This window comes from Streptomyces sp. NBC_01217 (genome assembly GCF_035994185.1).
GTDB lineage: Bacteria > Actinomycetota > Actinomycetes > Streptomycetales > Streptomycetaceae > Streptomyces.
The window spans coordinates 1,440,251-1,554,426 of the sequence record NZ_CP108538.1 but is presented as its reverse complement, the minus strand read 5'-3'; the positions used below and the strand labels follow the sequence as shown (position 1 = coordinate 1,554,426).

The 114,176-nt window shown below is 70.0% G+C and carries 102 protein-coding genes, 3 rRNA genes and 1 riboswitch (1 of these 106 cut by a window edge); of the genes, 65 read left to right on the top strand and 40 right to left on the bottom strand.

Annotated elements, in window-relative coordinates:
• The first annotated feature begins 15 nt into the window (after window positions 1–15).
• From OG507_RS06640 to OG507_RS06630, 3 genes are all read left to right on the top strand, one after another.
• Complete coding sequence (locus tag OG507_RS06640; RefSeq protein ID WP_327366208.1) at window positions 16–474, top strand: PH domain-containing protein; 459 nt, start codon at window positions 16–18, stop codon at window positions 472–474.
• Window positions 475–660: 186 nt separating this feature from the next.
• The gene (locus tag OG507_RS06635) at window positions 661–2,031 is read left to right on the top strand and encodes a hemolysin family protein (protein ID WP_327366207.1); all 1,371 of its coding nucleotides are present in this window, start codon (window positions 661–663) and stop codon (window positions 2,029–2,031) included.
• Window positions 2,028–3,125 carry a hemolysin family protein gene (locus OG507_RS06630; protein WP_327366206.1) on the top strand — a complete coding sequence of 366 codons (1,098 nt, stop codon included), beginning with the start codon at window positions 2,028–2,030 and terminating at the stop codon, window positions 3,123–3,125. Before OG507_RS06635 ends, OG507_RS06630 begins: the two co-directional genes overlap by 4 nt.
• Before the next feature lie 64 nt (window positions 3,126–3,189).
• Here OG507_RS06630 and OG507_RS06625 read toward each other — a convergent pair whose 3' ends face one another.
• Together OG507_RS06625 and OG507_RS06620 are read right to left on the bottom strand one after the other, a co-directional pair.
• Window positions 3,190–5,103, bottom strand: a complete 1,914-nt coding sequence (locus tag OG507_RS06625; RefSeq protein WP_327366205.1) for an AAA family ATPase — start codon at window positions 5,101–5,103, stop codon at window positions 3,190–3,192.
• 360 nt (window positions 5,104–5,463) lie between these two features.
• Window positions 5,464–6,093 carry a uridine kinase family protein gene (locus OG507_RS06620; RefSeq protein WP_327366204.1) on the bottom strand — a complete coding sequence of 210 codons (630 nt, stop codon included), beginning with the start codon at window positions 6,091–6,093 and terminating at the stop codon, window positions 5,464–5,466.
• A gap of 175 nt (window positions 6,094–6,268) precedes the next feature.
• Between OG507_RS06620 and OG507_RS06615 the strand changes: the two genes are divergently transcribed.
• Together OG507_RS06615 and OG507_RS06610 are read left to right on the top strand one after the other, a co-directional pair.
• The gene (locus OG507_RS06615; protein ID WP_327366203.1) at window positions 6,269–7,636 is read left to right on the top strand and encodes a peptidase C39 family protein; all 1,368 of its coding nucleotides are present in this window, start codon (window positions 6,269–6,271) and stop codon (window positions 7,634–7,636) included.
• 116 nt (window positions 7,637–7,752) lie between these two features.
• Complete coding sequence (locus OG507_RS06610) at window positions 7,753–7,914, top strand: SCO1431 family membrane protein (RefSeq protein ID WP_327366202.1); 162 nt, start codon at window positions 7,753–7,755, stop codon at window positions 7,912–7,914.
• Between the two features lie 188 nt (window positions 7,915–8,102).
• Here OG507_RS06610 and OG507_RS06605 read toward each other — a convergent pair whose 3' ends face one another.
• The gene (locus OG507_RS06605; protein ID WP_327366201.1) at window positions 8,103–9,377 is read right to left on the bottom strand and encodes a glycoside hydrolase family 18 protein; all 1,275 of its coding nucleotides are present in this window, start codon (window positions 9,375–9,377) and stop codon (window positions 8,103–8,105) included.
• A 375-nt stretch (window positions 9,378–9,752) separates the two neighbouring features.
• On the opposite strand from OG507_RS06605, the gene OG507_RS06600 reads away from it, so the two are divergent.
• Window positions 9,753–10,925, top strand: a complete 1,173-nt coding sequence (locus OG507_RS06600; RefSeq protein WP_327366200.1) for an acyl-CoA dehydrogenase family protein — start codon at window positions 9,753–9,755, stop codon at window positions 10,923–10,925.
• 397 nt (window positions 10,926–11,322) lie between these two features.
• On the opposite strand, the gene OG507_RS06595 is transcribed toward OG507_RS06600, so the two are convergent.
• Entirely contained in the window at window positions 11,323–11,721 is a 399-nt protein-coding gene (locus tag OG507_RS06595; RefSeq protein WP_327366198.1) for a hypothetical protein, read from the bottom strand.
• A 203-nt stretch (window positions 11,722–11,924) separates the two neighbouring features.
• On the opposite strand from OG507_RS06595, the gene OG507_RS06590 reads away from it, so the two are divergent.
• The 4 genes from OG507_RS06590 to fxsA all read left to right on the top strand — a co-directional run bounded on the left by OG507_RS06590 (window position 11,925) and on the right by fxsA (window position 16,052).
• The gene (locus OG507_RS06590) at window positions 11,925–12,365 is read left to right on the top strand and encodes an Lrp/AsnC family transcriptional regulator (protein ID WP_024493538.1); all 441 of its coding nucleotides are present in this window, start codon (window positions 11,925–11,927) and stop codon (window positions 12,363–12,365) included.
• Window positions 12,366–12,411: 46 nt separating this feature from the next.
• On the top strand, window positions 12,412–14,058 hold the full coding sequence (locus OG507_RS06585; protein WP_327366196.1) for an amidohydrolase: 1,647 nt from the start codon (window positions 12,412–12,414) through the stop codon (window positions 14,056–14,058).
• A 549-nt stretch (window positions 14,059–14,607) separates the two neighbouring features.
• Window positions 14,608–15,375 carry a polyprenol monophosphomannose synthase gene (locus tag OG507_RS06580; RefSeq protein WP_327366195.1) on the top strand — a complete coding sequence of 256 codons (768 nt, stop codon included), beginning with the start codon at window positions 14,608–14,610 and terminating at the stop codon, window positions 15,373–15,375.
• An 86-nt stretch (window positions 15,376–15,461) separates the two neighbouring features.
• Window positions 15,462–16,052 carry an FxsA family membrane protein gene (gene fxsA / locus OG507_RS06575; RefSeq protein ID WP_327366194.1) on the top strand — a complete coding sequence of 197 codons (591 nt, stop codon included), beginning with the start codon at window positions 15,462–15,464 and terminating at the stop codon, window positions 16,050–16,052.
• Window positions 16,053–16,199: 147 nt separating this feature from the next.
• Here the strand turns inward: fxsA and OG507_RS06570 are convergent, their stop codons facing one another.
• The 4 genes from OG507_RS06570 to yczE form a co-directional block, all read right to left on the bottom strand.
• Window positions 16,200–16,574 carry an RNA polymerase-binding protein RbpA gene (locus OG507_RS06570; protein WP_007262928.1) on the bottom strand — a complete coding sequence of 125 codons (375 nt, stop codon included), beginning with the start codon at window positions 16,572–16,574 and terminating at the stop codon, window positions 16,200–16,202.
• Between the two features lie 274 nt (window positions 16,575–16,848).
• Window positions 16,849–18,222 carry an MFS transporter gene (locus tag OG507_RS06565; protein ID WP_327366193.1) on the bottom strand — a complete coding sequence of 458 codons (1,374 nt, stop codon included), beginning with the start codon at window positions 18,220–18,222 and terminating at the stop codon, window positions 16,849–16,851.
• Between the two features lie 46 nt (window positions 18,223–18,268).
• Window positions 18,269–19,033 (bottom strand): glycerophosphodiester phosphodiesterase, encoded by a 765-nt coding sequence (locus OG507_RS06560; protein WP_327366192.1) that lies wholly within the window; start codon window positions 19,031–19,033, stop codon window positions 18,269–18,271.
• A complete protein-coding gene (gene yczE, locus OG507_RS06555) occupies window positions 19,030–19,752 on the bottom strand; it encodes a membrane protein YczE (protein WP_327366191.1) in 723 nt (240 codons plus the stop codon). The genes OG507_RS06560 and yczE overlap by 4 nt, the downstream gene beginning before the upstream one ends.
• A gap of 102 nt (window positions 19,753–19,854) precedes the next feature.
• Between yczE and OG507_RS06550 the strand changes: the two genes are divergently transcribed.
• On the top strand, window positions 19,855–21,354 hold the full coding sequence (locus OG507_RS06550; protein ID WP_327366190.1) for an SCO1417 family MocR-like transcription factor: 1,500 nt from the start codon (window positions 19,855–19,857) through the stop codon (window positions 21,352–21,354).
• Between the two features lie 54 nt (window positions 21,355–21,408).
• Here OG507_RS06550 and OG507_RS06545 read toward each other — a convergent pair whose 3' ends face one another.
• Together OG507_RS06545 and OG507_RS06540 are read right to left on the bottom strand one after the other, a co-directional pair.
• Window positions 21,409–23,010: an ATP-binding protein gene (locus OG507_RS06545; protein WP_327366189.1), complete on the bottom strand. Its 1,602-nt coding sequence runs from the start codon at window positions 23,008–23,010 to the stop codon at window positions 21,409–21,411.
• A 37-nt stretch (window positions 23,011–23,047) separates the two neighbouring features.
• Window positions 23,048–23,242, bottom strand: a complete 195-nt coding sequence (locus tag OG507_RS06540) for a hypothetical protein (protein WP_030968886.1) — start codon at window positions 23,240–23,242, stop codon at window positions 23,048–23,050.
• 286 nt (window positions 23,243–23,528) lie between these two features.
• On the opposite strand from OG507_RS06540, the gene OG507_RS06535 reads away from it, so the two are divergent.
• From OG507_RS06535 to OG507_RS06495, 9 genes are all read left to right on the top strand, one after another.
• Window positions 23,529–23,921: an ankyrin repeat domain-containing protein gene (locus OG507_RS06535; RefSeq protein WP_327366188.1), complete on the top strand. Its 393-nt coding sequence runs from the start codon at window positions 23,529–23,531 to the stop codon at window positions 23,919–23,921.
• Between the two features lie 219 nt (window positions 23,922–24,140).
• Entirely contained in the window at window positions 24,141–25,559 is a 1,419-nt protein-coding gene (locus OG507_RS06530; RefSeq protein ID WP_327366187.1) for a HEAT repeat domain-containing protein, read from the top strand.
• 247 nt (window positions 25,560–25,806) lie between these two features.
• Complete coding sequence (locus OG507_RS06525; RefSeq protein WP_327366185.1) at window positions 25,807–26,958, top strand: glycosyltransferase family 4 protein; 1,152 nt, start codon at window positions 25,807–25,809, stop codon at window positions 26,956–26,958.
• The gene (locus OG507_RS06520) at window positions 26,955–28,118 is read left to right on the top strand and encodes a glycosyltransferase (protein WP_327366183.1); all 1,164 of its coding nucleotides are present in this window, start codon (window positions 26,955–26,957) and stop codon (window positions 28,116–28,118) included. Before OG507_RS06525 ends, OG507_RS06520 begins: the two co-directional genes overlap by 4 nt.
• Complete coding sequence (locus tag OG507_RS06515) at window positions 28,115–29,098, top strand: SGNH/GDSL hydrolase family protein (protein ID WP_327366182.1); 984 nt, start codon at window positions 28,115–28,117, stop codon at window positions 29,096–29,098. The genes OG507_RS06520 and OG507_RS06515 overlap by 4 nt, the downstream gene beginning before the upstream one ends.
• Window positions 29,095–32,763, top strand: coding sequence for a hydantoinase B/oxoprolinase family protein (locus tag OG507_RS06510; RefSeq protein WP_327366181.1), 3,669 nt, complete (start codon window positions 29,095–29,097; stop codon window positions 32,761–32,763). The genes OG507_RS06515 and OG507_RS06510 overlap by 4 nt, the downstream gene beginning before the upstream one ends.
• Before the next feature lie 83 nt (window positions 32,764–32,846).
• Entirely contained in the window at window positions 32,847–34,373 is a 1,527-nt protein-coding gene (locus OG507_RS06505; protein WP_327366180.1) for a hypothetical protein, read from the top strand.
• 115 nt (window positions 34,374–34,488) lie between these two features.
• Window positions 34,489–35,427 carry a hypothetical protein gene (locus OG507_RS06500; protein ID WP_327366179.1) on the top strand — a complete coding sequence of 313 codons (939 nt, stop codon included), beginning with the start codon at window positions 34,489–34,491 and terminating at the stop codon, window positions 35,425–35,427.
• Window positions 35,428–35,480: 53 nt separating this feature from the next.
• A complete protein-coding gene (locus OG507_RS06495) occupies window positions 35,481–40,313 on the top strand; it encodes a hypothetical protein (RefSeq protein ID WP_327366178.1) in 4,833 nt (1,610 codons plus the stop codon).
• Window positions 40,314–40,334: 21 nt separating this feature from the next.
• Here the strand turns inward: OG507_RS06495 and OG507_RS06490 are convergent, their stop codons facing one another.
• Window positions 40,335–40,817 carry a hypothetical protein gene (locus OG507_RS06490; RefSeq protein WP_327366177.1) on the bottom strand — a complete coding sequence of 161 codons (483 nt, stop codon included), beginning with the start codon at window positions 40,815–40,817 and terminating at the stop codon, window positions 40,335–40,337.
• Window positions 40,818–41,220: 403 nt separating this feature from the next.
• Here OG507_RS06490 and OG507_RS06485 point away from each other — a divergent pair, with 403 nt between their 5' ends.
• The 4 genes from OG507_RS06485 to OG507_RS06470 are packed head-to-tail and all read left to right on the top strand — an operon-like array spanning window position 41,221 to window position 45,567.
• Window positions 41,221–44,112: a sensor histidine kinase gene (locus OG507_RS06485; RefSeq protein ID WP_327366176.1), complete on the top strand. Its 2,892-nt coding sequence runs from the start codon at window positions 41,221–41,223 to the stop codon at window positions 44,110–44,112.
• The gene (locus tag OG507_RS06480; protein WP_327366175.1) at window positions 44,109–44,549 is read left to right on the top strand and encodes a roadblock/LC7 domain-containing protein; all 441 of its coding nucleotides are present in this window, start codon (window positions 44,109–44,111) and stop codon (window positions 44,547–44,549) included. The genes OG507_RS06485 and OG507_RS06480 overlap by 4 nt, the downstream gene beginning before the upstream one ends.
• Window positions 44,550–44,558: 9 nt before the next feature.
• Window positions 44,559–44,981 (top strand): DUF742 domain-containing protein, encoded by a 423-nt coding sequence (locus OG507_RS06475; RefSeq protein WP_327366174.1) that lies wholly within the window; start codon window positions 44,559–44,561, stop codon window positions 44,979–44,981.
• Complete coding sequence (locus tag OG507_RS06470; protein WP_327366173.1) at window positions 44,962–45,567, top strand: GTP-binding protein; 606 nt, start codon at window positions 44,962–44,964, stop codon at window positions 45,565–45,567. Before OG507_RS06475 ends, OG507_RS06470 begins: the two co-directional genes overlap by 20 nt.
• 173 nt (window positions 45,568–45,740) lie before the next feature.
• On the opposite strand, the gene OG507_RS06465 is transcribed toward OG507_RS06470, so the two are convergent.
• From OG507_RS06465 to OG507_RS06450, 4 genes are all read right to left on the bottom strand, one after another.
• Complete coding sequence (locus OG507_RS06465) at window positions 45,741–46,931, bottom strand: lipid-transfer protein (protein WP_327366172.1); 1,191 nt, start codon at window positions 46,929–46,931, stop codon at window positions 45,741–45,743.
• On the bottom strand, window positions 46,928–47,425 hold the full coding sequence (locus OG507_RS06460; protein WP_327366171.1) for a Zn-ribbon domain-containing OB-fold protein: 498 nt from the start codon (window positions 47,423–47,425) through the stop codon (window positions 46,928–46,930). Before OG507_RS06460 ends, OG507_RS06465 begins: the two co-directional genes overlap by 4 nt.
• A 49-nt stretch (window positions 47,426–47,474) precedes the next feature.
• Window positions 47,475–47,822, bottom strand: coding sequence for a DUF962 domain-containing protein (locus tag OG507_RS06455; protein ID WP_327366170.1), 348 nt, complete (start codon window positions 47,820–47,822; stop codon window positions 47,475–47,477).
• A 116-nt stretch (window positions 47,823–47,938) separates the two neighbouring features.
• Window positions 47,939–48,745, bottom strand: coding sequence for a M15 family metallopeptidase (locus OG507_RS06450; protein ID WP_327366169.1), 807 nt, complete (start codon window positions 48,743–48,745; stop codon window positions 47,939–47,941).
• Window positions 48,746–48,802: 57 nt separating this feature from the next.
• Here OG507_RS06450 and OG507_RS06445 point away from each other — a divergent pair, with 57 nt between their 5' ends.
• Window positions 48,803–49,345 carry an NUDIX domain-containing protein gene (locus tag OG507_RS06445; RefSeq protein ID WP_327366167.1) on the top strand — a complete coding sequence of 181 codons (543 nt, stop codon included), beginning with the start codon at window positions 48,803–48,805 and terminating at the stop codon, window positions 49,343–49,345.
• Between the two features lie 6 nt (window positions 49,346–49,351).
• Here the strand turns inward: OG507_RS06445 and OG507_RS06440 are convergent, their stop codons facing one another.
• Window positions 49,352–51,703: a glycoside hydrolase family 31 protein gene (locus OG507_RS06440; RefSeq protein WP_327366166.1), complete on the bottom strand. Its 2,352-nt coding sequence runs from the start codon at window positions 51,701–51,703 to the stop codon at window positions 49,352–49,354.
• 223 nt (window positions 51,704–51,926) lie between these two features.
• Between OG507_RS06440 and OG507_RS06435 the strand changes: the two genes are divergently transcribed.
• Window positions 51,927–53,903, top strand: coding sequence for an acetoacetate--CoA ligase (locus tag OG507_RS06435; RefSeq protein WP_327366165.1), 1,977 nt, complete (start codon window positions 51,927–51,929; stop codon window positions 53,901–53,903).
• 67 nt (window positions 53,904–53,970) lie between these two features.
• Complete coding sequence (locus OG507_RS06430) at window positions 53,971–54,906, top strand: hypothetical protein (RefSeq protein ID WP_327366164.1); 936 nt, start codon at window positions 53,971–53,973, stop codon at window positions 54,904–54,906.
• A gap of 62 nt (window positions 54,907–54,968) precedes the next feature.
• Here OG507_RS06430 and ptsP read toward each other — a convergent pair whose 3' ends face one another.
• Both ptsP and OG507_RS06420 read right to left on the bottom strand, forming a co-directional pair.
• Window positions 54,969–56,639, bottom strand: a complete 1,671-nt coding sequence (gene ptsP, locus OG507_RS06425) for a phosphoenolpyruvate--protein phosphotransferase (protein WP_327366162.1) — start codon at window positions 56,637–56,639, stop codon at window positions 54,969–54,971.
• 76 nt (window positions 56,640–56,715) lie between these two features.
• Window positions 56,716–57,165, bottom strand: coding sequence for a PTS sugar transporter subunit IIA (locus tag OG507_RS06420; protein WP_327366160.1), 450 nt, complete (start codon window positions 57,163–57,165; stop codon window positions 56,716–56,718).
• Window positions 57,166–57,841: 676 nt separating this feature from the next.
• Between OG507_RS06420 and OG507_RS06415 the strand changes: the two genes are divergently transcribed.
• From OG507_RS06415 to OG507_RS06355, 13 genes are all read left to right on the top strand, one after another.
• A 16S ribosomal RNA gene (locus OG507_RS06415) occupies window positions 57,842–59,367 on the top strand.
• A 299-nt stretch (window positions 59,368–59,666) separates the two neighbouring features.
• A 23S ribosomal RNA gene (locus tag OG507_RS06410) occupies window positions 59,667–62,789 on the top strand.
• Window positions 62,790–62,866: 77 nt separating this feature from the next.
• A 5S ribosomal RNA gene (gene rrf / locus OG507_RS06405) occupies window positions 62,867–62,983 on the top strand.
• Together the 16S, 23S and 5S rRNA genes form the textbook arrangement of a ribosomal RNA operon.
• A gap of 147 nt (window positions 62,984–63,130) precedes the next feature.
• Entirely contained in the window at window positions 63,131–63,739 is a 609-nt protein-coding gene (locus tag OG507_RS06400; protein WP_327366158.1) for a CDP-alcohol phosphatidyltransferase family protein, read from the top strand.
• A gap of 113 nt (window positions 63,740–63,852) precedes the next feature.
• Window positions 63,853–66,348, top strand: a complete 2,496-nt coding sequence (locus OG507_RS06395) for a mannose-1-phosphate guanyltransferase (protein WP_327366157.1) — start codon at window positions 63,853–63,855, stop codon at window positions 66,346–66,348.
• A 98-nt stretch (window positions 66,349–66,446) separates the two neighbouring features.
• Complete coding sequence (locus tag OG507_RS06390; protein ID WP_327366155.1) at window positions 66,447–67,370, top strand: DUF881 domain-containing protein; 924 nt, start codon at window positions 66,447–66,449, stop codon at window positions 67,368–67,370.
• The gene (locus OG507_RS06385; protein WP_003970459.1) at window positions 67,367–67,699 is read left to right on the top strand and encodes a small basic family protein; all 333 of its coding nucleotides are present in this window, start codon (window positions 67,367–67,369) and stop codon (window positions 67,697–67,699) included. The genes OG507_RS06390 and OG507_RS06385 overlap by 4 nt, the downstream gene beginning before the upstream one ends.
• A 5-nt stretch (window positions 67,700–67,704) precedes the next feature.
• Window positions 67,705–68,493: a DUF881 domain-containing protein gene (locus OG507_RS06380; protein ID WP_327366154.1), complete on the top strand. Its 789-nt coding sequence runs from the start codon at window positions 67,705–67,707 to the stop codon at window positions 68,491–68,493.
• Between the two features lie 190 nt (window positions 68,494–68,683).
• The gene (locus OG507_RS06375; protein ID WP_327366153.1) at window positions 68,684–69,472 is read left to right on the top strand and encodes an FHA domain-containing protein; all 789 of its coding nucleotides are present in this window, start codon (window positions 68,684–68,686) and stop codon (window positions 69,470–69,472) included.
• 17 nt (window positions 69,473–69,489) lie between these two features.
• Window positions 69,490–70,233 carry a transcriptional regulator FtsR gene (gene ftsR, locus OG507_RS06370; protein WP_327366151.1) on the top strand — a complete coding sequence of 248 codons (744 nt, stop codon included), beginning with the start codon at window positions 69,490–69,492 and terminating at the stop codon, window positions 70,231–70,233.
• A 53-nt stretch (window positions 70,234–70,286) separates the two neighbouring features.
• Window positions 70,287–70,760, top strand: coding sequence for a bifunctional nuclease family protein (locus tag OG507_RS06365; protein ID WP_006123076.1), 474 nt, complete (start codon window positions 70,287–70,289; stop codon window positions 70,758–70,760).
• 168 nt (window positions 70,761–70,928) lie between these two features.
• Window positions 70,929–71,546, top strand: coding sequence for a MerR family transcriptional regulator (locus tag OG507_RS06360; protein ID WP_327366150.1), 618 nt, complete (start codon window positions 70,929–70,931; stop codon window positions 71,544–71,546).
• A 56-nt stretch (window positions 71,547–71,602) separates the two neighbouring features.
• Window positions 71,603–73,063 (top strand): DNA polymerase IV, encoded by a 1,461-nt coding sequence (locus OG507_RS06355; protein WP_327366149.1) that lies wholly within the window; start codon window positions 71,603–71,605, stop codon window positions 73,061–73,063.
• On the opposite strand, the gene OG507_RS06350 is transcribed toward OG507_RS06355, so the two are convergent.
• Complete coding sequence (locus tag OG507_RS06350) at window positions 72,988–73,356, bottom strand: PRC-barrel domain-containing protein (protein WP_327366148.1); 369 nt, start codon at window positions 73,354–73,356, stop codon at window positions 72,988–72,990. The genes OG507_RS06355 and OG507_RS06350 overlap by 76 nt on opposite strands.
• Before the next feature lie 113 nt (window positions 73,357–73,469).
• Window positions 73,470–73,566: riboswitch (glycine riboswitch) on the top strand.
• Between the two features lie 194 nt (window positions 73,567–73,760).
• Here OG507_RS06350 and gcvP point away from each other — a divergent pair.
• Window positions 73,761–76,646, top strand: coding sequence for an aminomethyl-transferring glycine dehydrogenase (gene gcvP, locus OG507_RS06345; RefSeq protein WP_327366147.1), 2,886 nt, complete (start codon window positions 73,761–73,763; stop codon window positions 76,644–76,646).
• An 87-nt stretch (window positions 76,647–76,733) separates the two neighbouring features.
• Here gcvP and OG507_RS06340 read toward each other — a convergent pair whose 3' ends face one another.
• Window positions 76,734–76,940 carry a DUF5999 family protein gene (locus OG507_RS06340; RefSeq protein ID WP_323185865.1) on the bottom strand — a complete coding sequence of 69 codons (207 nt, stop codon included), beginning with the start codon at window positions 76,938–76,940 and terminating at the stop codon, window positions 76,734–76,736.
• A gap of 320 nt (window positions 76,941–77,260) precedes the next feature.
• On the bottom strand, window positions 77,261–77,854 hold the full coding sequence (locus OG507_RS06335) for a hypothetical protein (RefSeq protein WP_327366146.1): 594 nt from the start codon (window positions 77,852–77,854) through the stop codon (window positions 77,261–77,263).
• 484 nt (window positions 77,855–78,338) lie between these two features.
• On the opposite strand from OG507_RS06335, the gene OG507_RS06330 reads away from it, so the two are divergent.
• Window positions 78,339–79,844, top strand: a complete 1,506-nt coding sequence (locus OG507_RS06330; protein ID WP_327366145.1) for a glutamate-cysteine ligase family protein — start codon at window positions 78,339–78,341, stop codon at window positions 79,842–79,844.
• Window positions 79,845–79,895: 51 nt separating this feature from the next.
• On the opposite strand, the gene OG507_RS06325 is transcribed toward OG507_RS06330, so the two are convergent.
• A complete protein-coding gene (locus tag OG507_RS06325) occupies window positions 79,896–81,686 on the bottom strand; it encodes a substrate-binding and VWA domain-containing protein (protein WP_327366144.1) in 1,791 nt (596 codons plus the stop codon).
• A gap of 184 nt (window positions 81,687–81,870) precedes the next feature.
• Between OG507_RS06325 and OG507_RS06320 the strand changes: the two genes are divergently transcribed.
• Window positions 81,871–82,650, top strand: coding sequence for a CPBP family intramembrane glutamic endopeptidase (locus tag OG507_RS06320; RefSeq protein ID WP_327366143.1), 780 nt, complete (start codon window positions 81,871–81,873; stop codon window positions 82,648–82,650).
• A gap of 126 nt (window positions 82,651–82,776) precedes the next feature.
• On the opposite strand, the gene OG507_RS06315 is transcribed toward OG507_RS06320, so the two are convergent.
• Window positions 82,777–83,598, bottom strand: coding sequence for a PhzF family phenazine biosynthesis protein (locus OG507_RS06315; RefSeq protein ID WP_327366142.1), 822 nt, complete (start codon window positions 83,596–83,598; stop codon window positions 82,777–82,779).
• Window positions 83,599–84,060: 462 nt separating this feature from the next.
• Between OG507_RS06315 and OG507_RS06310 the strand changes: the two genes are divergently transcribed.
• The gene (locus tag OG507_RS06310; RefSeq protein WP_327366141.1) at window positions 84,061–84,684 is read left to right on the top strand and encodes a PadR family transcriptional regulator; all 624 of its coding nucleotides are present in this window, start codon (window positions 84,061–84,063) and stop codon (window positions 84,682–84,684) included.
• A gap of 70 nt (window positions 84,685–84,754) precedes the next feature.
• On the opposite strand, the gene OG507_RS06305 is transcribed toward OG507_RS06310, so the two are convergent.
• Window positions 84,755–85,186: a type II toxin-antitoxin system Rv0910 family toxin gene (locus tag OG507_RS06305; protein ID WP_327366140.1), complete on the bottom strand. Its 432-nt coding sequence runs from the start codon at window positions 85,184–85,186 to the stop codon at window positions 84,755–84,757.
• Window positions 85,187–85,264: 78 nt separating this feature from the next.
• Entirely contained in the window at window positions 85,265–85,468 is a 204-nt protein-coding gene (locus OG507_RS06300; RefSeq protein WP_327366139.1) for a hypothetical protein, read from the bottom strand.
• 246 nt (window positions 85,469–85,714) lie between these two features.
• Here OG507_RS06300 and OG507_RS06295 point away from each other — a divergent pair, with 246 nt between their 5' ends.
• From OG507_RS06295 to OG507_RS06285, 3 genes are all read left to right on the top strand, one after another.
• Entirely contained in the window at window positions 85,715–86,287 is a 573-nt protein-coding gene (locus OG507_RS06295) for a Clp protease N-terminal domain-containing protein (RefSeq protein ID WP_327366137.1), read from the top strand.
• Between the two features lie 217 nt (window positions 86,288–86,504).
• Window positions 86,505–87,533, top strand: coding sequence for an EamA family transporter (locus OG507_RS06290; RefSeq protein ID WP_327366136.1), 1,029 nt, complete (start codon window positions 86,505–86,507; stop codon window positions 87,531–87,533).
• A 158-nt stretch (window positions 87,534–87,691) separates the two neighbouring features.
• Complete coding sequence (locus OG507_RS06285) at window positions 87,692–88,651, top strand: DMT family transporter (RefSeq protein ID WP_327366135.1); 960 nt, start codon at window positions 87,692–87,694, stop codon at window positions 88,649–88,651.
• Between the two features lie 75 nt (window positions 88,652–88,726).
• Here OG507_RS06285 and OG507_RS06280 read toward each other — a convergent pair whose 3' ends face one another.
• Window positions 88,727–89,422, bottom strand: coding sequence for a pyridoxamine 5'-phosphate oxidase family protein (locus tag OG507_RS06280; protein WP_327366134.1), 696 nt, complete (start codon window positions 89,420–89,422; stop codon window positions 88,727–88,729).
• A 35-nt stretch (window positions 89,423–89,457) separates the two neighbouring features.
• On the opposite strand from OG507_RS06280, the gene OG507_RS06275 reads away from it, so the two are divergent.
• Window positions 89,458–90,789 (top strand): aminotransferase class I/II-fold pyridoxal phosphate-dependent enzyme, encoded by a 1,332-nt coding sequence (locus OG507_RS06275; protein ID WP_327366133.1) that lies wholly within the window; start codon window positions 89,458–89,460, stop codon window positions 90,787–90,789.
• On the opposite strand, the gene OG507_RS06270 is transcribed toward OG507_RS06275, so the two are convergent.
• Window positions 90,780–91,829, bottom strand: coding sequence for a DMT family transporter (locus OG507_RS06270; protein WP_327366132.1), 1,050 nt, complete (start codon window positions 91,827–91,829; stop codon window positions 90,780–90,782). The two genes, OG507_RS06275 and OG507_RS06270, sit on opposite strands and share 10 nt — an antisense overlap.
• A 74-nt stretch (window positions 91,830–91,903) precedes the next feature.
• Between OG507_RS06270 and OG507_RS06265 the strand changes: the two genes are divergently transcribed.
• Window positions 91,904–92,818 (top strand): LysR family transcriptional regulator, encoded by a 915-nt coding sequence (locus tag OG507_RS06265; protein WP_327366131.1) that lies wholly within the window; start codon window positions 91,904–91,906, stop codon window positions 92,816–92,818.
• 16 nt (window positions 92,819–92,834) lie between these two features.
• Here OG507_RS06265 and OG507_RS06260 read toward each other — a convergent pair whose 3' ends face one another.
• Window positions 92,835–93,311, bottom strand: a complete 477-nt coding sequence (locus tag OG507_RS06260; protein ID WP_327366130.1) for a pyridoxamine 5'-phosphate oxidase family protein — start codon at window positions 93,309–93,311, stop codon at window positions 92,835–92,837.
• A gap of 111 nt (window positions 93,312–93,422) precedes the next feature.
• On the opposite strand from OG507_RS06260, the gene OG507_RS06255 reads away from it, so the two are divergent.
• Window positions 93,423–94,076, top strand: coding sequence for a cysteine hydrolase (locus OG507_RS06255; protein WP_327366129.1), 654 nt, complete (start codon window positions 93,423–93,425; stop codon window positions 94,074–94,076).
• Here the strand turns inward: OG507_RS06255 and OG507_RS06250 are convergent.
• Both OG507_RS06250 and OG507_RS06245 read right to left on the bottom strand, forming a co-directional pair.
• Window positions 94,060–94,515, bottom strand: a complete 456-nt coding sequence (locus OG507_RS06250; RefSeq protein WP_327366128.1) for a Rieske (2Fe-2S) protein — start codon at window positions 94,513–94,515, stop codon at window positions 94,060–94,062. The genes OG507_RS06255 and OG507_RS06250 overlap by 17 nt on opposite strands.
• Before the next feature lie 117 nt (window positions 94,516–94,632).
• Complete coding sequence (locus OG507_RS06245; RefSeq protein ID WP_327366126.1) at window positions 94,633–94,830, bottom strand: hypothetical protein; 198 nt, start codon at window positions 94,828–94,830, stop codon at window positions 94,633–94,635.
• Between the two features lie 220 nt (window positions 94,831–95,050).
• Here OG507_RS06245 and OG507_RS06240 point away from each other — a divergent pair, with 220 nt between their 5' ends.
• Complete coding sequence (locus tag OG507_RS06240; RefSeq protein ID WP_327366125.1) at window positions 95,051–95,431, top strand: YunG family protein; 381 nt, start codon at window positions 95,051–95,053, stop codon at window positions 95,429–95,431.
• A gap of 256 nt (window positions 95,432–95,687) precedes the next feature.
• Here the strand turns inward: OG507_RS06240 and OG507_RS06235 are convergent, their stop codons facing one another.
• Window positions 95,688–96,365 (bottom strand): GAP family protein, encoded by a 678-nt coding sequence (locus OG507_RS06235; protein WP_327366124.1) that lies wholly within the window; start codon window positions 96,363–96,365, stop codon window positions 95,688–95,690.
• Between the two features lie 588 nt (window positions 96,366–96,953).
• Between OG507_RS06235 and OG507_RS06230 the strand changes: the two genes are divergently transcribed.
• The 7 genes from OG507_RS06230 (at window position 96,954) to OG507_RS06200 (ending at window position 103,054) form a co-directional block, all read left to right on the top strand.
• On the top strand, window positions 96,954–97,811 hold the full coding sequence (locus OG507_RS06230; RefSeq protein ID WP_327366123.1) for a HipA family kinase: 858 nt from the start codon (window positions 96,954–96,956) through the stop codon (window positions 97,809–97,811).
• Entirely contained in the window at window positions 97,808–98,191 is a 384-nt protein-coding gene (locus OG507_RS06225) for a DUF3037 domain-containing protein (RefSeq protein ID WP_327366122.1), read from the top strand. Before OG507_RS06230 ends, OG507_RS06225 begins: the two co-directional genes overlap by 4 nt.
• A gap of 234 nt (window positions 98,192–98,425) precedes the next feature.
• Window positions 98,426–99,187, top strand: coding sequence for a 3-oxoacyl-ACP reductase FabG (gene fabG, locus OG507_RS06220; protein ID WP_327366121.1), 762 nt, complete (start codon window positions 98,426–98,428; stop codon window positions 99,185–99,187).
• A 20-nt stretch (window positions 99,188–99,207) separates the two neighbouring features.
• On the top strand, window positions 99,208–99,963 hold the full coding sequence (locus OG507_RS06215) for an SDR family oxidoreductase (RefSeq protein WP_327366120.1): 756 nt from the start codon (window positions 99,208–99,210) through the stop codon (window positions 99,961–99,963).
• 118 nt (window positions 99,964–100,081) lie between these two features.
• The gene (locus OG507_RS06210; protein ID WP_327366119.1) at window positions 100,082–101,662 is read left to right on the top strand and encodes an ABC transporter substrate-binding protein; all 1,581 of its coding nucleotides are present in this window, start codon (window positions 100,082–100,084) and stop codon (window positions 101,660–101,662) included.
• Between the two features lie 87 nt (window positions 101,663–101,749).
• Window positions 101,750–102,433 (top strand): uracil-DNA glycosylase, encoded by a 684-nt coding sequence (locus tag OG507_RS06205; RefSeq protein WP_327366118.1) that lies wholly within the window; start codon window positions 101,750–101,752, stop codon window positions 102,431–102,433.
• 135 nt (window positions 102,434–102,568) lie between these two features.
• Complete coding sequence (locus OG507_RS06200; protein WP_327366117.1) at window positions 102,569–103,054, top strand: hypothetical protein; 486 nt, start codon at window positions 102,569–102,571, stop codon at window positions 103,052–103,054.
• Between the two features lie 55 nt (window positions 103,055–103,109).
• On the opposite strand, the gene OG507_RS06195 is transcribed toward OG507_RS06200, so the two are convergent.
• Window positions 103,110–103,562, bottom strand: coding sequence for a hypothetical protein (locus tag OG507_RS06195; protein ID WP_327366116.1), 453 nt, complete (start codon window positions 103,560–103,562; stop codon window positions 103,110–103,112).
• A 75-nt stretch (window positions 103,563–103,637) separates the two neighbouring features.
• Window positions 103,638–104,255 carry a TetR/AcrR family transcriptional regulator gene (locus OG507_RS06190; RefSeq protein ID WP_327366115.1) on the bottom strand — a complete coding sequence of 206 codons (618 nt, stop codon included), beginning with the start codon at window positions 104,253–104,255 and terminating at the stop codon, window positions 103,638–103,640.
• 76 nt (window positions 104,256–104,331) lie between these two features.
• Between OG507_RS06190 and OG507_RS06185 the strand changes: the two genes are divergently transcribed.
• The 3 genes from OG507_RS06185 to OG507_RS06175 all read left to right on the top strand — a co-directional run bounded on the left by OG507_RS06185 (window position 104,332) and on the right by OG507_RS06175 (window position 106,915).
• A complete protein-coding gene (locus tag OG507_RS06185; RefSeq protein ID WP_327366114.1) occupies window positions 104,332–105,543 on the top strand; it encodes an FAD-dependent monooxygenase in 1,212 nt (403 codons plus the stop codon).
• Window positions 105,544–105,588: 45 nt separating this feature from the next.
• Window positions 105,589–106,488, top strand: coding sequence for a Gfo/Idh/MocA family protein (locus tag OG507_RS06180; RefSeq protein ID WP_327366112.1), 900 nt, complete (start codon window positions 105,589–105,591; stop codon window positions 106,486–106,488).
• Between the two features lie 79 nt (window positions 106,489–106,567).
• The gene (locus tag OG507_RS06175; protein ID WP_327366111.1) at window positions 106,568–106,915 is read left to right on the top strand and encodes a hypothetical protein; all 348 of its coding nucleotides are present in this window, start codon (window positions 106,568–106,570) and stop codon (window positions 106,913–106,915) included.
• A gap of 19 nt (window positions 106,916–106,934) precedes the next feature.
• Here OG507_RS06175 and lnt read toward each other — a convergent pair whose 3' ends face one another.
• From lnt to OG507_RS06160, 3 genes are all read right to left on the bottom strand, one after another.
• Window positions 106,935–108,566, bottom strand: coding sequence for an apolipoprotein N-acyltransferase (gene lnt, locus OG507_RS06170; RefSeq protein ID WP_327366110.1), 1,632 nt, complete (start codon window positions 108,564–108,566; stop codon window positions 106,935–106,937).
• Between the two features lie 97 nt (window positions 108,567–108,663).
• The gene (locus tag OG507_RS06165; RefSeq protein ID WP_327366109.1) at window positions 108,664–109,161 is read right to left on the bottom strand and encodes a nuclear transport factor 2 family protein; all 498 of its coding nucleotides are present in this window, start codon (window positions 109,159–109,161) and stop codon (window positions 108,664–108,666) included.
• A gap of 69 nt (window positions 109,162–109,230) precedes the next feature.
• Window positions 109,231–110,100: a universal stress protein gene (locus tag OG507_RS06160; RefSeq protein WP_327371880.1), complete on the bottom strand. Its 870-nt coding sequence runs from the start codon at window positions 110,098–110,100 to the stop codon at window positions 109,231–109,233.
• A 319-nt stretch (window positions 110,101–110,419) separates the two neighbouring features.
• On the opposite strand from OG507_RS06160, the gene OG507_RS06155 reads away from it, so the two are divergent.
• The 3 genes from OG507_RS06155 to OG507_RS06145 all read left to right on the top strand — a co-directional run bounded on the left by OG507_RS06155 (window position 110,420) and on the right by OG507_RS06145 (window position 111,226).
• Window positions 110,420–110,554: a hypothetical protein gene (locus tag OG507_RS06155; protein WP_327366108.1), complete on the top strand. Its 135-nt coding sequence runs from the start codon at window positions 110,420–110,422 to the stop codon at window positions 110,552–110,554.
• A 55-nt stretch (window positions 110,555–110,609) separates the two neighbouring features.
• The gene (locus OG507_RS06150; protein WP_327366107.1) at window positions 110,610–110,879 is read left to right on the top strand and encodes a hypothetical protein; all 270 of its coding nucleotides are present in this window, start codon (window positions 110,610–110,612) and stop codon (window positions 110,877–110,879) included.
• Between the two features lie 92 nt (window positions 110,880–110,971).
• Window positions 110,972–111,226: a LapA family protein gene (locus tag OG507_RS06145; RefSeq protein ID WP_327366106.1), complete on the top strand. Its 255-nt coding sequence runs from the start codon at window positions 110,972–110,974 to the stop codon at window positions 111,224–111,226.
• Between the two features lie 63 nt (window positions 111,227–111,289).
• Here the strand turns inward: OG507_RS06145 and OG507_RS06140 are convergent, their stop codons facing one another.
• Together OG507_RS06140 and OG507_RS06135 are read right to left on the bottom strand one after the other, a co-directional pair.
• Window positions 111,290–111,958: a hypothetical protein gene (locus tag OG507_RS06140; protein WP_327366105.1), complete on the bottom strand. Its 669-nt coding sequence runs from the start codon at window positions 111,956–111,958 to the stop codon at window positions 111,290–111,292.
• Window positions 111,959–112,054: 96 nt separating this feature from the next.
• Entirely contained in the window at window positions 112,055–112,654 is a 600-nt protein-coding gene (locus tag OG507_RS06135; protein WP_327366104.1) for a TetR/AcrR family transcriptional regulator, read from the bottom strand.
• A 65-nt stretch (window positions 112,655–112,719) separates the two neighbouring features.
• Between OG507_RS06135 and OG507_RS06130 the strand changes: the two genes are divergently transcribed.
• Entirely contained in the window at window positions 112,720–113,235 is a 516-nt protein-coding gene (locus tag OG507_RS06130) for a GNAT family N-acetyltransferase (protein WP_327366103.1), read from the top strand.
• 122 nt (window positions 113,236–113,357) lie between these two features.
• On the opposite strand, the gene OG507_RS06125 is transcribed toward OG507_RS06130, so the two are convergent.
• Window positions 113,358–113,582 (bottom strand): hypothetical protein, encoded by a 225-nt coding sequence (locus OG507_RS06125; protein WP_327366102.1) that lies wholly within the window; start codon window positions 113,580–113,582, stop codon window positions 113,358–113,360.
• A 221-nt stretch (window positions 113,583–113,803) separates the two neighbouring features.
• Window positions 113,804–114,176 carry the 3' portion of an undecaprenyl-diphosphate phosphatase gene (locus tag OG507_RS06120; RefSeq protein WP_327366101.1) on the bottom strand. 500 nt of this gene lie beyond the right edge of the window, so only the last 373 of its 873 coding nucleotides appear in the window; its start codon lies off the right edge, out of view; the stop codon is at window positions 113,804–113,806.

The following is a 114,176-nucleotide window of genomic DNA, read 5'->3' as shown; positions in this document are numbered from 1 at the left end:
AGACAGAAGAACACCATGTCCGCCCCCGCGCCCGAACTCCCCACGCTCCCGATCACGTTCCGGCCGACCCGAACCCGGGTGGTCCTGCTGAGCGTGGGGGCGGCGATGTTCGTCGTCATCACCGTCATCGCCCTGACCCTGGAACAGCTGAGCGCGGGGGAGCGGTCCAGCTTCGTCTTCACCGCGCTGCTGTTCTTCGGCGTGCTCGCACTCCTCAGCCGCCCGAAGGTCGTCGCGAACGAGGAAGGCGTGACCGTGGTCAACCTCACCCGGACGCGCCGGCTGTCCTGGGCGGAGATCCTCCGGGTCAACCTGCGCGCCGGTGACCCCTGGGTCTTCCTCGACCTGAGCGACGGGACCAGCATGCCCGCCCTCGGCATCCAGCCCGGAATCGGCAAGGCACAGGCCATCCGCGACGCCCGCACGCTCCGCGCCCTCGCGGAGAACCACGGCACCGGCACGGACAACGGCTGAGCCCCCTGCCCCGTAGGGCCTCTTCTTGATTACTCTGGAGGACGGCGGCGCCCCTGTGCGCCCCGCCCCGCACCAGAGGGTCCATGAGACCCGCGGGGCTTTCCTGCGACCCAAGGAGTGACTCCCTCCAGCAATGGACGGATCGTCCGGTAGTACCTGCGCCGCCCCTTCCCCGGAGGCGGCGGCATGACCACCCCCCTGCTGCTCCTGAGCGCAGCGTTCCTTCTCATCCTCGCCAACGGATTCTTCGTGGCAGCCGAGTTCGGGCTCGTCACGGTGGAGCGGCCGGACGCCGAGCGCGCCGCCGCGGAGGGCGACCGGCGGGCCCGCACCGTCGTCCAGGCCCTGCGTGAACTCTCCTTCCAGCTCTCCGGCACCCAGCTGGGCATCACCATCACCTCACTGGTCGTCGGCATGCTCGCCGAACCGGCGCTCGCCCAGCTGCTGGACCGCCCCCTCACCGCGACCGGTCTGCCCGACGGCGCCGTACCCGGCATCAACGTGGTGATCGGGATGATGGTGGCCTCCGCCGTCCAGATGGTGATCGGCGAACTCGTGCCCAAGAACTGGGCGGTCTCCCGGCCGCTCCAGGTGGCCCGGTTCGTCGCCGGTCCCCAGCATCGCTTCTCCGCCGCTCTGCGGCCGGTGATCAGCCTGCTGAACACCGTCGCCAACCGGCTGGTACGGCTGCTGGGCGTCGAACCCACCGAGGAGCTGGCCTCCGCCCGCACCCCCGGCGAACTGGTCTCGCTGGCCCGGCACTCCGCCGAGGCCGGCACCCTCGAACAGGACACCGCGGATCTCTTCGTACGGACCCTGTCGCTCGCCGGACTCACCGCCCAGCACGTCATGACCCCACGGGTGAAGGTCAGTGCCCTGCAGACCTCGGCGACCGCGGAGGACGTCCTCAACCTCACCCGCGCCACCGGCCTCTCCCGCTTCCCCGTCTACCGGGAGCGCATCGACGAGGTCGTCGGCATGATCCACCTCAAGGACGCGCTCGCCGTGCCCGCCCAGGACCGGCTGCGCACCACGGCGGGCCGGATCGCCGTACCGCCGCTGCTGGTGCCGGAGACCCTGCCCGTCGAACAGCTGCTCCAGCGGCTGCGCAACGAGCAGCCGATCGCCGTCGTCGTCGACGAGTACGGCGGCACCGCCGGAGTCGTCACCCTTGAGGACATCATCGAGGAACTCGTCGGCGAGGTCAGGGACGAGCACGACGCCGAGGGCGCCGACCGGCCCGAACTGGCCCCCGCCGCCCCCGAGGACGGCCGCCCGGCCTGGGACGTCGAGGGCAGCTGCCGGGTCCTGACCCTGCGCCGGATAGGGCTCGACGTACCCGACGGACCGTACGAGACGGTGGCCGGACTCGTCGCCGATCTGCTGGGACGCATCCCCGCCCCCGGCGACCGGGCCGAGCTGCCCGGCTGGCGGATCTCCGTCCGCCAGGTCGGCCACTACCGCGCCGAGAAGGTCCGCTTCGTCCGCACCACCGGGGTGACCGACCTCAGCACCGGGGCGCCGATGACCCGGGACGCCCTGGAGGCCGTGCGATGAGCCTGGTACAGCTGCTCTTCGCCGCGCTCCTCGTGCTGGCGAACGGCTTCTTCGTCGGGGCCGAGTTCGCCCTCGTCTCCGTACGGCGCAGCCAGGTCGAACCCCTCGCGGCGGCCGGGTCGGGCCGGGCCCGCCAGGTGCTGTACGGCCTGGAGAACCTGCCGCAGATGATGGCCGCCGCCCAGTTCGGCATCACCGTCTGCTCGCTGACCCTCGGCGCCGTCGCCGAACCGACCGTCGCCCATCTGCTGGAGCCGGTCTTCGAGGCGGTCCATCTGCCCGAGGGCCTGATCCACCCGCTGGGCTACGTCCTGGCGCTCGTCTTCGTGGTCTTCCTCCATCTCGTCATCGGCGAGATGGTCCCGAAGAACCTCGCGATGGCGGCGCCGGAGAGGACCGCGCTGTGGCTCAGCCCCGGCCTCGTCGGCTTCGCCCGCATCTGCCGTCCGGTCACCACCGCGCTGGGCGCCTGCGCCCGGCTGGTCCTGAGGCTCTTCGGCGTCGAACCGAAGGACGAGGTGGAGGCCGTCTTCACCAGCGAGCAGCTCAACCGGCTCGTCGAGGACTCCGGCCAGGCCGGACTGCTGGAACCGGAGGCGCAGGAGCGGCTCGAGGACGCCCTGGAGCTGGGCAGCAGGCCCGTCACCGATGTGCTGCTCAGCCGGGCCTCCCTGGTGACGGTGGACCCCTCCGTCACCCCGCACCGGATCGAGGAGCTGACCGTACGGACCGGCTACTCGCGCTTTCCCGTGTGCGCGGAGGGCGGCGGCCCGTTCATGGGTTATCTGCACGTCAAGGACGTCCTGGACCTGGAGGACGGCGAGCGGGCCGTCCCCCAGCACGTGTGGCGCCCGATGGCGACCGTACGGGCCGAGCTGCCCCTGGACGACGCCCTGACCGTGATGCGCCGCGCGGCGACGCATCTGGCGCAGGTCGCCGACGCATCGGGCCGGGTCCTCGGCCTGGTCGCCATGGAGGACGTCCTGGAGATGCTGGTCGGTGAGGTGCGCGACCCGGCCCACCGGGTCTCCGTGCAGCGCCGGGCGGCGGACACGACGACCGGCACCGGCGAACTCACCGCGCTGGTCCGCTGACGGTGCTCCCGAGCGCCGGAGGGTGCCGTATCGGCCCTCCGGCGGCTCGGCGCCCCGGGGCCGTTCACAGCATCCCGGGAGGCTCCTGCGGCCCCCGGTCCACCGGCCCCCGGCCGGACAGCACCTCGCCGTACGCCTGCATCAGATCCGGCAGCCGCAGCGTGGCCAGATCGTCCCGGCTCGGCACGGCGGCATAGCCGGAGAGCCGCAGATCGCGGTAGGCGCAGCTCTTCTCGTACAGCGTGCGCAGGAACCGCCCGTTGCCCAGCTCGTCGATCCAGCCCTGGTCGACGACGTGACCGCTGATCGAACGCAGCTCCTCCAGGGACTCCTCGTCCCACGCATCGCCGTTCTCCGCGGCCAGCACCTCCCCGATCGAGGTGAGTTCCAGGGGCCGGTAGCTCGGGAAGTCCACCCGGGTGGTGAAGCGCGAGGAGAGCCCCGGATTGGTGGCCAGCAGCCGGTCCATGCCCTCCGGATAGCCCGCGAGGATGACGACGAGATGGTCCCGGTTGTCCTCCGCGCGCTTGAGGAGGACCTGCAGGGCCTCGTCCCCGTACGCGTCACCCTTGCTGTATCCCGTGTTGGAGAGGCTGTACGCCTCGTCGACGAAGAGCACCCCGCCGAGCGCCGAATCGATCAGCTCATTGGCCTTGACGGCGGTCTGGCCGAGGAACTCGCCCACCAGATCCGCCCGTTGGGCCTCGACGAGATGGTCCCCGCCGAGCAGACCGAGCGCGTAGAAGACCCGGCCCAGGATGCGGGCGACCGTCGTCTTGCCGGTGCCGGAGGGGCCCGAGAAGACGAAATGGCGTTTCGGCGGCTGCACGGGAAGCCCCTGGCCGGCCCGCAGCCGCGCCATGTTCAGCTGCGCCGACAACGCCTTGACCTGGCGTTTGACCGGCTCCAGGCCGACCATCCGCTCCAGCTCCGCCAGCGCCTCGGCGAGCAGCACCGGATCGCTGGGCCCGGCCGGGAACGGCGCCGCCGGCTGGCCGGGCACCGCTGTCTTGCGCCGCGCCCCGTCGGTCGGCGGAGGCACCCCGATGCCCGCGAAGCCGGGGATCTCGCTGCCCGGCCGCAGCTCCCGGCCGTCCACCAGATCGGTCCCCAGCAGCGAATCCCCGTCCGGCTGCGCCTCCGACACGGCGTCCGCGCCGAACCCGGCCAGCGAGACGGCGGTGAGACCGGCGGCCTCGTCGGTGCCTTCGAGCCCGTCGTAGTCCGCGATCGCGGCGAGACGCGCCGAGGTGTCCATGAACGCCGGGTCGATCCGGTGCACCGCTCGGTACAGCGGCAGGGCGGCCGCGCTGCGGCCGGTGCCCTCGTGTGCGCGGGCCAGCCAGTAGCGCAGCTCCTTGCGCTGCGGCTGTTCGCTGCGGCAGCGCATCAGCGCGGCGGAGAGCAGTGGCTCGGCCTGTCCGTACATCTCCAGCCGCACCCGGGCCATCCCGCCGAACAGACCCGCCTCGATGCCGAGCATCGGATCGTCGATCAGCTGCTCGGTATTGCGTACGAGCTGCTCCCAGTCCTTGACCAGATAGGAGCGGCAGGCGTGCAGGAAGCGCACCTGCGGGTCCGCGTCCACCGGCGGCAGACCGGCCAGCGCGCGGTCCAGCTCGGGGACATGGCGCCCGTCCAGCCAGTGCGAGGCGTGCGCGAGAAGCAGATCGCGCGGGCTCTCCAGCACCGGCTGCACCCACCAGCCCAGCCAGTACCAGGAGTTGAGCGTGCGCCGATGGCGGGTGCGCTGTTCGCCGAAGCGTTCACGATGGCGGTACATGCGCAGCAGTGCCGTCGTGGTGTCGACCCTCAGGGCATGGAGGCCGAGCCAGCCGTCCGCCATGCCGGGATCGATCCGTACCGCAGCCCGGAACTCCTCCTCGGCCTGGGGGTAGGCGCCCATCGTGTAGGCGTCCACGCCGCGCAGCCAGGCGAGGTCGGCCGGGGCCTGTGTGCCCTGCGTGCCGATGTCCATCTGGTCCCCCACAAACCGTGCCCCCAGGATGTCCCGCCGCACGACCTGCCCGCCGAGGCGCGCCGAATCACTGTGCCACGGACGGGAATTGACCGCACCGAGAGGCATCGTACCTGCGCAGGGAGTGTGCGACTAAGAGCGCCGCAGGCCGAAGGGAGACCGTGACCGAGGGTGAGCGGAATCTGCCGAACGGGCGTGGGAACGAGGGTGCGAGAGCAGAACGAAGCCCCCGATCACGGGGGAACAACCGGGGGCTTCGCGTCCGCGAGGGCTCCGAAAAGCCGCACATTGAGAACGTAAGACCTGTGCCGCACTCGGGTCAAGCAGAGTTGAGGTACTTCCAGGCCGATTTCTCACCACTCAGCACGGCGGCGCGGAGAGCTTACTTTCCGTGACGGAACGGTTCGCTCCTGCTGCCGCGCGAGGCCTCTCCAGCAACTCGTACCCCACAGGCAACTGCCGTACCAGAGCGTCCGCGTGGGGGCGCGAGGGATCGGCCGAGAAGTGCTCCGCCTCGGCCGCCGTCCACTCGTCCCAGAAGGCCGAAAGCGCCGGTCCGTCCCGACGGTGGCCCCGCTCCCAGGACTCGGCGGCAGCGAGATCCATCCACAACAGCCGCGCCAGATGGGGCCGCAGCGCCCTGCGCCCCGCCCCGACCCCCTCGATCAGGACGACCGGCGCGGGCTCCAGGCCACGCGGCGCCGCGAACGTCCGCGCGGTCCAGTCGTACGGCGCGTAGCGCGCGCACTCGCCGCGCGACAGCGGTCCGATCACCTGCTCGCCCAGCCGCTCCACCCAGGTGAAGAAGGACTCATGGGTGGCCAGATCGTCGAGGTGCAGCACGGGGGCGCCATCGAGCGCGGCCGCGAGACGGGACGCGAAGGTGCTCTTCCCCGATCCGGCGTGCCCGTCGACGGCGATCAGCCGCACCGGTCCGCAGGACGGCGCCAGGGTGCGCAGCCGCGCGGCGAGGAGCGAGAGGTCGTTCATGCGCCCCAGCCTACGAGCCGAGCCGAAGCAATCGCAGGTCACGCCAGTGGACCAGACCAATATTGCTTTATGGACGCGGCCGGAATCGCTGGCCGAATCCGGTTGCGACCCGCAATAGTTGGCGCACTGTCGTGCACCCGCAGCCCCATTCCGCTTACGACCGGGGGTCTCGCCCATGAACCGACCGACCTCGCGCAGAACCGTGCTCACCGCCGCACTCGCGGCAGCGGCCACCGCAGGCACGGTGTCGTCCACCGGCACCGCGACCGCAGCCGTTCCCACCGCAGCCGCGCCCCATGCCCCGGCGGCCGCCTCCCTCGTGGACAACCACTTCTGGCACACGTACACCGACTGGCGCTGCGGCTACGGCGCCGGTACGCGCGCCGTCGTGGGCCGCCGGCCCGGACTGGTGATCGGCCACGCCCAGGGGTGCACCGATTACACCGATCCGCACACCGGCACCACCGCCACCTGGGAGTACGCGACCTGGACGTCGCCCCGCCACCGGTCCTCGGTCCCGGCGACCGAGGTGATCGCCTCCTGGAACGCGCACACCCCGGCCGGTACCTGGATCCAGATCGAAATGCAGGGCCGCTACTCGGACGCCACCGACACGCCCTGGTACGTGATGGGCCGCTGGGCCGCGGGCGACGGCGACATCCGCCGTACCTCCGTCGACGACCAGACCGACGGCAAGAGCTCCATCTGGACCGACACCTTCTCCGTGGACGACGCGGCGAGCGGGCTGCGGCTGGTCTCCTACCGGCTGCGGCTCACCCTCCACCGCACCCCGGGCACCCGTCTCACGCCCATTGTCTGGCGGCTCGGCGCGATGGCGTCCGACATCCCCGACCGCTTCACCGTGCCCGCCAGCACGCCCGGCCTCGCCCGCGAGCTGCCGGTGCCGCGCTACTCGCAGAGCGTGCACGCGGGCCAGTACCCGGAGTACGACAACGGCGGCGAGGCCTGGTGCAGCCCCACCTCCTCGCAGATGATCATCGAGTACTGGGGGCGCACGCCCACGGCCGAGGACCTGGCCTGGGTGAAGCCCGGCCTGGCCGACCCGCAGGTCTGCCACGCCGCCCGGTTCACGTACGACTACCAGTACGAGGGCTGCGGCAACTGGCCGTTCAACGCCGCGTACGCCGCGACGTACGACGACATGAGCGCGGTGGTGACCCGGCTGAGCTCGCTCACGGACCTGGAGACGCTGATCCGGGCGGGCATCCCGGCCATAACGTCGCAGTCCTTCCTCAAGGAGGAACTGACCGGCGCCGGGTACGGGACCTCCGGCCACCTGATGACCGTGATCGGGTTCACCGCGGACGGCGACGTGATCGCGAACGACCCGGCCTCGCCGAGCGACGCGGCCGTACGCCGAGTCTACAAGCGCCAGGAGTGGGAGACGATCTGGCTCCGCACCAAGCGCCGCAACGCGAGCGGCAATGTGGCTTCCGGCACAGGCGGCGTCTGCTACCTGTACTTCCCGGCGCACCCGACGCCCGCCCAGAGGCGGGCTCTGGCCGCCGTCGGCGTGCGCTGACGGGCGGGGGCTCCCCCGGGGCAGTGACGGACGTCTCTACCCCGGGGGCCCGTTGTGGTGGCACTGTGGTTTGGTCCTCGGGGGACACCCACTGCCGGCCGACCTAGCGAGATGCCATGACCGCGACTGCTGCCGAAACCGCCACCACGCCTGCCACCGCCCGCCTTCGCGCGCGGACCGGCGGCCCCAAGGACGGACCGAAGGTCCTGGAGACCGTGCTCGGCTGGACACTCGTCGTGGTGATCGCCATGTTCGTGACCCAGGCCGGCCTCATGTGAGACACCGGCCCCGGCGGGCTCAGAGGGGCCGGGAAGGCCGGGTCAGGAGCGGCAGACCGCGAACTTCCCCGTACGGGTGGGTGGTTCGGGCGCAATGATGCGCGCACAGCCTGCTGACACCGAATGTCGTCACGCACGAAACGGGGCGGACGGCCGATCGGCCGTCCGCCCCGCCCTTTGTCCAGTGGCTAGTTGATCGCCTTGATCAGCTCGCCGTCGGTGGTGTCGCCGCTGAGTTCCCAGAAGAAGGTGCCACCGAGACCCTGCTGGTTCTTGTAGTTCATCTTGGTGGCGATGGTGGCCGGGGTGTCGTAGCTCCACCAGTTGGTGCCGCAGTGCGCGTACGCCGTGCCGGCGACGGTGCCGGTCGCGGGGCAGCTGTTCTTGAGGACCTTGTAGTCCTCGATGCCCGCCTCGTACGTGCCGGGGGCCGCCCCGGTGGCGGTGCCGCCGGGCGCGTCCTGCGTGACGCCGCTCCAGCCGCGGCCGTAGAAGCCGATGCCGAGCAGCAGCTTCGACGCGGGAACGCCCTGCGCCTTCAGCTTGTTGATGGCGGCCTCGCTGGTGAAGCCCTCCTTCGGGATGCCGCTGTAGGAGGTCAGCGGGGAGTGCGGGGCGGTCGGCCCCTGCGCGTCCCAGGCGCCGAAGAAGTCGTACGTCATCGGGTTGTACCAGTCGACATACTGCGAGGCGGCGCCGTAGTCGACGGCGTCGAGCTTGCCGCCCGCGGAGCCGTCGGCGGTGATCGCCGAGGTGACCAGGTTGTTCGCGCCGAACTTGGCGCGCAGCGCGGCCAGCAGGTTGCCGTAGGCGTTCCGTCCGCTGGTGTCGCAGGTCAGACCGCAGGCGTTGGGGTACTCCCAGTCGATGTCGATGCCGTCGAAGACATCGGCCCAGCGGGGGTCCTCCACCAGGTTGTAGCAGGACTCGGCGAACGCGGCCGGGTTCTGCGCGGCCTCACCGAAGCCGCCGGACCAGGTCCAGCCGCCGAACGACCAGATGACCTTGAGGTCCGGGTGCAGCTTCTTCAGCTTGCGCAGCTGGTTGAAGCTGCCGCGCAGCGGCTGGTCCCAGGTGTCCGCCACACCGTCGACCGACTGGTCGGCCGTGTACGCCTTGTCGTAGTCGGCGTAGGCGTCACCGATCGCGCACTTGCCGCCGGTGACATTGCCGAAGGCGTAGTTGATGTGCGTGAGCCTGTCGGCGGAGCCCGAGGTCTCGATGTTCTTGACGTGGTAATTCCGCTGGTAGACACCCCAGTCGGCGAAATACCCGACCACCTTGTCGCCGGCCGCTGTGGGGGCGGCGGCGTCGGCCCCGGGGGCCGCTTCCGGCGTGGTGGTGGGGGCCGCGCCGGCCGATGCGGTGCCCGCGGCACCCAGCAGGGTGGCGCCGAGGGCGACGGTACAGGCGGCTGCGGCGAGCGCCCGGAAACGGGCGCGGGGACGGTGCTGTCCGAACATCTTGTCTCCTCGTGGGGGAGGGAACGTGTGAGTGGGGGGAGTGCTGCCGGCCATCCCGTGGACTTGGCATGAACGCGGAAGGGCCGGTCCGGGTGAAACCGTAGATGGACTAGACCAGTTGGGTCAATGGTTCGGACCAATTACGGTGACCGTCCCGCCCGCCGCCGAGTCGCTCCGTCACCCCGTGACGGATATCGTCCGATCGGGCATACTCAAGCCGCCACAGCCGCTGGCCAGCGACTCTCGTAATCCGGGAGGCGGGCAGGGGCTGGGCATTCTGTGCTTCTCCGGGCCGTGCCCGGAACCCCCCGGCGGCGCCGCCCACACCCCGCGCGCGCGACCGTCGCAACGCCCGACAGGGAGGAGAGCGCCGTCATGACCGACCGTGCCCCGCACATGGTGGAACGCCGTCTGCCCACCGAGGAATCCAGGCAACTCGTCGCGCTCGTCCGCGACATCGCCCAGCGAGAGATCGCACCGCGGGCCGCCGAGGAGGAGGACGCCGGCCGGTTCCCGCGCGAAGTCTTCACCCTGCTCTCCGAGTCGGGACTGCTCGGACTGCCCTACGACTCCGCCTACGGTGGCGGCGACCAGCCGTACGAGGTCTACCTCCAGGTCCTCGAAGAACTCGCGGCGGCCCGGCTCACCGTCGGCCTCGGCGTCAGTGTCCACTCCCTCGCTTGCCACGCGCTCGCCGGATACGGCACCAAGGAGCAGCAGGCCGCGCACCTCCCCGCGATGCTGGGAGGGGGCCTGCTGGGCGCCTACTGCCTCTCCGAGCCCGCCGCGGGCTCCGATGCCGCCTCACTGCGTACGAAGGCCGTACGGGACGGCGAGGACTGGGTCATCACCGGCACCAAGTCATGGATCACCCACGGCGGCATCGCCGACTTCTACACGGTCCTGGCCCGCACCGGAGCCGAGGGCGCCCGGGGCATCACCGCCTTCCTGGTCCCCGGCGACGCCGAGGGGCTGAACGCGGCTGCCCCCGAGAAGAAGATGGGCATGAAGGGCTCGCCCACCGCCCAGCTGAACTTCGACGGCGTACGGGTCGCCGACGCCCGCCGGATCGGCGAGGAGGGCCAGGGCTTCGCGATCGCCCTGTCCGCACTGGACTCCGGACGCCTGGGCATCGCCGCCTGCGCGATCGGCGTCGCCCAGGCCGCCCTGAGCGAGGCAGTCGCCTACGCCACCGGGCGGCAGCAGTTCGGCCGCCCCATCGCGGACTTCCAGGGCCTGCGCTTCATGCTCGCCGACATGGCCACCCAGATCGAGGCGGGCCGGGCGCTCTACCTGGAGGCGGCCCGGCTGCGCGACGAGGGCCGGCCCTTCTCGCGCCAGGCGGCCATGGCGAAGCTGTTCTGCACGGACGCGGCCATGCGGGTGACGGTCGACGCCGTCCAGGTGCTCGGCGGGTACGGCTACACCCTCGACTTCCCCGTCGAGCGGCTGATGCGCGAGGCCAAGGTGCTGCAGATCGTCGAAGGCACCAATCAGATCCAGCGCATGGTCATCGCGCGCCACCTCGCGGGTCCTGAGACGCGCTGACCCGCAGCGGCCGGTCCGACCACACGGGCGTCGTCATGATCCGGTTCCACTCCTGGTCATGGCGGCCCGGCAGGGTCCGTCCGGTGCTCTCCCAATGACGAAGCAGGGCCCGGTAGATGGGCGGATCGGTGGAGTGCGGCACCGATCGCGGCGTCGAACGGGGCGGCACGGGCTGCGGCACCGGCTGCGAACCGGGCTGCGGAACCGATTCTTCGGCGGTCGGAGCGGTGAGACGGCGTCGACCGGGACCGGCCGTTGATTGCAGCAGGGTCATGCCTGGCCAACGGCGCCGGGTGGGCCCCGGTAACTACCCGGCCGATTCGAGAGCCCGTTCGCCGGGTCCCCGGACGGGCCCGGACACGTCCGGGCCGCCGAGTGCGGGTGCGCGGGAGGGGCCTCAGGCGGCCTCGCGCCGCATCTGCGGCACCCGCAGCGGGCGCGAGCCGGGACCACCGGCGTGCGAGAACGGCTGCATTCGCCAGTCGAGCCCCTGAGGGAGCGTCAGCAGCAGCGCCGTCTCCTGCTCCTGCGGGTCGAGCGACTCGTCCGCGGGCCGAGCCCCGGCCACCGCGCGGCCCGTACCGGCGCAGACCGTCAGGACGAACGGGTTCCACGGAGTCGGGCACAGCGCGTGCTCCGGCAGCACGTCCTCGTCCGCCAGCAGCGCGATCGGCTGCGCGCAGTCCGGGCAGATCACCCGGTACATCTCGAACATGTCGTACGCGTCGGAAACGGTGTCCTCGACCGGATCAACGGGCTCCGGTTCGGTACGTCCGGTGAGTTTCAGGCTCTGCATGGGAAATTCCCCCCTCAGGTGGGCCGACAAGGCGCCACGGCCTCGACCACAGCAAGCACTTCCCGTCGCGCATCGACCTCAACCCCGAGGTGGACGCCTACCCACCCGTAAACCTGTGGCATTCGTCACATGCCCGCCGCAGGTGCCCTTACTGGGCTCTCACCGCTGTGCCTGGAGGGACCCGGGGCAATAGGTTGATCCGTATGGAGGAGCTGGACCGACAGATCGTGGAGCTGCTCGTCAAGGACGGGCGGATGAGCTACACCGACCTGGGCAAGGCCACGGGCCTGTCCACATCGGCGGTTCATCAGCGTGTCCGCAGGCTGGAGCAGCGCGGGGTGATCCGGGGCTATGCCGCGGTCGTCGACCCCGAGGCCGTCGGCCTGCCCCTCACCGCTTTCATCTCGGTGAAACCCTTCGATCCGAGCGCGCCGGACGACATCGCGGAGCGCCTCGCGGGCGTCCCCGAGCTGGAGGCGTGCCACAGCGTCGCGGGCGACGAGAACTACATCCTCAAGGTGCGGGTCGCGACCCCGCTGGAGCTGGAGCACCTGCTCACCCGGATCCGTTCGCTGGCCGGTGTCTCCACCCGGACCACCGTCGTACTCTCCACGCCGTACGAGGCCCGGCCCCCGCAGATCTGAGGGGGCCGCGGAACGGGCGGGTCCGGGCAGGCGCGAGACTGGTCCCATGACCGAGAGCACCGCCCCCCAGAGCGACCACCGCACCGTGCTGCTGCGCGGTGGAGACGTCCACAGCCCCGCCGACCCCTTCGCCACCGCCATGGTCGTCGAACGCGGCCATGTCGCCTGGGTGGGCTCGGAAGGGGCCGCCGACGCCTTCGCGAGCGGCGTCGACGAAGTGATCGACCTCGACGGTGCGCTGGTCACCCCCGCGTTCACCGACGCCCATGTGCACACCACATCGACCGGTCTGGCCCTCACCGGCCTCGACCTCTCCGGGGCCGGGACGCTCGACGAGGCGCTCGGTCTGCTGCGCGCGTACGTGGCGGCGCACCCCGCGGACAGGGTCGTCCTCGGCCACGGCTGGGACGCCTCGCGCTGGCCCGAGCAGCGCCCGCCGTCGCGCGGCGAGCTCGACGCGGCGGCGGGCGGACGGCCGGTCTACCTGCCCCGGGTCGATGTGCACTCCGCGGTCGTCACCACCGCCCTCCTCGACCTGGTCCCCGGCGTCAGCGCACTGGCCGGCTACCACCCCGACGCCCCGCTGACCGGCGCCGCCCACCACGCGGTGCGTTCCGCCGCGCACAACGCCGTCTCGCCGCAGCAGCGCGTTGCCGCCCAGCGCGCCGCCCTGCGCCACGCCGCGTCGCTCGGCATCGGCACCGTCCACGAGTGCGGCGGCCCCGACATCTCCGACGAGGAGGACTTCACCGCCCTGCTGAAGCTCGCCGCGCAGGAGAGCGGACCGCGGGTCTTCGGCTACTGGGCCGAGCAGGTCGCCGACGAGAAGGACGCCCGCCGGATCCGCGAACTCGGCGCGATCGGCGCGGCCGGTGACCTGTTCGTCGACGGCTCCCTCGGCTCGCACACCGCCTGCCTGCACGAGCCCTACGCGGACGGCCCGGCCGGGCACACGGGCACCGCCCACCTGGACGCGGCACGGATCGCCGCCCATGTCGCCGCCTGCACCGAGGCCGGGCTGCAGGCCGGCTTCCACGCCATCGGCGACGCCGCGGTCTCCGCCGTGGTCGAAGGTGTCCGGGCCGCCTCCGAGAGGCTCGGCCTGGCCCGGATCAGGGCCGCCCGGCACCGTATCGAGCACGCGGAGATGCTCACCCCCGAGACCGTCGCGGCCTTCGCCGAGCTGGGGCTGACCGCCTCCGTGCAGCCCGCCTTCGATGCCGCCTGGGGCGGCGAGGAGGGCATGTACGCGCAGCGGCTCGGGGTCGAGCGGGCCAGGACCCTCAACCCGTACGCGGCGCTCCTGAGGGCAGGTGTGCCCCTGGCCTTCGGCTCGGACAGCCCGGTGACCCCGCTGGACCCCTGGGGGACCGTACGGGCCGCCGCTTTCCACCGCACGCCCGAGCACCGGATCTCCGTACGAGCCGGCTTCACCGCCCACACCAGGGGCGGCTGGCGGGCCGTCGGCCGCGACGACGCGGGGATCCTGGTGCCCGGCGCCCCGGCCGACTACGCGATCTGGCGTACCGCTGACCTGGTGGTCCAGGCCCCTGACGACCGGGTCGCCCGCTGGTCGACCGACCCGAGGTCGGGAACGCCCGGCCTGCCCGATCTCACCCCGGGCGCGGAGCTCCCGGTCTGCCTGAGCACCGTGGTCTTCGGACAAACTGTCTACGTAAGGCCGAACGAGTGACGTCCGGACATTTCGTACCGCCGATCGAAGACGTCCCCGCTCCGCCGCGACCTGCGGATCTTCGCTACTGACCAGGCAAGATCCGGGAAAATCGCAGGTCAGGCGGCTATTGACAGAACGCTCCCACCGGCCGGTAGGTTCGGCCGAGTCCACCACAGGACGTCCGACCGGTTAAACCTCCACGCAGTCGTCGAACGCCGCTGGGTCATGGGGTGGTGCGCCGCACCGGCGCACCACCACTGGCAGCCAGGTTCAGCGTCCGCGCCTCGGGGGCGAGGGGAGGTTTCAGCCGGACGGTAGGTGCGACCCGGGAGGGGCCCGGACGTTCAGTAGACAACGGCTCTAGGTCGATCCGCAGCCAGCGGGTCCCGGGTCGGCCCGAAGGGCGCTGGGCCCCCACCGCAGTTCCCGACGATTCCCGTCAGGGGGTCTGTCCGTACTTCCCTCCTTCTGTCCGCGGCGTTGCCCGTACCCGTCCGACCGCGTCGGCATCGGGCCCCCGCCCGCTGGATATGGTGTGCACCTGCGTACGGACTTAAGGGGCAGTAAGTGAACGACGGCGGTCAGAGGCGGTACGGCCCGCTCGGCAGAACCTTGGTGATCATTCCGACCTACAACGAGGCCGAGAACATCAAGCCGATCGTCAGCCGGGTGCGCGCCGCTGTGCCGGAAGCCGACATCCTGGTCGCCGACGACAACAGCCCCGACGGCACCGGCAAGATCGCCGACGAGCTCGCCTCTGCCGACGACCAGGTCCAGGTGCTGCACCGCAAGGGCAAGGAAGGGCTGGGCGCGGCCTATCTCGCGGGCTTCCGCTGGGGCATCGAGCACGGCTACGGCGTGCTCGTCGAGATGGACGCCGACGGCTCCCACCAGCCCGAGGAGCTGCCCCGGCTGCTCACCGCGCTCAAGGGCGCCGACCTGGTGCTCGGCTCCCGCTGGGTGCCGGGCGGGCGGGTGGTCAACTGGCCCAAGTCCCGCGAGATGATCTCCCGCGGCGGCAGCACCTACTCCCGGCTCCTCCTCGGGCTGCGGACCAGGGACGTCACGGGCGGCTACCGGGCCTTTCGCGCCGAGACCCTGGACGGCATCGGCCTCGACCAGGTCGCCTCGCAGGGCTACTGCTTCCAGGTCGACCTGGCCCGCCGCGCCGTCGACGCCGGATACCACGTCGTCGAGGTCCCGATCACCTTCGTGGACCGTGAGATCGGCGATTCGAAGATGAGCCGCGACATCCTGGTCGAGGCGCTCTGGCGGGTCACCTCCTGGGGCGTCACCTCCCGTACGAACCGGGTCCTCGGCCGCAAGGCGACCTGATCCACCGAGGGGCGGCGGGCGCCGGGCCGCCGCCCATGATCACCCCCGTATGCCGTTCGGGCGCCCGTACGGGCACACTGGGGACCATGACGACCGGCACACCGCCCCCGACCGCCCCCAGGCGCTCACGCGCCCGTACCCTCGTTCCCCTCGCCGTCGCCGCATGGGCGGTGCTGGAGATCTGGCTGCTCACCGTCGTGGCCGACGCGGCGGGCGGGTTCACCGTGCTGCTGCTCCTGATGGCGGGGATCGTGCTGGGCGCCGCGGTGATGAAGCGGGCCGGCCGCCGGGCCTTTCGCAACCTCACCGAGACGCTTCAGCAGATGCCGGGGCAGCCCGGCGCCGCCGCCGCTCCGCAGGCCGCCCCCACGGGCAGCAGGGGCAATGGCTTCCTGATGCTGTCCGGGCTGCTGCTGATGATCCCCGGGATCATCTCGGACGTGGCGGGGCTCGTACTGCTGGTGCCGCCGGTCCGTTCGACGCTCGGCCGGTACGCGGAGCGGTCGCTGGAGCGCCGGATGCGTGCCGCGGGCCCCGGCAGCCTCTCCGACGCCTTCCATCAGGCGCGCATTCACCGGCCGGATGGAAAGATCGTGCAGGGTGAGGTCATCCGTCAGGACGGCACGCAGCCGGACTCCCGCCCCGACGAGGGCCCCCGGCCACCACTGACTCCCTGAAAGCCTGTCGGGTGACCTCTGATCGGGCGGACGGGGGTCACCCGAGAGGTTCTGACGCCGGACCGCGACGCGACAGAGCCGCGGGCTGTGACACACACTCGGTGTGTGTCACAGCCCGCGGCTCTGTCGTATGGCGGTGTTACGCGGTCAGGCAGACTTCCTGCTGTCCCGCGGATGCACGGCGATGTTCATGGCTCCGGAGCGCAGAACCGCCAGCCTCTCGGCCAGCACCTCCTCCAGCTCCTCGCGTGTGCGCCGCTCCATGAGCATGTCCCAGTGCGTACGCGCAGGCTTGCCCTTCTTCTCCTCGGGGCCATCCCCGTCCACCAGGAGTGCCATGGCGCCGCACGCCTTGCACTCCCACTCCGGCGGAATTTCCGCCTCTACCGAGAACGGCATCTCAAATCGATGTCCGTTCTGGCATGCGTACTCCACCGCCTGGCGCGGGGCCAGATCGATGCCGCGGTCCGTCTCGTAGCTGGTAACCACGAGTCGCGTGCCGCGGAGAGCTCGCTCACTCATGAATCGTGCCTCCCGGGCTTGTCGCCCACAGGACAGGTGTCGCTGTCGTCGTCATCCGGTCAACGTCCGGTCGGCGGCAAAGATTCCCGTTGCCGGTCATGCGTCGCCCGTCGTGCCGCTGCTTTTTCAGGTTTCCCATGGTCCAAGTACCCGCCCATGCCCGGTTTGTCACATTTGGCAGAAGTTGTCACCCAACGGTTTGGCTTCTTCCGCTCGCAGTAACGGTCCTCCGGGCAGGCCAAAGGCGTACACTACCGGCCTTTCACTTCAACGTCTAAATCCGTTCGGGAACGGGATTCCCCGCAGCCGCCACAGCCTGCCGCACGGGCACCCTCGCGAGCAGCACGGAACCGACGGCGAAGAAGATCACCAACGAGATGATCGCATCCCTGTAGCTCCCGGTCAGCTGATACGCGAGCCCGAACACCAGTGGCCCCAGCCAGCTCAGCCCTCGGTCGCTCATCTCGTACGCGGAGAAGTACTCCGCCTCCTTGCCGCGCGGCACCAGATGCGAGAAGAGCGAGCGCGACAGCGCCTGGCTGCCGCCGAGCACCAGACCGATCGCCGAGGCCAGCACATAGAAGAAGACCGGCGTGTGGGCGGGCAGGAAATAACCGGCGACGAGAATCAGTGTCCAGATGACGAGCGAGCCGAGGATCGTGCGCTTCGCGCCGTACACCCGCGCCAGCCGGCCCATTCCCAGTGCTCCTGCCACCGCGAGCACCTGCACCAGCAGCACGGCCGTGATCAGCGTCGTCTGGTCGAGTCCCAGCTCCTCGGAGCCGTACACCGAGGCCTGGGAGATCACCGTCTGCACGCCGTCGTTGTAGACCAGGTACGCCAGCAGGAAGGAGAGCGTCAGCGGATGGCGGCGCATGTCGCGCAGAGTGGCCATCAGCTGCCGCCACCCCGATCCGACGGCACCCTCGCCGCCCGGCGCCACCCGCCGGTCGCGCAGCCTGCGCAGCGGTACGAGGGTGAAGGCGCCCCACCAGACGCCGGCCGACGCGAGACAGATCCGCACGGCATCGGACTCGGAGAGGCCGAACGAGTCATGGCCGGTGTAAAGGACCAGATTCAGGACGAGGACGAAGGCACCCGAGGTGTATCCGAACGCCCAGCCGCGCGAGGAGACCGCGTCCCGCTCGTCCGGTCCGGCGATCTGCGGCAGATAGGCGTTGTAGAGCACCATCGACACCGAGATCGAGGCGTTCGCCACGATCAGCAGGAACGCGCCCAGCAGATAGCGGTGGCCGTCCAGGAAGAACATGCCGGTGGTCGCGGTGGCCCCCACATAGGCCGCGGCCGCCAGCAGCGGCTTCTTGCGTCCCGTACGGTCCGCGGCGGCGCCCACGACCGGCATCACGATCACCGCGACCACGACGGACACGGAGACCGCGTAGGCGAAGAGCGACCCGGCGCGCACCGGTATGCCGAGCGGGTGCACGAAACCGTCAGCGTCCGCGGCCGCCTTGGCGACCGAGGTCAGATACGGGCCGAGGAACACCGTCAGAACGCTCGTCGAGTAGACCGAGCAGGCGAAGTCGTAGAAATACCAGCCGCGTTGTTCACGTCTGCGGCTCGCGGCGTCGGCGGAACCCGTCGTGAGTCCCGTCGGCTCAGCGGTGTCCGCGGTCTCGGCGCTCAACCCGCACCCCCCTCGTCCTCCCCGTGGAGACCTGGCACGACCGGAGTCAGGCCCAGGCCCCCCGCTCGCTCAGCACCGTGCGCAGCGTCTCGATGTGATCGGTCATGATGCCATCCACACCGAGGTCGAGGAGCGCCGCCATCCGCTCGGGTTCGTTCACCGTCCAGACATGCACCTGGAGTCCGCGTGCGTGCGCCTCGCGCACGAAGCGGCGGTCGACCACCCGGACGCCGTTCTGGCTCTCCGGCACCTGTGCGCACACCGCTCCGGCCCGCAGCGCCGCCGGAATGCCGTACGAGCGCAGCCGCAGACCCAGCACGCCCCGGACGCCGTAGGAGGTGGCGAGCCGGGATCCCGCGAGACGGTGCGCCCTGGCGACCCGGGTCTCCGAGAACGAGCCGACGCACACCCGGTCCCAGGCGTCCGTCCGGCGGATCAGCTCGACCAGCGGGATTAGGGCGGACTCGGTCTTGATGTCGACGTTCCAGCGGGCCTCGGGAAACGTCTCCAGCAGCTCCTCGAACAGTGGCAGCGGCTCCCGGCCCGCCACCCTGGCCCGGCGCACCTCGTTCCACGAAAGCTCGGCTATCTTGCCCCGGGCATCGGTCACCCGGTCCAAAGTGGCGTCGTGGAAGGCCACCAGACGGCCGTCCGCCGTGGTGTGCACATCGGTCTCGAAGTAGCGGTACCCGGCGTCGGCGGCCCGGCGGAACGCGGCCGAGGTGTTCTCGATCCCGTCCGCGGCACCGCCCCGATGGGCGAAGGGGATCGTCGCGGGATGGTCCAGATAGGGGTGGCGTACGGAAGTCACCGCGGAAGTATGGCCTGCCCCGGTGTCCGGGTGGTGACGGCGGTGTCGCCGCTGTCCGTCGCGGGCGCGACGGACTCCTCGTCACCGGACCCGGCGGACTCCCGGGCCGGCTTCCCGTCGACCGCGAAGAAGCGCAGGAAGAACTGGGCGAGCGGGCCGATGGCCAGGGCGTAGAGCACCGTGCCCGCGCCGAGCGAGCCGCCGAGCACGAAGCCGGTCACCACGACCGCCACCTCGATCAGCGTGCGCACGAGCCGGATGGAGCGCCCGGTCCGCAGATGCAGACCGGTCATCAGCCCGTCGCGCGGTCCCGGGCCGAACCGCGCCGCTATGTAGAGCCCCGTCGCCACCCCGTTGACCACGACACCGGCGACCATCACGGCGATCCGCGCGGTGAGGCCGTGCACATCCGGCACGACCGCGAGCGTGCCGTCCATGGCGATGCCGATGGCGAAGACATTGGAGACGGTGCCGAGACCGGGACGCTGCCTGATCGGTATCCACAGCAGCAGAACGGCGGCGCCGACGATGATCGACACGACTCCTATGGACAGCCCGGTGCGCTCCGCGAGTCCCTGATGCAGCACTCCCCACGGTTCGAGACCGAGTCCGGCGCGGACCAGGAGCGCCGAACTCGCCCCGTACAGCGCCAGGCCGACGTACAGCTGAAGCAGCCGTCGGGTGAGGTGCGCCCCGCGAGGGACGGGGGTGATGGACAAGAGGTGCCCCCTGATGTGGTGGTAGTGGACTGGCGCGTGTCACTCTGTGGCAGGGGATTGGTCGCCAACTATGGCCAATCCGAGGAAGGTGGACTGATTTTTATGGCGCAGTGGACTTCGGCAGTCGGTGCGGCCCAGCTCGCCCGGCAGCTCCATGCCCAACAGCCCCGGCCCGCCGGACCGGGTGCCCGCAAGCCGCCCGCCTACCGTGCGCTGGCCGACGGGGTCCGGCTGCTCGTCCTCGAAGGCCGGGTGCCGGTGGCCGCCCGGCTGCCCGCCGAGCGGGAGCTGGCGCTCGCCCTGTCCGTCAGCCGCACCACCGTCGCCGCCGCGTACGAGGCGCTGCGCACCGAGGGGTTCCTGGAGTCCCGCCGGGGCGCCGGCAGCTGGACCGCCGTGCCCGCGGGCAATCCGCTGCCCGCACGCGGCCTGGAGCCGCTTCCCCCCGAGTCGCTCGGTTCGATGATCGACCTGGGCTGCGCCTCGCTGCCCGCCCCCGAACCCTGGCTGACCCGGGCCGTCCAGGGCGCCCTGGAGGAGCTGGCACCGTACGCCCACACCCATGGCGACTACCCGGCAGGACTGCCCGCGCTGCGCCAGATGATCGCCGACCGCTACACCGCGCGTGGCATCGCGACCATGCCCGAACAGATCATGGTCACCACCGGGGCGATGGGTGCGATCGACGCGATCTGCCACCTGTTCGCGGGCCGCGGCGAGCGGATCGCGGTGGAGTCCCCGAGCTACGCCAACATCCTGCAGCTGATGCGGGAGGCCGGCGCCCGGCTGGTGCCGGTGGCGATGGAGGAAGGGCTCGGCGGCTGGGACATGAACCGCTGGCGCCAGGTGCTGCGGGACGCGGCGCCGCGGCTCGCCTACGTCGTCGCCGACTTCCACAACCCCACCGGCGCGCTGGCCGACGAGGACCGGCGGCGCGAGCTGGTGGACGCCGCCCGCTCCGCCGGCACGGTCCTGGTCGTCGACGAGACCATGAACGAGCTGTGCCTCGACGACGACGTGAAGATGCCGCGCCGGGTCTGCGCCTTCGACCCGGCGGGCTCCACCGTGATCACGGTCGGATCGGCGAGCAAGGCCTTCTGGGCCGGCATGCGGATCGGCTGGGTGCGCGCCGCCCCCGATGTGATCCGCAGCCTGGTTGCCGCCCGCGCCTACGCCGACATGGGGACGCCCGTCCTTGAGCAGCTCGCCGTCAACTGGCTGATGCGCACCGGCGGCTGGGAGCAGGCCGTGCAGGTCCGGCGCGAACAGGCACGGGACAACCGGGATTCGCTCGTCGCCGCGGTCCGCCGGGAGCTGCCGGACTGGGAGTTCGCCGTCCCGCGCGGCGGGCTGACCCTGTGGGTGCGCACCGGTGGCCTGTCCGGATCCCGGCTCGCGGTGGCGGGGGAGCGGGTCGGTGTACGCGTTCCCTCCGGGCCCCGGTTCGGTGTCGACGGCGCCTTCGAGGGGTACGTACGGCTGCCGTTCACGGTCGCGGGGCCGGTCGCGGACGAGGCGGCGGTACGGCTCGCGGCGGCGGCGCAGCTGGTGGGTTCGGGGGCGGGTGCGGGGGCGGAGGCACCGCGGACGTTCGTCGCCTGACCGGCGACGCGATGCGGGGGTGACGAAGCGGCCGGTCCGTCGCCCCCGCACCCTTCAGTCCCCGGCCGCCACGCCCTCGGCGGACACGGCCGCGGTCAGGGGGCGCGGCCGTGCTGGGTCCGGGACGGCCGGTGCGGTCCCCTCGGCCGGGGTCTGCCGCCCCGGGAGCAGGCCGAGGACCGCCTGCCGCTGCGCCTCGCTGGTCGCCTCGTCGTACGGATCGGGCGTGGCCGGGACCTGGAGCCGCACCACGGGACCGGTACCGAGTCGCGCGTACCCCCGGCCGGGCGGGACGTCCGGTGCCGGAGTGGTGTGCGGCTCCGTGCCGAGCACCGACTCGATCTGTTCGCGGGAACAGTCGCCGAGCACGACCCGGGCCCTGGTGTGGGTCCGTACCGTCTCGGAGAGGGTGTCCAGGCTGTCGAACTGATCGGTCGTGACCACGGTGACGTTGGCCGCCCTGCCGTGCCGCAGCGGCACCTGGAGCAGCTCCTGGGGATCGGGCTTGCCGTCGGCGGCCGCCAGCGGGCCGAAGGCGCCGGGCCGGTCCAGCAGCATCCAGAGCGGGCGCTTGATGTCGTCGGGGGCGGGGTGGCCGGCCTGCCGGGCCCGGTTCGCCGCGATCAGCCGTCGCTCCGTCTCGTGCGCCGCCCACTCCAGGGTCGCCAGCGCACCGGCCAGGCCGCACTCCACGGCCAGTACGCCGTCGCGCCCGGCCAGGCAGGCGTACTCGCCGCTTCCACTGCCCTCGACGATCAGGATGTCGCCGTGCTGGAGCGCCTGGAGGGCGATGGAGCGCAGCAGAGTGGTGGTGCCGCTGCCGGGCTGGCCGACGATCAGCAGATGCGGCTCGGTGGAGCGGGCGCCGGTCCGCCAGACGACCGGGGGCGCGTCACGGGTCGCGTCGCCGTCGCTCACGGGGACGGTGCGCTGCACCGCTTCGCCGTCGGTGAAACCCAGCACGGTCTCGCCGGGAGCGGTGACGAAGCGCTGGGCCCCGATCGAGGTGGGCAGCGCTTCGAGCACGCTCATCACGAGTTGGTTGCCCTCCTCGTCCCAGGTGAAGCGGTATTCGCGTCCGCGGCCCGACTTGGCGTGCAGCAGCTGCTCGATCCGGTTGCGGGAATCGGCCTCGCTGTCGGTGAAGTAGGCGGGGTACGCCACGTGGAGACGTGTCAGGCGCCCGTTGCCGTCGAACTCGTAACCGCTGAAGACCTTGTCCCACTCGCCGCCGTGGGCGAACAGCGGACTGGGGTCGTCGGCCACGGAGAAGTACGGCACGAGCGCCTCGTACAGGGACCGCAGCCGTCGGGTCTCCGCCTCGCCGGGGCCGGTCCTCACGGGGGTCCGCTCCCGCCCCTTCCATGCGGCCGCACCCATCACCGTGACCAGGGCGAGCACAGACCCGTACGGGATGAGCGCGACCACGAAGACGCATGCCGCGGCGCAGAAAAGCGCCGGACCACGCTTGTCCTTGGGCGTCGCGGCCCACTTCTGCCGTCCCGCTCCGGCCAGCAGCCGCAGACCACGGGTGATCGTTATCAGCGGATGGAGGATGTCGGTGGCGTTCTCGGCGGCCGTGCGCACGAGCTCGCGACTGCGAGTGATCGACGCGCTGCCGCTGCTCAGAATGCGGGGGAGTGGTCGCCGGGCCACGTCGGCCTCCTGAAGGGGTGGGAGTGGTCGCGCAGGGTCAGAATTTGATCCCGCCCAGGAGACCGGCGAGACTCGCACCGCCCGCGGTGATGCTCGGTGCGATGGCGGTGCCCGCCAGATAGAAGCCGAACAGGGCGGTGACGAGGGCGTGCGATGCCTTGAGGCCGTCCTTCCTGAAGAACAGGAAGACGATGACGCCGAGGATGACTACGCCTGACATGGACAGGATCATGAGAGGTTCTCCTGGTTGAGGGGACAGTCACCATGAGTCCTTCCAGGTTCACCGGAAGTATCTATACGATAAAAGCTGCATTCGGGTGAAAAGTCGTTATTTTCACTTGACCGGTCGACGGGTGGCGCCGGTGACCGTCGTCACCAGACGTGATCTTCTGCCGCGGGTGGGCAGGGTGATGTGTGTGGTTCGGCAGTACCCTGTCGATTCACTCGTACGGCCCCGACGGCGTACGGCCCGGCAGGTCGACAGCGGTGAAACCGGTTAATGGAAGGCGGTTTGTCCGATGAGCGAAACACCCGATCCCGAGGTGGTGGAGCTGGCGACGAAGGTCTTCGACCTGGCTCGCCGCGGTGAGACCGAAACGCTCGCCGCCTATGTCGACGCGGGCGTCCCCGCGAACCTCACCAACGACCGGGGTGATTCGCTGCTGATGCTCGCCGCGTACCACGGGCACGCCGCTGCGGTTACCGCCCTCGCCGGCCGTGGCGCCGACCCGGACCGGGCCAACGACCGCGGGCAGACGCCGCTGGCCGGAGCCGTCTTCAAGGGCGAGGACGCGGTGATCGAGGCACTGCTCGCCGCGGGGGCCGACCCGGCGGCCGGAACACCCTCCGCACTGGACACCGCGCGCATGTTCGGCAAGGCCGACCTGCTGGAACTCTTCGGCTCCCGCTGACCGGGTACGCCGTAAATGTGGTCGCGGTGGCGAAATGGCTGGGTCATCATGACGTCGCGGGCCCGTTCCGGGCCACCGATGAGAGGCAGAGGAAGATGGTCTACACCAAGCAGAAGACGGCGGTCGGCCGATCATGTTGCTGCGCGGCGTAGTGCCCCACCCGGCACTTGGAACTGCACAGTCCCGGTTGCGTCGACAGCTTGATGTGAGGCTTTTTCCATGTTTGATCCGTTCATAGCGCCGAGCGGCACCCTGCTCGGCCTGCTGCAGAGGGGCCGCGGCGACGGCACGCTCCACGCGCTCGCCGCACCACGCCCCGAGGCCCTGGCGGCTCTCAACCACTGTGTCCTGAGCGATCCGCGTCACGACTGGCAGGTGGAGAACCGCTCGCTCTACTACGCACGCCTGTACCTCGACCTCGACGGCGGCATCGAAGAGATCGAACGCCACCTGTGCGATCCAGAGGACCACCTCGACACCGACGACTCACGCACCGGGCTGGCCCTCGCCGTGCTCGGCCACCTCGCCTCGTACGGACGGGACGACGCCCTGGCCCTGCTGCGGCGGTACGCCGCGACCGGAGCCAACTGGGCCTGGGCGCTCGACGAGCTCGCCCTGCGTGACGACGACGCGGGGCTCCGCGCCCTCGCCGTACCCGTGCTCGGCCGGTTCCCGGCCACCGAGGAGGGTGCTGCCGAGCTGGCGGCCGCCGTTCGGGACGCCTACGAACCCCGCCCCTGGCGGCTCTGGGCGGACGACCCGCGCGAAGAGGTCGGCGCCAGGGTCAGGGCCGCCTCGGAACAGGGCTCCTTCGACCGCTGGCAGCGGCAGATGCGCCCCGGCGGCCCCCGCCCCGGCTGGAGCGTCCAGGCCGTCTTCGACTGGGCCCAGCAGGGGCTCGAACGCGGCAGTGTCCTGCATGTACCGGCCGCCCGCTGCCTCACCGCCGTCGCGGGCCCCGAGGACCGGTCCACGATCATCGAAGCCGCCCGCAGCGGCCCCGAGGGCGCACGCGGCGCCGCCCTGCACTACCTGGCCGAGGCCAGGGACCCGGCCGTGCTCGACCTCATCGAGATCGCCGCGGTCAGCGCCTCGCGCACCGTCGCCGAAGCGGCCGTCGCCGCCTTCGAGCGGATGTGCGGCGACGCGGCGGTCGAGCGGGCCAGGCGCTGGGCCCGACGGCCCGACGCGCTCGGCGCCTCCGCGGCCGGTGTGCTCGCCTGCCGGGGCGGCGCCCAGGACACCCCACTGGTTCTCGGCGCACTCCGCGACGCCGTGCGCGGCGAAGGGCCGGACGCACCACGCCTGTGGACCCTCGTCGACGGCACGGGCCGCCTCGGCATCGCCTGCGCCGCCCCCGTCCTGCGCCATGTCTACCGGGAGACGTCCTCCTCGCACCTGCGCGGCCGAGCGGCCCGCGCACTGGCCGCGACCGACCCCTCCTTCGCCACCGGATTCGCCGTCGAATGCCTGTGGGACTGCGAGGAGACCACCCGCGAGGTCGCCGCACGCCACGCCGAGACCGGTGACATCAGGGTCGCCGAGCGACTGCGCCGACTCGCCGCGGACCCGGCCGAGGAGGCCGAGGTGCAGACAGCGGTACGCAGCAGGATCGGGCCAGACGCCCCCGCGGTCTGATCGCAGTCCGCACAGCGGCGCGCGTCGGGGGCGCGCGCGGCGTGAACGAGGGAATGGCGCGGCGCGAACGGCCGAGCGGAGCGGCGGGCGCGCGGCGTGAATGGGGGCGAAACGGCGCCTGCGGCCTGCACGGACACCGCTCGGCGGAGCGGCGGACGCGCGCGCGGCCCACAACGCTCATGGGACGTTCCCCGTAAGGAAAGATCCAAGTCGGTCCGGACACGTCAAGTACGGCGACAACACGGGTATGCGTGTCGTCATCGTCACCGAATCCTTCCCGCCGGATGTCAACGGCGTCGCCCACTGCACCCTGCAGACGGCCCGGCATCTCGCCCTACGCGGCCACGAACCGCTCGTCATCGCCCCGGCCACGGCCGGCGCGACGACCACCTCCCGATCGGACCCCTCCGACGCTCTCGAAACCGACGCACCCTGCCCCGTGGTGCGCGTGCCTTCCCTGCCCCTGCCCGGCTATCCCCAGGTCCGGGTGGCTCTCCCGAGCCGGCGGCTGACCGCCGCCCTCACCGCCCACCGCGCCGAACTCGTCCATCTGGCCGGACCGTTCGTGCTCGGCGCACGCGGCATGGCGGCCGCGGCCAAGCTCGGACTGCCGGCCGTGGCCGTCTACCAGACCGACCTGGCCGGCTATGCACGCACGTACCTCGGCACCGGCGAGAACACCGCCTGGCGCCGGATGCGCGCCGTGCACAGCGCCGCCGACCGCACCCTCGCGCCCTCCACCTCCGCCGTCCGCGACCTCACCGAGCACGGCGTGCCCCGGGTCCGGCTGTGGCCACGCGGCGTCGACACCGAACGGTTTCGGCCCGGGCTGCGGGACGAGGCGCTGCGCCGCCGTCTGGCGCCCGGCGGGGAGCGGATCGTCGGATACGTCGGACGGCTCGCCCCGGAGAAACACGTCGAACTCCTCGCCGGGGCCTGCGCGATACCCGGGGTCCGGGTCGTGGTCGTCGGTGACGGCCCCAGCGAGCCGTCACTGCGCAGCGCACTGCCCGGTGCCGTCTTCCTCGGCCGCAGGACCGGGGACGAACTCGCCCGGATCTTCGCCTCGCTGGACATGTTCGTGCACACAGGTCCGTACGAGACGTTCTGTCAGACGGTGCAGGAGGCCATGGCCTGCGCGGTGCCCGTGATCGCCCCGGCTGCGGGCGGACCGCTCGACCTCGTCGACCACGGGCGGACCGGGCTGCTCGTCCCGCCGCTCGACGTTGGTGCGGTGGCGGCGGCGGTCGGCGCACTGGCCGCGGACCCCGTGCGCGCGGCGGCCTACGGCGCCACCGGCCGGGCCACCGTCGAGGGCCGGACCTGGCAGGCCGTCGGCGACCAGCTCCTGGACCACTACGACGAGGTGCTGCGCGAACGAACGGCGGTGGCGGCATGACCGGCCCCGAAGGACGGACGGTCATCGTCCGGCTGGCGAACTTCGTCACCCCGTCATCGGGCGGACTGCGCACCGCCCTCGACCAGCTCGGCCGCGGCTATCTCGCGGCCGGACACGAGCCGGTGCTCATCGTGCCCGGCGCCACCCGGACCGATGAGCGCACGGAACAGGGGAGGGTGATCACGCTCCCCGGGCCGGTCCTGCCCGGCAGCGGCGGCTACCGCGTGCTGGCGGGACGGCGCGGACTCCGCGACCTCCTGGAGACGCTGCGGCCCGACCGCCTGGAGGTCTCCGACCGGACCACGCTGCGATGGACGGGGGAATGGGCCCGCCGCGCCAGGGTGCCCGCCGTGATGGTCTCCCACGAGACGGCCGACGGGGTGCTGCGAACCTGGGGCGTCCCGGCCGCCGCGGCAGGGCGGACGGCCGACCGGCTCAACGCGCGCAGCGCCCACGCGTACACCCGGATTGTCTGCACCACCCAGTGGGCGGAGCGCGAGTTCCTGCGCATCGGCGCCCGAAACGTGGTGCGCGCCCCCCTCGGCGTGGACCTTCGACGCTGCCGCCCCGCACGGCACAGCACGGTGCTGCGCGCCCGGCACCTGCATGGCCGGGACGTACTGCTGCTGCTGTGCTCGCGGCTCTCGGTCGAGAAACGCCCGGGCCGGGCCCTGGACGCGCTCGCCGAGCTGGGGCGCCTGGGGGTGAGCGCGACCCTGGTCGTGGCGGGGGACGGGCCACTGCGTGCGGGCCTGGAGAGCAGGGCGAGGGCACAGCGGCTGCCGGTCGAATTCCTGGGCCATGTGCGGGACCGGGAGGCGCTGGCGGATCTGCAGGCGGCGGCCGACATCTGCCTGGCGCCCGGACCCGCCGAGACGTTCGGCCTGTCGGCCCTGGAGGCGCTGGCCTGCGGCACCCCGGTCGTGGCCAGCGCGAGCTCCGCGCTGCCCGAGGTGATCGGCGACGCCGGAATGGCCGCCGCGGACACGGGTGAGGCGTTCGCCGCCGCGGTACGGGAACTGCTCGGGCGCCCGCAGGAGGGGCGCCGTGCCGCGGCGAGGCAGCGGGCCGAACTCTTCGGCTGGGACCGCTCGGTGGCCGCGTTCCTGGCCGCGCACGAGGTGGCGGACCGGGGCGGGGTTCCGGGGGTACGGGCATGAACGCGGCGTCGATGCTGCCGGGCATCCCGGAACAGCGCACTCCCGCTACGCCGGGCCTCGCCCCGCTGCGGTTCGCCGCGCTCGGGGACTCGTTCACCGAAGGCGTGGGCGACCCCGTCCCCGGCGGCCGGCGGGGCTGGGCCGCACTGCTCGCCGACAGTGTCCCGGACGGCCGGCGGGGCGTGGAGTTCCGTAACTTCGCCGTCAGCGGCGCGCAGTCCGGCGACGTCCTGGACCGGCAGGCCGCGGCGGCGGCCGCGTTCCGGCCGCACCTCGCGTCCGTCGTCGTCGGCGTCAACGACACCCTGCGCCGCACCTTCGACATCCGGCTCCTCGCCCGGCGCCTGGACGAGGTCTGCGCGCTCCTGACGCGGAGCGGAGCCGTACTCCTGACCGCCTGCCTGCCCGACCCCGGCGCCGTGCTCGGGCTCCCCGCGCCCCTGGGCAGGCCGCTCGCCCGCCGCCAGGGAGCGGTGAACGCCGTCGTGCACGTGCTGTCCGAGCGCTACGACGCCGTTCATCTGCACATGGCGGACCAGGCGTGGGTCTGCGACCGCTCCCTGTGGAGCGCCGACCGGCTCCACCCGGCCGAACACGGTCATCGGACGGTCGCCGCCGGTTTCCATGAACTGCTTGCGGCCCGAGGGCTGGCCCTGGGCCCGGCACCCGGGCTCGAACCCCAGCAGCCGCCCCCGAGCCGCGCCGACAACTGGCTCTGGCTCGCCACCGCGGGTACCGGCTGGCTGGCCCGCAGAAGCACCGACCTGTTGCCGCAGCTGCTGTGCCTTGCCGCGGTGGAGGTACGGCACCGGGTGTGCGGCACCGACGAGCGGCTGGACCGGCAGGCCGAGGCGGCGTTGCGCAACGCGCTGGACGCCGTACAGCCGGCCGGCGCACCGCCACCCGCCGCACTGCGCACCGGGGAGCGGACCGTGGCATCTGGTCCGTTGTCCGTGCCACGGGTCAGTATGGAGGGATGACCGGACGCTGGGAGTTCTGGATCGACCGTGGCGGTACGTTCACCGATGTCGTGGGCCGGGATCCCGATGGGCACCTGGTCACCCGCAAGCTGCTCTCCCACGACCCGGAGCGCTACCGCGACGCCGCCGTGGCGGGAATCCGGGGGCTGCTGGGCCTCGGCCCCACCGACCCGGTCCCCGCCGACCGGGTCGGCGCGGTGAAGATCGGTACGACGGTCGCCACCAACGCCCTGCTGGAGCGGCGCGGCGAGCCGACCGTGCTGGTCATCACGGAAGGCTTCCGGGACGCCCTGCGCATCGCGTACCAGAACCGGCCGAGGCTGTTCGACCGCCGCATCCTGCTGCCCGAGGCCGTGTACGAGCGGGTGATCGAGGTGCCCGAACGGATCGACGCCCACGGCCGGATCGTCACGCCGCTGGACCTGGAAGCGGTGGCCGGGCGGCTGCGCGCCGCCCGGGCCGACGGACTGCGCAGCGCGGCCGTCGTCCTGATGCACGGCTACCGCCACCCCGGACACGAGATCGCCGTGGCCGCCGCCGCCCGCGAGGCGGGCTTCACCCAGGTCAGCTGCTCGCACGAGGTCAGTCCGCTGATCAAGCTCGTGCCACGTGGCGACACCACCGTCGTCGACGCCTACCTCTCACCGATCCTGCGCCGGTACGTCGACGAGGTCGCACGCGAACTCGACGGCATCCGGCTGATGTTCATGCAGTCCAACGGCGGGCTGCGCGAGGCCGCCCACTTCCGGGGCAAGGACGCGGTGCTCTCCGGCCCCGCCGGTGGCGTGGTCGGCATGGCCCGTACGTCCGGACAGGCCGGATACCGCCGGGTCATCGGCTTCGACATGGGCGGCACCTCCACCGATGTCTCGCACTACGCGGGCGAGTTCGAGCGCGAGCTCGGCACACAGGTGGCCGGTGTGCGGATGCGCGCCCCCATGATGAACATCCACACCGTCGCGGCCGGCGGCGGCTCCGTCCTGCACTTCGACGGCCACCGCTACCGCGTCGGACCCGACTCGGCCGGTGCGGTCCCCGGCCCGGCCTGCTACCGCCGCGGCGGACCGCTGACCGTCACCGACGCCAATGTGATGCTCGGCCGCGTCCAGCCCGCGCACTTCCCGGCCGTCTTCGGACCGGACGGCGACCTTCCGCTCGACGCGGACCTCGTCCGCGCACGCTTCGACGCACTCGCCGAGGACGTGGCGCGCGCCACCGGAACGCGACGCACGGCAGCCGAGGTCGCCGCCGGATTCCTGGAGATCGCCGTGCTCAACATGGCGAACGCGGTCAAGAAGATCTCCGTGCAGCGCGGACACGACATCACCCGCTACGCCCTGACCGGCTTCGGCGGCGCCGGGGGCCAGCACGTCTGTGCCGTCGCCGACGCCCTGGGCATCGACACGGTCCTCGTACCGCCCCTGGCCGGCGTGCTGTCCGCGTACGGCATCGGTCTCGCCGACGCCACCGCGATGCGCGAACAGTCCGTGGAGGCCGAACTGAACGAGGCGACCCGCGCCGAGGTGGGCGGGCTCTGCGAGGAACTCGCCGCCCGTACCCGCGCCGAACTGCGCGCCGACGCCATCCCCGACAGCGCGATCAGCACGCACGCCCGTGTGCTCCTGCGCTACGCCGGTACGGATGCGAGCCTGCCCGTCGACCTGGACACCGCACCCGCCATGGCCGAGGCATTCACCGCCCGGCACCGCGCACGCTACGCGTTCACCATGGACAAACCCCTGGTCGTCGAGGCGGTCTCGGTCGAGGCGACGGGCACGGCGGGACAGCACGAACCACGCCCGGTCGGCCGGACGCCCCGCGCGAGCGCGAAACCTCGACCGTGCGACACCGTGACGATGTTCGCCGACGGCCGATGGCAGGACACCCCGCTCCACCGCCGTGAGGAACTGCACCCCGCGGACATCGTGACCGGCCCCGCCGTGATCGCCGAGGCGGATGCCACCACCGTCGTCGACCCGGGCTGGCAGGCCGCTCTCGCCGACACCGGTCATCTGCTGCTCACCAGGGTCCGGCCGCGCCCGGACCGCACGGCCGTCGGCACCCGGGTCGACCCGGTCATGCTGGAGGTCTTCAACAACCTCTTCATGTCGATCGCCGAACAGATGGGCGTGCGCCTGGAGAACACGGCCCACTCCGTCAACATCAAGGAGCGGCTCGACTTCTCCTGCGCGCTCTTCGACGCGGACGGCAATCTGATCGCCAACGCCCCGCACATTCCCGTGCACCTCGGCTCGATGGGGGAGTCCATCAAGGAGGTGCTGCGGCGCAACGGCGGCTCGATGCGGCCCGGCGACGTATACGCCATCAACGATCCCTACCACGGAGGCACGCACCTGCCCGATGTGACCGTGGTGACGCCCGTGTTCGGCCTCGACTCCGGCTGGCCCGGTGGCGAGGGGCCGCAGCTGCGCTTCCTCGTGGCCTCACGTGGACACCACGCCGAGATCGGCGGCATCACCCCCGGCTCCATGCCCGCCTTCAGCCGCACCGTCCACGAGGAGGGAGTGCTGTTCGACAACTGGCTGCTGGTACGGGACGGCAAGCTCCGCGAGGCCGAGACGCGCGAACTGCTCACCACCGCCGCGTACCCCTCTCGCGACCCGGACACCAACCTCGCGGATCTGCGTGCCCAGATCGCCGCCAACGAGAAAGGTATTGTCGAACTCGCCCGCATGGTCGAGCAGTTCGGGTCCGAGTCCGTGGCCGCGTACATGGGGCACGTGCAGGACAACGCCGAGGAGTCCGTCCGCCGGATCATCGCCGGACTGCACGACGGCGCCTACCGCTACGAGACCGACAACGGCGCGGTCATCGAGGTCGCCCTCACCGTGGACAGGGCCGCCCGCAGCGCGGTCGTCGACTTCACCGGAACCTCACCGCAGCAGCCGGGCAATTTCAACGCACCGAAGTCAGTGGTCATGGCGGCGGTGCTGTACGTCTTCCGGACCCTGGTCGCCGACGACATCCCCCTCAACAGCGGCTGTCTCAAACCCCTGGAGGTCAGGATCCCGGAAGGCTCCATGCTGGCCCCCGTCCACCCGGCGGCCACCGTCGCGGGAAACGTGGAGACGTCCCAGGCCGTCACCGGAGCCCTGTACGCGGCGCTCGGCATCCAGGCCGAGGGCTCGGGCACCATGAACAACCTCACCTTCGGCAACGAGCGCGTCCAGTACTACGAGACCGTGGCGAGCGGCTCGGGCGCGGGCGACGGCTTCGACGGCGCCGACGCCGTACAGACCCATATGACCAACTCCCGCCTCACCGACCCCGAGGTCCTCGAATGGCGCTACCCCGTGCTGCTGGAGAGTTTCCGGGTACGGGACGGCAGCGGGGGCGCGGGGCGCTGGCACGGCGGCTGCGGCGTGGAGCGGCGGATCCGCTTCCTGGAACCCGTCACCGTGGCGCTGCTCTCCGGCCATCGCCGGGTCCGGCCGTACGGCATGGCGGGCGGTGAACCCGGTGCGCCGGGCGAGCAGCACATCGAACGCTCGGACGGCAGGACGGTCACACCGCTGCGCGGCTGCGACACGGCCGATCTGGAGCGCGGAGACGTCCTGGTGCTGCGCACACCGGGCGGCGGGGGCTACGGACCCCCGGAACCGGACCGCACCGACCGGGCGGAACGCACCGCAGAACAGCCGTGATGTCCGTGCCGGGTGGCCCGGGGCAAGGGGTCGCTTCTGCGCCGTTTCGACCGTTGTCGGTGTGAGGACCTAATCTGTGCAGCGTGACTTCGCCTGCCTACACGGACAACGCTGCGCCCCAGCTCAGCGCGGGACCGCGGCCCGCCCCGGGCCCGGCCGCCGACGAGGGGCTCTCGCGGCGGCTGCGCGCCCTCGCCTGCACGGCGCCGCTGCACGACCTCGATGTGCGCAAGGCGAATCTGGCCGGTGAGTACACGGTCTACGCGATGGCCGAGGTCGCACTCGCCGTGATCGACCTCGTCACGCTCAACATGGACTTCGACACGGGTGCCGACCACGACCAGATAGTGACCAGGCTGCTTCCCCGAGTCGCCGCCCAGGCCCCGGGCCGCCCGGTCGCCGAGCACGAGCGGGTCGCCCGCTGGGTGCTGGAGAATCTGATCAACGTCGGCAGCGTGGACCGCGGATTCCGCGCGGTCTACGGCACATTCGGCCCCGATGGGGTGTATGTCCGTCGCGATTACGACTTCAAGCTGATCGAAGAGGTCCCGGGACACGGCGGCACCGTCTATCTCCGGGCCACCGACGAAGCGGTCAACGTCCTGGTCGGCGCCCTCGACACGGATGTCACCAGCGCCCAGATCGCCGCCGAGGTGAAGCTGGAGGTCCTGATCAGCCGGGGCCGCCTCGCGGACGCACAACTCGCCGCCGAGCAGGCCCGCTACCGCACCGTGCAGTACGCGGAGACCCTCCGCAAGACGCTGGAGGCCACCCGGCGCAACGTCCGGGCCGTCGACTGGCTCAACACCGTGCCCGACATGATCGCCGAGGCACTCGACCACGTCGCCGACCGCTACCGCCACGAGAACGCGATCCTCACCAACATCCGCAGGGCGCGCGACGAGGCCGAGGAGCCCGAGCACAAGCGGCGCGCCGCCGAGCTCGTCGACATCGTCAAGGACTGCATCCGCCGCCACACCCAGCTGCAGTCCCGCCTGCTGGAGGCCGGACCGCTCTTCCGAGCCGAACAGGACCGGCAGGCGTTCGCCACCCCCATGGTCCGAACCGGTCTCGATCTGTACGGGCAGCTGGTCGCCCCACTGCTGCCGCTCCCCGTGGAACAGGCCATCCGCGTCACGGACGCGTTCTTCTCCCACGGCACCGGGCTGCGCACCCCCACCTCGGTCCGGCTGGGCGACCTCGTCGAGATGCTGCTCACCCCGCCCCTGGAGCGGGAGCACCTGGGCGCCGAAATGCCCGAACCCGATCTGATCGCCACCCCGGACGACAGCAGGTTCAGCGAGGAGCAGCTCGCGAGCGCGATGGAACTCCTCGACCTGGAGCACGACGCCCCCCGTCGGCTCTCCGGACTCCTCGCGGAGGCCCGGCGCCGCGATCCCGAACTGCCCTATCTGGTCGCCCTGCTCGCGGTGCACGCCGCGAGCCCGCCCGTCGGCACCGCCTACCGGCAGGGCGAGCAGCGCCTGTTGTTCTCCGTCGACGACGGGACGCAGCTGGACGACCCGGAGTTCGGCGGTGCGGACCTGATAGTGGGCACGGCACTGCTGGATGCGGCCGGGATGGCCGCGGACCGCTCGGAGGGGTCATGAGCGGCGCGCCGCGCGATCCGCACGCGTCACCGACCGCGCCGCCCTGGGCGGATGCCGCGAGAACCGGCGCCGTCCACCCCGTACCGAAGACTTTCCGCAGCAAGGAGCGACAGTCGTGAGCGACCACCGCGCACAGCATGCCGACGCGTGGAGCGAGCCGACCGCCGCGTACGCGACCGAGAGCACGGCGCCCGCTACCCCGTCCGCCACCGCCACGGCACCCGCCACTGCGCCCGTCACCCCGGCGGACGCGGCCGACGCCGCCCGGCTCGTCGCCTTCGGGCTGCAGCCCAGACTGCTGCCCGCACGCGATGCCGAGTACGCCGAGCTGCTGCGCCGCTACCGGGAGGAGCCCGCCTTCGCCCGGCTCGCCGACGCCGTGGCGGCCGGACTCGGCCTGGTCGTCCTGGAGGTGTCCACCCGCGCCGGCATGGCCGTGACCGCGGGTGAGGACTCGGTCTTCGCCGTCCGCATGGGTGACTACGCCCGCCGCGCCTCGTCCGACTCCGCCGACCGCTTCCTCCACGGGCTCGCGCACCTCGCCGTTGCCGCGATGGCCTTCCCCCGCCCCGAGGACCTCGCCGACGACGCGTACATCGGCCGGATCACCGTAAACGGCGTCGACTCGTTCGTGCGCCAGGCGTGCCGCCGCCTGGAGGAGCGCGCCGAGGAGCACGGCGACAACACCGACCCGGCCACCGACGCCCCCGGACTGGAGGCCGCATGGCGCATCTACGCCCGGCGCAGCTCCACCGGAGCCACGAAGGACGCCCGGAGGCTGGCCGGCTCCACCACCGGCATCGTCGGCAAGGCTGTCGCCTTCCTCGCCGACTCCGGCTTCCTCCAGCGCACCGGGGACGACGCCGGAGGCGCCTTCCGCACCACCGCCCGCTACCAGCTCCAGGTCCGCGACATGGCCGGCAGCGCCGCCATGGCCGAACTGCTGGAACTCGGAGTCGTTCCGGTCACCGACGGAACGGCGACGCTGCTGCCGCCGCCCGACCCCGACGACCTGGAGCTGGTCGCCGACGCCGGCCTGCCCTTCCACGCCTGAGCACCACAACCGCTGCCCCACTCCTGCTTTCCGAACGACGAGAGTCCGCCGCCATGTACGAGCTGTCCCGGGTCCGCCTCTACTCCATCGGGCCTGCCGGTGCGCGCTACGCCGACACCGTGCTCGACCTGCGCGGAGTGGGCGAGCCCGTGCCCAATCCCGCCCCGGCGCAGGCGGAGTTCTTCGAGGAGGAGCCGGTCGGCCCGCCGCGCCGCCCCGCCCCCGCCGGGGTGCTCTTCCTGGAGAACGGCGGCGGAAAGTCGGTGCTGCTGAAGCTGATCTTCTCGGTGATGCTGCCCGGCCACCGCAACACCCTCGGCGGCGCCAGCTCCGGCGTGCTGCGCAAGTTCCTGCTCGCCGACGACTGCGGACATGTCGCCCTGGAGTGGCAGCACACCCTCACCGGCGAGTGCGTGGTCGTCGGCAAGGTCAGCGAGTGGCGTGGCCGGCAGGTCTCCAACGACCCGCGGAAGTTCGCCGAGGCCTGGTACTCCTTCCGCCCGGGGCCCGGACTGAGCCTGGACTCCCTGCCGGTCGCCGAGGCCACCTCCGTGCACCGCCCCGCCGAGGGCGTCTCCGGCGCGCAGGGCCGACGGCGCACGATGAAGGGGTTCCGTGACGCCCTGACCGAGGCGGGCAAGTTCTACCAGCACCTCGATGTGCACTGGGAAGAGATCCACGACCGCTGGAACGAGCACCTCGGAGACCTCGGCCTCGACCCCGAACTCTTCCGCTACCAACGCGAGATGAACGCCGACGAGGGCGAGGCGGCAGGGCTCTTCGCGGTCAAGAAGGACTCCGACTTCACCGACCTGCTCCTGCGTGCCGTCACCGACACCCGCGACACGGACGGTCTCGCCGACCTGGTGAGCGGCTTCGGCAACAAGCTGGGCCGCCGCGCCGAGCTGACCGCGGAGCGCGACTTCACCGCGGGCTCGGTCGATCTGCTCGGCCGGATCGTGGAGGCCGCCGGAGCCCGTTCCCTCGCCCGGGACATCCACGCGGGCGCCGAGCGCCGCACCCGTACGCTCGCCCGCAGGCTCTTTGCCCGCGCCGGGCAGGAGCGCGGCCGGACCGCCGAGCTGGCCCAGCAGGTGACGGGCGCCGCCCACACCGTCACCACGGCCGAGGAATCCCGCAGCCGCAGCGCGCTGATCGCCGCCGAACTGGCCTACCGGCACGCCTCCCTGGCCCTGGCCGCGGCGGAGAAGGGCGCCGCCGCCCAGCGTCGCGAACTGGTCGACGCCCGCACCCTGCATTCCGCCTGGCAGGCTGCCGAAGCCGTGCTCCGCCACCGCGCCGCCGCCGACCGGTCCGCGCGTGTCGCCGTCGCCATCCGCGAGGCCGAGCGCGACGCCGCGCCCGCGCTCGCCGCCCGTGCCGAGGCCGCCGCCGATCTCGTACGGGCCCTGCACAGCGCGGCGGAGGCCGGGGAGACGCTGGCCAACGAGGAGGAGGAGCGCTCCGACACCCTCCAGACGGCGGGCGAGACCGCCCACCGCGACGCCACCACCGCCGCCACCGAGGCCCAGCGCGCCCGCAGCGAGGCCGGCCATCTGCGCCAGCGTCTCGCCGAGGTCGAGCAGGAGACGGCGGACGCGGTACGGGCCGGCTGGCTCGACAACACCGCGCCGGACGCCGACCCGGCGCGCGCCGCCCTCGCCGCGAGCGACGCCGAGCAGTCCGCCGTCGCCGCGTGGGACACCGCCAGGGAGGCCGCCCGTTCGGCGGCCGACCTGGCCAGGGAAGCCGCTGCCGCCGAGAGCCGCGCCGAACTGGCCGCGGCGCGCGCCGCCGACGCCGCCCAGGCCGCGGAACAGTCGTACGAGGCCGAGCTCAGGGCCGCCGAGTCGATCGCCGCCGACCATCGCCTGGCCGACCTGCTGGGCCTGCCCGCCACGCAGGGCACCGGTGTGCCCAGGCCCCGCCGCGGAGCGGGCGGAACGGATGCGGACGCCCCGCACGGCACGGATCACCAGGACCGCCACCAGGATCAGGCAGGTCCGGAGCCCCAGGCCGACAGGACGGACGAGGCAGACGGGGCAGGACAGACGGGCCGGACAGGTCGGCCGGACCAGGCCGCCCACGGCACGCACACCGTCACGGCCGAACAGCCCGCCGTTCACGGACAGCCGCTCACCGCCCAGGAGCTGGACCGCAGCGCCGACGAACTGCGGGAGCTGCTCGACCAGGGCGTCGCCTCCGCCGAGCGCCGCCTCTTCGAACTGCGCACCGCGGCCGCCGACGACTCCCGCATCCTCGGCGCGCTCGGCGACGGCGGGCTGCTGCCGCCCGGCCCCGACGTCCTCGCCACCGTCGAATATCTCGGCGAGCACGGCATTCCCGCCCTGCCCGGCTGGCGCTACCTCGCCCAGGCCGTCGACCCCGCCGACCACGCGTCCGTGCTCGCAGCCCGTCCCGAACTCGTCGACGGCGTGGTCATCACCGACCCCGACTCGCACGCCCGCGCCCGCGACGTCCTCAGCGGCGCCGCCCTGCTGCCGCGCTCCGCCGTCGCCGTAGGCACCGCTGCCGCGCTGCTCGCCCCCGTCCCGGCCCCCGGCACGGGCTCGGCCACAGAAGAGGTGTTCCTCGTCCCGCCGAACCCGGCGATGCACGACGAACACGCGGCCGACGAGGAGCGGCAGGCGCTCAGGAGCAGGGCCGCCGCCCGCGACGAGGACATCCGCACCCTTGCCGCCCGCCTCACCGCGGACCGCTCCCTCGCCGCCCGCATCGGCTCCTGGCGCGCCGACTGCCCGCCCGGCATGCTCGCCGAACTGGCCGGGGCCGCGCGCACCGCCCGGACCGCCGCTGAGGCAGCGGAAGCCGCGCTCGCCGAAGCCCGTACCGTGCGTGCCGAGGCCGACGAGGCCGCCGCGGACACCGCCCGCGTCAGCGACGAACGCCAGGAGGCCGCCCAGCGCGCCCGCCGCGCCGCCGACGCCCTCGCCGGGCTCGCCCACCGGCTGCGTGAACGCGCGGGCTGGCAGGCGAAACTGCGCGAACTGACCGATGAGGCAGCCGAGTCCGAGGCTCGCGCCACCGTCTGCCTGGATCGGGCCCGCGCCGCCGACGAGGACCGCAGGGCCGCCCAGCGAGCTGCCGACGACGCCCGCCGCACCGCCCGCGCCCTGCGCGCCGAACGCGCCGAGATCGCGGGCGCCCCCGAGCCCCTCCCCGAGCCCGGTGACGACACCCCGCGCCCCGCGCTTCCCGCCCTGCGAGAGGCCTACCGGGCCGCATCCCAGCTGTACGAGAAGGTGGGCGTCGGCGCTGACCTGCGCGCCGAACAGGCGCGCGCGGAGAGCGACGAGAGCGCCGCCCTCGCCGAGCTGGACCGGCTCACCAACAAGGTCCGCACCCGGGCCGCGCACCTCCTCGAAGGCACCGACGGCGCCGACGGCCCCTCCCGGCAGGCCGCCGCAGCCCGCGCCGAGTCCCTCGTCCAGCTCCTGGAGACCAGGGCCTCCACCGCGAGCGAGCAGCTCGGCCGGCTGCGGGGCGAGGCCGAGCGCCTGGCCCCGGTCGACGGCGAGACCCACCACACCGAACTCCCCGACGAGCTCGCCCCCGCCGACGCCGAGCAGGCCCAGACCCTCCTGCGCACCGCCACGGCCGAACTGGCCCTTGCCACCGCGACCCTGGACACCACCCGCGCCGCCCACGCCGAGCTGCTGCACGCCCACCGCACCGCCGAGGACTCGGCAGGCGGCTTCGACGAGACCGCGGCCCTCCTGCGCGACCTCCTCAGGGACCACGGCGCGGACGAGGACACCGACGCCCCCGAGCCGTACCCGGGCAGCCTCGACGAGGCCCGGCAGTCCGCCGCCGAGGCCCGTCGTTCGCTGCGCGGCTGCGCCACCGACCTGTCCGCCGCGGAAAGCGCCGTACGAGAAGCGAGCGACGTCCTCGTACGGCACGCCAACTCCACCCGCTACGAACAGGTCCGCACCCCCGCCCGTCAGCAGATCCGCGAGCTGCCGGCCGCGGCACTGCCCGAGCACGCCGAGAAGTGGGCCGCCGCCTTCGCACCCCGGCTCCGCGTCCTCACCGACGAGCTGGCCCAGTTGGAGCGCAACCGCGACTCCATCGTCGACCGGCTCCGCGGCCTCGTCGAGTCCGCGCTCACCACCCTGCGCTCCGCTCAGCGGCTCTCCCAGCTCCCCGAAGGACTGGGGGAGTGGTCCGGCCAGGAATTCCTCCGGATCCGCTTCGAGGAACCCGACCAGGCAACGCTCACCGAACGGCTCGGTGAGGTCATCGACGAGGCCACCCGCGCCGCCCTGAAGAAGAACTCCGATCTGCGCAGGGACGGCATGTCCCTCCTGCTGCGCGGTGTACAGGCGGCGTTGGAGCCCAAGGGCATCGCCGTGGAGATCCTCAAGCCGGACGCGGTGCTCCGCGCCGAACGCGTCCCGGTCGGACAGATGGGCGATGTCTTCTCCGGAGGCCAGCTGCTCACCGCCGCCATCGCCCTGTACTGCACGATGGCCGCACTGCGCAGCAACGACCGGGGCCGCGACCGCCACCAGCACCGCCACGCGGGCACGCTCTTCCTGGACAACCCCATCGGCCGGGCCAACGCCACCTATCTGCTGGAGCTCCAGCGCGCGGTGTCGGACGCCCTCGGTGTGCAGCTCCTCTACACGACCGGACTCTTCGACACCACGGCACTCGCCGAATTCCCGCTGGTCATCCGGTTGCGCAATGACGCGGACCTGAGGGCCGGGCTGAAGTACATCAGCGTGGAGGAGCACCTGCGCCCCGGACTGCCGCAGCAGGACCCGAACGGTGAGACGGTGCACGGCGAGATCACCGCCACCCGCATGTTCAAGCGAACCACGACCCCGCCCGGCACCACCCAGCAGGGAACCGCCCAGTAGGGAAAACAGGCGCGGCGGCGCTCAGGCCCGCGAGAGTCCGCCCGCGCCCCGGCGGCGTATTCGCGCATCGTCCCGCCGCGCGACCCGCGCCGCCCGCCGGGCTCTGCGCCGCTCACGGCGCAGCTGCCGCGCCGAACTGCTCGGCACGGACACCACGCCGTTGCGCTGATTCCAGACCTGCCGGGTGACCCAGACATCCAGCACCGACCAGGTCGCGACCACCGTGCTGCCCACACTGCTCAGCATCATGGGGAACGCCAGCCAGGAGCCCGTCACCGTGCTCAGCAGAGCCACCATGGCCTGGATGATCGTCAGCGACATGATGAGCACGGCACGCACGGCAGCCGTACGGACCGGGTCCGGCATCCGCCGTCGCGCCGCAGGCTCCTCCACCCAGAGCTGCCGCTGCTGCTGGCGCGGGATTTTCGCCCCGTCGGTCGCCGCCGAAGCCGCCGAACCGGCCGGTGCCGACGACACCGGACTGCGACGCTCTTCCGTATCCAAGGATTCTCAACTCCCCACCGCTGTCCGACTTCAGGGTTGCTGCCCGGCATGCACCGTTTCTACGCGGGCGGATCGGACCGTCCTGCCCTGAGCGCTTTCCCCGTGTTCCCCCGACCCGTACAGAGAGACGAGTGACGGACGGTGAAGATTCCCCCGATCTGTCAGCGAGCGAAAAATTCCAGCCAACTGCCCTGGCGAACAGTGCGACGCTCTGACAGGTGTCTTCTGCCGCTTTTGCGAATTTCATTGTCCGGAATACGGGGACAACTCATGATCAACAATGGAGAGTGCGGCTGAAAATCATCCGGACGTTTCTTCGAGTTGTCTCTCGGTCGGTAGTAGGCTCGCGCCGTTTGTTGACGGAACACGACCACCGCCCCGTGGGGTCGGGCTGGGGGAGGCCATGCGCTTTCGCGGGAAGTCCATCCGCAGGAAGATCGTGGCGTTGCTGCTGGTACCGCTCGTCTCCCTCACCGCACTCTGGGGATTCGCCACCTTTCTGACGGGGCGCGAGGCCGGTCAGTTGATGAGCGCGAGCACCGTCGTGGAGAAGGTCGGCCATCCTCTGGAAGCCTCCGTCCGCGCCATTCAGGACGAGCGGCGCCAGACCCTGGTCTTCCTCGCCGACCCCAGGGCATCCGACGCCCTGCCCCTTCTGGAGCGTCAACGAGCGGCCACCGACCGCGTGCTGGCGAACGTCCGGGGCAGCGCCCGGCAGAAGGACATTCGCGAGGCGCTGCGGCCCGAGGACGAAACGCAGCTGAACTCGGTGCTCGCCGCGGTCGAAGGCCTCGGCACACTGCGCGATTCGGTCGAGAAGCGCACCATCGACCGCCTCAAGGCGATGGAGTTCTACGACCGGCTCATAGACCCTTGCTACCGCTTTCTGACCGGACTCCGCACGATGGAGAACGTGTCGATGGACAAGCAGGTCCGCGCACTCGCCGGCATCTCGCGAGCCCGCGAAATGCTCTCCCGCGAGGATGCCCTGGTCGCCTCGTCGCTCATCGCCGGACGACTCACCGCGTCCGAACTGCGCCAGATCTCCGATCTCGTCGCCAGTCGCAAGCTGCTCTACGAGATCAATGGCGAGATGCTCCCCTCCTCGGAGCGCCGGCGCGTCGAACAGTTCTGGGCGAGCCCGGACAGCGAACCGCTGAGGACCGCGGAGAACACGCTCATCAGCGGCGGCCCCACCCGGAACCCGCGGTCGGTCGACGCCGAACGCTGGCAGGAGGTGGCCCCGCCGGTCCTGGACCGGCTTGCCCATGACTCCACCGAGATGAGCAACCGCTTCCAGGACCGCGGCAAGCCCGCCGGCTACGGCGTCCTGATCAAGGCCGGTGTCGCGGGCGTGCTCGGCTTCGTCGCCCTGCTCGCCTCGGTGTTCGTCTCGGTACGCATCGGCCGCGAGCTCATCCGTGACCTCTCCCGGCTCCGCAAGGACGCCCACGAGGTCTCCGGCGTACGGCTGCCGAGCGTGATGCGCCGGCTCGCCGCGGGTGAAGAGGTCGACGTCGAGACCGAGGCACCGCACCTCCAGTACGAACGCGACGAGATCGGCCAGGTCGGCCAGGCACTCAACACCCTGCAACGGGCCGCCGTCGAAGCCGCGGTCAAGCAGGCGGACATGCGCCGTGGCGTTTCCGAGGTCTTCGTCAATCTCGCCCGCCGCAACCAGGTGCTCCTGCACCGGCAGCTGGCGCTCCTGGACGCCATGGAGCGCCGCACCGAGAACACCGATGAACTCGCGGACCTCTTCCGCCTCGACCATCTGACCACCCGCATGCGACGCCATGCCGAGGGCCTGGTGATCCTCTCCGGAGCCGCTCCGTCCCGCCAGTGGCGCAAGCCGATCCAGCTGATGGACGTGGTGCGGGCGGCGGTCGCCGAGGTCGAGGACTACGAGCGGATCGAGGTCCGCCGGCTGCCGCGCATCGGTGTGGGCGGTCCCGCCGTCGCAGACCTCACCCATCTGATCGCCGAACTCCTGGAGAACGCCACCGTGTTCTCGCCCCCGCACACCGCGGTCCAGGTGCTCGGTGAACGCGTTGCCAACGGCTTCACGCTCGAAATCCACGACCGCGGCCTGGGCATGGCTTCCGATGTCCTCCTCGACGCCAACCTGAGACTCGCGGAGACCCCCGAGTTCGAACTCTCCGACACCGACCGGCTCGGCCTCTTCGTGGTCAGCCGCCTCGCCCAGCGGCAGAACGTCCGCGTCTCGCTGCAGACCTCCCCGTACGGCGGCACGACCGCTGTCGTCTTCATCCCGGCGGCGCTGCTCACCGACGCCCCACAGACCCATGGCACCGGATTCCGCCTCGACCGCAGATCCGAGAAGGCGATCGGCAGCGGCACAAGGGCAGCAGGCCGGGGACCGGGCAGCGACAAGGACCGCAGGGACGGCGTTCCGGAGCGCCGTGCCACCGGGGGCAAGCCCTCCGGCCTCGCCCCCGTCCCCACCGGCCTCGTGGACCCGGCCCTCCTGGACGGCCCCGTCGAGCTCGAAGGACCCGTCGGAGCGCTGGGCTTCGAGAACGACCCGGTGCTCGATCCGCTGCTCGACCCCGCGCTGGGCGGCGCGTCCGACATCGACGACACCGAGAGCGAACGCGGCGGCATCTTCCGCGCCCGCGACCTCCGGCGCGAGAGCGACCACGAACAGCACCAGCAGGCATCCGACCAGGCGGGGGAGACCGCGGTCGGCGTGCGGTCGATGCGCCCCGGCGCCCCGGTACCCCTGCCCCGCCGCAAACCGCCGACCCTGGTCACCGACAACGGCCGCCGGGTCGGCGAGGCGGGCCGCGCCCACCCCACGACCGCCGAGCACGACACCGCATCCGCTCCGGCCCGCGGTGATGGTCCCGACGCCGGGATCAGGCCGTCGGCCGCCTCCCCGTGGGCCTCCGCCACCGGCAGGTCCGCCGAGCCGCGGCACCCCACAGAACCCCGGCAGCCCACCGGCTTCCGGAGACCGGCCGAGCCCGCCGCATTCCCCGAGCCCATGCCTCCGGCAACGCCGGGCACGGCCCGCGAGACCATCGGCGGTCTGCCCCGGCGCATCCGGCAGGCCAGCCTCGCCCCGCAGCTCCGCGAAGTCTCCGGCGGCCGCGATACGGAACCGGCCGGGACGGAACCGGCGCAGGACTTCGAACGTGATGCGGACGAGGTACGCAGCCGCATGGCTTCGCTCCAACGCGGCTGGCAGCGCGGCCGCAGGCAGAACGCCGAGGACGTGACCGGTCCCGGCGAAACAGCACAAGGAACCACTCCGGGAGGGGACGGTCGATGACCGCACCGAACGCCGCAGCAACCGACGCCGTACGACAGGGCTCCGGACAGCTCAACTGGCTCCTCGACGAACTCGTCGACCGCGTCGCCAGCATCCACAAGGCGCTGGTGCTCTCCAGCGACGGCCTCGCCACCGGCACGTCCAAGGACCTGACCCGCGAGGACAGCGAACATCTGGCGGCGGTCGCCTCCGGATTCCACAGCCTCGCCAAGGGCGTGGGACGCCACTTCGACGCGGGCAGGGTCCGCCAGACCGTCGTCGAACTCGACGAGGCGTTCCTCTTCGTCACGGCGGCCGGCGACGGCAGCTGTCTCGCCGTGCTGGCCGACGCCGACTCCGACGTCGGCCAGGTGGCGTACGAGATGACGCTGATGGTCAAGCGCGTCGGAGCCCACCTGGCCAACGCCCCCCGGACCGGTCTGCCCGCCGGGGGATGAGTGGACGGCATGAGCGCTGACTCCTCCAGATCTCCGGCAACGCCCACGGACCCGCAGGCATCGCGCTGGTACGACGCCGACGCGGGCCCGGTGGTCCGTCCGTACGCGATGACCCGGGGCCGTACCAGCAGCGCCTCCCGTCATCGGCTCGACCTGATCGCGGTCGTCGTCCCGGAACCCGCGGCCGACGACCCCGGCCGGGACCAGACGCTCTCCCCGGAACATGTGGAGATCGTCGAACTCTGCAGTGACATGCCCCAGTCGATCGCCGAGCTCGCGGCCGGCCTGGACATCCCCGTCGGGGTGGTCCGGGTGCTGGTCGGTGATCTCGTCGAGGACGACCTGGTGCACGTAACCCGTCCCGTTCCGCCGGCCGAGCTGCCGGACGTGAACATTCTTCGCGAGGTGATCAATGGCCTTCGGGCGCTCTAGCCGCAGCAGGCGGCCCGTTGAGCCCGTTACCCTGAAAATCCTGGTGGCGGGCGGCTTCGGGGTCGGCAAGACGACCCTGGTGGGCGCGGTCAGCGAGATCAGGCCGCTGCGTACGGAGGAGAGACTCAGCGAGGCGGGCCGCCCGGTGGACGACCTGGCAGGTGTGGAGGCGAAGACCACCACCACCGTGGCCATGGACTTCGGCCGGATCACACTCCGCGAGGACCTGGTGCTGTACCTCTTCGGCACCCCGGGGCAGGACCGTTTCTGGTTCCTGTGGGACGAACTGGCCCAGGGCGCACTGGGGGCGGTCGTGCTCGCGGACACCCGGCGGCTGGAGGACTGCTTCGCGGCGGTCGACTACTTCGAGCGCCGCGAGATTGCGTTCACCGTCGCCGTCAACTGCTTCGAGGGGGCCGACCGGTTCCCCATCGAGACGGTCCAGGCGGCGCTGGACCTCGACCCCGAGGTGCCGGTGCTCCTGTGCGACGCACGCGACCGCTCCTCCGCACGGGACGTACTGGTGGCGGTCGTCGAACACGCCGTGGCCCGCGCGGAACGCTCCCGCGAGACCGCTGCCACGTAAGGGCATATCGCGAAGAACGCGGCCCGCACCCCCGCCGACCGGGGTACGGGCCGCGCGTCGTTGCCTGACTGAGCAGGAATTTTTCACCCGCGCATGACGGTCCGTCAAGACTGCTGACAGCGCCCACTTTTCACGGCAGATGCCGGATGGGGAACCAAGCGGCCGGGAAACGCTCAGCGCACCGCGACGACCGCGGAACCATGCCCGAAAAGTCCCTGATTCGCCGTGATCCCGACCCGCGCACCCGCAACCTGCCGCTGTCCCGCGGTGCCTCGCAACTGCCAGGTCAGCTCGCAGACCTGGGCAATGGCCTGCGCGGGCACGGCCTCCCCGAAGGAGGCGAGCCCGCCACTCGGATTGACCGGGATACGGCCCCCGAGCGCCGTCGCTCCCTCGCGCAGGAGCTTGGCGCCCTCACCCGCACCGCAGAGCCCGATGTCCTCGTACCACTCCAGTTCGAGGGCGGTCGACAGGTCGTACACCTCGGCCAGGGAGAGATCCTCGGGCCCCACGCCGGCCTCCTCGTACGCCGCCCGGGCGATCGAGGCGCGGAAGCTCTCCCCGGCCGGCTCCACCGCGACCGCCGAATCGGTCGCGATGTCCGGAAGGTCGAGCACGGCCTTCGGGTAGGTCGGCGTGACGGTGGAGACGGCGCGGATGCGGACCGGGTCCGCGGCGCCGTGACGCCGGGCGAAATCCATGCTGGACAGTACGAGCGCCGCCGCGCCGTCGGACGTCGCGCAGATGTCCAGCAGCCGCAGCGGATCGGCGACCACCGCGGAGGCGGCGACCTGCTCGGCGGTCACGGGCGCGCGGTAGCGGGCGTTACGGTTCAGTGCACCGGCCGCCGCGTTCTTCACCTTGACCTGCGCGAAGTCCTTTGCGGTGTCGCCGTGCACGGCCATCCGGCGGCGGGCGTACAGCGCGAAGTACGCGGGGTTCGTCGCGCCGAGCACCCGGAAGCGCAGCCAGTCGGGATCGTCCGGCCGGTCGCCGCCCGCGGGGGCGAAGAACCCCTTGGGCGCCGCGTCCGCACCCACCACGAGCACCACGTCCGCCATGCCCGCGAGGATCTGCGCCCTGGCGGTGTTGATCGCCTGGGCGCCCGACGCACAGGCCGCGTACACGCTGGCGACCCGCGCCCCCTGCCAGCCCAGCGCCCGCGCGAACGCAGCCCCGGCCACATAGCCCGGATAGCCGCCTCGCACGGTGTCCGCGCCGACCACCGACTGCACGTCCGGCCAGTCGATCCCCGCATCACCGAGCGCGGCCCGCGCCGCGACCGTGCCGTACTCGACGAAACTGCGCCCCCACTTGCCCCACTGATGCATCCCTGCGCCGAGGACGGCGACCTCTCCGGTCATGCCGCACCGCCCCCGGCCTCGCCGGTGCCCCCGGACGGGACCGGTCGCCAGTGCCAGGTCGTCCACACGGGGCCGGATTCCGCCCCGGCAGCAACGCCCGTGGACAGCACGCCAGGAACCACTTCGACGGTCATTCCGACCGCCAGATCCGCGACGCCGACTCCGGGCGCCGCCTGCCCGAGGACCACCATGCGCTCGGCCGCCAGCTCGACGGCCACCAGCGTGTACGGCTCCCAGGGCACATCGGGGTCGGAGGGGTAGGGGGCGGGCGGCCGGTAGCGGCCGTCCGTGTACGACCAGACGGTGCCGCGCCGCGAGAGCGGCACCTCGGCCAGCTCGCCGCCCGTACACCCGGGATTGCGGCAGAAGGCGTCCTGGCGCGGGAAGAAGACCGACGAGCAGGCCGAGCAGCGGGTACCCAGCAACCGGAAGTCCTGGCCGGTGCCGTCCTCGGTGAACCATCCGGCCACCACTGGTGTGCGTGTCTGCGGCAAAACCCCTCCCCGGCAGTTCTTCTGACGGAACGTCAGAAGTGTGCCACGGTCAGCGGTTGTCGGCGAGCCACTTGGCGGCGGTCTCCGCGAGCTCCCGGTCGCGGCCCGCCAGCATCATCCGGATCATCTGTATGTCGCCACGCAGTGACCAGGCGGGATGCCCGAAGGTGGCCGGATTGTTCTTCTCGATCAGGAAATGCGCGGGCCAGGCGGTCCCGTACCCGATCAGCGGCAGCGCGGCCGCATACCTCTTGCGCCCCCGCGCCAGACCGTAGGCGGTGACCGCGAGCCCGGTGAGGGTGCCCGTCAGATGGACCCAGCGGGTCGCGGCCCTGGAGTGCATCGCGACGTAGTAGGGCCAGAACTCTTCGTACGTATCGAACGTCTGCTGTGGCATACGGGCACCGTAATGGCTGGGACGGCAACCGGAAACGGCCGATCCGCGTCCGAGACGAAGTACGGGCGGCCGGAACCGACGGGAGTGGTCCCGGCCGTCCGTTCGCCGCGTGGGCGTCAGTGCCCCGCGACGGACCTTCTGGCCACCGGGAAATCGAAGTAGGTGTCGGGGAACAGCTCGGGCTTGAAGGTGTAGTGCCACCACTCCTCGGCCAGATTCACGAAGCCGGCGTCGGTGAGTGTCTGCTTCAGGAACTGCCGATTGGCACGCTGAGTTCCCTGGATACGTGGGTCATCGGTGTGCGAGAGCGTGTCGAAGCAGTCGAACCCCGTGCCCATGTCCACGGAATTGTCCGGGAAGCGCTCGGCCTGGGGTGCGTAACAGGGCACCGGCGTCTGTCCCGGCGGAAACGGCAGGGCCGGCGCGGCGGGCAGTTTCACCAGCGTCAGGTCCACCGTGCTGCCCCGGCTGTGGCCGGACTTCTCCGCGATGTAACCGTCCGCGAACAGCCGCGTCTTGTCGACCCGCGGATAGAACTCCCCCTTCATGGTCTCGTCGTCGAGATCCTTCGCCCACCGTACGAAGTGGTCGACCGCCCGCTGCGGCCGGTAGCAGTCGTACACCTTCAGCGAGTAGCCCTGCTTCAGAAAACGGGTCTGCGCGCGGTGCAGGGCACGGGCCGCAGGCCGGGTCAGGATGCAGAGCGGCCGGCGGTAGCCGTCCACCGGCACGCCCATGAAGTTGTGTGCGGTGGGGTAGCGCATCTCCTGGATGATCGTCGGATCCACCGAACGCAGCGCGACGAACTCATCGGGGGCCTTCGGCTCGGGTTTCGCCTGCGCCACGGGGGCAGCGGCGGTGACGGCGAGCAGGGTGGCGGCAGCGGCTGCCAGGACACGGAAAGCGGAAGCAAGACCTGTCATGGGCACATAATCCAGTAGCGCGGTGGGGCCCGGCAGCCGATCGGATACAGTCCGCGCGTGTCTGCGTCCACGAGCAATCCCGAGAAACCGGTCAAGGACTCCCACTGCGGCAGCTGCGGAACGCCGTACGCCGTATCCGTGCCGTCCACGGTCTGGCCCCGCACCTGCACCGGCTGCGGCGACACCGCCTACCGCAATCCGCTGCCCGTCGCCGTCGCCCTGCTCCCCGTCACCGACCGGGACGGCACCGGACTCGTCGTCATCACCCGCACCATCCAGCCCCACCGCGGCGGTATCGCCCTCCCCGGCGGCTTCATCGACCACGACGAGGACTGGCAGCACGCGGTCGTACGTGAGCTGCGCGAGGAGACCCGCATCGAAGCCGACGAACGGGATGTCCGCCTCGCCGACGCGCTCAGCGCCCCGGACGGCCACCTCCTCCTCTTCGGCCTGCTCCCGGAACGCCCCGCTGCTGCCCTGCCGCCCTCCGGACCGACCGACGAGACCTCCGGCTTCCAACTGCTCCGCACACCCGGCGAACTCGCCTTCCCGCTGCACACCCGGGCCGCCCGCACCTGGTTCGAGGGCGGCTACCACTGACGCGGCTCACAACCCCCGCACCCGCACCGGGTAGCCCACCACCCCCTCGTCACCCTCCCGCTCCACCAGAACCTCCCCGCCCACCAGCCGCGACGAGAACCGCTCGACCTCCGCCCGCTCCCAGCCGTCACCCGCATCCCGGACCAGCGAACCGCCCCCACCGCGCCCCGCAACCGGAGCCCACACCTCCAGCTCCACACCCCCGTCCGCGCCCCGCACCGGCAGCACCGACCCCGCCCGCGCCAGCACCGGCACCCGCGACAACGGAGCATCGAGCAACACCTGACCGGGCCCCTCGTACACCTCACCCGTCGCCGTGTCGTACCAGCGCCCCCTCGGCAACCGCACCGCCCGGCGATCCGCACCGCGCTCCAGCACCGGCGCCACCAGCAAGGCATCACCCAGCAGGAACGCGTCCTCGCACTCCCGCAACGCCCGCTCCCCGGGCGCGCCCCACCACAGCGGTCGCACATACGGCGCACCGGTCAGCCGGGCCATGTGCGCCAGCGTCACGAAGTACGGGTGAAGCCGCTCCCGCTCCCGCAGCGCGGCCCGCGCATGCTCAAGCACCTGCGGCCCGAACTCCCACGGCTCCCGCCGCCCCGCGTCGATCGCCGCATGGGTACGGAACAACGGCAGGTACGCGCCCAGCTGGAACCACCGCAGATACAACTCCGGCGACGGCGACCCGTCGAACCCGCCCACATCCGGCCCCGAATACGGAATCCCGCACAGCCCCAGCCCCAGCACCAGTGCCAGCGAGGCCCGCAGCCCCGGCCAACTGGTCTCCACATCGCCGGACCAGGTGCCCCCGTACCGCTGCATCCCCGCCCAGCCGGAACGAGAGAACAGGAAGGGACGTATCTCCGGCCGCAGCCGGCGCAGCCCTTCGTACCCGGCATGCGCCATGGCCAGCCCGTACACATTGTGGGCCTCGCGGTGATCGCCGCCGCGGCCCTCCAAGGAGTGGCGCGCCGACCGCGGCAGAGTCGGATCCCCGAACGCCGCGAACGACACCGGCTCGTTCATGTCGTGCCACACACCGGAGAACCCCTGCGCGAGCCGCTCCTCGTACAGACCGCCCCACCACTCCCGCACCCGCGGATCGGTGAAGTCCGGATACACGCATTGCCCCGGCCACACCTCGCCGCGCACCGCCCGTCCCCGTGCATCCCTGACGAATGCCCCACCGCCCCCGACCGCCACACCCGTATCGAAGACAGCGTTCCCCGGCTCCGCCTTCACCGCGGGGTCGACGATCGAAACCAGTCGCACCCCGTCCCCCCGCAACTCCTTCGCCAGCCCCGGCAGATCGGGAAAGCGCTCGCGGTCGACGGTGAACACCCGATGCGCGTCGTAGTGGTCGATGTCCAGATGCAGTACGGACAGAGGCAGCCCCCGCTCCCGGTACCCGGCGACGATCCGCCGCACCTCCCGCTCGCTCCCGAAGCCCCACCGGGCATGCTGCGGACCCAGCGCCCAGGACGGCGGCAGCGCCGGTGCACCCGTGAGCGCCGTCCAGCCCTGCAGGACCCGCGCAGGTGTACCGGCCATCACCCAGCAGCGCAGCGGCCCCCCGTCCATCCGCACCTCGCACATCCCCGGACGGTCATGGCCGGAACCCGCACCCTCCTCGCCCTCGCGCAGCGTCACCCGCCCCGACCAGGTGTTGTCGTGGAACACCAGATGCGTCCCCGCATCGGAGACCACCAGCTGGACCGGCATCGTCAGATACAGCGGATCGTCACCGGGCCCGAAGCGCCCACCGGGATCGGTGTTCCACAGGCCGTACACGCCATCGCGCAGCCGCGGCCCCGACGCCCGCCCGCCGAGCCCGAAGAACCGGGCATCCGCGGGCACCTCGGAACGCTGCACCCACCGAGCGGCACCACCCGTCACCGGCTCCCACCAGCGCGGCGGCAACTCGCGCCGGAGCACCACCCCACCAGGAGTACGCAGTTCCACCGCCCCGTGCCGGGACACCGCAACCGTCAGCCGCTCGGACACCACCTGCCAGCCGCCGTCCTTGTCCGGTTCCAGCTCGGCCCGCGGATCCGCCTCGGGCACCTCACCGGCCAGTGCGTACGACGGCGACGGCTCAGCCCCGTCCCAGCCCCAGAACACCGAACCGCCCACCGCAACCCGCACCCGCAACTCCGAGCGCGCGAACCGCACCACACCCCCTCCCGGCCCCGGCTCCGCCCCCGCCACCGGTCCAGGCACTCTCGCCCGCTCCGCACCGCGCCGCGGCAGCGCCCGCGCATCCGCATTGCGACGCCGCAAGGAGGAGCGCACCGTGCGCAGCCCCTGCACCGAACCGACCATCTTCACCGAGCGCACCAGGTCACGACCGTTCATGCAGCTCACCCTGCCACCCGAAGGGGTGGGTGCGGGCTCCGTTCAACTTCCGTTCACCCGTGGCCGGACCACATATCCGGACACGCGACCATGGGCGGCGAACCCTGGTGCGAGAGACGATCACATGGCATCGTCCGTAAAAGCCGCCTCACGCGCACACCCCAGCACGTGTGCGCGCGAACCACGCCCACCCCGCGTACCCGTACAGCCAGGGAGCCGCCCCATGACCGCAGCAGCCAACGAAGCCCCCCTCTGGCAGCCAGGCCCCGACCGCATCGCGGCCGCGGCTGTCACCCGCTTCCAGAGCTGGGCGGCCGAGCGGTACGGAGCACCGGCCGACGGCGGCTACCCCGCGCTGCACCGCTGGTCGGTCGAGGAGCTCGACACCTTCTGGCAGGCCGTCGCCGACTGGTTCGACGTACGGTTCTCCACCCCGTACGAGTCCGTCATCGCCGACCGCGCCATGCCCGGCGCCCAGTGGTTCCCCGGCGCCACCCTCAACTACGCCGAACACGCCCTGCGCACCGCCGAGAACCCCCTGCGCGCAGACGCCCCAGCCCTGCTCCACGTCGACGAGACCCACACCCAGGCCCCCCTCTCGTGGTCCGAGCTCCGCCGCCGGGTCGGATCGCTCGCGGCCGAACTCCGCGCCCTCGGCGTCACACCGGGCGACCGCGTCAGCGGCTACCTCCCCAACATTCCCCAGGCCGTCATCGCCTTCCTCGCCACCGCGGCCGTCGGCGCCGTCTGGACATCCTGCGCCCCCGACTTCGGCGCCCGCAGCGTCCTCGACCGCTTCCAGCAGGTCGAACCCGTCGTCCTGTTCACCGTCGACGGCTACCGCTACGGCGGCAAGGAACACGACCGCACCGACACCGTCGCCGAACTGCGTCGCGAACTGCCCACCCTGCGCGCCGTCGTCCACATCCCGCTGCTGGGCACCGAAGCCCCCGAAGGCGCCCTCGAATGGTCCGCCCTCACCTCCGCGGACACCGAACCCGTCTTCGAACAGGTCCCCTTCGACCACCCGCTGTGGGTGCTCTACTCCTCCGGAACCACCGGGCTCCCCAAGGCAATCGTCCAGTCCCAGGGCGGCATCCTGCTGGAACACTTCAAGCAGATCGGCCTGCACTGCGACCTCGGCCCCGACGACCGGTTCTTCTGGTACACCTCCACCGGCTGGATGATGTGGAACTTCCTCGTCTCCGGCCTGCTCACCGGGACCACACTCGTGCTGTACGACGGAAGCCCCGGCTACCCGGACGTCAGCGCCCAGTGGCGCGTCGCCGAACAGACCGGAGCGACCCTCTTCGGTACCTCCGCCGCCTATGTCATGGCCTGCCGCAAGGCCGGCATCCACCCGGGCCGCGACTTCGACCTCTCCCGCGTCCAGTGCGTCGCCACCACCGGCTCCCCGCTCCCGCCCGACGGATTCCGCTGGCTCCACGACGAGGTGGACGACGACCTGTGGATCGCCTCCGTCAGCGGCGGCACGGACGTCTGCAGCTGCTTCGCCGGAGCGGTCCCCACCCTCCCCGTCCACATCGGCGAACTCCAGGCCCCGTGCCTCGGCACGGACCTCCAGTCCTGGGATCCCGCGGGCAAGCCACTCATCGGCGAGGTCGGCGAACTCGTCGTCGCCGCACCCCTGCCCTCCATGCCGATCCATTTCTGGAACGACCCCGACGGCAGCCGCTACCACGACAGTTACTTCGAGATGTACCCCGGCGTCTGGCGCCACGGTGACTGGATCACGATCACCGAACACGGCTCGGTCGTCATCCACGGCCGCTCCGACTCCACCCTCAACCGCCAGGGTGTACGGATGGGCTCCGCCGACATCTACGAAGCCGTCGAACGGCTCCCCGAAATCCGCGAGTCCCTCGTCATCGGCATCGAGGAACCCGACGGCGGGTACTGGATGCCGCTCTTCGTCCACCTCGCCGACGGCGCCGCGCTCGACGACGACCTGCGCAACAGCATCAAGCAGACCATCCGCGAAAACCTCTCCCCGCGCCATGTCCCGGACGAGGTCATCGAGGTCCCCGGCATCCCGCACACCCTCACCGGCAAGCGCATCGAGGTTCCGGTCAAACGCCTCCTGCAAGGCACAGCCCTGGCCAAGGCGGTCAATCCCGGCTCGATCGACAACCTCGAACTCCTCCACTTCTACGAGGACCTCGCCCGCAACCGTCGCTGACCGGCCGCGTTGTCAGTACCCCTGATTACTCTGAGTGAGCAATGATCGACAGCGCACTGGGGGAGTCATGGCGCACACCAGGAACACCGAAAAGGCCAAGCACAGCAGGACCGTGAGCCACAACCGGTCCGGGCCATCCATGCGACGCACGCTGCGCCGCGAAGCACCCAGCACCATCGGCCTCCTGGCCGACGAGCAGGACTTCGCGGCGATGCGGCACTACCGCACCTTCACCTTCGACGACCACACCGTCTATCTGCAGCAGGTCGAGGGCCTGCTGAAGGCCCTCGCCGCACAGGGCATGCACGCCACGGTCGCGCTCTTCGACCCCGAGGAGTACGCGGAGTTCTGCACCGAGTCGGGAATCGCTCCCGACACCCCCGCCAGCCGCAGCCGCTTCACCGCCGAAATCGCCGCAGCCGGCGCCACCGTCGCGTATACGGGACAACCCATCGACACCCTGATCCCGCTCCTGGTCGGCCGGGCCGTCCGCCAGGCCACCTGGGAGTACGCCACGATGACCCTGGCCGGTCTCGGAGAATGCGCGGACTGCGGCCAGGACATCGGCCGTGCCGCCTTCGACCGCGCATCGCACCTCCTGCTGCGCATGCTGGACACGGCCGGCCCGGGCACCCACCACCTCGTCTGCAGCACCCCCACCGAGAACGAACACCTGCTCGCCGTCCTGCACACCGAGCGCGACACCACGGGGCCCGCATGCCTCGAAACAGCGGAAGGAGCCGAGTTCGTCACGGTCCTCGCTGTCGGCATCGCCCTCGAAAAGCCGGGTGGAGTCGTACTCCGTACGAGCAACCCAGGCACCCAGGACCGGGTCCACGGCTGGCGGCTGGCCCACGGCAGCCTGGTCCCGCTCACCGCAGGTGAGGTCTTCAGCGCCTACTGCACCGACGCAGACACCGGCGAGCCTGTCGCCCCCGAGTCACATGTGGAGTACTGCGCGGGCTTCGACCTCGGCGCGGACGAACCGGAATCACACCGCTGACAAGCCCAAGGGGCTCCCCGCCACCATGGGCAGGGAGCCCCTTCACCACAGACGCCGCAGGGCTACTCGCCCGACAGCACCGCCTGAGCCGCCACCCGCGCCTCCTCGGCGGAGTCCGCCGCCCGCGCGGCGGAAGCGGCACGCTCGCACTGCGCGAGCGTGTACTTCGCCAGCGTGGCGCGGACATAAGGAATGGACGCGGCGCCCATCGACAACGACGTCACACCCAGCCCCGTCAGGACACACGCAAGCAGCGGATCGGAGGCGGCCTCACCACAGACACCACAGCTCCTGCCCTCGGCCCTGGCCGCTTCCGCCGACAGCGCCACCAGGTCGAGCAGCGCGGGCTGCCACGGATCCTGAAGCCGGGACACCGCACCGACCTGACGGTCGGCGGCAAAGGTGTACTGCGCCAGGTCATTGGTGCCCAGCGACAGGAACTCCACCTCCTGCAGGATCGAGCGCGCCCGCAGCGCGGCGGACGGAATCTCCACCATCGCACCGAACTTCGCCCGCAGCCCGGCCTCGCGGCACGCGTCCGCGAACGCCTTCGCATCCCTGCGGTCCGCCACCATCGGAGCCATGACCTCAAGGTGGACAGGCAGCCCCTCGGCCGCCTTCGCCAGCGCGGTCAGCTGGGTCCGCAGTACATCGGGGTGATCCAGCAGACTCCGCAGCCCACGCACACCCAGCGCCGGGTTCGGCTCGTCCACCGGCGTCAGGAAGTCCAGCGGCTTGTCGGCACCGGCATCCAGCACCCGCACCACGACACGCCCCTCGGGGAACGCCTCAAGCACCGCCCGGTACGCAGCAATCTGCTTCTCCTCGGACGGCGCCTGCTTGCTGTCGTCCAGGAACAGGAACTCGGTACGGAACAGACCCACGCCCTCCGCACCGGCCTCGACCGCCGCCGGCACATCGCCCGGCCCACCGACATTGGCGAGCAGGGGGACCTTGTGACCGTCGGAGGTCGCACCGGGACCGGTCGAGGCGGACAGCGCGGCCTTGCGCGCAGCAGCGGCACTCTCCAGCTTCGCCCGCTTCTCGGCACTGGGCTCAACGAAGATCTCTCCCGTACTGCCGTCCACCGCGACGACCGTGCCCTCGGCCAGCTCACCGGCACCGGGAAGCGCTACAACGGCAGGCACACCGAGCGCCCGCGCCAGAATCGCGCTGTGACTGGTCGGCCCGCCCTCCTCAGTAACGAAGCCGAGCACCAGAGCCGGGTCGAGCAGCGCCGTGTCGGCGGGCGCCAAGTCCCGTGCGATCAGCACATAGGGCTCGTCGCTGTCCGGCACACCGGGCATCGGCACACCGAGCAGGCGAGCCACGATCCGGTTGCGCACATCGTCGAGGTCGGCAACCCGGCCCGCCAGGTACTCCCCGGCGTTGGCGAGCAGCGCCCGGTACGCGGCGAACGCGTCGTAGACGGCGCGCTCGGCGGTGCTGCCGACAGCGATGCGCCTGTCCACGTCAGCCATCAGCTCGGGGTCCTGCGCCATCATGGCCTGGGCCTCGAGTACATGCTGAGCCTCGCCACCGGCCAGATTGCCGCGCGCGATCAGGTCGGCTGCCACAGCTTCCACAGCCTGGCGGGCGCGCCCCTGTTCGCGCTCCGCCTCTTCGGCCGGAATCTGCTTGGCCGGCGGTTCCAGCACCGCCGTACCCATATGACGCACCTCGCCGATCGCCACTCCGTGGCTCACACCGACGCCTCGCAGCGTTGTCTGCATGTCACCCGTCTCCGCTTGTGCGGCGGCTCGTGCCCCCGCGGTGGATATCCAGTCGGCTGTCACTGCGCCGAGTCCGTCACTGCCAACCGAACAACGTGTCGCCGATCTTCACGTCGCCGTCCTCGCGGACGTCGGATAGGGATTCGGCGGTGGCCTCCAGTGCGACGATCGGGCACACGGGAGACTTGCCGGCCATCTCGACGGACGCGGGGTCCCAACGGACGATGCCCTGCCCGCGCGTGACCGTGTCCCCCTTGTTCACGAGCAGCTCGAAGCCCTCACCATTGAGCTGAACGGTGTCGATGCCGAGGTGCACGAGCACGCCGTGCCCGTGCTCGTCCACGACGACGAACGCATGCGGATGCAGGGAGACAACGATGCCGTCGACCGGCGATACGGCCTCGGACGGCTCGCGAACCGGATCAATGGCGGTTCCAGGACCCACCATCGCGCCGGAGAAGACCGGGTCAGGCACAGCGCCGAGCCCGATGGCACGTCCGGCAATAGGGGACGTCACAGTGGTCATAGGGAACCTCCCAGGGGTGGAGCTCGAATGGCGCCGTCACGGCTTGTGGGCGACGGCGTACTGTTCAGCAGGGTAAGTCATAAGAAGTTCCGGTTCCGCCTGAGTCCTGCCGGTTCGCGGCCTTAGGGGGGCACCGGAAACGATTTGCCTCGACTCCCGGCGGCCTGTAGTGTCGTACCCCTGCCTGGCCCCGGAGCGACTTTGAGTCGGGGGTCGGCGGCGACTTTTAAGCCCAGACTTTATCCCGGATCGGCACCTGCATGCCTGCAGGAGGCTGGTCAAGGGAAATGAAAAGGCCTGATAGAGTCGGACTCGCCGGAAAGGGAAACGCGAAAGCGAGGAACTGGAAAGCGGAGCCCGCTTCGACCGGGAATCGGACACGAAAGAGTCTGATAGAGTCGGAAACGCAAGACCGAAGGGAAATGCCCGGAGGAAAGCCCGAGAGGGTGAGTACGAAGGAAGCGTCCGTTCCTTGAGAACTCAACAGCGTGCCAAAAGTCAACGCCAGATATGTTGATACCCCGGCCTGCTTCGGCAGGTTGGTGGTTCCTTTGAAAGTCCTGCCGGATCACTGATCTGGTGGGCAATTTACACAGCGAGGACGCTGTGAATGACCGGTCTTATTCCGACCGGTTGTTCCGCTCTCGTGTTGTGTTGTCCCGATTACGGGAAAACATTCACGGAGAGTTTGATCCTGGCTCAGGACGAACGCTGGCGGCGTGCTTAACACATGCAAGTCGAACGATGAAGCCTTTCGGGGTGGATTAGTGGCGAACGGGTGAGTAACACGTGGGCAATCTGCCCTTCACTCTGGGACAAGCCCTGGAAACGGGGTCTAATACCGGATAACACTCTGTCCCGCATGGGACGGGGTTGAAAGCTCCGGCGGTGAAGGATGAGCCCGCGGCCTATCAGCTTGTTGGTGGGGTGATGGCCTACCAAGGCGACGACGGGTAGCCGGCCTGAGAGGGCGACCGGCCACACTGGGACTGAGACACGGCCCAGACTCCTACGGGAGGCAGCAGTGGGGAATATTGCACAATGGGCGAAAGCCTGATGCAGCGACGCCGCGTGAGGGATGACGGCCTTCGGGTTGTAAACCTCTTTCAGCAGGGAAGAAGCGAGAGTGACGGTACCTGCAGAAGAAGCGCCGGCTAACTACGTGCCAGCAGCCGCGGTAATACGTAGGGCGCAAGCGTTGTCCGGAATTATTGGGCGTAAAGAGCTCGTAGGCGGCTTGTTGCGTCGGTTGTGAAAGCCCGGGGCTTAACCCCGGGTCTGCAGTCGATACGGGCAGGCTAGAGTGTGGTAGGGGAGATCGGAATTCCTGGTGTAGCGGTGAAATGCGCAGATATCAGGAGGAACACCGGTGGCGAAGGCGGATCTCTGGGCCATTACTGACGCTGAGGAGCGAAAGCGTGGGGAGCGAACAGGATTAGATACCCTGGTAGTCCACGCCGTAAACGTTGGGAACTAGGTGTTGGCGACATTCCACGTCGTCGGTGCCGCAGCTAACGCATTAAGTTCCCCGCCTGGGGAGTACGGCCGCAAGGCTAAAACTCAAAGGAATTGACGGGGGCCCGCACAAGCAGCGGAGCATGTGGCTTAATTCGACGCAACGCGAAGAACCTTACCAAGGCTTGACATACACCGGAAAGCATCAGAGATGGTGCCCCCCTTGTGGTCGGTGTACAGGTGGTGCATGGCTGTCGTCAGCTCGTGTCGTGAGATGTTGGGTTAAGTCCCGCAACGAGCGCAACCCTTGTTCTGTGTTGCCAGCATGCCCTTCGGGGTGATGGGGACTCACAGGAGACTGCCGGGGTCAACTCGGAGGAAGGTGGGGACGACGTCAAGTCATCATGCCCCTTATGTCTTGGGCTGCACACGTGCTACAATGGCCGGTACAATGAGCTGCGATGCCGTGAGGCGGAGCGAATCTCAAAAAGCCGGTCTCAGTTCGGATTGGGGTCTGCAACTCGACCCCATGAAGTCGGAGTTGCTAGTAATCGCAGATCAGCATTGCTGCGGTGAATACGTTCCCGGGCCTTGTACACACCGCCCGTCACGTCACGAAAGTCGGTAACACCCGAAGCCGGTGGCCCAACCCCTTGTGGGAGGGAGCTGTCGAAGGTGGGACTGGCGATTGGGACGAAGTCGTAACAAGGTAGCCGTACCGGAAGGTGCGGCTGGATCACCTCCTTTCTAAGGAGCACTTCTTACCAGGTCTGGCCTGGTCAGAGGCCATTACGCTGGCAAATGTCCGGCGGTGGTTGCTCATGGGTGGAACGTTGACTATTCGGTGCGACAGGTTGTTTTTCACTAGTACTGCTTCGGCGTGGAACGTGGGAAGGGGCCGGTTGTGCCGGGCACGTTGTTGGGTGTCTGAGGGTTCGGCCGTGAGGTCGCCTTCAGTTGCCGGCCCCAGTGAACTCGCCTTTCAGGGTGGGGTGGTGGGTGGCTGGTCGTTGTTTGAGAACTGCACAGTGGACGCGAGCATCTGTGGCCAAGTTTTTAAGGGCGCACGGTGGATGCCTTGGCACCAGGAACCGATGAAGGACGTGGGAGGCCACGATAGGCCCCGGGGAGCTGTCAACCGAGCTTTGATCCGGGGGTGTCCGAATGGGGAAACCCGGCAGTCGTCATGGGCTGTCACCCGCTGCTGAACACATAGGCAGTGTGGAGGGAACGAGGGGAAGTGAAACATCTCAGTACCCTCAGGAAGAGAAAACAACCGTGATTCCGGGAGTAGTGGCGAGCGAAACCGGATGAGGCCAAACCGTATGTGTGTGATACCCGGCAGGGGTTGCGCATGCGGGGTTGCGGGAGTTCTCTTGATCAATCTGCCGATTGGTCGACGAGTCAGAAACCGTTGATGTAGGCGAAGGACATGCGAAAGGTCCGGCGTAGAGGGTAAGACCCCCGTAGCTGAAACATCAACGGCTCGTTTGAGGATTTCCCAAGTAGCACGGGGCCCGAGAAATCCCGTGTGAATCTGGCGGGACCACCCGCTAAGCCTAAATATTCCCTGGTGACCGATAGCGGATAGTACCGTGAGGGAATGGTGAAAAGTACCGCGGGAGCGGAGTGAAATAGTACCTGAAACCGTGTGCCTACAAGCCGTGGGAGCGTCGCATGCGAGCTTGCTTGCATGTCGTGACTGCGTGCCTTTTGAAGAATGAGCCTGCGAGTTTGCGGTGTGTTGCGAGGTTAACCCGTGTGGGGAAGCCGTAGCGAAAGCGAGTCCGAATAGGGCGTTTTAGTAGCACGCTCAAGACCCGAAGCGGAGTGATCTAGCCATGGGCAGGTTGAAGCGGAGGTAAGACTTCGTGGAGGACCGAACCCACCAGGGTTGAAAACCTGGGGGATGACCTGTGGTTAGGGGTGAAAGGCCAATCAAACTCCGTGATAGCTGGTTCTCCCCGAAATGCATTTAGGTGCAGCGTCGTGTGTTTCTTGCCGGAGGTAGAGCACTGGATAGGCGATGGGCCCTACCGGGTTACTGACCTTAGCCAAACTCCGAATGCCGGTAAGTGAGAGCGCGGCAGTGAGACTGTGGGGGATAAGCTCCATGGTCGAGAGGGAAACAGCCCAGAGCATCGACTAAGGCCCCTAAGCGTACGCTAAGTGGGAAAGGATGTGGAGTCGCAGAGACAACCAGGAGGTTGGCTTAGAAGCAGCCACCCTTGAAAGAGTGCGTAATAGCTCACTGGTCAAGTGATTCCGCGCCGACAATGTAGCGGGGCTCAAGCGTACCGCCGAAGTCGTGTCATTCACACATATATCCCCAACGGGAGTGTGGATGGGTAGGGGAGCGTCGTGTGCCGGGTGAAGCAGCCGCGGAAGCGAGTTGTGGACGGTTCACGAGTGAGAATGCAGGCATGAGTAGCGATACACACGTGAGAAACGTGTGCGCCGATTGACTAAGGGTTCCTGGGTCAAGCTGATCTGCCCAGGGTAAGTCGGGACCTAAGGCGAGGCCGACAGGCGTAGTCGATGGACAACCGGTTGATATTCCGGTACCCGCTTTGAAACGCCCAGTACTGAATCAGGCGATGCTAAGTCCGTGAAGCCGGCCCGATCTCTTCGGAGTTGAGGGTAGTGGTGGAGCCGACGGACCAGACTTGTATTAGGTAAGCGATGGGGTGACGCAGGAAGGTAGTCCAGCCCGGGCGGTGGTTGTCCCGGGGTAAGGGTGTAGGGCGTGTGATAGGCAAATCCGTCACACATTAAGTCTGAGACCTGATGCCGAGCCGATTGTGGTGAAGTGGATGATCCTATGCTGTCGAGAAAAGCCTCTAGCGAGTTTCATGGCGGCCCGTACCCTAAACCGACTCAGGTGGTCAGGTAGAGAATACCGAGGCGTTCGGGTGAACTATGGTTAAGGAACTCGGCAAAATGCCCCCGTAACTTCGGGAGAAGGGGGGCCATCACTGGTGATCCGATTTACTCGGTGAGCTGGGGGTGGCCGCAGAGACCAGCGAGAAGCGACTGTTTACTAAAAACACAGGTCCGTGCGAAGCCGTAAGGCGATGTATACGGACTGACGCCTGCCCGGTGCTGGAACGTTAAGGGGACCGGTTAGCTGACTTTCGGGTCGGCGAAGCTGAGAACTTAAGCGCCAGTAAACGGCGGTGGTAACTATAACCATCCTAAGGTAGCGAAATTCCTTGTCGGGTAAGTTCCGACCTGCACGAATGGCGTAACGACTTCTCGACTGTCTCAACCATAGGCCCGGTGAAATTGCACTACGAGTAAAGATGCTCGTTTCGCGCAGCAGGACGGAAAGACCCCGGGACCTTTACTATAGTTTGATATTGGTGTTCGGTTCGGCTTGTGTAGGATAGGTGGGAGACTTTGAAGCGGCCACGCCAGTGGTTGTGGAGTCGTCGTTGAAATACCACTCTGGTCGTGCTGGATGTCTAACCTGGGTCCGTGATCCGGATCAGGGACAGTGTCTGATGGGTAGTTTAACTGGGGCGGTTGCCTCCTAAAGAGTAACGGAGGCGCCCAAAGGTTCCCTCAGCCTGGTTGGCAATCAGGTGTTGAGTGTAAGTGCACAAGGGAGCTTGACTGTGAGACCGACGGGTCGAGCAGGGACGAAAGTCGGGACTAGTGATCCGGCAGTGGCTTGTGGAAGCGCTGTCGCTCAACGGATAAAAGGTACCCCGGGGATAACAGGCTGATCTTCCCCAAGAGTCCATATCGACGGGATGGTTTGGCACCTCGATGTCGGCTCGTCGCATCCTGGGGCTGGAGTCGGTCCCAAGGGTTGGGCTGTTCGCCCATTAAAGCGGTACGCGAGCTGGGTTTAGAACGTCGTGAGACAGTTCGGTCCCTATCCGCTGTGCGCGTAGGAATATTGAGAAGGGCTGTCCCTAGTACGAGAGGACCGGGACGGACGAACCTCTGGTGTGCCAGTTGTTCTGCCAAGGGCATGGCTGGTTGGCTACGTTCGGAAAGGATAACCGCTGAAAGCATCTAAGCGGGAAGCCTGCTTCGAGATGAGTATTCCCACCAACTTGATTGGTTAAGGCTCCCAGTAGACGACTGGGTTGATAGGCCAGATGTGGAAGCCTGGTAACGGGTGGAGCTGACTGGTACTAATAGGCCGAGGGCTTGTCCTCAGTTGCTCGCGTCCACTGTGTTAGTTCTGAAATAACGAACGGCCGTGTTGTTCCGGTGTTTGTTTGTTTCATAGTGTTTCGGTGGTCATTGCGTTAGGGAAACGCCCGGTTACATTCCGAACCCGGAAGCTAAGCCTTTCAGCGCCGATGGTACTGCAGGGGGGACCCTGTGGGAGAGTAGGACGCCGCCGAACTCCTTTTACGGGAAAGCCCCGTGCCCTTGTGGCACGGGGCTTTCCCGCGTTCAGGAGGCCTCGCGCACCCCTCTGCATCCGCCGACAGTGGCTGAGGGTAAGGTCAGGGGGCATCATTGGCACGTTCTTCACACAGGAGGCCCCCGGGTGGAGGTCCAGGAGACTCGGGTTCAGACGGACCGGGTCCTCACCATCCCCAACATCCTCAGCATGGCTCGCCTTGTGGGGGTACCGCTCTTCCTGTGGCTGATTCTTCGCCCCGAGTTCGGCGGGCCCAAGAGCGATGGCTGGGCGCTGCTGGTGCTGATGCTCAGCGGGATCAGCGACTACCTCGACGGTAAGCTCGCGCGCCGGTGGAACCAGATCAGTAGCCTCGGGCGACTCCTGGACCCTGCCGCGGACCGCCTTTACATCCTTTCGACCCTCGTCGGCCTGACCTGGCGGGAGATCCTGCCGCTGTGGCTCACCGCAGCGCTGCTCGCCCGCGAGCTGATGCTTCTCGTGATGGTGGGAATCCTTCGCCGCCACGGCTATCCGCCGCCCCAGGTGAACTTTCTCGGGAAGGCTGCCACGTTCAACTTGATGTACGCGTTCCCCTTGTTGCTGCTCAGCGACGGAAGTGGTTGGCTTGCATCTCTGGCCGCTGTTTTCGGATGGGCGTTCGCAGGTTGGGGTACAACGCTCTATTGGTGGGCAGGGATCCTCTACGTGGTTCAGGTCCGCCGGCTCGTCAAGGCGGATGTAGCAGCCGATTGAGCTCGTTGATGCGGTGCCGCGCAGTGCAGCCGGCCCGCCGCTGATGCCCCGGATGGTGCCCCGACGGGCGAAGTCGGCTAGACCGTCGTCTCTGCAAGGAGGACGTTTCCGACATGAAGGCCGTCGTGATGGCTGGCGGCGAAGGTACTCGACTTCGCCCCATGACCTCAAGCATGCCCAAGCCGCTCCTGCCCGTCGCCAATCGTCCGATCATGGAGCATGTGCTTCGGCTGCTCAAGCGGCACGGACTCAATGAGACCGTCGTAACGGTCCAGTTTCTAGCCTCGCTGGTCAAGAACTACTTCGGGGACGGCGAAGAGCTCGGGATGGAGCTCAGTTATGCCAATGAGGAGAAACCGCTCGGCACCGCGGGGAGCGTGAAGAACGCCGAGGAAGCACTGAAGGACGACACCTTCCTTGTCATTTCCGGTGACGCGCTCACCGACTTCGATCTCACCGACCTCATCGCCTTCCACAAGGAAAAGGGCGGGCTGGTGACGGTGTGCCTGACCCGTGTGCCGAATCCGCTGGAATTCGGTATCACCATCGTGGACGAGGCGGGCCAGGTCGAGCGTTTCCTGGAGAAGCCCACCTGGGGGCAGGTCTTCTCGGACACCGTAAACACGGGCATCTACGTCATGGAGCCCGAGGTGTTCGACTATGTCGAGGCCGACGCCTCGGTCGACTGGTCCGGTGATGTCTTCCCGCAGCTCATGAAGGAGGGCAAGCCCATCTACGGCTATGTCGCCGAGGGCTACTGGGAGGACGTCGGTACCCACGAGAGCTATGTGAAGGCCCAGGCGGACGTCCTTGAGCGCAAGGTAGACGTCGAGATCGACGGCTTCGAGATCTCGCCGGGTGTATGGGTCGCGGAAGGCGCGGAAGTACATCCCGACGCGGTACTGAGGGGCCCCCTCTACATCGGGGACTACGCAAAGGTCGAAGCCGGAGCGGAGATTCGCGAGCACACGGTCATCGGGTCGAACGTCGTCGTCAAGAGCGGCGCATTTCTGCACAGGGCCGTGGTTCACGACAACGTCTACATCGGCCAGCAGAGCAATCTGCGCGGATGCGTGATCGGTAAGAACACCGACGTCATGCGGGCCGCCCGCATCGAGGACGGCGCGGTCATCGGGGACGAGTGCCTGGTCGGTGAGGAATCGATCATTCAGGGCAATGTCCGTGTCTACCCGTTCAAGACGATCGAGGCCGGTGCCTTCGTCAATACCTCGGTGATCTGGGAGTCCCGCGGGCAGGCCCATCTCTTCGGGGCCCGCGGTGTGTCCGGGATCCTGAACGTGGAGATCACGCCGGAGCTGGCGGTCCGGCTTGCCGGGGCATACGCCACGACGCTCAAGAAGGGGTCGACGGTCACCACCGCCCGTGACCACTCCCGCGGCGCCCGTGCACTGAAGCGAGCGGTGATCTCGGCGCTCCAGGCCAGCGCCATCGATGTCCGGGACCTGGAGAACGTACCGCTGCCCGTCGCGCGGCAGCAGACCGCGCGGGGCAGCGCCGGCGGCATCATGATCCGTACGTCTCCCGGTGTGCCCGACTCGGTCGACATCATGTTCTTCGACGAGCGGGGCGCGGACCTCTCCCAGGCGCGGCAGCGGAAGCTCGACCGGGTCTACGCACGTCAGGAATACCGCCGTGCCTTCCCCGGGGAGATCGGGGATCTGCACTTCCCGTCCAGCGTCTTCGACTCGTACACCGGATCGCTGCTGCGGAACGTGGACACCGCGGGGATCGCCGACGCGGGTCTCAAGGTTGTCGTCGACGCTTCCAACGGCAGTGCCGGGCTCGTCCTGCCCAGCCTGCTGGGACGGCTCGGCGTGGACGCGTTGACCATCAACCCCGGACTCGACGAATCAAGGCCCACCGAATCCGCCGATACCCGGCGCTCCGGACTGGTGCGGCTGGGCGAGATCGTCTCCTCTGCGCGGGCGGCGTTCGGCGTGCGGTTCGACCCGGTCGGTGAGCGGCTCTCCCTGGTCGACGAGCGGGGCAGGATCGTGGAGGACGACCGGGCGCTCCTGGTGATGCTCGACCTTGTGGCGGCCGAGCGCCGCAGCGGGCGGGTGGCGCTGCCGGTGACCACGACGCGGGTCGCCGAGCAGGTCGCGGCGTACCACGGCACACAGGTCGAATGGACGACGACATCGCCCGACGATCTGACGCGCGTGGGACGTGAGGAAGGCACCATCTTCGGTGGGGACGGCCGTGGCGGCTTCATCGTTCCCGAATTCAGCAGCGTCTTCGACGGATCGGCTGCCTTCGTGCGACTCATCGGGCTCGTCGCGAGGACCCAGCTCACCCTCAGCCAGATCGATGCCCGCATTCCCCGCGCCCATGTCCTGCGCCGGGATCTGGCCACACCCTGGGCGGTCAAGGGCTTGGTCATGCGCCGGGTCGTGGAGGCCGCGGGGGACCGCAGTGTCGATACGACGGACGGTGTGCGGGTCGTCGAGGCCGACGGGCGCTGGGTGATGGTGCTTCCCGACCCGGCCGAGGCGGTCACCCATTTGTGGGCCGAGGGTCCGGACGACGCCTCCGCGCAGGCGCTGCTGGACGAATGGGCGGCGGTCGTGGAGAGCGCAGGTAACTGAGGGTTCCACCGGTGTGCCCGGCGCCGTGCGGAGGCGCCTTCGGGCACACCGGTGGGGCCATTCGGCGGTAGCAGTGGCGACGTGCGACGATGTGCGGCATGTCGCAGCAGCCCCCCGAACGGAGTACCGCCCCACGCCCTGCGCGCCCCGACGCGTCCATGTCGCTGCTGACCAATGTGATGGACCACAGCCTGGACGACGGATATGCCGAGGCGTCGGCACGTCGCGAGGCCGACGGGAGTGCGGGTATGCCCCGCACGCTCAAGTCGAAACTCGGCCTCGCCGCTTGTCTGGTGCTCGCGGCCCTCGTCGTCACGCTCGGGGCCGCGCAGGCACGCGTTGCCGCTCCGGTCCTCGCCAAGGAGCGCGAGGAGCTGATCGACCGCATCGACGGGGAGACGGCGGCGGCCGACACCCTTGAGTCGCAGGTCGACAAGCTTCGGGACGACGTGGGCAGGCGCCAGCGCAAGGCGCTGGAGAAGCACGGCGGGGACCAGGGAGAGCTGGTGGCGCTGCTCGCCGGGGCGACGCCGGTGGAGGGGCCCGGCGTGAAACTCGTCGTCGACGACGCCAAGGGCACCGACCAGGGCGGTGGCGGGCCGAGGGAGACCAGCGGGTTCTCCGACACCGGACGCGTCCGCGACCGGGATCTGCAACGGGTCGTCAACGGCCTCTGGCAGTCCGGTGCGGAAGCGATCGCGATCAACGGGCAGCGTCTGACAGCCCTGTCGGCGATCCGTGCCGCCGGCGACGCCATACTGGTCGACAACAGACCGCTCGTGCCGCCGTACACGGTGCTGGCGGTGGGGGACGGGAAGCAGCTCAGCAGCGCATTCCAGGACAGCGCTGACGGCCAGTATCTCCAGGCGCTCAAGGACACCTTCGACATCCGGACGAGCATCTCCGCCCAGGAGAAGGTGAGCCTCCCGGTCGCACCGAGCCTGATAGTACGAACAGCAGAGCCTTATAAGGCCGCAGACACCGGCAGTGGTGCGGCAGACACAGGGAAGGGCACATCGTGATCGCCGTACTGGGCCTCGTCGTGGGAGTCGTGGTCGGACTGTTGGTCCGACCCGAGGTGCCGGCGGTGGTCGAGCCCTATCTTCCGATCGCCGTCGTGGCTGCCCTCGACGCAGTCTTCGGAGGTCTGCGGGCCATGCTCGACGGGATCTTCGTCGACAAGGTGTTCGTCGTGTCGTTCCTGTCGAACGTCGTGGTTGCCGCACTGATCGTGTTCCTGGGCGACAAGCTGGGCGTCGGAGCGCAGCTCTCCACCGGCGTGGTGGTTGTGCTCGGGATCCGGATCTTCTCCAACGCCGCGGCCATCCGTCGGCACGTCTTCCGGGCCTGAGGCCGATGAGCAACGAAGAACTTCCCAGCGACAAGGGGCGCGACGGCGAGCAGCCGGCCGATGCCGCCAAGGAACTCACCGGGCGTCAGCGGCTGATCGCCGGACTCTGGCCGCCGCGGGTGACGCGGGCCCAACTCATCGTCGCGGTACTGCTGTTCGTCCTCGGTCTCGGGCTGGCCATTCAGGTGCGCTCGAACAGTGACAACAGCGCGCTGCGGGGCGCCCGCCAGGAGGACCTGGTCCGCATTCTCGACGAGCTGGACGACCGGACCCAGCGTCTGGAGGACGAGAAGCAGCGCCTCGACGCTCAGCGCACGGAGCTGGAGAACAGCTCCGACCAGGCTGAAGAGGCACGTAAGCAGACGGTGGAGAAGGAGAGACAACTCGGTATTCTCGCGGGCACCGTGGCGGCTCACGGGCCAGGGATCACACTCACCATCAATGACCCCGGAGACGGGATCAAGGCGGACATGCTGCTCGACGCGCTCCAGGAACTGCGTGCGGCGGGTGCCGAGGCCATCGAGGTCAACGGAGTGAGAGTGGTGGCCAATACGTACTTCTCCGGCGACGGCGGCAATGTCAGGGTTGACGGCCGTAAGATCACCGCGCCGTACGTGTTCAAGGTGATCGGCAAGCCCCAGGATCTGGAGCCGGCGCTGAACATCCCCGGCGGTGTGGTCCAGACGCTGGAGAAGGAGCAGGCCACCGTGCATGTGGAGCAGGCCGACGACATCGTCGTCGACGTCTTGCGACCGGCGAAGCGGCCTGACTACGCTCGGTCGTCGTCCTCGTGAGGCCGCGGCACGGAGGGGTCGAAGGACACGGGCCGGAGGTTGCGGGGGGTCGCCGCATCGTAATGGTGGTGCGTGGTGGAAACTGTCGAGTGGATACGGACGTTGTGAGGATGTCCGGATCGGCAGGTGTGTTCGTTCAGGGTTCGTCCTGCCCCACGGGCGGGTCTATTTCGGTCAAGGGGAATCGCCCGTGAAGTTGTTTGGGAAGTTGTTCAGCAAGAGCGCTCGCGACGAGGCCGCCCGCCATCGCGCACCGCGCCGCGGCCAGGCGGAGGAGCAGGGCTCGGAGCGCCCGCTCTTCCGCGATCAGGTGTCCGGTGCGGGCAGTGACAATTCGGGCGCTTCCGGCGCGTCGTCTGTTGACCCTGCCGGTGCCGGCCGCATAGGTTTCTCGGAACCGTCAACCTCAAGTACGGGTGGAGGGTTCGCCCCGAGGCAGGAGGGTTCGTCCATGCCGGTCTGTACGAGGTGCGGGCATCGCAACGCCGAGGCCAGTCGTTTCTGTTCCAACTGCGGTGCGCCGCTGAGGGGTGGAATCCCCGAGCGTGCCTCGGAGACGACCTCGACCATCTCCATCTCCGGTCTTGAGGCGTACGAGGCGGAGGCCACCGGGCAGGCGCCCGTGCCGTCCCTCTCGCCCGAGGCGCAGGCCGCAGTCGACGCTCTTCCGCTCGGCTCGGCGCTCCTGGTGGTGCGACGTGGTCCGAACTCCGGCAGTCGCTTCCTGCTGGACAGCGAGCTGACCACGGCCGGCCGCCACCCGCAGAGCGACATCTTCCTCGACGACGTGACGGTCTCGCGCCGTCATGTGGAGTTCCGCCGGAGCCCCGACGGCAGCTTCACGGTCGAGGACGTGGGCAGCCTGAACGGCACCTACGTCAACCGTGAGCGCATCGATTCCGTCGCCCTGTCCAACGGCGACGAAGTGCAGATCGGCAAGTACCGGCTGGTCTTCTACGCGAGCCAGCGGGGCATCTGACCCGTCAGGGAAGGTCCATGCTGAGAACACCGACGGGCGGTGCCGGTCACGGCACCGCCACCGCCGACGACCGCCCGATGAGCATCGGCACGGTGCTCCTGCGACTGCGCGACGAGTTTCCCGAAGTCACGATCTCCAAGATCCGCTTCCTGGAGGCCGAAGGGCTAGTCGAGCCGCAGCGGACCCCCTCCGGCTATCGCAAGTTCCGTCAGGCCGATGTGGAGCGCCTGGCGCAGGTGCTGCGCATGCAGCGGGACCACTACCTCCCCCTGAAGGTCATCCGGGAGCATCTGGATGCCCTCGCCCGCGGTGAGCAGTCCGCCCTGCCGTCCGGGGGCGGCCCGCGGGAACTGACCGACGGCGGCTGGGACGCGGACCCGGGGCGGGCGACCGCGGCCCGCATCGGCCGCGCCGAGCTCCTCGCGGCCGCCGAGGTCACCGAGAGTGACCTGGATGAGTGGGAGTCGTACGGCTTGGTCGTTCCGACCGCCGAGGGCGGCTACGACGCCGAAATGGTCACGGTGGCCAAGCTTGTGGCGGATCTGGGTCGATTCGGTCTGGAACCGCGTCACCTGCGCGCCATCCGGGCGGCCGCGGACCGCGAGGCGGGGCTCATCGAGCAGGTGGTCGCGCCCTTGCGGCGGCACCGGAATCCGCAGACCAGGGCACATGCGGAGGCGACCGCGAGGGAGCTCGCAGAGCTGTCCGTACGGCTTCATTCGGCCTTGGTCCAGACCGCTCTGCGGGTCCGGCTCCACTGATCACGTCGGTGCCCGACTACCCAAACCTGCCGAGCACGTCCTAGGGTTGCTGTGTGAACGAGCTCGACGTTGTGGGTGTCCGGGTGGAAATGCCCTCCAACCAACCGATCGTGCTCCTGCGTGAAGTGGGAGGCGACCGGTACCTCCCCATTTGGATCGGTCCTGGTGAGGCGACCGCGATCGCCTTCGCCCAGCAGGGCATGGCTCCGGCCAGGCCGCTGACCCATGATCTCTTCAAGGATGTGCTCGAGGCCGTCGGCCAGGAGCTCACCGAGGTCCGCATCACGGACCTGCGGGAAGGGGTCTTCTACGCGGAGCTGGTCTTCGCCAGTGGCGTCGAGGTGAGCGCGCGGCCGTCCGACGCCATAGCGCTCGCGCTGCGCACCGGAACGCCGATCTACGGCAGTGACGGGGTGCTCGACGACGCCGGTATCGCCATCCCGGACGAGCAGGAGGACGAGGTGGAGAAGTTCCGCGAGTTCCTCGACCAGATCTCACCGGAGGACTTCGGCACCAACAGTCAGTAACCGTTCTGCGGGGTCGCAGTCAGCGCATCCGAGAAGCCCTTCCCGCTCGCAAGACACGGGAAACCACCCTCAGGGTGATTATCACTCGGCGTGCCGAGTGTGGCGATCGTTGACGCACCCCAAGTGACTGCCTACCTTCGAGATGGCAGGTCAAGGACGGAGGTCGGCGTGAGAAGCAGCGGCGACGGTACGGCAGCGGGTGGGCCGTATGCGCAGCAGGGGAGTACAGCCGGCCACACCATCAGGCAACCGGTTGAACCGGCGGCGGTGGCGGGGGGCGGCATGGCATTGGCCAACGACATCGGCTATCGCGGGCCGACGGCGTGCGCGGCTGCGGGGATCACCTATCGGCAGCTCGACTACTGGGCACGCACAGGGCTGGTCGAGCCGAGCGTGCGTCCGGCGTACGGATCGGGCACACAGCGGCTCTACAGCTTCCGGGACGTCGTTTTGCTGAAGATCGTGAAGCGCTTCCTGGACACGGGCGTCGCCCTGCAGAACATCCGCACCACGGTCCAGCACCTGCGGGCCCGTGGATTCCAGGATCTTGAGCGGATGACGCTGATGAGCGACGGTGCCACGGTCTACGAGTGCTCCTCGCCCGACCAGGTCGTCGATCTGCTCCAGGGCGGCCAGGGGGTCTTCGGCATCGCCGTGGGAGTGGTGTGGCAGGACGTCGACGCCGCGCTCTCACAGCTGCACGGCGAGCGGGTGGACACCGGCGAGACACTGATCGGGAACAACCCCACCGATGAGCTCGCACGGCGGCGCAACCGCGCCGGCTGATCCGTCCCAGGCGTCGGGCGCGGCGATTGTCAGTGCCGTAGGGCAGCATCGATGATGTGAGAGCCTCGCCCACCATCCTGCATCTGGACATGGATGCCTTCTACGCCTCTGCGGAGCAGGCGGCGAAGCCCAGCCTGCGCGGCAAACCGGTCGTGGTGGGCGGGCTGGGGCCGCGTGGAGTCGTCGCCACCGCTTCGTACGAGGCGAGGCGCTTTGGGGTGCACTCGGCGATGCCCATGGCGCAGGCTCGGCGGCTGGCGCCGAATGCCGCCTATCTGGTGCCCCGCTTCCATCTGTACCGGACGGTCAGCGACCAGGTGATGGAGCTGCTGGGGCGGCTCTCCCCGCTGGTGGAGCCGCTCAGCCTGGACGAGGCGTTCGTGGACCTCGAAGCCGGTGGGACGGCCGATGACACCGCTTCCGCTCTGGAGATCGGTGCGCAGCTGCGTACGGCGATAGAGGCGGTCACCGGGCTCACCGGCTCGGTCGGGCTCGCCGGTTCCAAGATGCTGGCCAAGATCGCTTCGGAGCAGGCGAAGCCGAACGGGCTGCTGCTCATCGAGCCGGGCACGGAGCGGGAGCTGCTCGCACCCATGTCGGTACGGATCCTCCCCGGCGTCGGCCCGGCGACGGCGGACCATCTGCGCCGCGCAGGGATGACAACGGTCGATGACCTGGCCGAGGCGGGTGAGGCGGAGCTCGTACGCCTGCTGGGCAAGGCGCACGGCGGCTCGCTCCACCGCATGGCGTCCGGGTACGACGACCGGCCCGTGGTCGCGGAGCGGGACGCGAAATCGGTGTCGGTCGAGGACACCTTCGACGCGGACCTGCACGACCGGGTGCGGGTCAGGACGGAGGTGGAACGGCTGGCCGACCGTTGCGTCCAGCGGCTGCGGGGCGCGGGGAGGTCCGGGCGGACAGTGGTGCTGAAGGTGCGGAGGTACGACTTCTCCACGCTCACAAGATCCGAGACACTGCGTGGGCCCACGGACGACCCCGCTGTGGTCCGGGAGGCCGCCGCACGGCTCCTGGAGGCAGTGGACACCACTGGAGGCGTACGGCTCCTGGGCGTGGGTGTCACGGGGCTTGCCGACTTCACACAGGAGGATCTCTTCGCGCAGGCCGCCGGTGAGCGGGCCGCGGCCGAGGAAGCGGCCGAGGAGGGGACCGGGGCGGGGGACGACGGGGACAAGCCGCCGGGCGGGGCGCCGGAGGAGGTCCACGAGACTGCTGAGCAGCTTGCCGCACGGCGCTGGCCCGCCGGACACGACGTACACCATGACGTCCACGGCCACGGCTGGGTGCAGGGCAGCGGCGTCGGCCGTGTGACGGTGCGGTTCGAGGAACCCGAGTCGGCGCCCGGCCGGGTGCGTACGTTCCGGATCGACGATCCGGAGCTGCAGCCGACGGATCCGCTGCCGCTGGTGCGCAACCCGGCGGACTACTCGTCCTGGCCGGCCAGTCTGCCGAAGTCCCGGTCCGGACCGGTCTCATCGGGCGGGGAGTCCAGACCGTAGTGCCGGTAGAGCTGGAGCTCCTGTTCCGGTGAGAGATGGCGGCCGACGCCGAAGTCGGGCGCGTCCCTGATCAGCGCACGGTCGAAGGGGACACGGAGCGAATCCTCCACGAATTCACTGGGTTCCAGCGGGACGAACGCGTCCCGGCTGAAGAGTCCGGTGCGTACGGCCGCCCACTCGGGCACACCGGTCGCGTCGTCGAGGTACACCTCGTCCACGGTTCCGATCTTGGTGCCCTTGCGGTCGAAGGCCTTGCGGCCGATCAGGCTGCGCGGATCGATGTCGGTCTGCACGGTCCCTCCCACTGGTCGCGGCTACTCCACTAGCACTACAGAAGTGCAGATCCGGGTGGATGGCCACTCGAGAATTCCGCCGCGGACCCCGCTGGTAGGCTGGTCATGGCTGCTGACCCCGTGCGGGAGAGTCCTCCGGAGCGAATCCGGAGGCGCCGAAGGAGCAAATCCTCCCCGGAATCTCTCAGGCCCCCGTACCGCACGGACGAGGTCACTCTGGAAAGCAGGGCGGGTTCCGTGTGGCCGAGTGCCGGTACGGTTCCCTCCCTCACCGACGGTGAAAGCCGGTACGCCGCAGGGCGCGCCGGTGAAGCTCTCAGGTTGAGATGACAGAGGGGGAGGCCGTTCGGGCACCCGCGCCGTGGTGCCCCTCGCAGGTCGTGACAGACCAGGAGGCCTCCACCATGACCCCCCGTCGCACTCCGCTCTCCCAGCTGGAGCAGGGCATTCCGTTCGAGCAGCGCCACATCGGCCCCGATGCCGAGGCGCAGTCGAAGATGCTCGCCCAGGTCGGCTACGGCTCGCTGGACGAGCTCACCGCGGCCGCGGTGCCCGATGTCATCAAGAGCGCGGAGGCACTCCAGCTGCCGGCCGCCCGCACCGAGGCCGAGGTCCTCGCCGAGCTGCGTGCTCTGGCCGACCGCAACCAGGTGCTGGCCCCGATGATCGGGCTCGGCTACTACGGCACCTTCACCCCGCCGGTGATCCTCCGCAACGTCATGGAGAACCCCGCCTGGTACACGGCCTACACGCCGTACCAGCCGGAGATCTCTCAGGGCCGCCTCGAGGCGCTCCTCAACTTCCAGACGATGGTCGCCGAGCTGACCGGGCTGCCCACCTCCGGCGCCTCCCTGCTCGACGAGGGCACCGCGGCGGCCGAGGCCATGGCGCTCTCGCGGCGCGTCGGCAAGGTCAAGGACGGTGTCTTCCTGGTCGACGCCGACGCCCTGCCGCAGACGATCGCCGTCATAGAGACCCGTGCCGAGCCGACCGGCGTCGAGGTCGTCGTCGCCGATCTCTCCGACGGCATCCCGGCGGAGCTCGCCGAGCGCGGTGTCTTCGGTGTCCTGGTTCAGTACCCGGGCGCGTCCGGGGCGGTACGGAACATCGAGCCCGTGATCGAGCAGGCCCACGAGCTCGGTGCGATCGTCACGGTCGCCGCCGATCTGCTGGCCCTGACCCTGCTCACATCGCCCGGCGACCTGGGCGCGGACATCGCCGTGGGCACCACGCAGCGTTTCGGTGTGCCGATGGGCTTCGGCGGACCGCACGCCGGCTTCATGGCCGTACGTGAGAAGTTCGCCCGCAGCCTGCCGGGCCGCCTCGTCGGCGTCTCCGTCGACGCGGACGGCAACAAGGCGTACCGCCTCGCCCTCCAGACCCGCGAGCAGCACATCCGCCGCGAGAAGGCCACCAGCAACATCTGTACCGCCCAGGTGCTGCTCGCCGTCATGGCCGGGATGTACGCGGTCTACCACGGCCCGGACGGGCTGCGCACGATCGCCCGGCGCACCCACCGTTACGCGACGATCCTGGCCGAGGGGCTGCGCGCCTCCGGTGTCGACGTCGTGACCGGCGCCTACTTCGACACCCTCACCGCGCGCGTACCGGGGAAGGCCGCCGATGTCGTGGCCGGCGCCCGGGAGCGCGGTGTCAATCTGCGGCTCGTCGACGCCGACCTGGTCTCCCTCGCCTGCGACGAGACCACCACGCGTACGCAGATCGCCGCCGTCTGGGCCGCCTTCGGCGCCGACGGGGACATCGAGGCGCTGGACGCCGCGGCTGCCGACGCGCTGCCCGAGTCCCTGCTGCGCACCGACGAGTTCCTCACCCACCCGGTCTTCCACCAGCACCGCTCCGAGACCGCGATGCTGCGCTACCTGCGCAAGCTCGCCGACCGGGACTACGCCCTGGACCGCGGCATGATCCCGCTCGGCTCCTGCACCATGAAGCTGAACGCGACCACCGAGATGGAGTCGATCACCTGGCCCGAGTTCGGCGAGCTGCACCCGTTCGCCCCGGCCGACCAGGCGCAGGGCTTCCTCACTCTCATCCGTGAGCTGGAGGAGCGCCTCGCCGAGGTCACCGGGTACGACTCGGTCTCGCTCCAGCCGAACGCCGGTTCGCAGGGTGAGTTCGCCGGTCTCCTGGCCGTGCGGGCGTACCACCGGGCCAACGGCGACGAGCAGCGGACCATCTGCCTCATCCCGTCCTCCGCGCACGGCACCAACGCCGCCAGCGCCGTGATGGCCGGCATGAAGGTCGTCGTGGTGAAGACCGCCGACGACGGCGAGGTCGACATCGAGGACCTCCGCGCCAAGATCGAGAAGCATCGCGACGAGCTCGCGGTGCTCATGATCACCTACCCGTCGACGCACGGTGTGTTCGAGGAGCATGTCGCCGACATCTGCGCCGAGGTGCACGACGCCGGTGGTCAGGTGTACGTCGACGGCGCCAACCTCAACGCACTGGTCGGCCTCGCCAGGCCGGGCCGGTTCGGCGGCGACGTCTCGCACCTCAATCTGCACAAGACCTTCTGCATCCCGCACGGCGGAGGCGGCCCCGGCGTCGGCCCGGTCGGCGTGCGCGCCCACCTCGCGCCGTACCTGCCGAACCACCCGCTGCAGCCCGCGGCCGGTCCCGAGACCGGCGTCGGACCGATCTCGGCCGCTCCGTGGGGCTCGGCCGGCATCCTCCCCATCTCCTGGGCGTACGTACGCCTGATGGGTGGCGAGGGCCTGAAGCGTGCGACGCAGGTCGCCGTACTCGCCGCCAACTACATCGCCAAGCGCCTCGAACCGCACTTCCCGATCCTGTACAACGGCCCGGCCGGGCTCGTCGCGCATGAGTGCATCGTGGACCTGCGGCCGATCTCCAAGGCCACCGGCGTCAGCGTCGACGACATCGCCAAGCGCCTGATCGACTACGGCTTCCACGCGCCGACCATGTCGTTCCCGGTTGCGGGGACGCTGATGATCGAGCCGACCGAGAGCGAGAACCTCGCAGAGCTCGACCGCTTCTGCGACACGATGATCGCCATTCGCGGCGAGGTCGAGAGGGTGGCCTCCGGTGAGTGGAGCGCGGACGACAACCCGCTGCGCAACGCTCCGCACACGGCGGCGATGCTGGGCGGGGAGTGGGACCACGGCTACAGCCGTGAGGCGGCGGTCTTCCCCGCCGGAGTCTCGGCCGCCGACAAGTACTGGCCGCCGGTGCGCCGGATCGACGGTGCCTTCGGCGACCGCAACCTCGTCTGCTCCTGCCCGCCGCTGGACGAGTACGTCAACTGAGGCATGAGCGGCAGCGTGTGACGCGGACATGCGTCGGGGCCGGTACGGAGACTTCTCCGGGCCGGCCCCCGTTCGTACCGGCCGCGGTCAGGCGGCCTTCATCACCCGGTCGGTCCCCAGGGGCCGGTGCGGGGCGATGATCTGCCCGTCCGGGAGCAGCTCACCGGTGTCCTCGAAGAGCAGGACGCCGTTGCACAGCAGGCTCCAGCCCTGCTCCGGGTGGTGCGCCATCAGGCGGGCGGCCTCACGGTCGGCTGAGTCGGCGGTCGGGCAGGGTGGCTGGTGCTGGCACATGGATGGGTTCTTTCGCTGCGTTGTAGTGGATGTCCTGCGGCTTGACGAGGTGTTCATGGCCGCCCCCGTATCGATCGGTCCGGTCCCAGTGTTGCCCCACGGGCGTCAATCCGCAGGGATTTCGCAGCAGCACTTCTCCTTACTCCCAGGACGCGTCACCCGGCCGGACGGTTCACCGCAACTGCACTGTCACTTCGGGTGGTTCGGAGTGGCCGGACCGGGCTAGTCCGGATGGACCGGATGTGTGCCCCGCAGTACTGTGCCCCACCACCGGAGAGGGTGGCGGGGCAACGGATCGGTGTTATGGAGCGGGACCGCTGTCAGGCCGGTGAACCGAGCAGGGGGCCGGGGCCGGGGGTGATGCGCAGCGTCATCACGCGGAGCAGGTCGGCGACCCGGTGCGGGCGGTGCGCCGCGATGCCCGGCGGCGCGGGAGCCAGCGGCACCAGAAGATCGGCGGGGGCGAGCGCCCCGCCGGACGCGTCGGCCTCGGTGTCGCCGTGCAGCCAAAGCGCCAGCATGTAGAGCTCCGGGATGGACAGGAGCCGTGGCTGGTAGTGCGGGGTCACCGTCTCGGCCTGGCGCAGGGCGAGTTCGGTCGAGGCGATGTACGGGCCCTCGAAGAAGTGCGAGAAGGCCCAGCCGTCCGGAGTGAGCATGGTGTCCGCCGCGGCGACAGCCTGCTCCGAGCTGCGGATCACGAACCGCCACGCGGCGAGCCGGGTGGCGGGCGCGAGCCCGCTCGGACCGATCCGGTCCAGTACATGGACGGGGAGCGGAAGTTCGGGGCTCAGTGGTCCCTGGGCCGATCGGAGAGCCGGGGTGCGGGCCTCGCGGACTGCGGTGGGTGAACCGAGGGCTGCGAGAACGCTGCGCAGAGCGGGCGCGGGAGCCGGGGGAACATGCAGCGGCATAGTGGGTCGCCTCTCACTTGGGAGACACGTTGATGCGTGGGCGGGTGCAGACGGCGCTGTCGGCGTGCGGGGCCAGAGGAGGCCGGTGACTGGGCCGGTGCGTCAACTCTCTGCCTCGTCCGCGAAGTTTATACGACACGTGTTCACGCAGTGATTCCACTAGCCGTCGCAGGTATTGCCGACAAGGCGGTATCAGGACTTTATTATGCGGAGATTCTGCTGATTCGTCGTGAGCGGCGCAGCCACCGCCAGGGATTTTTCCCTGGACGCGGTCGGCCGAAACGCGTCGGCGTTTTCACCACGCGACGGGCGGGGGAAACTGTGCACCGCACCATGCCGAGTGAATGTGCCCCGGGCGGCCGCCCTCAGATTACTGGGTGCGCGGCGTTCGCGGGGGCGTTATGGATCATCAGGCCTGGGCATTATCGATCGTGACGCGAGCGGCCTGGGCCGCGGGCCGCCCACTCGAGGGAGGGACGCTTCGATGGGGGAGAAGGTCGTGGCGGGCGCCTTTGATCTGTCCGATCGTCAGAGGTACCGGAGGAAGCTCCACCAGTGCCTGGAGGGGCTGGAGAGGCTCCTGAAGGAACGGAGGTTCGACCGCCCCCGCAACCTCATGGGCATGGAGATCGAGCTGAATCTGGCAGGCGCCGACGGCATGCCGAAGATGATGAATGGGGAGGTGCTCCCGCGCATCGCGAGCCGTGATTTCCAGACCGAACTCGGGATGTTCAATTTGGAGGTGAACATAGTCCCGCACCACCTGGTCGGACGCGTTTTCGATCAGCTGGCCGAAGAGCTGAGGGCCGGTCTCGGATATGCCCATCGGAAGGCGGGCGAGGTCGATGCCGGGATCATGATGATCGGAATTCTTCCCACCCTGGGACGTAATGATCTTGTCGCGGCGAACCTCTCGTCAGCAGACCGCTACACACTGCTGAACGATCAAATGGTGGCCGCGCGGGGCGAGGATTTCTGCCTCGATATCCAAGGAGTGGAGCGATTGGTCTCCACCTCTTCCTCGATCACTCCCGAGGCCGCGTGCACCTCTGTTCAGCTGCATCTCCAGGTGACGCCGGGGCGCTTCGCGGCCGTATGGAACGCGGCGCAGGCCGTCGCCGGGGTGCAGATCGCCCTGGGCGCCAATTCCCCCTTCCTGTTCGGCAGGGAGCTGTGGAGGGAGTCGCGGCCGCCGCTCTTCCAGCAGGCCACGGACACCAGACCGCCCGAACTCCAGAACCAGGGGGTGCGGCCCAGGACCTGGTTCGGCGAGCGGTGGATCGATTCGGCGTACGAGCTCTTCGAGGAGAATCTGCGCTACTTCCCCCCTCTGCTGCCGGTCTGCGACGAGGAGGAGCCGCTCAGGGTGCTCGATGGGGGCGGGGTGCCCCGGCTGCAGGAACTCGTACTCCACAACGGCACGGTCTACCGCTGGAACCGGCCCGTGTACGGGCTGGCCGACGGCGTACCCCATCTGCGGGTCGAGAACCGGGTCCTGCCCGCCGGCCCCACCGTCACCGATGTGATCGCCAATGCCGCGCTCTACTACGGGCTCGTGCGGGCGCTCGCCGAGGAGTCCCGCCCGGTGTGGACCAGGCTCCCGTTCGCCGCAGCGGCCGAGAACTTCGACACCGCCTGCCGCCACGGCATCGACGCGGAGCTGATCTGGCCGCGTCCCGGCCGGTCGGGCGGGCTGACCAGGGTGCCGGCCGTCAAGCTCGTACGGGACGAACTGCTGCCGCTGGCCGCCGCGGGGCTCGACGCCTGGAACATCGAGCCCGCGGACCGCGACCACTACCTCGGCGTCATCGAGGAGCGCTGCAAACGGCGGGTGAACGGGGCGTCCTGGCAGGTGGACACCTACCACCGGGCACGGGAGGCCGGACTCGAACGCCATGCGGCACTCGCCGCCACCACCCGGAGGTACGCCGAACTGATGCACAGCGGCGAACCCGTGCACAGCTGGCCGACGGGTGTCCCCACGCCCTGACCCCACCCCGGCTGGGCCGGTGTCCGCTGCCCCTCCCGGCCGGGAGGGGTGCTATTCCTGGGTGGCGTGGTTGCTCTGCCCGGCCGTCATGACGGCCTGCGGGATCACCGCCTGGATCTCGGCCGGGTCGGTGACCTGGTAGCCCCCGCCGCCGGTCACCTTCGCGATCTCGTTCACCTCTTCGCGGTCGGCCTCCGGGCCGACCGCGATGGCGAGGAGCGGCACCGGACGCTCCGGGGCGGCGATCCGCTTCAGCTCTGCGATCAGGGCGCTGCGGGAGATGGAGCGGGTGTCCTGGTTCGAACCGTCGGTGAGGATCACCACAGCGTTGAACTTGCCCTTCACATACGTCGCCTGGGCGTCCTTGTACGCCGCCAGAGTGGTGTCGTACAGACCGGTCGCGCCGTTCGGCACCGGTTGAAGCGCGGAGAAGGCCGAGGCGAGCCTCTCGCGGTGGGTGCCGCCGCCCTTCGCCGGGTCGCCGAGCCGGCCTGTCGGCACCAGCCTGCGGTAGTCCTTGTCGCCGTCGGGCGTGGTGGCGAACTCCCAGAGCCCGATCTCGTCGTTCGGCGTGAACTGATTGAGGGCCTGGACCAGGGACGCCTTGGTGACATCCATCCTGGACTGATTGCGGCCCGGCACGACGGTGGCCATCGAACCCGAGGCATCGACGACTGTCGTCGGCCGCGCGCTCTGTACGGTGATCGTCCACATGCCGAGCGTCTGCTGGAGCGCCTCGGCGGACGGCTCCGCGGCGGCCGCGGCGGCGTACGGCTGGGGCTTCCTGCCGCCCGCCGATGCGACGAGCGGCTCCCCGGCCGTCCCGTCGACGTTTCTGAATCCGTGCCTTTTCAGGATGGCCCGCGCGCCCGGCTCGTTCAGCAGTGTCATGAACCGCAGCGCCGCCCGGCCCTCGGAAGTGCTCATCCTGGTCTCGTCCACCAGTGTGTAGGGATAGTTGAGCAGCGGGGTGCCGTCCTCGGGGTAGAAGAGATCGAGCCTTCCACCGCCGGTCGACTCCGCGTTGTGGGCGAACGCGGCCTGCTCGGAGAGGAGCACGGCCTGATTGCGCTGCGGATTGCCCTGCTCGGCGCCCGAATCGCCCTGTGCCAGTGTTTCGAGGACCTGGGTGTCACTGTCCGACATGCGCTGCGCGAGCAGCTTGGCGGTCGCCGCGACTCTGGTGTCGCTGTCGCCGCCCTGTTTCTCGGAGGACGCGCCGATGCTGGAGAGCGCGAGGAGCCCGGTGGCGCTGCGCGCCGGGTCGGCCGCGCCGAGACGTACCTTGTCGGAGTCCATGGCCGCGGCCGTCAACCCGGCCCAGGAGTACTTCTTCTTCGGCCAGCCGAGGCTCTTGGCCGATGAGGGCACCATGGCCAGGGTGACGGGGGAGGAGGCGACGGAATCGCCCGGGGTGATCGGGATGCCGTCACCGGAGCCCTTGGCCCGGTCGAGCCAGAGGTCGGAGTCGGGCAGCCAGAGCTGGTAGTCCTGGGTATGGGTGCCGGAGGAGAGGGCATCGGCGACCTTGTAGGAGTCGCGGGAGACCACGCGTACGTACAGACAGTGACCGTCGGATCTCACGCCGTCCTTGCGGGTCTTGTCGGCGACGGCACGGACGGCGGGGGCGATGTCCGGTGAGGCCACCATGGAGAGCCGTACGGCGGAGTCCTCGCAGGAATCCGAGAAGGACAGCAGGCCGCCCTGCACTGCGACTGCCGCTCCTGCCGCCACCGCGAGGACGAGCACGGTCGTGATCGCGACGGTGCGCCGACGACGCGGCGGCGGACCGTACCCGCTTCCATCGGTCGCGTAGTCGTCGGGCAAGCTGTGACGTCCCATGACGGTGATGCCCCTCCTTGAGGATGAACAAGGAAAGGGGGGACCACACCATCGCCCATGGTGGCTGTCCCCCGGACTGTCGCGCATGATCTTCGTACCTGCATTCGAGACCCTGGCGGGACGGGGAAGGGGATGGGGTGGGAATGCACAACTCAAGGCAGGTGTACAGGTGGAGGCGGGGCACGTGGCTGAATCTTTCCCCCAAGAGGCCGTGCCGCGACGGATCTTGCGGTCCGAAACGGTGCTGGTACTGGCTCTCTCGTTGGGCGCCAGCGGGGTGTCTGCCCTGATCAGTTTTGTCGGGTCACTGACGAAACCAGGGGGCCTGAAGGAACAGGCCGCGACGCTGAACGGCTCGTACGCACCAGGGCGCCCATGGCTGGATCTCGCCTGGCAGCTCTTCGGAATCGCGACGGCTCTGGTGCCCGTCGCCCTCGTCGCGCATCTGTTGCTGAGGGAGGGTTCCGGTCTTCGCGCCATTGGATTCGACCGGACCAGGCCATGGCCGGACCTGGGGCGCGGCGCGATGGTCGCGGCGGGGATCGGGAGTGCCGGGCTCGCCTTCTATCTGGTGGCGCGGGCCGCCGGTTTCAATCTGACCGTGGTTCCGGAGTCGCTGCCGGATGTGTGGTGGAAGTTCCCGGTCCTGATCCTGTCCGCGCTGCAGAACTCGGTGGTGGAGGAGGTGATCGTCGTCGGCTATCTGCTCCGCAGACTCGGGCAGTTGGGGTGGACGCCGATGGCCGCACTGGCGGCGAGTTCGGTGCTGCGTGGGTCGTACCACCTGTATCAGGGGATCGGCGGCTTCATCGGCAACATGGTGATGGGTGTCGTCTTCGTGCTGCTGTACCGGCGCTGGGGGCGGGTCGGCCCGCTGGTCGCGGCGCATGCGCTGCTCGACATCGGGGCGTTCGTCGGATACGCCCTGCTGGCGGGGAAGGTGGGGTGGCTGCCCACGCCATGAGCGGGTGGCGCGGTGGGGCATGGGTGGGCGGGGTTCGGTGCGGGCGCGGGGTGATCCGCTGGTGGTGCTCCGTGCGGAGGGCGTACGGGAACGGCCCGTACGCCCTTTGCAGGGTCGTCGGGAGGCTCAGAGCGCTGTGAGCAGTTCGCCGTCGATGACCGTCACGGCGTCGCCGGTCAGCAGGGTGCGGTCGCCGCGCAGTGAGGTGCGGACCAGGCCGGAGCGGGCGGAGGCCTGTAGTCCGGTCAGTTCGTCACGGCCGAGGCGCGCCGACCAGAAGGGGGCCAGCGCGGTGTGGGCGCTGCCGGTCACCGGGTCCTCGTCGATCCCGACGCGCGGGAAGAAGCCTCGGGAGACGAAGTCGTAGCCGCGGGTGGGGCCCTCGGCGACGGCTGTGGCGATGATGCCCCGCCGGGAGAGCCGGGCCACTGAGGCGAGATCCGGGGTGAGTCCTCGTACGGTCGCCTCGTCGGCCAGTTCGACGACCAGGTCACCGATGTGCGGGCCGGTGTCGTGGACGGAGAGTGGCTCCGCGCCCAGGGCGACGGCCAGTCCGGCCGGAGCGGTCTTCGGTGTCAGCGGGGCCGTGGGGAAGTCGAGCGTGATCGTGCCGTCGGGGTGGGCGGTCGCGGCGAGGATGCCGCACCGCGCTGCGAAGCGCACCGTGCCGCTCACTGTCCCGGTGGTGTGCAGGACGTGCGCGGTCGCGAGGGTGGCGTGCCCGCACATGTCGACCTCGGTGGTCGGGGTGAACCAGCGCAACGCCCAGTCCGCGTCACCGCCCGGCGGCAGCGGGTGGGCGAAAGCGGTCTCGGAGAGGTTCAGCTCCATGGCGATCCGCTGGAGCTGCTCGTCGTCGGCGAAGGCGTCGGAGTCCAGCAGCAGGACTCCCGCCGGGTTGCCTGTGAAGGGGCGATCGGTGAACGTATCGACGATTCGGATCCTCATGACACGACCGTACGCGCGGCGGAATGGGGCGGGCCAAGGCCAATTCCGTGTTGCTGGACCGGAAGACCCGGCCGGTGACGGGGACGGGGCGCCGGGCTGTTCGTAGTGGCTGAGCACGATGTGTGCATGAACCTGGCGCACGAGGGCGTCGGTGCGGTGACGGGAGTTGAGGACGGCGTACTCGACCCGGTCGTCCGTGCGGTCGAGAAGCAGGTGCTGGATCGAATGTCCACGTGACGCATCTGCCGCAACGCCGGGCGCCCGGGAATCCGGGGCCGCCGTTCAGCGCGCACACCGCCCGCGCCCTGGCCTGCGTACTCGATCTTCGATGACGCGAACCGCGGTTCGTCAGGCTCCGGTGTGACAGGGCAGGGGTGCCCCGGACCTCGATGTTTGTCAAGCGATCGGTTCCGATATATCGTTGACGCATCGCGACAGATCAACGATGGAAGGAGCGTAGCGATGCGTTCACATGGACACGACCATGAGCACGGGCATGGACATGGGCACTGCGGGCCCGGTCATCAAGGTCAGGGTGAGTTCGAGGGGCGGAGGGCGGCCTTCGGGCCGTTCGGTCCGCCGTTCGGTCCGCCGTTCAGGGGTGGTCCCTTCGCGGGCGGACGCGGTCGGGGCGGTGGCCGGGGAAGGGCGCGGCGCGGGGACGTGCGTGCCTCGATCCTGGCGTTGCTCAAGGACCGGCCGATGCACGGGTACGAGATGATCCAGGAGATCGGCGAGCGCAGCGGCGGGGCCTGGCGACCCAGTCCGGGATCGGTCTACCCGACCCTCCAGCTGCTGGAGGACGAGGGCCTGATCGTCAGTGCGAGCGAGGGCGGCAAGAAGCTGTTCACGCTCACCGACAGCGGTCGCACCGAGGCGGAATCGGGCCCCGACGCGCCCTGGGAGGAAGCCGGGCGCGGGGTCGACTGGGAGAGCGTCAACGAGATCCGGCAGGCCGGCTTCGGGCTGATGGAGGCGTTCGGTCAGGTCTGGAAGACCGGCTCGGCCGATCAGCGTCAGAAGGCGCTCACGGTCATCAACGACGCCCGTAAGAAGCTCTATCTGATTCTCGCCGACGAGCACTGAACCCGCCGGTGAGGTGTCGAGGGCCTCGCGGCCGAGCCGCGAGGCCCTTTCCCGTCGCCCCGCTGGGCCGTCAGGCGGCGACGAGCCCACCGAGCTTGCGCAGTGACTCGACGAGCGCGGCGGTCGCCGAGTCCTTGAGCTTGCCGGCCATGAGGGAGACCGCGGCGCCGGTGAACTCCCCGTCGATCCGTACCGTGGTCGCATCCCCGTCGGGCGTCAGTGAATAGCGCATGACCAGGTTGACGCCCATGGGCCCCTTGCCCGTGGTGGCCAGCAGGCGCGCGGTCTCCAGCTCCGCCACCGTCCAGGTCACTTCGGCGGGGAAGTCCATGAGCTTCATGTTCTCCTCGTAGGTGGCCGCGAGTTCGAGTGTCGCCGGGCCGCCCTTGGGGAAACCGGTGTGGGTGGCGTTCCACCGGCCGTACGCGGTGAAGTCCGTCAGCTGGGCCCAGACCTTCTCGGCCGGTGCTTCGATGCGCGCCTCTGCACTGACTTCGGCCATGCGACCACCCCTTCTCGGCGGGTTACGGTGTCGCGGAACGTAGCCGCAGTGACGCGAACATTCAATACTGATGAACCGTCAGATCAGATTGACCCGCTCCTCCGCTCCCGCCTGCCAGATCAGTGCGGCATCGAACCGGTCGGAGGCGCGCGGGTGCGGGCCGTCCTCATGGCAGTGGAACGCGGCCCAGAAGAGGTCGGCGAGCAGGGCGTCCGCCGGTGCGTGGATCCGGTACACGTACTCCCGCCCGTCGAGCGCCGGCAGGGCGACCAACCAGGACACGTCCGCTGACCCCTTTCCGGCCGGTGATTGGATGGTGTGGCCTGTGTGACGTACGAGGGCGGCTCCCGGTTGCCGGGGGAGCGCAGTGCAAGGCGGCGCGCGCCGTCTTTCCGGATCGGATCCCGGAAAGGCGAGATCTCATCCGTAAGGAGGAGAAACCGCTCTGGTGTACCCACCTTGCGTGGGATGCCTGAATGGGCCCCTCCGGGGATGCTCCGGCGCTGTGGGACTGATGGGGTAAGAGGTGTGCAAAACCGGACGCCGCGGATTCCTCAGCAGCCCGCACCGAACCGTGCTGAGTTCGACGCCAGACTCACTGTGGAGCTGGCCGCCGTGGTGACGGGTGCCCGCAGGCGCGCACTGCGCGACGGTGACCGGCAGATCGACACCGCGCATCTGCTGCACTCCCTCATCGAATCGGACCCCGAGGTACGGGCGGCCTTCGAGGGCGGACCCCAACTGGCCAAGGTGCTCGGCTATCTCGTCCAGCGCAGTATCGGATACGGGCTGCGCTGGCAGGGCGCGGTGGAGGACTCCGGCGCTGTGCCGGTCGTCGGGGACGTGGATTCAGTGGTGCGGGACACCGGGGCGGAGGGCTGGTCGCCCGCGGCCGCCTCGGCGATGGCCGACGCCCGCGAGCGGGCGGAGCTGCGCGGCGACGTGCGCGCCGGAGGGCTCGACCTGCTCGCTGCACTGGCCTGCGACCACGAGTGCCGGGCCGTCGAGGTGCTAGAGCGGGCCGGTATCGACGCGGCGCAGCTCGCAGCCCGGATCCTGGGGGCGCCGCCCGGCCAGGGGGGGCGGGGGACAGGGGACTGACGGACTGATGTGTGGGTGCCGGCTCGGCGCGTCCGCATCGGCCGCCGGTACGGGGGAAGCCCGCGTGATCGGGGTGTGATTCCCGTTGTCGCCATCCGGCTTTCTCCTCCAGGTCGTGGGCGGCATGCGCGGCCCTCCGTGGAGCCGGGCGTCCGAGTGAGAGTGCGTCAGGGGTCACCGGGGTGACGCTCCTGACGGCAGCTGTCATGATGTGCCGATGTACGCGTCTCAGGGGAGAAGCGCGAGCCTGGGACTTGCCCTGGCCTCGGCGTTCGCATTCGGTGGTTCAGGGGTGGCGGCCAAGCCGCTGATAGAGGCGGGACTCGACCCGCTCCATGTGGTGTGGCTGCGGGTGGCGGGCGCCGCGCTCGTCATGCTGCCCGTCGCCTGGCGGCACCGGGATCTGGTGCGCAGCCGGCCCGTCCTGCTGCTGGGGTTCGGGCTGCTCGCCGTGGCCGGTGTGCAGGCCTTCTACTTCGCCGCGCTCTCCCGTATCCCCGTCGGTGTCGCCCTCCTCGTCGAGTATCTGGCTCCCGCGCTCGTTCTCGGCTGGGTCCGTTTCGTCCAGCGCCGACCGGTCACCCGGGGTGCCGCGGTCGGTGTGGTGCTCGCCGTCGGGGGACTCACCTGCGTGGTCGAGATCTGGTCCGGGCTGAGCTTCGACGTGGTCGGGCTGCTGCTCGCGCTCGGCGCCGCCTGCTGCCAGGTCGGTTACTTCGTCCTGTCGGACCAGGGCAGCGGGGACCGTGCGGAAGGTGCCGAACCGCCGCACCCGATCGGCGTCATCGCGTACGGGCTGCTGATCGGTACGGTCGTCCTCACCGTGATCGCCCGGCCCTGGGGCATGGACTGGTCGGTGCTGGGCGGCAGCGCGGGCATGGATGGCACGGATGTTCCCGCATGGCTCCTGCTCGGCTGGATCGTGCTGATGTCGACGGTGATCGCCTACGTCACCGGGGTGGTCTCGGTACGGCTGCTCTCACCCGCGGTGGCGGGCGTCGTCGCCTGTCTCGAAGCGGTGATCGCCACCGTGCTCGCCTGGGTGATGCTCGGCGAGCACCTGTCGGCACCGCAGCTCATCGGCGGTTCCATGGTGCTGATCGGTGCCTTCATCGCCCAGTCGGCGACACCGAAGACGTCCTCCGGCCCCGTCGCATCGGGGCCGGGCGAGGGGCAGGCCGCGGGATCGGACGGACGCCGTGGCGCCGCCGAGGAGGAGTTGTCCGCCGACCGGGCCACGACATAATGTGACGATCATGCATTCGACCGTGCTTCCGCCGCCCGCTGCCTAGCGCGGGCGGCCACTCCTGACGAAGACCGGGCTCGGGCAGTCCCCGAGCGGTTCGTCGCTGCCCGTGTGCGGAGCCGAGCGACCACCGTCCTGTCTTCATCTGGAGAAGTCACGTGTCGAATCCTGCTTCCGGCCTGCCCGTCGGGCGGAGCCTCTTCTATCTGATCGTCGCCGGTGTGGCCTGGGGCACTGCCGGGGCCGCAGCTTCGCTGATCTTCGAGGTCAGCGATCTGGGTCCGCTCGCTCTGTCGTTCTGGCGCTGCCTGGGCGGTCTCGTGCTGCTGCTCGCCGCGCTGGCGCTCCGGCCCCGACGCGCACCCGCCGCACCCGCCGAACCGCGCCGCCGTCGGCTGCTGCGCATCCTGGGGACCGGCGTGGGTCTCACCGTCTTCCAGAGCGCGTACTTCGCGGCCGTCGAGGCGACCGGCCTCGCGGTCGGGACCGTCGTCACCCTCGGAGCGGGTCCCGTGCTCATCGCGGTCGGCGCACGGCTGACGATGGGGGAGCGGCTGGGGCGCGGCGGACTCGCCGCGGTGGTGGGCGCGTTGGCCGGGCTCGCCGTACTGGTGCTCGGCGGTGGCGACGCCACGGTGCGGCCCGCCGGAATCGCCCTGGCGCTCCTCTCCGCGGCCGGCTATGCCGCGATCACTCTGCTGACCCGGTGGCTCGGCCGCGACGGCGGCGCCGGCGACTCGCTCGCCACCAGCGCCTGGGCCTTCGGAATCGGAGCCGTCGGACTGCTCCCGATGGCCGCCGCGGAAGGCCTCGTACCGCACACCGCTCAGGCCGGACAGGTCGCGGTGCTGCTGGTGTACGTGGCCGCGGTACCGACCGCGCTCGCTTACGCGCTCTACTTCGCGGGCGCCGCGGTGGTGCGGGCCGCGACGGTGTCCGTGATCATGCTGCTCGAACCGGTCAGCGCGGCGGTCATCGCCGTGGTGGTGTTCCGTGAACAGCTCACCGCGACCACGGTCGTCGGGACGTTGCTGCTGCTCGCGGCCGTGGCGGGGCCGGCGTTCGCCGAGGCGCGCAGCGCCGCGCACGCCCGCCGCCGGGCAGCCGTACCGGCCTGACCGCCGGGGCGGACGACCACGGGGGTGGACGGGCCGGCGTTCCCGACGGCAGGTCCGTCCATCCTCCGGGCCGGCTCAGAGCGCGGTGATGTAGTCCGGTACCCCGATCGCGGGATCGAGGTCGTCCGAGGGGAGAGGTGTCGCATAACCGCGGGCGAGCGGGACGACACCCGCCCAGTGGGGCAGTCCGAGGTCGCGGGGGTCGTCGTTGGGGCCGCCGGTGCGGATCTTGGCGGAGACCTCCTGGAGGTCGAGGCGGATGACCGCCGTCGCGGCCAGTTCCTTCTCGTCCGCGGGCCGCGAGTCCGCGGACCGGCCCGGCACCACGTGGTCGACGATCGCGTCCAGCGCGGTCCGCCGCTCCTGCGGGTCGGTGACCGTGCGCGCGATGCCGTGGACCACCACGGAGCGGTAGTTGATGGAGTGGTGGAAGGCGGAGCGGGCCAGCACCAGCCCGTCGACATGCGTCACCGTCAGGCAGACGGGCAGGCCGGGGTCGGTCCGGCCGGTCTCGCGCAGCGGACGGGAGCCGGTCGAGCCGTGCACGTAGAGCCGCTCGCCGACCCGGGCGAAGAGCGTCGGCAGGACGACCGGTGCACCGTCACGGACGAAGCCGAGATGGCAGATGTATGCCTCGTCCAGTATCGAATGGACCAGTTCCCGGTCGTATGCCGCGCGCTCGCGGGAGCGGGTCGGGACAGTGCGCTCGGTCGGCCGGTATCCGGTCGTGGCGTCCGGGCCCGTGGTCTGCTGCGGTGCGGTGTCCGGCATTGCGTACTCCATTGCACTAGTGCATAATCTTGTTTGTGCTAGGAGAGTATCGGATCGTCGGGCGGCGCGCATCGGAAATTGCCGCCAGTGTGGAGCGCGGGGTCGGCTCGGGGGATCTCGCGCCCGGGCAAGTGCTGCCGCCGATGCGGGAGTTGGCGGACCTGCTGGGAGTGAATCCCAATACGGTCGCGGCCGCCTACCGCACGCTCCGCGAGCGCGGGGTGATCGAGACGGCCGGGCGCCGGGGCAGCAGGGTGCGGCCGCGCCCCGCGAGCACGACGCGCGGTTCACTCCGGGTCGAGGCGCCGCCCGGGGTACGGGATCTGGGGGAGGGGAACCCCGACCCGGCGCTGCTGCCCGCGCTGGGAGAGGCGTTCGCGGCGGCCGCGGACGACTATGCGCGGCGGCCGGGTATGTACGGACAAGCCCCGGTGGACCCGGAGTTCGCCGCACTCGCCCGCGCCGCGCTGGATGCCGACGGGGTGTCGGCCGGGCCCGTGGTCGCGGCCTCCGGATCGCTGGATGCGATCGAACGCGTACTGGTCGCGCATCTCAAGCCCGGTGACGCGGTGGCTGTCGAGGATCCGGGGTGGGGCAGCATGCTGGATCTCATACCGGCGCTGGGGCTGCGCCCTGTGCCCGTCGCACTCGACGACGAGGGACCGGTTCCCGATGCCGTCGAACACGCGCTGAACGCCGGTGCACGCGCGCTCGTGGTCACCGACCGCGCGCAGAATCCGACCGGGGCCGCGATCAGTCCCGGGCGCGCCTTCGAACTGCGTGGCGTCCTCGCCGGACACCGCAGCGTCCTGCTGATAGAGGACGACCACGGGCACGCCATCGTTGATCAGCCGCTGTACCCGCTGGCGGGTGCCACCGACCGGTGGGCGTTCGTGCGCTCCGTCGCCAAGGCCTACGGGCCGGATCTGCGGGTGGCCGTGCTGACCGGCGACCCGGTGACCCTCGACCGGGTGGCGGGCCGGCAGCGGCTCGGCCCCGGCTGGGTCAGCAGACTGCTGCAGCGGGCCGTGGTCCACCTGTGGTCCTCGGGCGCGGTCGACTCGCGCGAGGTGGCGCTGGCGTACGCGAAACGGCGGGACGCACTCGTGCGGGCACTGGAGAAGCGGGGCGTGGAGGCGCACGGGCGCAGCGGCATGAATGTGTGGGTGCCGGTCAGTGACGAGACCGGTGCGGTGGCGCGGTTGCTGCACGCGGGCTGGGCAGTGGCGCCCGGGGCACGGTTCCGGACGATCGCGCCCCAGGGGATCAGGATCACCGTCTCGCCGCTCACCGAGGCCGATATCGAGCAGCTGGCCGATGCCGTGGCGGCAGCTGCGGGACCGGCGAAACCGTTCAACTACGGCTGAGAGCCGGTCCTGGTCCCGGCTCTGCCGCTGCGCGCCCGGCTCTGGGTGAGGGCGGCGCCCGCCAGGACCACGAGAGCGCCGACCGGGGTGTTCCAGCTCAGCTGCTCACCGAGCACGACGACTCCGGCGGCGGTGGCTATGACCGGAATGAAGTAGGTGACCATCTGCGCGGTCGTCGGTCCGACCTCCTCCACGAGGCCGTACTGCATCAGCACTGCGAGGCCCGTACCGAGCGCCCCCAGGGCGACCACGGCAAGGGTCGGGAGCAGCGGGAATCCATCGGGTGCCGAGGTGAACAGCGGGGTCACCAGGGCTATCTGCACCGTGCCGAGAAAGAGCTGACTGCCGGTCAGGGCCAGCGTGGACGAACCGCCGCCCGCCAGCGTTCTGCGGACGTAGATCCAGCCGATCGGATAGCTCAGGGAGGCGAGCAGGGCCATGACCGTGCCGCTGAAGTCCAGTCCGGAGAAGCCCTGCCATGCACCCAGCACGGTCAGTACGCCGAGGAAGCCGAGCCCGAGTCCGGCGACGCGGCGACGGGTCGGTCGATCCTCGGAGAGCGCGACGAGTGAGAGCGCCATGCCCCACAGGGGAGAGGTCGCATTGCAGATACCGGCCAGGGTCGACGGGATGCTCAGTTCGGCATAGGCGAAGAGCGAGAACGGCAGCGCGTTCAGGAAGAACGCGGCGACGGCCAGATGCCCCCAGGTGCGGGCGCCGCGCGGCAGCCGCTCCCGTTGTACCGCCATTGCTACGGCCAGTACCGCCGTGCCCGACAGGAGGCGGCCGAGGGTGACCTGGAATGGGGCGTACCCCTCGGCACCGACCTTGATCAGGAGGAAGCTGAAACCCCAGATGAGCGAGAGCGCCCCGAACCGGATCCGCCAGTCCAGCGCCCGGCGCGCGGCAGGCGCTGTGCCCGGAGCCGAATCCGAGCCGGGAGTCGGAGAGTCCGGAGCCGGTACGGTCTTCCCGGTCGGCCGGGCAGGGGCGGAGGACTCGGTGGGAGGCGTGGTCGTGGGTGTGGCGGGCGCGCTCATGGGGTCAACGATGACGAAATCAACCACGTAGGACAAGTGAGACTTCGTGCGAGCCTCTGCGTAGCATTGCTTACATGCTGAATCTGGAGCGCTTGCGCACCCTGGATGCCCTCGCCCGGCACGGTTCGGTCAGCGGAGCGGCAGAGGGGCTGCATGTCACCACATCGGCAGTCTCCCAGCAGATGGCCAAGCTGGAGCGGGAGGTGGGGCAGCAGCTGCTCGCCAAGAACGGCCGCGGTGTCCGGCTCACCGATGCCGGCCGGCTGCTCGCCGACCACGCGGCCCGGATCCTGTCCCAGGTCGAGCTGGCACAGTCCGACATCGAGGCACAGCGCGGTGAGGTGGTGGGCGAGATCCTGCTCTCGGCCTTCCCGACCGCGGCGCGCGGACTCTTCCCCGCCGCGCTCCAGGCTCTGCGCGTGGACCACCCCGAACTGCGCGTACGTACGAGGGAACTGGAGCCCGAGGACGGAATTCGTGCGGTGATCAGGGGCGACATCGATCTCGCGGTGGTGCTGGACTGGAGCAACAAACGGCTGCCGGTGCCCGGTGGCCTGGCCAAGGCCGAACTCCTGGACGACGCACCGGACGTCGCGATGCCGGCCGGTCACCGCCTTGCCGACCGGGCGGAGGTGGACCTGGAGGAGTTCGCCGACGACGACTGGGTGTCCTGGCCCGAGGGCGAGTTCTGCTACGACTGGCTGATGTTCACCCTGCGCTCGAAGGGCATCGAGCCGCGCATCGCGCACCTGGCGGGCGAGCACCACACCCAACTCGCCCTGATCGCCGCGGGAATGGGAGTCTGTGTGGCGCCTCGGCTGGGCAGGGGACCGGTGCCCGACGGGGTGCGGCTCGTCCCCGTTCGGCAGAAGATGCGACGGCACGTCCATGCCGTGTGGCGTACCGACGCGGACCGGCGCCCGTCGATCAGAGCGGCCGTCGCGGCGCTGCGGGTGGCCGGCCGGGAACTGGATGCGCCGTCGGCGTAATAGGGGGAAGGGGGCGTCAGGTCGCGGAGGGGCCCGCCAGCTTCCGGAAGTCCCAGGAGGTGATGGCCTGCGGGGTCAGGCGCAGCCAGGCGTGCCGCCCGTCGTGCGGCATGGTGTCCATCCCGAAGTACTTCGCCGCGAACAGCCGTTCCGGGACGACGAGTTCGGGGCAGGGCTCGCCGGTGCGCGGTGCCTCTGCGACGGGGACGGCTGTGCCGGACAGTTCGATTCCGCGCAGGTCCGCGTACTCCACCCCGTCGTCCACGACCACCGCGATTCTCGGGTCGTCGCGCAGCTGGGACCAGCGCAGACTGCGGGTGATCGAGTACAGCCAGAGCGAGGTGCCGTCCCAGGTGAACCACAGGGCGCCGACATGGGGACGGCCGTCCGCGGACACGGTGGCGACCCGGCAGGTGCGCTGTTCGGCGAGATAGCTGTCGCGTTCCGCGTCCGTCATCATGATCCGGCGGCCCCGGCGCTGAATGGTGGCCATGGGATGCCCCTCCCGATAGCTGACTCCGTGTCAGAGATCATGGGGCCTCTTCCCTCATCACGCAATGGCGGTTAGCCTCGCGCGCCCGATCCGCCGCCGAAAGGGGCAGCCGTGCCGCCGAAGGAACAGCTCGCCGAGCAGCTCGATCCGGCCACCACCGTGCTTCTGACGGTCGAATGCCAGCAGGGTGTCGTGGGTCCCGGGAGTGCGCTGCCCGAACTGGCCGAGGAGGCCAGGTCCTCCGGCGCCCTGCACCGCGTCGCACGGCTGGTCGCGGCGGCCCACGAGGCCGGGGTCCAGGTACTGCACGCGGTGGCCGAACGCCGCCCCGACGGACGGGGTGCCAACAACAACGCCCGGCTCTTCCGGGCCGCGGGCCGACTGCCCGTACAACAGCATTCGGGCACGACGGCGGTACGGATCGCCGCACCCATCGAGGTGGCGGACGAGGACCTCGTCGTGCGCAGACTGCACGGCCTCTCGCCCATCGCCGGTACGGACGTGGACGCCCTGCTCCGCAACCTCGGCTGCCGGACGCTCCTCGTCACCGGGGTCTCGGCCAATGTCGCCATCCCCAACGCGGTGTTCGACGCGGTGAATCTCGGATATACGGCGGTGGTGCCGTCCGATGCCATCGCGGGGGTGCCGGCCGACTACACCCCCGCGATGATCCGCAACACACTTGCCCTCGTGGCCACCATCACCAGCACCGACGATGTGCTCGGCTGCTGGCGCGGCCGAGGGCGGGCTAGGACGCGAGCGTGATCGAGTCGCCCTCGACCGTGATCGGCTGGGCGGGCAGCGGCTGGGTCGCCGGACCGGCGGCCACTTCGCCCGTCGCGAGGTCGAACTTGCTGCCATGGCACGGGCAGTTGATGGTGCCGTCCGACACGCTCGACACCGCGCATCCCTGGTGGGTGCACTTCGACGAGAACGCCTTGAACTCGCCGGCCTTGGGCTGCGTCACCACGACACCCTGGTCGCCGAAGATCGTTCCACCGCCCTCAGGGATGTCGGCGGTCTTCGCCAGCGCCTTCCCTCCGCCGCCGTCCGATCCGTCATCGGCCGGCTTGACCGCATCCGAACCGCCCGACTCCTTCTGGGCGCCGCACGCGGTGAGTACGGCGGCCACCGAGACGGCTCCGACCGCTGCCACGACGGTCCGACGCCCGGGACGGACCTCGTGCTCCTGCGATGCGCTCATGCTGGCTCTTCCTTCCGCGATGTTCACGACTTCTGTGCTGACGACTGCTGCGCTCACGATTTCTGCGTTCACTGCTTCCGTGTCTGTCCAGGGGTACGCGCAGGGGTACCCCGGTGTTCAACGGCTCAGGGACTTCCTGTGGAAGTCCCGCTCCAGCAACAACGGACTGCTCACCGTCTCCCACTGGCTGACCGGAAGGCCGGCCCCGGACAACGGCGGCGCCGTGTGTGACCGGCCCGCTGCCGCGAGCGCGGCGGAGAACCCCAGCATGCGGGCGACGGCCACATTGTCATCGGCAGGTCCGTGCGTCGGCATGAGCGTGCATGTCGACCCGGCCGCCTACAGGAGCGGTGAACAGCGCTCCTGCTTCCGCCAAGTACATCCGGGTGGCCGAGAAACCGTTCCTCCCAATGGGTGTCGTGGTGCCGTCGACCGGTCGGCGTACCAGCGGCGACCGCCGTGTACAGCGGGTCGGTGCGGCGGGGAGACCATGCGAGACGCTTGATTGTCAGAGGCGTCTGTAAAGCTGGGCGACATGACACTGAAGACCTTCGACGACCTTGAGCGAGCCATTCGAGGCGGTTGGGGCGCGGACACCGCGACGCCGGATCACCGACCGAACTGGACCCCGGACAATCCGGCGCGCGACCAGTGCGGTGTCACCGCCCTGGTGGTGAACGATCTGCTGAGGGGTGAGCTGATCCGCGGCGAGGTGCATGTCAACGGTGAGCGAGTGGACTACCACTGGTGGAACCGTCTGGGCATGGGGATCGAAGTCGATCTCACGCGCGAGCAGTTCGCCGCCGACGAGATAGTCGTCGGCGGCGCTGTGATCGAACGGCCCGCGGAGATCGTGCGGCTGCGCGAGGAGTATGAGCTGCTGCGCAGCCGAGTCCTTGGGGCGCTGGGATCGTAGGCGTTTGTTACGTCTCTGGGCGAGGTCGGCGCGGTGGCCGACGGCGGTGCTACCGGCGTGCCCCGGAACTCACCGAGCGGTGGCGAAACTCCCCGGCTGTTCCCCGGGCGGGTGGCTGGGCCGTGCCGTCACCGTACGTGTATCCGGACGAGGCGGTGCCCCTCGGGAAGCACCCGGGTGCGGTCACTGCCGAGCATCCGGACCGCCCGGTGCGGCGGGCCGCGGGGACTCGCCCTCGATGATCACCGCGGGGTCCTCAGGAGGCGAGGACGATCACACCGTCTCCGATCAGCTTCAGCCCGAGAACGAAGAAGAGGACGGCCATCACGGCGACATTGTGCCGTACCGCCCAGTCACGCCAGTTTCCGAGTACGTCTTTCGCCCGTTCGCCCATGATCAGGTAGACGCCGAGCGGTGCGAGCACTCCCACCGAGGCGATGACGACGAAAATGGCGAGTGTTCCGATCTGCTGCGGCACGGGGATTCCGGCCGAGCTGATCGACGCTCCGGCGGCGATGGTCAGGGGCGCGTTCTTGGCGTTGGCCGCCGACAGCAACAGCCCCAGCCCGAGGATCTTGAGTGGAGTGAAGCGGTCGATCGCGGCCATCCATTTGGGCAGCTGTGCCTGAGAGGGGTCGGCGGGGCGTCGGTGCCACTGGCGTGCTCCGAACAGGGCCAGCAGTACACCCAGGGCGAGCTTCAGGGCCCCCACCCAGGTGGCCGGATGTTTGTCGCCGGAAGCGCCGCCCGGGCCACCGACCGCCAGCATGATCGCGCCCAGCACCGCCAGCCCCAGGATCCAGCCGACGGCGAACAGGGCTCCGTTGAGATGACCGCGGGGAGTGGCCAGGATGAGGATCATCGCCACGATGGGAAGCGGACTGACGGCGACACCGGCCGCCAGGCCCAGCACATCGCCTACAGCGTGTCCCAAAGCAACCTCCGCGAGAGTGGATGTGATCGGGCCGAACCGAGGCCGCGGAGCCATGTGCGGGGTCCGACGGCCCATCCAGGGCCGCGCACAGGTCTCGTCCCCAGGCCATCATCGGATGGCCCCGGCCGCAGGGCGCGGCACCGGCGTCGAACGGGTGAGGGCCGAGAGGAGGCGCCGCCTGTTCAGCGCACGCGGGGGAACCGTGCGTGCCTTGCACGCCGGGCGCGGAGGTGGCCGTGCCAGGGTTCGACGAGAACCTGCAGACCGTGATCGCGCGGACGGAGTGCTACATCACCGAATGGTGGCGGCCGAAGGCACCGGCCTCGCGGTGCGCGACGCACACGCCAAGGGGTACGGACTGATCAAGGGCCAGGTCGAAGCCCTCGATGCCCTGCCGCCGAGTACGCGCAGGTCATCTACGCCGCACCAGGACGGCATGACGCGCTCATCCCCTTCTCCGACGGCACACCGCATGCCGGAGCCGATGCGCGCCTCGGCCGCGCGACCGGATTGGCGCCCGGCCGGCACTCGCGGTGCTCCCCGGACCTGCCTTGGAACGTGCGCCGTCCCGGCCGATAGCCTGGGAAAATGCTCACCGAAGTCACAGCGACCCGCTACGTCACGCCCTTGCGGGAGGGCGGATCGCTGCCCGGGATCGTCGAGGCCGACGATCTCGGCACCTACGTCATGAAATTCACCGGCGCCGGACAGGGCCGCAAGACCCTGGTCGCGGAGGTCATCTGCGGACAGCTCGGCCGCAGGCTCGGCCTGCGCGTCCCCGACCTCGTACAGATCCAGCTCGACCCGGTCATCGGGCTCGCCGAGCCCGACCAGGAGGTGCAGGAGCTGCTGAAGGCCAGCGGCGGGCTCAATCTCGGGATGGACTTCCTGCCCGGCTCCATCGGCTTCGACTCGCTCGCCTACCAGGTGGACCCCCGGGAAGCCGGAAGGGTCGTCTGGTTCGACGCGCTGATCAACAATGTCGACCGGTCCTGGCGCAATCCCAACATGCTGATCTGGCACGGCGACCTGTGGCTCATCGATCACGGCGCCACCATGATCTGGCACCACAACTGGCCCGGCGCCCGGGCCTCCGCCGCCAAGCCGTACAACGCCTCGGACCACGCACTCGCCCCGTTCGCCCCGGATATCGCGGCGGCCGCCGCCGAACTCGCCCCGCTGGTCACCGAGGAACTGCTCACCGAGGTCGCGGCCGACGTCCCCGACGAGTGGCTGGTGGACGAGCCCGGCTTCGACTCCACGGACGAGCTGCGCCGCGCCTACGTGGCGGCGCTCCTTCCGCGCGCCGCCACCATCCACGAGCGGATCACGATGGACGGCCCCACCGCGCCCAAGCCCTCCCAGGCCCCCGGCTGGCTCACCGACCACCTCGCCCCGTGGCCGCATCCCACCAAGAAGAAGAGCGACAAGGACGGCCAGCGGTGAGCAAGCGCGATGTCTTCGAGTACGCGCTGCTGCGCGTGGTGCCGCGGGTTCAGCGCGGCGAGTACTTCAACGCGGGCGTGGTCGTCTACTGCCACGCCCGGGGTTTCGTCGCTGCCCGCACCCATCTCGACGAGACCAAGCTGAAGGCCCTGGACCCGACCGCCGACGTGGTCGGTGTCCGCGCCGCCCTGCACGCCGTCGAGGGCGTGTGCCGCGGTGGTACGGAGGCGGGTCAGGCGGCCAGCGACGACGCCGGCCGCCGCTTCCGCTGGCTGATCGCCCCGCGCTCCACCGTCATCCAGCCGAGCCCCGTGCACAGCGGCCTCACCACCGACCCGGAGGCCGAGGTCGAGCGACTGCTCGACCTGCTGGTGCGCTGATCAGCCGCCCCGCGGCGCCGCCCGCAGCCACTGCGACGGCGGCGCCGCCGGGTGTGACATGCACCCCTGCGAACGTGGGCCGTTGACACCGGGTGCCAGGGCTTCTAGCGTCTCGTCTGCTGAAGGTACTAAGCGGTTGCTCAGTTATCGGGAAGGCTCCGCGCACGAGAAGGTTCCGTGCCGGGTACCCCCGACGTCCGCTGAGCCGCGATCCAAGGGCGAGGAGAACCAAGCATGTCCACCACCGAGCAGCGCGTCGCCATCGTGACCGGAGCGGCGCGTGGCATTGGCGCCGCCACCGCGGTACGCCTGGCGGCCGAGGGCCGCGCCGTCGCCGTACTCGACCTCGACGAGGCGGCCTGCAAGGACACCGTCGAGAAGATCACCGCCGCCGGGGGCGCCGCCCTCGCCGTCGGCTGTGATGTGTCGGACAGCGCCCAGGTGGAAGCCGCGGTCGCGCGGGTCGCCGCCGAGCTCGGCGCCCCGACGATCCTCGTCAACAACGCGGGAGTCCTCCGCGACAACCTGCTCTTCAAGATGAGCGAGTCCGACTGGGACACCGTGATGAACGTACACCTCAAGGGTGCGTTCCTGATGGCCAAGGCCGTCCAGAAGCACATGGTGGACGCCAAGTTCGGCCGTATCGTCTCGCTCTCCTCCTCCTCGGCGCTCGGCAACCGCGGCCAGGCCAACTACTCCGCGGTCAAGGCCGGTCTGCAGGGCTTCACCAAGACCCTCGCCAAGGAGCTCGGCAAGTTCGGCATCACCGCCAACGCCGTCGCACCCGGCTTCATCGTCACCGAGATGACCGCGCAGACCGCGGCCCGGGTCGGCATGGGCTTCGAGGAGTTCCAGGCCGCTGCCGCCACCCAGATCCCGGTGCAGCGTGTCGGCCGCCCCGAGGACATCGCCAATGCCATCGCCTTCTTCACGGGCGACGAGGCCGGCTTCGTCTCCGGCCAGGTCATGTACGTCGCCGGCGGACCGCTCAACTGACCCGAAGGGCTACGGACATCATGACTGTGCAGGACAGCGGTAAGGTCGCGCTCATCACGGGCGCGAGCCGGGGCATCGGCTACGGCGTCGCCGAGGCTCTCGTGGCCCGCGGCGACCGGGTGTGCATCACCGGACGCGGCGAGGACGCCCTCAAGGAGGCGGTCGAGCGGCTCGGCGCCGACCGTGTCATCGGGGTCGCGGGCAAGGCGCACGACGAGGCACACCAGGCGGCGGCGGTCGAGCGCACCATGGAGGCGTTCGGTCGCGTCGACTTCCTGGTCAACAATGCCGGAACGAATCCGGTTTTCGGCCCGATGGCGGAGCTCGACCTCAATGTCGCCCGTAAGGTCTACGAGACGAATGTGATCTCGGCGCTCGGTTTCGCCCAGCAGACCTGGAAGGCCTGGCAGAAGGAGAACGGCGGGGCGATCGTCAACATCGCCTCGGTCGCCGGTGTCTCCGCCTCGCCCTTCATCGGCGCGTACGGCATGAGCAAGGCCGCCATGGTCAACCTGACCCTTCAGCTGGCGCACGAGTTCGCGCCGGTCGTCCGGGTCAACGCGATCGCTCCCGCGGTCGTGAAGACGAAGTTCGCCCAGGCGCTGTACGAGGGCCGCGAGGCGGAGGCCGCTGCGGCGTATCCGCTCGGCCGGCTGGGGGTGCCCGAGGACATCGGCGGCGCGGCCGCGTTCCTCACTTCGAGCCAGAGCGACTGGATCACGGGACAGACTCTCGTCGTCGACGGTGGAATTTTCCTGAATGCGGGCGTGAGCTGAGAACGGCCTGAGCGGGTTTGGCCGTTATTGACTCGAGTGCCCCGTCGGGCCTGCGGATTGACCTGACGGGGCACTGCGGTATGGTCTGCCGACCCATGGCTGATCGAGGAGCGTTCACGTGTTCTACCGGGCCAGTCTGCAGGCCGCTGCAGTCCTTGCTTCCCTTTCTCTGCTGGCAGGCTGCGGACTTCTCTCCGACAGCGGCTCGAAAGCGGAACAGAAGATAGTCGTCGGTACGACCAGCGAGCCATCCACCCTCGATCCGGCGGCGGCATGGGACAACTCCTGGGAACTGATGCGGAATGTCTTCCAGACGCTGGTGAGTTTCCCCACCGGCAGCACCAGCCCCGAGCCCGATGCTGCGGAATCGTGCGAGTTCACCGACACGACCAGCACAGCCTACCGGTGCAAACTCCGCGAGGGCCTGAAATTCTCCAATGGCGACAAACTCGACGCCGAGGCCGTGAAGTACTCCATCGACCGGATCATGGCGATGGAGGTCAAGGGTGGGCCCGTCGGTCTGCTCGGCTCGCTCGACCAGGTCGAGACCAAGGGGGACGTCGTCGTCGTCTTCCATCTCACCAAGCCGGACGCCACGTTCCCGTTCATCCTCGCCACCCCGGCGATGTCGCTGGTGGCGCCCAGCGACTATGCGAAGCACAAGGTCCGCGGTGACGGAAAGGTCACCGGATCCGGCCCTTACCTCCTGGAATCGTACAAACCGGGGGACCGGGCCGAATTGGTGGAGAATCCGAACTACAAGGGTTTCGCCAATCGCAAGAACGACGCCGTGACCATCCGGTACTTCAAGGAATCGGCCCCCCTGGTCACGGCGCTGAAGAGCCACGAGATCGACGCGATCTACCGCGGCCTCACCGCCGAGGAGGTCGTCAGTCTGGAAGACAACAAGGACAAGAAGAGCGAACTGCAGATTCTCGAGACGGTCGGCGCGGACATCCGCTTCCTGGTCTTCAACCCCGAGGATCCGGCCGCCGGGAACGTCGCCGTGAGGCGGGCCATCGCCCAGCTCGTCGACCGCGACGCCCTGGTGGCGAAGGTCTACCAGGGCACGGCCGAGCCGCTGTACTCCATGGTCCCCAAGGGCATCGCCGGACACACCACCAGCTTCTTCGACGCCTACGGCGACCCGGACCCGGTCGAGGCGAAGCGGATCCTCACCAGGGCAGGCATCACCGAGCCCGTCGCCATGACGTTCTGGTTCACGACCGACCGCTACGGCTCCTCGACGGCCCCCGAGTTCGACGAGTTGAAGCGGCAGCTGGAGGCCTCCGGGCTCTTCAAGGTCACGTTGAAGAGCAAGCCCTGGAAGGAGTTCCAGGAGGGCTTCACCAAGGGTGAGTACCCCGTCTTCGGCCGCGGCTGGTTCCCCGACTTCCCGGACCCGGACAACTTCATCGCCCCCTTCGTGGGCAAGGAAACCGTCACCGGGATGCCGTACGTGAAGAACGAGATCACCGAGCAGCTGCTGCCGCAGACCCGCAAGGAGAGCGACCGGGGCGCGGTGAGCAAGGAGTTCGAACGGGCCCAGCAGATCCTGGTCGACGACGTGCGGCTGCTGCCGCTGTGGCAGGGCAAGCTGTACGTCGCCTCCGGCGAGGACATCGGCGGTGGCGAACGCGCGCTGGACCCGCAGACGGTCATGCAGATGTGGGAGCTGTACCGCAAGGCCAGCTGGTAGGTCCCGGCAGGGCTGCCGGAGCCCGTTGTCAGTGGCCCCCGGTAGGTTCTCGGTCGAAGAACTGATTGCATACCGGAGGTTGTTGACGTGACCGACACCGACCTGCTGCCCGAGTCCTGGCGCGGCGTCCTCGGCGAAGAACTGCAGAAGCCCTACTTCAAGGAGCTCACCGAGTTCGTCGAGGAGGAGCGGGCCAAGGGGCCGGTCTACCCGCCGCGCGACCAGGTGTTCGCCGCCCTGGAGGCCACGCCGTACGACAAGGTGAAGGTCCTCGTCCTCGGCCAGGACCCGTACCACGGAGAGGGACAGGGACACGGGCTGTGCTTCTCCGTGCGGCCAGGTGTCAAGACGCCGCCCTCCCTGCGGAACATCTACAAGGAGATGAAGGAGGAGCTCGGCCTGCCGGTCCCGGACAACGGGTATCTGATGCCGTGGGCCGAGCAGGGCGTGCTCCTGCTCAACGCCGTGCTGACGGTGCGCGCCGGCGAGGCGAACTCGCACAAGGGCAAGGGCTGGGAGAAGTTCACCGACGCGGTGATCCACGCGGTCGCCTCGCGGCCCGATCCGGCGGTCTTCGTGCTCTGGGGCAACTACGCCCAGAAGAAGCTTCCGCTGATCGACGACGGGCGCCATGTGGTGGTGAAGGGGGCGCACCCCTCACCGCTGTCCGCCAAGAAGTTCTTCGGCTCCCGCCCGTTCACACAGATCAACGAGGCGGTGGCGGCGCAGGGGCACGAGGCCATCGACTGGCGCATCCCCGACCTGGGCTGAGGCCGCGGCTGCGGTCCGGCCGGCGGTGGGCGCCCGGTGGACAGGTCCGGGGCGCCCGCCCGAGCCTCAGCGGGATTGGCCGCGGCTCGGGCTAGCGTCGAACGGAACCGGGTGGACGTGGACAGGGAGGCCGCAGTGACGGAGCAGCGGGAGACATCGAAGGATGCCGTCATGACCAGGATCGGCCAGGCGGTCATGCTGCTGCACGGCGGCGACCGGGAGGAGGCCCGCAACCGCTTCGGCGAGCTCTGGTCGGAGATCGGCGAGAACGGCGACGCCCTGCACCGGTGCACCCTCGCCCACTACATGGCCGACACCCAGGACGACCCCGGGGATGAGCTGGCCTGGGACCTGAGGGCACTGACCGCGGCCGGCAGCCTGACCGACGAGCGCGCCGCACAGCACTCCGACGCGCTCGCGGTGCGGGCGTTCTATCCCTCGCTCCATCTCAACCTCGCCGCCGACTATGTGAAGCTCGACCGGCCCGATGCGGCCAGGATCCATCTGGACCGGGCGCGCGCCGCCTCCGGTGTGCTCGCGGACGACGGGGCGGACGACGGATACAGGGGAGGGGTCCGCGCGGCGATCGCGCGGCTGGAGCTGAGGCTCCTGGAGCTGTGAGCGGTGGCCCGTCCGGGGGCGGACGGGCCACCGCTCGTCCTCTTTCCTGCCGGGCTCAGTGGCCGTAGGTCTCCTCGCAGATACGGGACTGCGGACTGCCCGCCGGCCACTTCCCGTACCCCCGTCCCAGTGCGCAGACGTCCTTCCCCGTGACGGGGGCCGGCAGGGGCGGGGCGGGCGCGGTCACGGCGGGTGGGGCCTGACGCGGCCGGTGCTGCGCCGTCCCGGGGTACGTGTGCTGCCGCGGTGGGCGGGGCGCGGGGCGCCGGGTGTCCGGCGGCGCGCCGGACACCCGGGCGGAAGCGGAGGCGGACGGCTCGCGGGCCGGTACGGCCTCCAGACTGTCATGGACGGGTGGCCGGCCGATCTGTGGCGCCAGGTCCTGGGCGGGTCTCTCGGCCGCGGGGCGGGACGGAGCGTCCGCCTGCCCGGCCACGGACACACAGCCGGACAGTGTCGTGACCGCCACGCCGACCAGGAGCTTCACGGTGGTACTGGTTCGTTGCACCTGATCAACTCTGCTGTGCGGACCCGGTTCTCCGTAAGCCGGGAAGCCGGGATTGGCCCGCACGAGTGACCCCGGTCAGCGCAGCGCCCACTGCGGTCCCAGCATCCCGCGCAGCAGTTCGGCGAAGCCGGTGCGCAGTTCCTCCTCGGTCGGTACGGAGCGGTGGAACGAGCCCGCGGCGCACGAGAACATCAGCCCCTCGCACCAGGCCACCAGGGACAGGGTGTGCCGCTCGGGCTCGGCCGAACCGGCCGCCGTCATCAGCGTCATCAACGGTTGGCGGAACTGCCGGCCCGTCGCGTCGAAGAACTCCCGCAGCTCCGGGCGGCGGGTCGCCTCAAGGGCCAGCTCGTAGCGGCAGATGAGCAGTTCGGGGTGGCGGGTGAGATACCGGTGCAGGGCGAGCGCGAGAGCGGCGACCAGCGCTTGCGGGCCGGCCGTCTCTCCGGCGCCCGGAACCGGCAGTTCCCCGGGGGCTAGCACCCGTGCCTCGCGCTCCGCCAGTCGTCGCACCGTCGCCTCCAGCAGGGACTGCCGGGTGCGTGCGTAATTGGACGTCGAGCCCTGGGGGAGTCCGGCGCGCTCGTCCACCGCGCGGTGGGTCAGGCCGCGCATCCCGCGTTCGACGAGGAGCGCGAGGGCGGCATCGGTAATGAGATCGGCCCGGGCGGTGCCGGTGGTGCGTGTGGCCATGGGGCCAACCTACCGTCTCAACTACAGCTGTAGTACGGTGAAGCTCTCACTACAACTGTAGTTTCCAGGAGGAGTGATGGAACAACCCCATGTCGTCGTCATCGGCAGCGGAATCGGAGGCCTCACCGCGGCGGTGGCCCTGCACGGCTGCGGCTGGCAGGTCACCGTGCTGGAGCGCGCGGCCTCCCTGGAACCCGTCGGCGCCGCAATCGCCCTGGCCCCCAACGCCCACCGCGCCCTGGATGTCATCGGCCTCGGCGACGAGATCAGGTCCCTCGCCGCCTGGCAGGGCGCGGGCGGCATGCGCAACCCCGGCGGCCGCTGGCTCTCCCGTATGGACAGCGCCGCCGCGACGGAGCGGTTCGGCGGACCGATCGTCCTGCTGCACCGGGCCGACTTCGTCGACCGACTCGTGGCCCGGCTGCCCGGCTCGGCCGTGCGTACCGATGCCGCCGCGGAGCTCCTGGACCCGGGCACGGTGGACGGCGCGCGGGCCGTGGTCCGGACGGCGGCCGGGGACATCGAGGCCGACCTCGTCGTCGGTGCCGACGGCATCAACTCGGGCGTACGCGGCGCACTCTTCCCGGCCCACCCCGGACCCACGTACGCCGGATTCACCACCTGGCGCATCGTCGTCCCCGCGACCGAGCGGCCTTTCGTCCCGCACGAGACCTGGGGGCGTGGCGCCCTCTGGGGCACCCAGCCGCTCAAGGACGGCCGGATCTATGCCTACGGAGCGGCCGTCGCCCCCGCCGGAGCCCATGCCGCCGACGGCGAGAAGGCGGAACTGCTGCGCCGGTTCGGGAGTTGGCACGACCCGATCCCCTCGATCATCGCCGCCGCCGAGCCCGGCCAGGTGCTCCGCAACGACGTCCACCAGCTGATCGATCCCCTGCCGTCCTTCCACCGCGGCCGCACCGTACTCGTCGGCGACTCCGCCCACGCCATGGCACCCAGCCTCGGCCAGGGCGGCAACCAGGCGGTCGAGGACGCGATAGTGCTCACCCATCATGTGACGCCGGGCGGGGACCTGGGCGCCGGCCTGGCGGCGTACACCGCCGACCGGCTGCCCCGCACATCGGCCATCGTCCGCAAAGCCGCACAGGCCGCCCGGCTGATGCGCCTGACCAGCGCCCCGGCCGTGGCGCTGCGCGACGTCCTGATGTCCACCGCCTCGCGGCTCGGGCCCACGCTCGTCCTGCGCACCTTCGACGGCATCGCCGACTGGCGCCCGCCGCAGCACACGTATGCTGCCCGGACGAAGGACACCCACAGGCCACCGCGGTAGTGGACACCGCACCGGCCGGTGCGGATCAGCGAGAGGGAGACCCCTGTGAAGGTCGGCTGCATCGGGCTCGGCGACATCGCGCAGAAGGCGTATCTGCCGGTTCTGACAACCCTGCCCGGGGTCGAACTGCATCTGCAGACCCGTACCCCCGCCACCCTGACCGCGGTCGCCGAGACCCATCGGATCCCGTCCGGACAGCGCCACGCCGACCTCGAATCGCTGCTTGCCCAGGGCCTGGACGCCGCGTTCGTCCACGCGCCCACCGCCGTACACCCACAGATCGTGGGCCGGCTGCTGGAAGCGGGCGTCGCCACATACGTCGACAAGCCGCTGGCCTATCAACTCGCCGATTCCGAGCGGCTGGTGAGCCTTGCCGAAGAGCGTGCGGTGAGCCTCGCCATCGGTTTCAACCGCAGGGTCGCGCCCGGCTACGCGCAGTGCGCCGAGCATCCGCGCGAGCTGATCCTCATGCAGAAGAACCGGGTCGGTCTGCCCGAGGATCCGCGCACCATGGTGCTCGACGACTTCATCCATGTCGTCGACACCCTGCGCTTCCTGGTTCCGGGGCCGATCGAGCACACCGTCGTACAGGCCAGGATCCGTGACGGTCTGATGCACCATGTCGTGCTGCAGTTGGCCGGTGACGGATTCACCGCCATCGGCGCGATGAACCGGCTCAGCGGCTCGACCGAGGAACGGCTGGAGATCTCGGGTCAGGACTCCAAGCGCGAGGTCGTCAACCTCGCCGAGGTGATCGACCACAAGGGACAGCCGACCGTACGGCGGCGCGGCGACTGGGTGCCGGTGGCCCGTCAGCGCGGCATCGAACAGAGCGTGCTGTCCTTCCTGGACGCCGTACGGGCCGGAAAGGTGCTGAGCGCCCACGACGCCCTGCGGACGCACGAGCTGTGCGAGCGCATCCTGCGCGACCTGGACTGCGCCTAGGCCCCGTCGGCCGGGATGCGTCGGGCCGTGCTCCGGGGCAGGCTGGGGAGATGGACCATCGGCCCGTGGAGGTGACCTGGTGAGGCCCCACGACGAGCCAAAGGGCTGGGGAGCACTCCAGCCGCCGCCCGGCTACTACTCGGCCGACGGGCGGCCGCCCGACGCGATGCAGCGCGGGCTGATTCTCGACTGGGCGGTCAATCAGCGGATCGCGAGCGGCTGGCGGGTTGAGTCACGATCCGAGACCCAGGTCGTCATGGTCCGGGGCCGGCCGCTGAACCACGTGCTGCACGCCCTACTGATGGTGTTCACCTGCTTCCTCTGGGGCGCCGTCTGGCTGGTGCTGGCCGTCACCAACAAGGTCGAACGGGTCTCGCTCACCGTCGACGCCCAGGGCCACATCGTCTCCGTGAACGGCCCCGGATAGTCCGACCGGCCTTGCGGGTTCAGGGCCCGGGGCGACCGGCCGGCTCGCCGTGCGAGGGAGCCGCCGGGGCCCCGCCACCGGCACCGGACGGACCGACCCGCTCACGCCTCCTGAGCGACCGCACCCCTTCGAACGCGCAGAACACGATCAGTACCGCGCCCGCCCCGTGCACCGCCCAGTCGCCCAGCCGCACATACAGCGTCGTGCCGGACGCCAGCGGTACGTCGAACACGGCGGCCGCGCTCGTATCCGTACCGAGCGGGGCACCGATCCGCTCGCCCAGCGGGCCGTACACCGCACTGACCCCGGTGAGCGTCGCATGCACCATCGGGCGTCCGTTCTCGGCGGCCCGCAGCGCCCCGAGCGAGGCGTGCTGCGCAGGTGCCCAGCTGTGCTGGAACGTCGAGGTCGACGACTGGTCGACCAGCACTTGTGCACCGTCCCGGGTCAGATTCCGGCTCATGTCGGGGAACGCGGACTCGAAGCAGATCAGCGGCCCGATGCGCAATCCCCCGCCTCCGTCGGCTCCAGGAATCGACATCGTCACCTGCCGGGAGCCCCGCAGCCGGTCCTCGCCCGCCGCCTTGCCCAGGGACGTGGCCCAGCCGAGCACCGAACGGGCCGGGATGTACTCGCCGAACGGCACCAGCCGCATCTTGTCGTAACGCTGCCCGGTCAGCCCGTCCGGACCCACCAGCACAGCGGACTTGAAGATCCCCGCCCGCCCCGATCCGTCCGTCTGCCGGGCGTCCATATTGACCAGCACATCCGCGCCCACCCGACGCGAAAGGGCCGCGATCCGGGCGGTGATCTCCGGATGCCGGGAGAGATCGACACCGACGCTGCTCTCGCCCCACACCACCAGATCGAGGCCGCGCCCCGCCAGCGAGCCGGTCAGCCGCTCACTGACGGCGAGCCGGCGCTCGACGCTGTGGGGACCCGCGACCACCCCCGGCTGCACAACGGCGATCCTGGCCACGCCGGACCGCTCGGGCCGTGGTGCCCACTGCGCCATCGCCCCCACGGCCAGGGCGCACACCACGAGGCCGACGACGGCGGCCGTACGGGCGGCGGCGGCCACGAACAGCAGCGTGACGGCGGTGTTCACCGCGACCACCAGAAGACTCACCAGCCACATCCCGCCGACGGATGCAACACGGAGTGCCGGAGCCACCTCCCACTGACTCGCGCCGAGCAGCCCCCAGGGACCGCCGAGCCCGTCCCAGGAGCGGGCCAGCTCGATCATCAGCCAGCCGCACGGCACCACGACGACCGCGGCCGCGGCGGCTGCGCCGGAAACCGGCCCACGCAGCATCCGGAAGACCAGCAGCCCCCACGGCGCCCACAGCAGACCGAGCAGGGCCGCCAGGATCACGATGAACACATGGAGACTCGGCATCAGCCAGTGATGCACGGCCAGCAGATAGCCGATCCCGCCGAGCCAGCCGTCCAGCGCCGCCCGGCCCCCCGTACCGGCGGACCGGATCAGCAGCAGCCACGGCACCAGAGCCACATAGGCGAGCCACCACAGCGAAGGGGCCGGGAACGCGAGCGCGGGCAGCGCACCGGCGAGCAGCGCGAGGCAGCCGCGCCACCGGCCGGACCGCGGCAACCGCTCCCACTGCTTGCGCCGACCGGCCGGAATCCGCATGCCGCGCCTCCTCGTCCTGCTGATCGCAGTGTCCCCCGTGGTCCCGCGTTCCGCAGTTCTTCCCCGGAGCGGTAGAGCGAAAGCACCGGTGGCGGAGTCAGCGTGCGCTCAGCGAGTCCGCCGCGCCGCGCCACTTCTCGTGGACGGTGACGGTTCGGATGCGCCAGCCGTTTCCCGTGCGCGACAGTGTGAAGGCGTACCGCCCGCCGGAGACGAAGTTGGGTGCGGTGGCCCGTCCTTCGGCGCTGTTCTCATTGTTTGCCGCGCCCTCCAGGCGCATCGGGTTGAGATAGTCGGCCCGGACCTCGGCGCGGTCGCCCGGGTAGCCGCCCAGGTCCTGGAGATCGAGCAGTCGGTTGACGATCAGATGCTGGCGTACGGGGAAGAGCCGCATGGTCTCCGCGAGCCACTCGGCGACCTCGGCGGCAGGTCCTTCGATTCCGCCCGCGCCGCGGTAGTCGGCGCGCCCGTCCGCGGCGAACAGGGCCTGGTAGTCCGCCCATTCGCCGTCGTCCACCGCCCTCGCATAGCCGGTGATCACTGCATCGATGGAGAGCCGGTCCATCACCGTCGAGAGATCCACGCGCTGCGTCATCGGCTCAGTGTCTGCCCGTCGGCGTGCCAGGCCAAGGGGTGCGCACGCACGACGGGCCTGCACCGCCTGTCAGCAGGGCACCACGGCCACCGGGCCCAGCGCATGCGTGAGCGTGGTCTGTGCGACGGGGGAGAGCCCGAGGCCGAGGGACTCGCCGCCCTTGCGCCGCCCGATCACGGTCAGCGCCGCGGTCGCCGAGGCCGTTACCAGGGTGCGTGAGGCAGAGCCGGCGACCGGCTCCTTGACGACCTCGACCTGCGGATACTTCTCCCGCCAGCCGGCAGTGACTTCGGCGAGGGTCCGTGCGGCCGCGCCTGCCGCCGCGTCCCGGTCGAAGACGGGGCCGCCGGACAGCATCGAGGAGAACATCGTCCAGCCGTGCACGATCCGCAGCCGCGCACCGGGCCGGGAAGCGGTCGTGGCGAAGGCGAATTCCAGCACCGCCTCACTGCTCTCGTCGGCGGCCACGCCCGCGACGATGTCCGGGAAGGCCTCCGCGGTCTCCCCCTCCCCTTCGTCCCCGTCCGACGGCCCGCCGTGGATGACGACCACGGGGCATTTGGCCATGGAGGCGATCGCCAGACTGTTGGATCCGAGCATCAGGGACCTGAAGCCGCCCAGCCCGCGCGAGCCGACGACCACCAGCGAGGCGTCACCGCTGAGCGTGGTGAGCGCAGCCGAAGGGAAGTCCAGCGGTGCGAGCGTCGTCGGGTGCAGATCCGGAGCGATTCCCGACACCCTTCGTACGGAATGGGTGAGCAACTCCTCCGCCTCGCGCCGCTGCGTCTCCTGGCCGATGCGCCGGTTCGGCGTCCGGGCGTGCACGATCACCAGCGGTAGCCCCCGTCGGGCGGCTTCGCGGGCGGCCCAGTCGAGCGCCTCGCGGCTGTGCGAGGAGCCGTCGACGGCGGCGATCACGGGAAGCTCGGTGGTGGTCATCATTTCCCTCCAGGTTCCGGCGGTACATGTTCCAGGCTGGTACGCGGACACGTCCTGCGGCAGGGACTTTCGGCCCCATCTACCCGGAAGATCCGGGAGATCCCGTCCAGTGTGCCGGGCCGCGCCCTGCCACGTAACGCTACGGCCGGACGCGGTACGGTGACGGCGCCAGGGGGCGTACCCGTACCCATGCCCCGGTCAGCGCACGGGTTGCGGCGGACCGGGATGGACCCCGTGCGGACAGAGGCATTCGATCGGCGTCTGCGAGTCCGAAGCGGCCGCGTTCGAAGTGACGTGTGCCCGGCTGGGGGTGCGGCCCGTGGACTGTCTCCTCATCGACGATTTCGCGGCTGACACCACCGCGGCTGAAGCGGCCGGAATACGGGGACTCGTCTTCGAGTCCAACGCGCAGACGATCGCGGGCATCGAGAGGCACCTGACGCGCCGCTGGTGACTGTGAGGCTTCCGGCGGCCCTGCGATTGTCAGTGGCGGGTGCGATCCTGCCCCCATGGACGAGCTGATGCGGCAGCGGCGCGTGTACGGAGCCGACCATGACGATCCCGACCCGGGACCCCAGCCCGGTCGCTCCTACCGGGAGTTGGTGGGCGGCCCGCTCGACGGGCTGCTCCTCGATGTGACCGGCTGGACAGGGGCGGCACTGCGCGAGGGCGCGGCGCTGAACACGGAAATCGGGCGGTTCGGCCCGGGCGGCCGGGCGGAGTACGGGCCCAGGGGCGGCGATGGGGACCTGTGGGACTGGCGGGGCGACACGCCCTGACGTGGTCGCGGCCGCACCACGAACTCATCAGCCCCGGCAGGACTGATCGGCTCTGTCAGGACTAATCGCCTGAACCGCCCAATACTGGAACCATGGCACAGAAGACGTCTCCACCGCATGCCCCGCCCACGCTCTTCGTCAAGGGCAGGAACGTACGGATACGCACCATCGGGATCGTGTTGCTGACCGGTGTCGTGATCTGGTTCATCGCGGCGAACACCGAATCGGTCGGCGTCCGGCTGTGGGTTCCCACCGTCACCCTGCCGCTCTGGACGGTACTGACCGTGACCCTGCTGGTCGGGCTGGTCGTGGGCGGGTTCCTGGCCCACCGCCGGGCGAAGCGCTGAGTCGGCGGGAGCGCGCCCCCTTCCGCCGGTCGCCGCGGCGGAAGGGGGCGCGCTCCCGCGTGCCTAGGGGCAGGTCTCGTCGTACTTGACCGCAGTGAATTCGACCGGTTGGCCGGTGAGCGCCACCCCTGGGGCGGGGTTCTGCGTGCAGACCTGCCAGTTGCTCTCCAGCAGCACCATGCGGTCACCGGTCGCGTCGGTCACCGTGATCGAGGTACTCGAGTCGAGGGCGCCGCGGGCCGCCTTCACGGACTTGCCGGCCAGGTTCGGCATTCTGCCGCCCTCGACCTCCGGCTCCTTCTGATCCTTCGCGGGGCAGTTCTCTTCGAGCTTGACCGCACCGAAGTCGAGTTCGGTGTCGACCGGAATGCTCTTTCCCGGCGCGTAGTTCTGGAAGCAGACCTTCCAGTGCCGGTCGAGGGCCTGCATACGGTCACGGCCGGCACTGTCGTGGGACCTCAGACGATAGAAGCCGTCGGCCTGCGCCTTGTCCTGAGCGGATTGCAGGCCCATGCCGACGAAGTTCGCGACCTCTTTTTTCCGCTCACCGGGCTTGTCGTCCTTCGCGGGCCGTGCCGTGTCCGAGGCTTCGGCAGTCGCAGTGGGTGAGGGAGTGGTGGGCTGCTTGCTCGTGCTGGCCGGGTCGCAGCCCACCAGAGCAACGGCGGCCAGGCAGGCGAGCGCGGCAGAGAGAGTGCGGGTGTGCAAGTTGTCCCCCCAGGGGCGGTTCATGAAGTGATGACCGTAGCCGGGCCTCTTGGGTCCGGGTGAGGTACATGCTCCGGAAGTGACGGAGTTGTGACTGTGACTTCCGCCGGCGCCCGCACATCACCGCGGCCGATCACTTGCAGGGCTGTCGATACGGGTGAACAGAAGCTCGACGGTCTGCTCGATTCGTTCTTCGTCGCCGGTCGCGAGGAGATCGATGAGGCAGCCGCGCAGTGCGGCGAGCACGGCGCTGCAGCGGGCCGGAGCGTCCACGGCTTCGGGCTGCACATCGGTGGGCAGGTCGCTGAGGATGCCGAGCCAGTCGTTCACCGTGGCCTGAGCGAAGCCGGCCCACGGCCCTTCGGTATCGACCAGCGACTGACCGTAGCTCTCGACCCAGAGGCGAAGCACCGGTCTGTGCCCGGGGGCCGACAGCCAAGCCCAGAGCGCGCGGGCCACATCGATGAGCGTGGCGTCCCGCGCGTTTTCGCGCAGCTGCGCCAGCATCGCGAGTTCGTCGCGTCGCGCCCTGGCGAGGATCGCGCGGATCACGCCGTCCTTGCTTCCGAACAGGAAGATCAGCACGCCGGGGCTCGAACCGATCGATTCTGCGAGCGGCCGCAGCGACAACCGCGAGATGCCCCGCTCCGCCACGTGCCGGTACGCCGCCTCGATCAGCTCCTCCTCGCGCCCGGTGGACCGCCGCTTGCTACTCGTCATGCCCCGATACTAACCTCAACTGGAACGACTGTTTCAGTGAACGGTATCGCCAAGGAGCCCCGCCCATGAATGTTCGCGTCCGCCCCGCTGACCGCCCGGGTGACCTGGGGTGGATGATCGCCGCCAACGGCGAGGTCTACTCCGGGCAGTTCGGATGGAGTGCGGAGTACGAGGCGCTGGTGGCGCGGATCGTCGCCGACTACGCCGAGCACCATGATCCCGGCCGTGAGGCCGCGTGGATCGCCGAGGTGGACGGCGAGCGGGCCGGCTGCGTGCTCTGCGTCGACGCCGGAGACGGGATCGCCAAGCTCCGGATTCTCCTGGTCGCCCCCAGCGCGCGGGGCGTCGGCGTCGGCACCCTGCTCGTCGACGCCTGCGTCGCGTTCGCCCGCGAAGCCGGATACAAGACCCTCACCCTGTGGACGAACTCCGTCCTCGAAGCCGCAATCCGCATCTATCAGCGCGCCGGCTTCACCATCGTCGACGAGAAGCCTCACCACAGCTTCGGAGTCGACCTCGTCGGTCAGACCTGGGAACTTCCCCTCCGGAACGCGGCGACAACGCAGGCAGCCAACAGCTGACGCACCGCGGCGGTCCCGTTCCGGACTGCCCAGCGGGCTCCGGCCGTCGGCGGCCCGGAGCGGCCACCCGGGCGCTCATGTCCGCGGTCTGCGCCCGCTCGGCTGCTCCTGCCCGCCGTGAGTCAGGCGGCCTTGTACTGATGCGCCTCGGTGCCCTGCCACTGGACCACGGCGGGGTTGTCGAGGATGCGCTCCGGGTCCTTCAGCCCGGCATCGGCGAGGAACACGATGAGGTCGTGATCGCTGTGCGCGAGTCCGAGCCTCTCGTCGCGATTGTTGAAGTGCACGCTCACGGGTCGAGCACCGGACGGCGTGGGCGCGTGGATGGTGATCGGTGGTGTCGCCATGACTCCAGGGTGGCCCGGGGTGACGCCGGGCGCATCTGGTTCCGTCCCAGGGTGGGAGCCCGAGCCCCTACGGTTCTCCTTCAACAGGATCAAGACCGGTGACGTCAGGGACTGCCCGAACCGACCGCTGCCCAAGCCACAGCATTCACCTGATCCGGATCGCCGTCGATGGTGCCCGGGCGCCGACGGGACCGGGCACCAGAAGTGGACCCGGACGCCTTCTAGCCCGCCGACTCGCCCGCGTGCGGGCTGAGGACTCCCGCGGACACCAGCGCGAACAGCAGCAGTCCGAGAAGCACTCGGTAGATGACGAACGGCATGAAGCTCTTGGTCGTGATGAACTTCATGAACCAGGCGATGACGGCATAGCCCACACCGAACGCGATGAACGTCGCGAAGATCGTCGGCCCCCACGACACATGTCCCTCACCCGCGTCCTTCAGCTCGAAGACACCCGAGGCGAGCACGGCCGGGATCGCGAGCAGGAACGAGTAACGGGCCGCAGCCTCGCGGGTGTAGCCCATCAGCAGACCGCCGCTGATGGTGGCGCCGGAGCGGGAGACGCCCGGGATCAGGGCCAGCGCCTGGCAGAAA

Bases quoted from the DNA above. Each gene is read 5' to 3' on its own strand.
- OG507_RS06615 (WP_327366203.1), top strand. From the start codon at position 6,269: ATGAACCGACCGACCTCGCGCAGAACCGTGCTCACCGCCGCACTCGCG.
- OG507_RS06245 (WP_327366126.1), bottom strand. From the start codon at position 94,830: ATGCCGACGCACGGACCTGCCGATGACAATGTGGCCGTCGCCCGCATG.
- OG507_RS06455 (WP_327366170.1), bottom strand. From the start codon at position 47,822: ATGCCACAGCAGACGTTCGATACGTACGAAGAGTTCTGGCCCTACTAC.
- OG507_RS06215 (WP_327366120.1), top strand. From the start codon at position 99,208: ATGACTGTGCAGGACAGCGGTAAGGTCGCGCTCATCACGGGCGCGAGC.
- OG507_RS06165 (WP_327366109.1), bottom strand. From the start codon at position 109,161: ATGACGCAGCGCGTGGATCTCTCGACGGTGATGGACCGGCTCTCCATC.
- OG507_RS06465 (WP_327366172.1), bottom strand. From the start codon at position 46,931: ATGACCGGAGAGGTCGCCGTCCTCGGCGCAGGGATGCATCAGTGGGGC.
- OG507_RS06140 (WP_327366105.1), bottom strand. From the start codon at position 111,958: ATGAACCGCCCCTGGGGGGACAACTTGCACACCCGCACTCTCTCTGCC.
- OG507_RS06330 (WP_327366145.1), top strand. From the start codon at position 78,339: ATGGGGGAGAAGGTCGTGGCGGGCGCCTTTGATCTGTCCGATCGTCAG.
- OG507_RS06125 (WP_327366102.1), bottom strand. From the start codon at position 113,582: ATGGCGACACCACCGATCACCATCCACGCGCCCACGCCGTCCGGTGCT.
- OG507_RS06335 (WP_327366146.1), bottom strand. From the start codon at position 77,854: ATGCCGCTGCATGTTCCCCCGGCTCCCGCGCCCGCTCTGCGCAGCGTT.
- ftsR (WP_327366151.1), top strand. From the start codon at position 69,490: ATGCTGAGAACACCGACGGGCGGTGCCGGTCACGGCACCGCCACCGCC.
- OG507_RS06495 (WP_327366178.1), top strand. From the start codon at position 35,481: ATGTACGAGCTGTCCCGGGTCCGCCTCTACTCCATCGGGCCTGCCGGT.
- OG507_RS06290 (WP_327366136.1), top strand. From the start codon at position 86,505: ATGTACGCGTCTCAGGGGAGAAGCGCGAGCCTGGGACTTGCCCTGGCC.
- OG507_RS06440 (WP_327366166.1), bottom strand. From the start codon at position 51,703: ATGAACGGTCGTGACCTGGTGCGCTCGGTGAAGATGGTCGGTTCGGTG.
- OG507_RS06250 (WP_327366128.1), bottom strand. From the start codon at position 94,515: ATGAGCGCATCGCAGGAGCACGAGGTCCGTCCCGGGCGTCGGACCGTC.
- OG507_RS06130 (WP_327366103.1), top strand. From the start codon at position 112,720: ATGAATGTTCGCGTCCGCCCCGCTGACCGCCCGGGTGACCTGGGGTGG.
- OG507_RS06630 (WP_327366206.1), top strand. From the start codon at position 2,028: ATGAGCCTGGTACAGCTGCTCTTCGCCGCGCTCCTCGTGCTGGCGAAC.
- OG507_RS06540 (WP_030968886.1), bottom strand. From the start codon at position 23,242: ATGATCCTGTCCATGTCAGGCGTAGTCATCCTCGGCGTCATCGTCTTC.
- OG507_RS06160 (WP_327371880.1), bottom strand. From the start codon at position 110,100: ATGACCACCACCGAGCTTCCCGTGATCGCCGCCGTCGACGGCTCCTCG.
- OG507_RS06530 (WP_327366187.1), top strand. From the start codon at position 24,141: ATGTTTGATCCGTTCATAGCGCCGAGCGGCACCCTGCTCGGCCTGCTG.
- OG507_RS06625 (WP_327366205.1), bottom strand. From the start codon at position 5,103: ATGGACATCGGCACGCAGGGCACACAGGCCCCGGCCGACCTCGCCTGG.
- OG507_RS06520 (WP_327366183.1), top strand. From the start codon at position 26,955: ATGACCGGCCCCGAAGGACGGACGGTCATCGTCCGGCTGGCGAACTTC.
- OG507_RS06280 (WP_327366134.1), bottom strand. From the start codon at position 89,422: ATGCCGGACACCGCACCGCAGCAGACCACGGGCCCGGACGCCACGACC.
- OG507_RS06230 (WP_327366123.1), top strand. From the start codon at position 96,954: ATGCTCACCGAAGTCACAGCGACCCGCTACGTCACGCCCTTGCGGGAG.
- OG507_RS06435 (WP_327366165.1), top strand. From the start codon at position 51,927: ATGACCGCAGCAGCCAACGAAGCCCCCCTCTGGCAGCCAGGCCCCGAC.
- OG507_RS06270 (WP_327366132.1), bottom strand. From the start codon at position 91,829: ATGAGCGCGCCCGCCACACCCACGACCACGCCTCCCACCGAGTCCTCC.
- OG507_RS06600 (WP_327366200.1), top strand. From the start codon at position 9,753: ATGACCGACCGTGCCCCGCACATGGTGGAACGCCGTCTGCCCACCGAG.
- OG507_RS06185 (WP_327366114.1), top strand. From the start codon at position 104,332: ATGGAACAACCCCATGTCGTCGTCATCGGCAGCGGAATCGGAGGCCTC.
- OG507_RS06190 (WP_327366115.1), bottom strand. From the start codon at position 104,255: ATGGCCACACGCACCACCGGCACCGCCCGGGCCGATCTCATTACCGAT.
- OG507_RS06610 (WP_327366202.1), top strand. From the start codon at position 7,753: ATGACCGCGACTGCTGCCGAAACCGCCACCACGCCTGCCACCGCCCGC.
- OG507_RS06240 (WP_327366125.1), top strand. From the start codon at position 95,051: ATGACACTGAAGACCTTCGACGACCTTGAGCGAGCCATTCGAGGCGGT.
- OG507_RS06570 (WP_007262928.1), bottom strand. From the start codon at position 16,574: ATGAGTGAGCGAGCTCTCCGCGGCACGCGACTCGTGGTTACCAGCTAC.
- OG507_RS06145 (WP_327366106.1), top strand. From the start codon at position 110,972: ATGGCACAGAAGACGTCTCCACCGCATGCCCCGCCCACGCTCTTCGTC.
- OG507_RS06315 (WP_327366142.1), bottom strand. From the start codon at position 83,598: ATGAGGATCCGAATCGTCGATACGTTCACCGATCGCCCCTTCACAGGC.
- OG507_RS06485 (WP_327366176.1), top strand. From the start codon at position 41,221: ATGCGCTTTCGCGGGAAGTCCATCCGCAGGAAGATCGTGGCGTTGCTG.
- OG507_RS06430 (WP_327366164.1), top strand. From the start codon at position 53,971: ATGGCGCACACCAGGAACACCGAAAAGGCCAAGCACAGCAGGACCGTG.
- OG507_RS06635 (WP_327366207.1), top strand. From the start codon at position 661: ATGACCACCCCCCTGCTGCTCCTGAGCGCAGCGTTCCTTCTCATCCTC.
- OG507_RS06510 (WP_327366181.1), top strand. From the start codon at position 29,095: ATGACCGGACGCTGGGAGTTCTGGATCGACCGTGGCGGTACGTTCACC.
- OG507_RS06395 (WP_327366157.1), top strand. From the start codon at position 63,853: ATGAAGGCCGTCGTGATGGCTGGCGGCGAAGGTACTCGACTTCGCCCC.
- OG507_RS06515 (WP_327366182.1), top strand. From the start codon at position 28,115: ATGAACGCGGCGTCGATGCTGCCGGGCATCCCGGAACAGCGCACTCCC.
- OG507_RS06480 (WP_327366175.1), top strand. From the start codon at position 44,109: ATGACCGCACCGAACGCCGCAGCAACCGACGCCGTACGACAGGGCTCC.
- OG507_RS06595 (WP_327366198.1), bottom strand. From the start codon at position 11,721: ATGCAGAGCCTGAAACTCACCGGACGTACCGAACCGGAGCCCGTTGAT.
- OG507_RS06390 (WP_327366155.1), top strand. From the start codon at position 66,447: ATGTCGCAGCAGCCCCCCGAACGGAGTACCGCCCCACGCCCTGCGCGC.
- OG507_RS06475 (WP_327366174.1), top strand. From the start codon at position 44,559: ATGAGCGCTGACTCCTCCAGATCTCCGGCAACGCCCACGGACCCGCAG.
- OG507_RS06550 (WP_327366190.1), top strand. From the start codon at position 19,855: ATGGCGCAGTGGACTTCGGCAGTCGGTGCGGCCCAGCTCGCCCGGCAG.
- OG507_RS06380 (WP_327366154.1), top strand. From the start codon at position 67,705: ATGAGCAACGAAGAACTTCCCAGCGACAAGGGGCGCGACGGCGAGCAG.
- OG507_RS06420 (WP_327366160.1), bottom strand. From the start codon at position 57,165: ATGACCACTGTGACGTCCCCTATTGCCGGACGTGCCATCGGGCTCGGC.
- OG507_RS06525 (WP_327366185.1), top strand. From the start codon at position 25,807: ATGCGTGTCGTCATCGTCACCGAATCCTTCCCGCCGGATGTCAACGGC.
- OG507_RS06470 (WP_327366173.1), top strand. From the start codon at position 44,962: ATGGCCTTCGGGCGCTCTAGCCGCAGCAGGCGGCCCGTTGAGCCCGTT.
- OG507_RS06535 (WP_327366188.1), top strand. From the start codon at position 23,529: ATGAGCGAAACACCCGATCCCGAGGTGGTGGAGCTGGCGACGAAGGTC.
- OG507_RS06340 (WP_323185865.1), bottom strand. From the start codon at position 76,940: ATGTGCCAGCACCAGCCACCCTGCCCGACCGCCGACTCAGCCGACCGT.
- OG507_RS06310 (WP_327366141.1), top strand. From the start codon at position 84,061: ATGCGTTCACATGGACACGACCATGAGCACGGGCATGGACATGGGCAC.
- OG507_RS06265 (WP_327366131.1), top strand. From the start codon at position 91,904: ATGCTGAATCTGGAGCGCTTGCGCACCCTGGATGCCCTCGCCCGGCAC.
- lnt (WP_327366110.1), bottom strand. From the start codon at position 108,566: ATGCGGATTCCGGCCGGTCGGCGCAAGCAGTGGGAGCGGTTGCCGCGG.
- OG507_RS06305 (WP_327366140.1), bottom strand. From the start codon at position 85,186: ATGGCCGAAGTCAGTGCAGAGGCGCGCATCGAAGCACCGGCCGAGAAG.
- OG507_RS06450 (WP_327366169.1), bottom strand. From the start codon at position 48,745: ATGACAGGTCTTGCTTCCGCTTTCCGTGTCCTGGCAGCCGCTGCCGCC.
- OG507_RS06640 (WP_327366208.1), top strand. From the start codon at position 16: ATGTCCGCCCCCGCGCCCGAACTCCCCACGCTCCCGATCACGTTCCGG.
- fabG (WP_327366121.1), top strand. From the start codon at position 98,426: ATGTCCACCACCGAGCAGCGCGTCGCCATCGTGACCGGAGCGGCGCGT.
- fxsA (WP_327366194.1), top strand. From the start codon at position 15,462: ATGACGACCGGCACACCGCCCCCGACCGCCCCCAGGCGCTCACGCGCC.
- OG507_RS06150 (WP_327366107.1), top strand. From the start codon at position 110,610: ATGGACGAGCTGATGCGGCAGCGGCGCGTGTACGGAGCCGACCATGAC.
- OG507_RS06260 (WP_327366130.1), bottom strand. From the start codon at position 93,311: ATGGCCACCATTCAGCGCCGGGGCCGCCGGATCATGATGACGGACGCG.
- gcvP (WP_327366147.1), top strand. From the start codon at position 73,761: ATGACCCCCCGTCGCACTCCGCTCTCCCAGCTGGAGCAGGGCATTCCG.
- OG507_RS06585 (WP_327366196.1), top strand. From the start codon at position 12,412: ATGACCGAGAGCACCGCCCCCCAGAGCGACCACCGCACCGTGCTGCTG.
- OG507_RS06135 (WP_327366104.1), bottom strand. From the start codon at position 112,654: ATGACGAGTAGCAAGCGGCGGTCCACCGGGCGCGAGGAGGAGCTGATC.
- OG507_RS06620 (WP_327366204.1), bottom strand. From the start codon at position 6,093: ATGAACGACCTCTCGCTCCTCGCCGCGCGGCTGCGCACCCTGGCGCCG.
- ptsP (WP_327366162.1), bottom strand. From the start codon at position 56,639: ATGCAGACAACGCTGCGAGGCGTCGGTGTGAGCCACGGAGTGGCGATC.
- OG507_RS06590 (WP_024493538.1), top strand. From the start codon at position 11,925: ATGGAGGAGCTGGACCGACAGATCGTGGAGCTGCTCGTCAAGGACGGG.
- OG507_RS06605 (WP_327366201.1), bottom strand. From the start codon at position 9,377: ATGTTCGGACAGCACCGTCCCCGCGCCCGTTTCCGGGCGCTCGCCGCA.
- OG507_RS06325 (WP_327366144.1), bottom strand. From the start codon at position 81,686: ATGGGACGTCACAGCTTGCCCGACGACTACGCGACCGATGGAAGCGGG.